Source organism: Devosia sp. RR2S18 (assembly GCF_030177755.1).
GTDB lineage: Bacteria > Pseudomonadota > Alphaproteobacteria > Rhizobiales > Devosiaceae > Devosia > Devosia rhizosphaerae.
Map to the genome: position 1 here is coordinate 1 of NZ_CP126539.1, position 114,639 is coordinate 114,639.

The window sequence follows — 114,639 nt, forward strand, 5'->3', positions numbered from 1 at the left end:
AGAAACGAGCGCCCAGACAGGCTGGCAGGGTTAAGTATCGGGGCGTTTTTCTGTCCAATTCTGGCACACCGCCAAGTTGGATAAACCGTGTAAGAGTGGTGTTGGCACTTGGGTTCATCGCTGATCCGAACGGATCGGCATGTCCAGTGAGGTAGCTGGTCGGCTCTGACCGGGATCACGTGACAGTACGAGTTCGACGCTGGTGGCATTGAGTCACCGGACAGGAAAGGTGTGTCCGCTGTTTGGCGGGTGCAGGGGCATGGCCGTGGCGACAGGACAGAATGTCCGGGCTGCGGATGGATCAATCGAGGGCTGACGGGGTTTTGCGGACCAGTCGGCGACAACAGAACGGGGCAGACTAGATGATGCGACAGGCAACCGCCGGAAGACAGGATTGGGACAAAGCCAGTTCCTCCTCCACTCCTCCGACAACCATAGGCGAGCTGTCCGTCATGACCACTTCCGAAGGCGAAGCCCAGCGTGAACTCTGGACCCGCGTGCGGGCCCGGCTCAAAGCGTCCGTTGGCGAGGATGTGTTTGCATCCTGGTTTGCCCGGCTTGAGCTGGAAGAGCTAGTTGGCGATGTCGTGCATCTATCCGCCCCCACACGCTTTCTCTGTTCCTGGGTGCAATCCAATTACGCCGAACGTATCCTTGAGGCGTTCCGGCAAGACGACGAGACGGTCGCCCGTATCCACATCACCCTGCGCGTCAATGGCGGACAGGTGCGGTCGCTCCGCCCCGCAACGCCAGCCGAAGCTGCACCTGTCGAGACCAAGGACGGCGCCGATCCCAGCATCGAAATTCCCGCAGCCCCGCGGCTGGTCAGAGAAAATGCGGCGCCACGCGGCGACGCGCTTTCAGGTAGCGCGATCGACCCGCGCATGACTTTTGACAGCTTCGTGGCAGGCGAGGCCAACGAGATGGCGCTGGGCGTGGCCAGGCAGATCGCCAAGGCTGCCGCCAACAACACCGTCACGTTCAACCCGGTTTATATTCATTCGACGGTTGGCCTGGGTAAATCCCACCTGCTCAATGCCATCGCCCATGCAACGGCCGAGGCGGATCCGACCAAGAATATCGTCTATCTGACGGCCGACCATTTCATGTACCACTTCATTGCAGCCGTGCAGCGCCAGTCGGCGCTCGGCTTCAAGGACTGGCTGCGCAAGGTCGACCTGCTGCTGATCGACGACATGCAGTTCCTCCAAGGCAAGTCGGCCACCGAGTTCGGCCACACGCTGGGCACGCTGCTAACCGGCGCCAAGCAGGTGGTGGTGGCGGCCGATGCGCCACCCCGCGATCTCGAAATGCTCGATGAGCGCATTCGCTCGCGCCTCTCTGGTGGCTTGGTGGTCCCGATCAGCGGTTTCGATCTCGAACTGCGACGCTCGATCGTCCAGCGCCGGGCCGACCAGGTGGCAGCCCGCTATGGCATGCACTTCCCCGCCGCGGTCATCGACTACATCGCCCGCGCGGTGGTCAGCCATGGCCGCGATCTCGATGGCGCCGTCAACCGGCTCGTTGCCGCCAACCAGCTCACGGGCGAACTGATCACCGTGCCCCTGGCGGAAAAGACCCTTGCCGATCTCATTCGCAGCCGCGACGCCAAGCGCGTCCGGATCGAAGACATTCTCAAGATGGTGTCGCGTCACTACAAGGTGCCTCGCAACGAATTGCTGTCGGCGCGCCGCTCGCGCGACGTCGTCCGCCCGCGCCAGATCGCGATGTTTCTCGCCAAGGCGCTGACCAGCCGGTCCCTACCCGAGATCGGGCGCCGCTTTGGCGGCCGCGACCACACCACGGTCCTCCATTCGGTTCGCAAGGTCGAGCAGATGATGAAGGACGATCACGACCTTTGCCAGGAAATCGAACTCCTTAAGCGCATGCTTGAGGAATAGGGCGCGTAGGCGCAGCAGCATGCCTGGTGCTGCGCCACAGCGGCGTACCGCGGCTGTGTAATAGCTGCGGCAAAAGGCCTGCCACTCTTGCTAATCCGTTATGAAACTGTAAACGTCCAGACCCCGGCCTGCCGGGGTTTTTTGTCGCCTAGTGCAGCCGTGTAGTGCCGAGGAATTTGCCAGCCATGAAAGTCACGCTCGAACGCAATCATCTGCTCAAATCGCTGAGCCATGTGCATCGGGTGGTGGAGCGGCGCAATACCTATCCCATTCTGGCCAACGTGCTGTTCAAGGCCGCTGACGACAAGGTGGAGTTGCGGGCGACCGACCTTGATATCGAGGTGACCGAAGGCGTACCCGCCATGGTATCGACCCCCGGCACCACCACCGTTCCGGCGCACACGCTTTACGAAATCGTGCGCAAGCTCAGCGATGGGGCCGAGGTGCGGCTCGAAACCGATGGCGGCGAGAACATGGTGCTGACCTCGGGCCGGTCGCGGTTCAACCTGCAGTGCCTCTCGCCCGACAGCTTTCCTGATCTTAAATCAGGCAATTTCGGCCACCAGTTCACTATGCCGACCACGGCGCTGCGCGAGTTGATCGAGCGGACGCAATTCGCCATCAGCAATGAAGAAACGCGCTACTATCTCAACGGCATCTACTTCCACACCGTGGAGGTTTCCAATGCCGGCACCGTGCTGCGCGCCATCGCCACCGATGGTCATCGTTTGGCCCGTGCCGAGATGGAGGCGCCCCAGGGCGCCAAGGGCATGCCGGGCATCATCGTTCCCAAGAAGACCGTGGGCGAAGTCCAGAGGCTGCTCGATGGCGCCGAGGAAGAGGTCGCAGTCGAAGTCTCCGATACCAAGATCCGCTTCACCGTGGGTTCGGTGGTGCTCCTCTCCAAGCTCATCGAGGGGACCTTTCCCGATTACGAGCGGGTGACCCCCAAGAACAACGACAAGCAGATGAATGTCGACCGGGCGAGCTTTGCCATTGCCGTGGATCGCGTCTCGACCATCGCCTCGGACCGCGGCGGCAAGGCCGTGAAGCTTTCGGCGAAAGATGGCCTGCTTGAGCTTTCCGTCACCAACCCGGATCATGGCACAGCCAGCGAAGAACTTCCCGTCGACTTTGAAACCGACGGCTTCGAGATTGGCTTCAATGCGCGTTACCTGCTCGACATCGTCGGCCAGATCCGATCGGAATCGGCGATCTTCATGTTCAACGATGCCGGCTCGCCCACGCTGGTCAAGGAAGAGGGCGAGACCAGCTCGCTCTACGTGCTGATGCCGATGCGAGTCTAGGGGCAGGTCACGATCCGCCACCTTTCCCGCCTGCGCCTCACCGCGTTCCGCAACTATCAGTCGGCAGCGCTCGACCTCGATGGCCGGCACCTTGTGCTGACCGGGCCGAACGGCGCGGGCAAGACCAACCTGCTCGAGGCAGTCTCGCTGCTCTCGCCGGGGCGCGGACTCCGGCGCGCCAGCTTCGACACCGTGCAGGCAAGCGGCAGCGACAGCGGCTGGGCGGTCGCGGCGACCGTGGAAGCAGATGAAGGTCCTACCGACATCGGCACCGGCGCAACGCCCGAAGGCGGGCGGCGCGTCCGCATCAACGGCGCCAATGCCCGCTCCATCGAGTCCATGAGCGAATATCTGCGCGTGCTGTGGCTGACGCCGAGCATGGACGGGCTGTTCTCGGGGCCTGCCAGCGAGCGTCGGCGGTTCCTCGACCGGCTGGTGACCACGCTCATCCCGTCTCATTCTGCTGCCGTTTCGGACTATGAACGGACCATGCGGCAGCGCAACAAGCTTTTGGACGAGAACGGGAACTCGGCCTGGCTCAGCGCCATCGAGGCGCAAATGGCCGAACTGGGCGCAGCTGTCCACCTCGCCCGCACCGATAGCCTCCTCCATCTCGAAACCCTGATCGGGCAAAGCCTGGTCGATGAGAGCTTTCCGTCCGCCCATCTGGCGCTGACGCCGCTCTTTGAAGAGGGGCATGAGGGCACCTCCGCCGCCGAACTGGAAACCGCGCTCCGCACCGCCTGGCAGGGCAGCCGCGGGGTTGATCGCGCGGCGGGACGCACCATATTAGGGCCACACCGAGTGGATCTCGAAGTCACCTATCGGCAAAAGGGCGTGCCGGCGGCGCTGGGCTCGACCGGCGAGCAGAAGGCCCTCCTGATCGGCCTCATCCTGGCGCATGCGCTCCTCGTCAAGCTCAGAACGCAGATCACGCCCTTCCTGTTGCTCGACGAGATCGCAGCCCATCTCGATCCGGACCGGCGACGGGCGCTGTTCGAAGCGCTGGATGGGCTGGCCACGCAGTGCTTTTTGACCGGCACGGACCGCCTCCTCTTTGAGGCGCTGGGCAGCCGGGCACAGATGGTGACCGTGCGCGACGGACGCCTCTACCAAGACTAGCCGAAAACCCCGGCAAAACGAGCTCGAAAAGCCCAATCCGCTTGGGCTTACACCCCCGTTCCGCTAGAACGGAACCACGCGAAAACCACTGATTCGGACCCCATGACCGATAGCGAAAACATCCTTCCCAACGAATACGGCGCAGACAGCATCAAAGTGCTCAAGGGCCTCGACGCGGTGCGCAAGCGCCCAGGCATGTATATCGGGGATACGGATGACGGCTCCGGCCTGCATCACATGGTCTATGAGGTGGTCGACAACGCCATCGACGAGGCGCTAGCCGGTCATGCCGACCTGGTGACGGTGACCCTCAACGCTGACGGTTCGGTCACCGTGATCGACAATGGTCGGGGTATCCCCACCGACATCCACAAGGAAGAGGGCGTCTCGGCGGCTGAGGTCATCATGACCCAGTTGCATGCCGGCGGTAAGTTCGACCAGAACTCCTACAAGGTCTCGGGCGGCCTCCATGGCGTGGGCGTTTCGGTGGTCAATGCCCTTTCGATCTGGCTCCGGCTCAAGATCCGCCGCGACGGCAAGATCCACGAGATGAGCTTTACCCATGGCGATGCCGATGCGCCGCTGGCGCAGATCGGCACCTATGAGCCCAACAAGCAGCCGGGCACCTATGAAGGCCGCTCGGGCACCGAGATCACTTTCCAGCCCAGCCAGCAAACCTTCACCATGGTGGAGTTCGACTTCAAGACGCTGGAGCACCGCCTGCGCGAGCTGGCCTTCCTCAATTCTGGCGTGCGCATTCTCCTGGCTGATCGCCGGCACCCCGAGCCGGTCGAGGTTGAGCTGTTCTATGAGGGTGGGCTCGAAGCCTTCGTGCGCTATCTCGACAAGGCCAAGCAGCCCGTCATCGATGCGCCGATCACCATGATCAGCGAGAAGGACGGCATTACCGTCGAAGTGGCGCTGCAATGGAACGACAGCTACCACGAAAACGTGCTGTGCTTCACCAACAACATTCCCCAGCGCGACGGCGGTACGCACTTAGCCGGTTTGCGTGGCGCGCTGACGCGGCAGGTGACCGGCTATGCCGAGTCTTCTGGTATCGCCAAGAAGGAAAAGGTCTCGGTTACCGGCGACGATACGCGCGAAGGACTGACCTGCGTCCTATCGGTCAAGGTTCCTGATCCCAAGTTTTCCAGCCAAACCAAGGACAAGCTCGTCTCGTCCGAAGTGCGGCCGGTGGTCGAGAACATCGTCAACGAGAAGCTGGGGCAGTGGTTCGAAGAACACCCCAACGAAGCCAAGATCATCGTGGGCAAGGTCGCCGAAGCCGCAGCCGCGCGTGAAGCCGCACGCAAGGCGCGCGAACTGACGCGGCGCAAGGGAGCGCTCGAAATCTCCTCGCTGCCCGGCAAGCTCGCCGACTGCCAGGAACGCGATCCCGCCAAGAGCGAAATTTTCATCGTGGAAGGTGACTCGGCAGGTGGCTCGGCCAAGCAGGGCCGCGACCGCTCCAACCAGGCCGTGCTGCCGCTGCGCGGCAAGATCCTCAATGTGGAGCGGGCGCGCTTTGACCGCATGATCTCCTCCGATCAGGTCGGCACGCTGATCACGGCGCTGGGCACCGGCATCGGCCGGGAAGAGTTCAACGCCGACAAGCTGCGCTACCACAAAATCATCATCATGACGGACGCTGACGTGGACGGCGCCCATATTCGCACGCTGCTGCTCACCTTCTTCTACCGTCAGACGCCGGCCCTGATCGAGCGCGGCCACATCTATATCGCGCAGCCGCCGCTTTATAAGGCGACGCGCGGCCGCTCCGAGCAGTACCTCAAGGACGAACGCGCACTCGAGGACTATCTGCTCGATGCTGGCCTCGAAGAGGCTGTATTCAAGACACGCGACGGCGTCGAGCATGCCGGACCGGACCTCATGTCCATTCTTCAGCAGGCGCGCGATATCACGCACGCCATCAACAACCTCAACACGCGCTACAATCGCAGCCTCGTCGAGCAGGCAGCCATTGTGGGTGGCCTCGATCCCGAGGGCCTGTCCGACCCATCGCGCAACGAGGAAACCATTGGCCGCGTCGCCAATCGGCTCGACCGCATCAGCGACGAGCTGGAACGTGGCTGGACCGGCGAATTGACCGACAGCGAAGATCTGGCCTTCTCGCGCACCATCCGCGGCGTGACCGAGCGCCACCTGATCGACAAGGCCTTGCTGCAGAGCGCCGATGCGCGGCGCCTGCGCCAGTTGGCGAGCCGTCTCGACGAGCTCTTTGGCGGCGTACCGACACTGACTCGCAAGGGCGAGAGCACCCCGATCTTCGGTCCCTCCTCGCTCTTCAAGGGCGTGACGGATGCCGGCCGGAAGGGCGTATCGCTGCAGCGTTACAAAGGGCTGGGCGAGATGAACGCCCTCCAGCTGTGGGAAACCACGCTCGATCCCAATGCGCGCACCTTGCTCAAGGTGCAGATCGACGAGTCGAGCGAAGCGGACTCGATCTTCACGGCGCTTATGGGCGATTTGGTCGAGCCCCGGCGCGACTTCATCCAGGACAACGCACTGAGCGTCAGCAATCTCGACGTCTAAGCGAAGGTTGTGCAGGGACGCATAAGCTGCACTTTTACCCCGTAAGCTGCTGCGGAATCCCCCGATAAAGTGAAGTAGGGCCAGCATTTATGCTGGCCCTGGTGACGTTAGGTCAAAGCCGCAGCTACAACCGGTCAGTCGAAAGAGCCGCGGACTGTACCCCTGAAGAGGCTGTTCAGTGAGCGTAGCAACGACGAGTTTAAACGAGCTCGCTCTTTGGGAGCACCAGAACAAAGCTGTCACTGCAGCGGAGGCCTATTTTAAGTCTGGTAGCAAGAAAGGCTGCCTAATCCATATGCCGACCGGGACAGGCAAGACGGGGGTAATGGCAGTGTTGGCCACAAGGCGAGCATGCATTGCACCAGTTTTGGTCGTGTGCCCCTCAGCAGCCCTCGTTGAGCAACTCCATAAACAGTTCGACGGTGGCTTCTGGAACAAAATCGGTGCCGATCACGCATGGAAGCCAGAACTTGTCACACCCATTTTGCCCAGCACAGTGGCGAAGGTGGTGAAAGCAATTGGCGAGAACGCTGGCAAACGCACCATAGTCGTTGGCACCATCCAAGCTCTTCAACAGATACATGCAGAAGGGCTAGGCGAGCAAATCCACGACTTAATTGGGACAATCATCTTCGACGAAGGGCACCGGGAACCAGCGCCCTCGTGGGCGGAGGCGATTCGAGCTTTCAATGTGCCAACCGTGCTGTTCAGCGCCACTCCGTTCCGGGGAGACCTGAAGCTATTTGATGTCGACGATGACCACATCCACTTCGTCTCCTTCGCCGAGGCGGTGGAGCAGAACCTGATTAGAGGAATTGAAGTAGCTGAGCACTCTCTTTCCATCAATTCGGACACGTTCGCTGGACAAATCCTTGGGATCGTGGACGGCCTGGTCGCCAGTGGTCGATTCACAAAGAACAATAAGGTCATCATCCGAGCCGGGAGCGAGAGCTCCGTTCTTGAGCTACATCAGGCCTTCAACAATGCCTTGGCAGGACGTGACGATGGCGTAATTGCGGTCCACCACAACTTCAAGTCCAGAAGTGAGCCCGGATTGCACTCCGAAGTGCCAAGCGAAATCTCACAGCGCGGCGAACGATTCCTCATCCACCAGTACATGCTTATCGAGGGGATTGACGATCCTTCCTGTGCAGTTGTTGCGCTATTCGAACCATTCAACAACACGCGCATGTTGGTTCAACAGGCTGGACGCGTCATTCGTCATCCATCCAAGGTAGGAGAACCAGCAGAGAAAGCTTATCTGATCGGTCGGCAAGGTGACGGGGTGGTGGAGGATTGGAAGAGCTTCCTCCATTATGATGCCGAATGCGTCAAGAATGGTGGCAAGCCGTTCATCCGTAACGATGCCAAAGTGCTGAACGATCTCATCGCAGCTTTGCCGATGATGGACTACGTCGCAGGGAAGTTCCGCCAGCGATTGGATCTAGGAAGCGATGAGATACATGAAGATCTGCGGTTCCCCCTTTCAGCGCTTGTCTATAGCGTCGAGGCTGACATGGATTTGGCTGAGCTGCAGGAGCGCATATCAGCGGCGCTGAGCGAAGATGATCGCCATGAAGCGCTCACCGGTTCTGCACTTGGCGGGAGCTGCCGGTATCATGTCACCCTCCGGCTAAACCCCTCTCCATTTCTCGCCGGCTACCTCTTTCATGGAGCGTCGCTCGAGATCACAATCTATGCGAAGTGCGGAGGACGGCTGTTTTTCTACGACAGTGCCGGATTGTGGATCAACGAGATCGATGGCATCGGTCCGCGGATCGACCCCAAGACACTACAGTCTCTCCTGCCGGACAGCTCTGAGAACACGATTTCCTACATAAGCGTGAAGAATACGGATCTGGGTCCGCTCGCTCTTCGGTCTCGAAGTTTAGCGGCGCGTTCTCTCCAGCGCTCCGGAGTTTTTCTGGGAGAGCACCTAAATGTGGTGACACGAGCTACCGGGTACGTTTCGAGGAAGCGCCGTGCAGTAGGTTTCGACACAGCCAGGGTTCGAGAAGGAGACGGAGCCAGGAGCACAGCGGAAGACTTCGGTAAGTGGTGTATCTCGGTAAATGACGAGTTGGACGCCGCGGCAAAAACTGCCTCTCTGTTCTCGAGGTTCGCACTGCCCACCGCGGTTCCGGCGGATACCACGCCTGTGAACATTCTCGTCGACATGCTTGAGGTACTGGGACAATTTCAAACCGCCAACGAAGGTGCCTCCGAGATCGAGACAGAAAATCTCTGTGTCGATGTGTTCCCGGATGCAAATCCAGGCGCACATGGACCTTTCCGCTTCAGCCTTGTGGTTGATGGCAAGGCACATGACGTATGGATCGAGTGGAACAAGAAGAAGCGGAAGTACTGGCTCACGTCACCCGGATTGAGTAGGTACAAATCCAGGGACAATGAAAAAATCTCACTGACGCGGCGGCTGAATCAGCAACAGCCCTTCAGGATCATTACTTCGGACATGTCGCACGCCTATGTTTCGGGCGCTTTCTACGCTCTTGATCTGAACTTGGCAGATCCAAAGGGAGCTGGTGGCATGGTGTTGGATCTGATCAAGCCCATAACTGGGTTGAGCGCTATCACATCAGAAAAGGGGCCAGTGAGGGGGGGCAACTTTTATGATTGGGAGGATAACTCCCTCTTCAGCTTCATCGATAAAGCTTTAAATCCTTCACGCGGCCCAGCAGTACTGGGAGCTCCCTTCCCTGCGCTGGTCTGCGATGATCTCAACGAGGAAGTCGGCGACTTCTTGGCCGTCGATGACGACCCTGCGAACCCGCGGGTAGTCTTTGTAGTAGCTAAGTGGAAGGACGGAAACCCAGGAGTTTCGGCATCCGCATTTTATGACGTCTGTGCGCAGGGTGTGAAGAACCTGGCCTACTTAAAGAGTGACGGAACTCCTGGTCGTGTCCCGGGACGTGGTGTAACTGAGCTGGTCAAGCCGCTCGCGAGCGCGCCATTACGAGCGCCGTAGCGAGCGAGCGGCTGGGTGGTCATCGACGGATTTCCGGTAAGGTCTGGTTGCTTACCCCAACCCTGCACCTGAAGGACCACCGATGACCGACTCGATGATGAACCTGCGCACGCTGGTAGAGAAGACCCCCGACGCCGATATTCTGCGCGAGATGATTGGCTTTGCTGCTGAACGGTTGATGGAGCTGGAGGTTAGCGCTGCCACCGGCGCCGCTTATGGCGAGAAGAGCACTGAGCGGCGGGTCCAGCGCAATGGCTACCGCGAACGGGACTGGGAGACACGAGCCGGCACAGTCGAGCTGCGCATCCCCAAGCTGCGCAAGGGCAGCTACTTCCCTGGCTTTCTTGAGCCGCGCCGGATGGCGGAGAAGGCGCTGACGGCAGTGATCCAAGAAGCCTACATCCAAGGCATTTCCACCCGCTCGGTAGATGACCTGGTCAAGGCCATGGGCATGAGCGGCATCTCCAAAAGCCAGGTGAGCCGGCTATGCGAGGAGATCGACGGTAAGGTTAAAGCGTTCCTGGACCGACCGATCGAGGGCGATTGGCCCTATCTGTGGATCGACGCCACCTACCTCAAGGTGCGCCGGGGTGGCCGCATTGTCTCGGTGGCTGCCATCATGGCTATCGGCGTCAACGCCGATGGTAGACGCGAGGTGCTGGGCATGGAGATCGGCACCTCGGAAGCCGAGGCGATCTGGACCGAGTTCCTGCGCAAGCTGACCCGCCGCGGCCTACGAGGCGTGAAGCTGGTCATCTCCGATGCTCATGAAGGCATCAAGGCGGCTGTCACCAAGGTCCTTTGTGCAACCTGGCAACGCTGCCGGGTTCACTTCATGCGCAACGTCCTTGCTCATGCTGGCAAGAGCGGTCGCCGGGTGGCCAGCGCCTTTATCGCTACAGCCTTCGCCCAGGAGACCCCTGAGGCCGCAAGTATCCAATGGCGCGCCGTTGCCGACCAGATCCGCACTCGCGTGCCCAAGCTCGCCACCATCATGGATGAGGCCGAGCACGACGTCCTCGCCTATATGAGCTTCCCCAAGGAGCATCGGGCCAAGCTTCACTCGAACAACCCGATAGAACGGGTCAATGGCGAGGTGAAGCGCCGGACCGAGGTGGTGGGCATCTTCCCCAACGAGGATGCCATCGTCCGGCTCGTGGGCGCCATCCTGCTCGAGCAAAACGATGAGTGGGCTGTGCAGCGCGCCAGATACATGTCGCTGGAATCCGTTGCCCATTTGAGCGATGATCCCCTCGTCAGCCTGCCGGCAGTCCCCGCACGCTGACCAACCCGGCCAAGCCGGATATGCGTGGAGGCCCTGCCTCAGTTACACCACGCCGAAGGACACGATCGAACTCCTCTACCTGGTTCGCCCACTCGCTTCGATCGGCCGTGGACCATGAGCCGGGGAAAGGGAGCAACCAAGGTCACAGACACCATCGCCCGAAGACGCGCCGGCCCTACATCAATCGCTTTTCGGCGGCTTCTGGAGCGTGTTCGCACCATTCCCTCAGCTGAACGATCTATCTGGCTCGTGTGTTCAGGGGGAATGCTGTCAAGAAAAAGCTTAGAAGCAGAGTTCAAGGCCAAGCCACCAAAGGCGCATGTGCTTCAGTTTTATCACTTGGTGCTATCCGCCTATTCAGCTTGCCAATCGGTTGGTGTGCAGCTGAAAATTTTCTGCGCCGAGTGATCGAACTTGCCGAGCACCTGGAGACCTCAAGTTCGACATCTGCTCTGATTCTGTGGCTGTTGACTCGACTTTCCAGGTTCGCTATTTGTTCACCATGACCACGCTGATGACTATACGCAAACGCGAACTCCTACAGGCGGCGCCCACCTGCAGCCGCTCGGATCGCGTTGTCCTTCAGCGTTCCGGAACCCAGCTCTAGCTGCGGTTTTGCATCGAAGGACACCATCACGGTTCCTTCCATGCTCCTCCCCGACCAAGACATTGCCGGCGAAGCTGACCCCGACAAGCAAAAGCGTCGGTCGCGGGTTCGACTCTTCACGCCTGCTCGCCTCCTCTTCGGCCGAATAGACCATCGACTATGGGTCAAACGGTAAGCGGTGTTCCCGCCCCACCTTCCGTTCTTTTGTCAGCCATGAGATTCCGCACGGATTGAAGTTGGTGCGGGAGGTTCTCCATGGACGCTCCATTGGAGTTTCTCACAAGTGGCGGTAGGCGCCGCCGCAACCGGCAATGGCCCGATGATGAGAAGGCTCGGATTGTCGCCGAGACACTTCGACCTGGGACCACGGTGGGCGAGGTCGCGCTGCGGCATGGTCTGAAGGCCAACCATGTCTCCTCGTGGCGGACGATGGCTAGAAACGGGAAGCTGGTGCTACCGGCGCCAAAGGACCAGATGGAGTTCGCGACGTTGATGGTCGCTCCAGTCGTTGAGGATGTAACGGCGGCGGAACCAGTGGCGGCGGTCGGGCCGGAGATCGTGCTGGGATCGGTGGTCATCCGGCTGGAGCCAGGTGCCTCCGCGCGCCGGATTGCTTCGGTCGTTCGTGCACTGACGGCGATCACATGATCTTCCCCTCGAACCGGGTGCGGATCATGGTAGCCACCAAGCCGATCGACTTCCGCAAAGGTCACGACAGCCTGGCTGCGCTGGTCAAGAACGTGTTGCACGAGGACCCGTTCACCGGCACGGTCTTCGTGTTCCGTGCTCGCAAAAGCGATCGGCTGAAGTTGCTCTACTGGGATGGCACGGGTCTCGTCATGGCCTACAAGCGCCTCGAAGAGCACAACTTCAGCTGGCCTGCGGTGAAGGACGGCCTGATGACGTTGAGCCACGCGCAGTTCGAGGCGCTGTTCTCTGGGCTCGACTGGCGGCGGGTTCGGGCGGTAGAAGCGCGGGCACCAGAAGCGGTCGAATAACTGCGGCAGGATGACTCAGGGCTGGTCTTTTTGCGGGATCGGCGGCGCCTGATCTGGTAGATTCTGGCCATGCTCGATGCCGCCGAACTTCCCGATGACATTGCTGCCCTCAAGGCGATGCTGATCGCAGCGGAGGTGCGTGATCAGCGCAAGGACGAGCGGATCGCTCAACTGGAAAAGCTGGTTGCCGCGTTCAAGCAGGCGGCCTTCGGGCGTCGATCGGAAAAGAGCGACCCGGACCAGTTCGAGCTGGCGCTGGAGGATCTGGAAATGGCAATCGCGGTTGTCCAGGCCGCGGAGGACGCCGAGGACCGGCTGGCCCGACGTCCGGCCAAGCCGCGCAGTACCAATCGTGGTTCACTCCCCAAACACCTGCCGCGGATCGAAGAGATCATCGAACCCGAAAGCCTGGTCTGTGGCTGTGGCGGCGGGCTGCACTGCATCGGCGAGGACGTCTCCGAGCGGCTCGACGTGATCCCGGCCCAGTTCCGCGTGATCGTGACCCGTCGCCCCAAATATGCCTGCCGGTCCTGCACCGACGGCGTGGTGCAGGCGCCGGCGCCCGCTCGGCTGATCCCTGGCGGGCTGCCGACCGAGGCCACGGTCGCCCATGTCCTGGTCAGCAAGTATGCGGACCACCTCCCGCTCTATCGCCAGGCGCAGATCTTCAGTCGTCAGGGTGTTGATCTGGACCGCTCAACGCTGGCCGACTGGGTTGGTCGGGCCGCCTTCGAGTTGCGTCCGGTCTATGCTGCCCTAATGGCGGATCTGAAGCGCTCATCCAAGCTGTTCATGGATGAAACTCGCGCGCCAGTGCTCGATCCCGGTGCCCCAAAACCAAGACCGGATACTTCTGGGCCCTGGCCCGCGATGATCGTCCCTGGAATGGCACCGCACCACCCGGTGTTGCCTTCACCTATGCCCCGGGCCGAGGTGGTCTTCATGCCGAACAGATATTGCAGGGCTTTGGCGGCATCCTGCAGGTGGATGGCTATGCCGGCTACAACCGACTGATCGCGCCCGCCGCGTCGGCGCGGGTATCCAACTCGCCTATTGCTGGGCCCATGCCCGTCGCAAGCTGATCGAGATCACGCGCGCCGGCACCGCCCCGATTGCGGAAGGGGTGTGCGGCTCATCGGCGAGCTCTATACCATCGAAGCCGAGATCCGAGGCCTGGGCCCCGAACAGCGTCTCGCTGCTCGCCAGGAACGATCCGGACCAGCCGTCGCCCGGACAAAGGCTTGGCTCGACCTTCATCGCGCCCGCGTCTCCGCGAAAGCGCCGCTTGGGGAGGCCTTGAGCTACATCGCCAAATACTGGTCGGGGTTAGTGCTGTTCCTCACCGATGGCCGCATCGAGCTCGACAACAATACCGTTGAGCGGACCATCCGCCCGATCGCGCTGAACCGGAAGAACGCGCTCTTCGCCGGCCATGATGCCGGTGCTGAAAACTGGGCTGTCATCGCCTCGTTGATCGAAACCTGCAAGCTCAACGCTGTCGATCCCTATGCCTGGCTGGCCGCAACACTCCACGCCATCATCGCCGACTACAAGCAGAGCCGCATCAACGATCTGCTGCCGTGGAACTATGCTGCAAAGCTGGGCGATTGACGCTCTTGGCTCTGGCGGCATAATCGGAAACCACCAGCAACGAGGCGCCCTCCCAATCAGTTCGAGACCGACAGCGAGGCGCGCGATGCTGCCTTAGCCGCTCTAAACAGCGAAGGAGCCATCGCCTTCATGCGCGGCAACAACGTCGTTCAGTTCCCTCGACCCTGAGCCCAAGTGGCCGCAGAACACCGCTTACGTCAAACGGCCCGTCCTTTAAGGACCTCATGAACTCCCCATCATTCCGGCGACCCAAGCGGCGCCATTTCACCCAGCCGGGTTCGGCGGGCGCGTAGTCGCTCGTCTGCGCCTCGGCCGGAGAACGAGGCAGCAATGGCTGACAACGACAACGACGAATACAACGACCACGTCCTCGAGCAACTCGAGGCAATGGAGACATCCCTGATCCGGTCCAGGCCAAACCGCATGGCGACACGCATCCTGCCGGAGCTGATGCTCAACCGGGCGATGACGCTGAAGCAGCAGCTGCAGGCAAGCCGTGACACCACCATCAGCGTGGTGATCGAGGCCCCCAGCCGTGCATGGGTGGAGCCGCTCGCCACCGCCGCCAAGCGCCTGGGCAACTGGAAGTTCGTGCTGACCTGCACCGAACCCGAGAAGGCCCGCTATCGTAACGAGCTGCCATCCGACCAGGCCATCCAGACCCTCGCCGCCGGTGGGCGCACGCTCGGAATCTCACAGGCGCCGCATGCCTATCTGCCGCCGGCATTGGTCGCATCCGCGGATCTCTATTTGGTTATCAAGAACCCCGACGACGAGCTTATCCGTGCGGCCATCAAGCTGGTAACCGGACGCCAACCCCGGAGCATGCCCGAAGGAATCGCCGATGGTCTGGACTATGCCGACATCTGTGCCGCTTTGCGTCTGGGCAGTTCGGCGAAGGCTTGCGTCGAACGTCTGGTGGCCGCTGCCCAAGCCAAGACCGCTGCAGACCCGAATCTTGCGGAAATTCCGGAACTGGAAAAGTTGTTCGGGTATGGGCCTGCTATGGCCTGGGCGCAGGGTGTTGTAGCCGACCTTGCCGCCTGGCGTCGGGGAGAGCTGGACTTCTCCGCCATTGAGCGCACCGTGGTTCTGGCGTCGCCTCCGGGCATGGGCAAGAGCACGCTGATCCGCAGCCTGGCCAAGACCGCCCGCATCCCGCTGATCGCCACTTCCATGAGCGAATGGTTCGCCAACGGCCCCGGCTATCTGGACAGCGTCATCAAGCAGATCGACCAGACCTTCGCGCAGGCCGCAGCTGTGGCACCGAGCATCGTGTTCATCGATGAATGCGAGGGAATCCCGAACCGCGGCAACCTCGATGGGGATCGAAGCGCTGCCTGGTGGATGCCAGTAGTCGGACACCTGCTGCTCAAGCTCGACAGTGCTGCCTCGGGATTGAGCTCGAAGGTGATCGTCGTAGGCGCCACCAACCACCCCGAGAAGCTCGACCCGGCATTGGTGCGGCCGGGGCGCCTGTCCAAGATCATCCACATCGAACCGCCTGACGCGGACGCCTTGAACGGCATTCTCCACCAGCACCTCGGTCCCGATCTGGCCGGGGAAGATCTTCGCCACGTCGCCATGCTGGGTGTCGGCTCCACCGGTGCGGATGTCACCGGATGGGTGAAGGGTGCCCGCAGCGCGGCGCGCCAGGAGAACCGCCCTCTCACCATCGACGATTTGATCGCCCAGGTTGCGCCGCCCGACAACCGCTCCCCGGCTTTGCTTCGCCGTATTGCCATCCATGAGGCGGCCCATGCGGTGGTCGGCCATGTCCTTCAGGAGGGCTCCGTCACCAGCGTGTCCATCATCCCCCGTCAGGGGCAGAATGGCGGCCACACCATGGTCGAGCTCACCGAAGACGCAGTGCTGTCCCGGGAGGACATCGAGAAGCTGGCCACCATCAATCTTGCGGGCCGCTGTGGCGAGCAGGTTGTTCTGGGTTCGATCAGCACCGGTGCCGGGGGTGGCGAAGAGAGTGACCTGGCCAAGGCGACCTACTTTCTGGCGCTGATCCATACCTCGTTCGGCATGGGCGGACACCTGCTCCACCGGGCTGCGCCGCAGAACGTCACCCAGCTTCTGTCTTTCGATCCGGTGCTCACAAAGACGGTGGAGGCGGACCTGCAGCGGGTCTATGCCAGCAGCCTGCAGATCGTCGAAGCCAACCGTATGGTTGTGGAGGCAGTGGCAGAAGCCCTGCTGCAGTTCCGTCACCTCAGCGGACCGCAGTTTGCCGCGATTTTCCGCGGTGTCTCCAAGACTAACCGCCAGGTCAAGGGAGACCGCCGCCATGGATGAGTTGCTGATCCGCGTCCTCACCCGGCTGCTTCGCGTCCATGACGAATTCGGAGAAGCCGGCTTCGAGGATGCCGCCCACCGTGCGCTGGTCGCCATCGCGCTGACAGCCAAGTGCGAGGCCGAGCGGAAGGCGGGTACTACCGAGCCTTACGATCCGGGTCAGCGGGTGGTGCGCTTTCCGTTGAACAAGCGGCGGCGCAGCCCCTGGCAGCAAAGCGATGACGATGTATCGTGAACAAGCCGGTACTCGGCTCGCAGCAATTGTTAAGCTCCCGGTAAGGGAGCTTAACCCATGGCGAGCGATCGTTTCATGGCAAGGATTGCATCCCCCAGCGCAGTGTGCTGTTTGCGCCGACCATGTTCAGCAACCTTGCCCACCTATGTCTATGCCCCTCGGTGGGGCGCCGCTCCGAGCTTTAGAGCCGGGCCGGTCGTTGCTGACCGTCGACCAAAACCCAGGTCGACACCCCAACCCACCTTTCCCCGTGTGTCCAACGCTCCCCTTCTTCGTCGGGAGTGTGTTCGTTTCCCCGTCTTTGCCTACTTGGAAGCTCGTCCAGACCTGGAGTCTCAAGCCGTGATCCATCTCTGCCCTCTCCTGCTAGCCACCGAGAAAATAGCCAAACGCGGTCCGCTAGGACACTGGCTATCGCGCTCGCCCGTCCGGCCGATACCGGCCCGCTTCGAGCTGCCCCCCTTCTTCGAGGATTACGGTTCCTGCAGCACGTCTGCCACGGGACCACCGGCTTCAAGGATACTTCAAGATGCCTCCCGTGACTCGTGCCCCCGCGGTCGTCCGCGCCAACCGTCGAAACGGCACACCTGACCAGCTTCGCGCCCACCATGGCTACTTCTACTCATGGAAGCTTGACGCCCTGATCCCTTACCGAGGTCTGCTGGCCTTCGACTACCTGACCCTGACCGAAGCAGATCCCCGCGTTATTCAAATCGATACTTCCCTGGAGTCCGTCCAATGGACTGACGGCACCCAGTGGAAGGATTACCGCGCAAGATATGGTGTTGTCCGCCGGACACGCCGCGGAGCTGTCCCCCACACCGTGGAAGTCGAGGTACTCAACAGCAAGACCTTGACGGAACAGTATCGGACTTATTCCCGCATCAAGCGGGCGTTCAAGGAAGAAGGGCGGCAACTGCTGATCTTCACCGAGAAGCAGATCCGCATCGAGCCCCGCCTCACCAACTCAAAGCTGATCCTGACCCATGCGGGTAACGGCATCTGCAAGGAAGAGGATCTCGCCCTGGTGCGCCAGGTCGCCGCCGGAACTGCCCCTTTCTCACTTAACCAGCTGGTGGAGAATTGCGTGCTTACCTACCCCCGTGCCTACGGGGCGGTCTTGAACCTGGTTGCTTCTGGCGAGCTCGTTTTCCCGATGGGGAAGGTCTTTGACGGGGATAGCCCGGTCATGAGGAGGATCTAGCGATGGACGGGTTCAACTCGGATCGTGACCTCGACGACAGGGACGATGATGTTTACCTCCGCCCCGGGGACGGTATTGAACTGGCAGGCAAGCAGTACGTGATGGAGAGCCGGGTCGCCAAGCCCCGAGGCTTTGTCTTCTCCGATCCAGCCGCGCCTGGCGTCCAGCACGTTATGAGCAATCGCGACATCAAGAGCTGGCACCGCTCCGGCCGGCTCAGCTTCATCGCGGCGTCAGAGGTGGGATTGCCGATCGGCGTACAGGAATCCCTCCGCCGCACAATGCGCGCCTTCAAGCCCGAAGAGCGGGACGAGATTTTCCGCCGGCTGCGCTACTGCCTCGCCATTTCGGAACTGCCAGCTGACTTCGGAAGGTCGAAGGCGACCCTGCAGCCGGTCTGTGACGCAGTGGCAGCCAAGCGGAACGATACCTGTCCGCATCATTGGTCCACGGTGCTGCGCTGGTGGCGCACCTGGGTGCGGGCGGGGAAGGATCCCCGGGCCCTTTGTCCATCCACGCGGAGAAAGGGCAACCGCAACCGGAGGCTTGATGATTACAAGCTCCAGGCCATGAAGAGGGCAATTCGGGAGCACTGGAACGTTCGGCACAGACCCTCGATGACGACGGCCTACAAGGCTGCGGTCCAGCTGTGTGTTGACTACCTCGGGGGCCGGGAGGCTGCAGAGGCCCATGAGAATCCGTTCCCTTCGTTGAAGGCCTTCCGCCGCGAGTGCGCAAGACAAGACCGTACGACCACGCTCGCCACCCGCTTCGGTCCGGAAGCCGCTCGGCAGGCCATGCATCCGGTGGGAATGGGACCGGACGTGCGCCTGCCGTACGAGCGGGTTGAGGCCGACTTCAAGTATCTGCGTATCATGGTGGTGGACGAGAAGACCCGGCTGCCACTGGGGACGCCTTACCTCATGGCCGGCTTCGACTGCTATTCAGGTTGCATCGCTGGATTTGATATCGGTTTCGACCCGCCCTCCTATGTGTCTGCTGCGCGGTGTCTCAAGCACATCGTAGAAGCCAAGGACGTGGATCAATTTGGCAAGGACGAGGACGGTGATTCATTGATCCGTCGGTCTTATCCGCTCAACGGTGTGCCGCAGCAGTTCTTTCTCGACCAGGACGCCGTTTTCCACTCCCGCTCTTTCGAGATGTCCGCCAAGGCCATTCGTTGCCACGTGAACTATGTGCCCGCTGGCGAGGCCTGGAAGAAGGGGCGCATCGAACGGTTCTGGCGCACCGTGCAGCAGTGCTTCCTCGATATGTTCCCGGGTAATGTTCTTCGGGTGGGGGACGGACCGGGCCGGGATTACAATCCTGTAGATGATGCCGTGCTGACACTCAGCCAGCTGCGTCTGCTGATCACCAAGGCAATCGTGGACGTCTACCACGAGAGCATCGATGAATGGACTGGCAAGCGTCACATCGACCTGTGGCGGGAAGCCGTCGAAAAGCATCCGCCTCGCCCCGTGCGTGACCACCAGAGCCTCATCGAACTTGTTGGCGCCTATGAGGAGCGGGTGGCCGAGCGCCGGGGCATCCGCCTGTTCGGCTTGAGGTACAATTCGCCGTTGCTTGCGGAGTATAGATCCAACTTCTCGAAGGATCCCACTGTGGTCGTCCGTTACGATCCACAGGACATCTCCAGGGTCTGGCTGATCGACGAGGACCGCGGCCTGTCACTGGAGGTGCCATGCACCCGTGCCGACTATGCGGAGGGGCTGTCGCTCCACCAGCACAGGGTGATCCGCCGCCGGGCCGCCGACAGGAGCCCCGAGGGCCGGCTGCGCATGAAGCAGCTTTGGATCGCCAAGGCAGAGCTCTTTCGGCTGGGTGAAAAGATGCTGCAGCGGGACGCCTCCAGGCGGACCAGAAAGCGTATCGCTCAGTTCCTGGGTGTCGGTCGAGAGCTGATCGACGAAATGTCCAGGCGGGTCACCGATGAGAAGGCCAGTGCCGAGCCCCTCGATTACGAGGACGGTTACGAAGACCCTGGTATGGCCGAACAGAGCGCTGTTGAGGACAGCTATGGCGACCTCGACGATGTGGCGGTTGAGGACCCCGAAGATGAGGCCGCAGCGCTTCAGGACGAGGCGTACGTGGATTCTCTCCGGGAGGCGAGCAAGGACAAGGGCAACGAGGCTGCCCCCTCCCGCCGCAAGGCAACAGTAATTGCCTCTGATCCAGTTGCTGCCGAACCTCACTCCGATGAAGTGGGTAGCGCTGAGCAGCGAGATGATCCTGCATCGGAAGAGGAGCCGTCATCTGCCGTCCCTGACGAGACTGGTGATGGGGATGACGACGGCGATGATGACGACATGGTGACCTATGACGACTGACTTCGATTTCCTGCGCGACGAGGACGGTTACTTCCCAGAGGACATTGCCGATCTCATCATCAACCCGGATCCGGTGAGGCGGGCTCACCTGGTGAAGGTCGGCCGTATGGTGATTAAGCACAAGCAGTACAAGCGGTCGTGGAAGTGGTTGGAGAAGACCTTGCAGGAGAGCGGGACTGGCCGCGAGGCTGTGGCCGGACTCTTCTGCGGAGTGTCCGGCGTCGGGAAGAGCACCATTTTGCGTCAGTTCACCACCAAGTACGGCGGGCCATTTCCTACGCGTACCACGAACGTTCGTCCGGTAATCCGCATTTCCACCCCTGCCAATCCCAAGCTCGAGAACATTTGGATGACCATGCTCGTCGCGCTGTCGTCTCCGGATTTGATCTGCTCGGATGCCGAAGCCATGCGGCTCAGCATCCAGACTCAGCTCCAGAAGCAGTCTGTGAAAATGATCATCTTTGATGAATTCACGCACGTCGTGGAAGACCGCAGCGAGAAGTTTACCAAGCGCGCGGTACGGGGCCTCAAGGATTTGCTCAGTGAAAATCACTGTCAGCTGATCTTCGCAGGAACGCTTGAGTTGGCGGGGCTGGACGGGCTCTATGACCAAGTGCGCCGGCGTAATTCCGGAACCGTCGAGCTCAGGCCGATCGACTGGGTGGAAGATAACGAAGACTGGATGACCACGTTGGAGTGGATCCAAACTGAGTTGCCGCTGAAGTGTGAACCCGGGCTCCCCAGCGTAGAAATTGCCCGGAAGATGCATCGTGCCTCCAATGGAATTTTGGATCACGTGATGAAGCTGCTCTTCCGTGCCACTGCCTACGCATATGACGGCGACAAAGAGGTAATTACTGAGACGACCCTCGCAGACGCATTCGAGCACCTGCGGAGGGGGAGCAAGCAAGCTAATCCTTTCGGTAGGCCTTCCCTCCCACCCTTGAAGCCACCCAAGCCAAAGGCGAAGAACGAGGATAGCGAAGTTACCGGCCTGTCCAGGAGGGCTAGGCAGGACACGGATACCTTTTCCAAGTGACCGAGACGACGATCGGGCGGCCCAGGCGCGACCCGCTGGCTCAGTTTCAGGTCCGGCTGCCGCACATCTTCGATGAGCCGGCTCATGGATTGCTTCTTAGGACAGCAGGAGAGAACGGGTGTATCCTCTATCCGGCAATGTTCAAGCGGTTCGGAGTAACGCAGGCCCGGCTCGCCGGTAACCTTGATGTCTCCGAAGTGGCATACGCATGCCGCGCCGATGTCGAGGCGGTAACGTTTGCTTCGGCAATTGCAGACTCAAAGACCGTAGGGCTTATGGGGCAAGTGCTCCATCAGGATCACTACAGCGTTCAGTTCAGACGGTGGTGCCCTGATTGCCTGAAGGAGCATGCCTATCACCGGGCGTGGTGGGACGTTGTGTCGGTATCCTCATGCCCCGAGCACGGGACGCTTCTCGTCTGGGACTGCGGATGCCGGCGAAAGCTGTTTTGGCAAGCTCAATCTCTCACGCGATGCAAGCGTGGGCACGACCTCTGTTCTGTCGAGGCTCCCGCCAGGAAGCACCGGGGAAATGCCGACCGCTACATTGTGGAGCGCTTGCTTCATGGCCAGTCCGGCGCCGCGCCTTTGCTGGATGGTCTCCCCCTCGGTGATGCCATTGTTGCGATGCAAAGAGTCGGGCGAGCATCACTGAACGAGAATGCAAGGATTAGTCGCGATCGCGACAAGGTAGGTAGCCCCGAATTCCTTGATGAAGGTCACCGCATCCTGTCCACCTTTCCGGACGGCTTCGTAGAGCTCCTGGATTCGTTGCTCGCACGACAGGATCGACGCAAGGGCAAGTGGGGGATGGGCCGCGCTTACGGAACGTTCCCGGATTGGATCTCCAAACTCCCGCAGGAACCTTTCGGAAATGCACTGAGATCAGTGCTGCGCGAGCACGCCTCGGGCAAGCTGCTGGTCAAGTCCGGCTCTCGCATCGGTGGCGAGCCGATCGTGGTGAACGGATACTCGTTCGAAGAGGCAGAGGAACTTTGCGGCGTCTCTTATGCCAGGTTGCGCAGGATTCTGGCTGACCGGGATCTGCTGCCGCCCGCTATCAAAAAGGGCAAGCCGGTCCGCCTCGACAAGCAGGTGATCGACGCCCTTGCCGATGAGCTCCGGGACGGCATGACCCTGGAAGCAGCAGCTGCAGAGCTGGGGGTCGAGCGTGATGCCATTCTCGGGCTGATGAAAGCGGGATTGCTTCGGCCCCTAGTGTCAGCCGACCGCACCAAGCGGCTGAACACCTACACCTTTGCCCGGAACACAGGGGCGGAGTTCCTTCATCCCCTGCTGGAGATCGGCGTGGAACCCGGTAACCCAGGGGACCCGATGACGCCCTTGCCGGTAGCTGCACAGAGGGCCCGCACGACGGTCGGCAACGCGGTGGCCATGGTGCTGGATCGCAGGCTTGCCATCCGTTCGATCGATAGCGGTGCGGTTGGACTGCAACAATTATTGGTCTCGCCGCGGGAACTGGCCAAAGTCTTGGTGGCTGCGCGCACCCCCGGTTTGACCCAGATGGAAGCCGCGGCTCGGCTGGGCTTGCCCTATAATTGCTTGTCTGACCTGGAGCGAAGGGGCGTGCTCAACGTAGACCGCAGTGGCTCTGTGCCGTTCAGAGGCGCTAAGGGCCATGTAGTTCTCCGAGGGCAAGCGATCCAAGCGCCTCCCATTTTGTAGCGTTGACTCTCTCGTTGGCTCCGGCGACAGATCAAGAAGTGCAATTTTCGGCGATTCCATCCACCTCGCCAACTTATGGGGTAATTCTGGGTCGCAGATTCATCTTATGAGGGTGCAACGTGAAATTTATGGGGTCAACGAAACTCGCGGAACGCCGCTAAACTGCAGTGGGGCGACTCAGGTTATGGGTCGCTGCACAAGGTCGTGTGCAGCGCTCCGGCGCTGCGCCAGGCCCTGCGGTCACAGCCAGAAGACCACGCCATGATCCTCCTCATTTTGGGCTTGATTGTGCTACTTGCGGTGCAAGCGGACTTCGTTATCACGGTTCTGAGTGGCGGGCGGCAGGGGCCGCTGACCGAGCATCTGACGAGTGCCTTCTGGCGCCTCGAGCAGAAGCTGCACCGCTGGCGCGGCGGCGGTTTCTTTCATGCTCATAGTGGCATTCTGGTTATGGTGGCAGTCGCTTTGGCGTGGCTCCTGCTCACCTCGCTGGGCTGGCTGCTCATCTATCGCAGTGATCCCACATCTCTCGTCGTCAGCGAGACCGGCAAGCCCGCTGACTGGGTGCAAAGCTTTGCCTATGTCGGTAGCGCGCTTTCTACCATGGGCGCCGCCAATACCAGTGCCAGCAATGGTTGGTGGGATCTGATCGCTACCGTCGCCGCCGCAAATGGCTTCGTGCTGCTGACCCTGGCCATGACTTATGTTCTCAATGTCACCCAGACGGTAGCCTCCGGCCGCAGCTTTGCGCTTTTGGTCAGCTCGCTCGATCCAACCGATCCGCGTCACACCGACACCTTCGCCACGGGCCTTAGCCGCCTCGTTGCCCAATTGAGCTCGACGCCCCTGGCGCTCTATTTCTCGTCGCGAGACCCAAATCTCCGCCTCGCGCGGGCTATCGGCAGGTTCTCCCAGCGCGTGTCCGCGTCACCTGAGTTGTGGCCCTGTTTCGCCGCTAGCCTCAGAGCCCTTCCAGGCATCAAGCTCGACGGAATGGCGCAAAGCGATGAAGCGGAAGTGGAACGCTGGGTGGAGCATTTTTCGCTGAACCGCAATGAGCTCGACTAAGGCAGGCTGAACTGCGAGCTCGCACAACCGTTGGTGGCCCAATAGGCTTCCACGGGTGTGTAGGCGCCTGCGGAAAACTGCTCGACATGGGCGGCGAAAGCCATTGCCCGGCACTCGTCCGGTCCCGCCACCACGTGCACGAGTTCGTGCAGGATTGTGAGCTCCCGGAGCCGGTCCGCCCCTTCGGTAAAGAATTGCGGGCAGAGCACGAGAAAGATGGTGCCGTTCTCCGGAGGCGTTCGCACATAGGCAGCGAAACGGCCGCAGGAGCCGCTGGCCTGCTGCTCGATCAACATGGCCAGGGTCACTTCACCCCATTGCGGCGAGGTGAAACGCCGACCCAGCAAGACCTGCCGGTAGGTAGCAAGGTCCACGCCAAAGGGCGTTGCCCCAAGCTGAGGCGCAGCCTTGTCGAGGCTCTGGGCGGCCCGGGCGACCGCATTGTTGAGCAGGGAGGGATCCTGTGCCCTGGCCGGCAGGCAGCCGATAAGGACAGTCAGAAGCAGGCAGAAAAGGCGAGAGAGCATGCTTGGAGCCCGGAAACAAACGCTTGGGGTGATAGATGGCTTTGCTGTCACCCGAGCGCAACAGCACCGAGCCTAAGCAGAATTGTCCCATAAACCAGCCACAATTGAACTGGAGAAGCGGAGTGTGGCCAAGTGGCAGCTCCCCCTCTGCGGTGGAGCGCCGCGGATCGGCCGAATAGTCTCAACGCGCCGCGAACCTTTTGTTTCTCTGCTGAAGCGAACAGGGGTAGAAGCGGGGCGAAGGCCCAGATCTTCATGAAGGTTTACTCATGGATTTTCGCATTTCCGCCGATGACCGGGTGGGCGCGCAGACGCGCAAGACAGCGCGCTCGCGTAGCACTGCCAAGTCCGGCAAAGGACGGGAACGCGTAGAGCCGTCGCTGGGCTCCTCGGTCGGCTTTTCTGTTGCCGACGAGCGCACCGGCGGCACACCGGGCAAGCCGCCGCGCGGCAAAGGTCCCAAAACGCCCCGGCGCGGCAAGGCGCAACCGCCCAAGAAGCGCCGTTCGCGCTCTGGTGGCCTGCTTATGGGGCTGCTTTGGTGGGGCTTCGTTGCCTGCCTCTGGGGCGGCATCGCCGTTATCGGCGTCGTCGTGTATTACGGGGCGCAGCTCCCGTCCTCGGAAAGCTGGGCGATACCCGATCGGCCGCCCAATATTCGTATTCTGGCAGCCGACGGTTCGCTGATCTCCAATCGCGGCCAAACCGGCGGCGAGGCGGTGACCTATCGCGAACTCCCCTACTACGTACCCGCCGCCATCATCGCCAGCGAAGACCGGCGCTTCATGAGCCATTTCGGCGTCGACCCGATCGGTCTTGCCGCCGTGGCGGTGGAATCATTGCAGGCGCGCGACATCACGCGTGGTGCATCGACCATCACCCAACAGGTGGCCAAGAACCTCTTCCTCACCCCCGACCAGACCCTGGGCCGCAAGGTGCAGGAAGCCATTCTCGCGGTTTGGCTGGAGCAGAACTACAGCAAGGAACAGATCCTCGAGCTCTACTTCAACCGCGTTTATTTTGGCTCCGGCGCCACCGGCATCGAAGCGGCCGCACAAACCTATTTCGGTGTGTCGGCGCGCAATCTGTCGCTCGGTCAGGCCGCCATGCTCGCCGGGATCCTGCCAGCGCCGTCCGCCTACAATCCCAAAGCCAATCCCGAACGCGCCAAGGACCGGCAGCGGCTGACGCTCAATGCCATGGCCGAAGAGGGGTACATCACTCGCGAAGAAGCCGACGCGGCCCGCATCGACCCTGATCAGACCATCCGCACGCGCGTTGCCGGTTCGGAATCCTATGTGGCCGACTGGGTGGAATCGCTGATGACCGCCTATATCGGCGAGCTGACCGATGACGTGGTGGTGCAGACCACCATTGATTGGAAGATGCAGAAGGATGCCGAGTTCATCGTGCGTGAGCTCGTGGCCTCGGAAGGTCCGAACCGCGGCTTCAGCCAGGGTGCGCTGGTTGCCATGGACGTGGACGGCACCGTGCGCGCAATGGTGGGTGGCGTCGACTATCAAGCCAGCCAGTATAATCGTGCCGTGACGGCCAAGCGCCAGCCCGGCTCGACCTTCAAGCCGTTCGTCTATCTTGCCGCTCTCGAAAAGGGCTACACGCCCGACACTCTGGCCGAGGATGCCCAGTTCGACTATAATGGCTGGAGCCCCCGCAATGCCTCTGGCAAATATTCGGGCACGGTGACGCTGCGGCAGGGGTTGGCCTATTCGCTCAACACCATTGCAGCGCGGCTCGCCATCGACGTGACGCCCGAAAAGGTGATCGAGGTCGCCACCCGCATGGGCATTTCCTCCTCGCTCACCCCTGTACCCTCCATCGCGCTGGGCACGCAGGAAGTGAACTTGCTGGAACTGACCAGCGCCTACGCACCCTTTGCCAATGGCGGTATGGGCGTGATCCCCGATGTGATCACCAAGATCTCCTCCAAGGATGGCGATGTGCTCTACGAGGCCAGCGATGCCGGTCCTGGCCGCGTGCTCGATCCGAGCGTCCTAGCACAGATGAACGACATGCTGGAAACCGCCGTCGAGGTGGGTACCGGCAAGGGCGCCAATCTCGGTGGCTGGGAATTTGCCGGCAAGACCGGCACCAGCCAGGAAGGCAAGGATGCCCTCTTTGTCGGCTATACATCGGCTATGGTGACGGGCGTGTGGCTCGGCAATGACGATGCGACCGGCACCAAGCTGTCGGGCGGCAATGTGCCGGCGACGATCTGGTCGCAGTTCATGACCAAGGCGCATGAAGGCCGCGAAGTGGCCCCCATCCCCGGGGGCTCATATGACGGCCAGCTCGTGGCGCAGCCGGTCGTCGACCCGGCCACGGGCCAGCAGGTGATCGATCCGACAACCGGCCAGCTGCAGGTGCAATATGTCGATGCGGGCACCGGCCAGGCGGTCCAAACCATGACCGATCCGGCTACCGGGCAGATGCTGCGCATGGATCCGGCAACGGGCCAGTTCGTTCCCGCCCAGACCATTTCGGCCACCCAATCCATGCCGGCTGAGCAGATGATCGACCCAGCCACCGGACTCCCGGTGGGCAACCCGACCGATGCGTGGGGTCAACCCATGCAGGCCGGTGGGATGATGGTGGGTGCCGATGGCACCCAGATCGACCCGGCAACGGGCCTGCCGATGGGCCAGGTGGTGCAGGACCAGGCCATTGATCCGGTGACAGGCTATCCGCTACAGGCGCAGAGCAATGGCGTCGGCCAGGCGCCGATCGATCCGGCCACGGGGCAGCCAATGGTGCTGGTGGTCGACCCGGCAACGGGGCAGCAGGTCTGGGTACCCAGCGCACCCGCGCAGCAGCAGTTCGCGCCGCCCCAGCCGGTCGAGCAGCAGCCGCAGGTGATCTACCAAGATCCTAATTCGCAGCGAACGCTGATGGATCTCATCTTTGGTGAATAAGCTCTCATCCCCGCTCCGGCGGGGATGTTCGTTTTCGGGGTTCAGGTGCCGTAGGCCATGACCTGCCGGCCATGGGCCTTGAGCCAGGCGCGGCCTCTATCCATATCCGGCAGCGTCCGCTTCACCGTCGCCCAGAATGCCGCAGAGTGGTTCATTTCAACGAGATGGGCGACCTCGTGGGCCGCGACATAGTCGAGCACGAAGGGTGGGGCGAGGATCAGCCGCCAGTTGTAGTTGATATTGCCGGTCGAGGAGCATGAGCCCCACCGGCTTTTCTGCTCGCGCAGCTTGACGACCTTGACGGTAACCCCCAGCCGCTCGGCATGAACGGTGGTGCGCGCCACCAGATCCTCCTGCGCTTGGCTCTTGAGCCAATCGGTGAGCCGCCGCGCTTGATGCGCTGACTCACCGGGCACCAGCAACACCGGCGCGCCATCCATTTCAGCCACTTCCACCCGCCCCCGCAGCTTGCCGGTGGCAATGATGCGGTGGTCCACCCCGCGCACGGGCACGGTCCCGCCGTCGCCGAAATGACCGGTCACGGGCGCGCGCTTAAGCCGGGCCGCCAGCCAGTTGCGCTGCCGCACGAGGAAGGCCTCGGCTTCGGTCCAGCGGCCGTGCGGCGGCAGGGTCAGCACCGGCCCGCCGGCATGGGGGATAGACAGGCGATAGCTGCGCGCACGGGCATGAACGCGCACGGCCACCGTCACCAGCTGACCGTCGATCTCGATCTCGGTGCTGGCGGGCAGCTTCGGCTTGGCGCGAAAAAAGAGGTTCATGAGACCCTTGGGAGAATCACTAGCGCGAGGATAGCGGGAACGCCCCCGTCTGGCTGCCGGCAAAAAGAAAGGCGCCCTTGCGGGCGCCAGGCTTTCGTCGGGAAAGGTCGGCTGGTGCTAGCCGTTATTGCTCCAACCATTGTTCTGGTCGTTGTTGTTCTGGTCGCCATAGCCTTGGCGATTGCCGCGACGCTCATTCATGAAGCGGTCGAACTCTTCACGATCCTTGGCCTTGTTGAGGTTGGCCATGTATTCGTGGAAAGCGTCGATCTCGGCGTCGAGACGAGCGCGTTCCTCTTCGAGGCGACGCAGCTGTTCGCTACGGTACTCGTCGAAGGCGGCATTGCCGCTCGAGGTGAAGCCATAGCTCTGGCCAAAGCCGTTGCGACGGTGCTTGCCGGAGGTGCACCAGGACATGCCCTTGTTCCAGTAGCCCTGGGCCTTTTCGGCGGAACCGCCGAACTTTTCACCCCAAAGGATGTAGCCAAGAACTGCCAGCCCGACGGGCCAGAAGACGATAAAGCCCACGACCATGAGGGCGATGGTCAAAGGCGACCATTGTGGTTTGACGATTGCTGTGGTCATTTCTGTTCAATCTCCCAGTCACGAACGAGTGTAACGTGGTCCGTCTCAGGGCAGGATCAAGCATGTGCCCGTCAATTTCTGCATCTTGAAATTAAAAAATCCTGTCCCCATAGAGCGGACGCCCGTTGCACTTGGAGGGCCGAAATGACGACTAGCCAGGCCACTGGCCTTTCCCTGCCCTCCACTTGGCGGCCATTGCGGCTCGAAACCTTGGTGCTGATCCGCTGGCTCGCTGTCGCGGGGCAGGCCATCGGCGTGCTCTTTGTCGCCTTCGGCCTTGGCTTTCCGCTGCCCCTGGTGGAGTGCTATGTGCTCATCGGGGCCTCCGCGGCATTCAATCTCTGGCTGGTGTGGCGCTATGGCGCCGCCCATCGGCCATCGTCGGCCTTTGCCGCCAGCCAGGTCACGTTCGACCTGATCCAACTGGCAGGGCTCCTGGCCCTGACGGGGGGCCTGCAAAACCCCTTTGCCATCCTCCTATTGGCCCCCGTCTCCGTATCGGCCAGCACGCTGCCGCAGCGCTCGGCCTTCCTGATTGCCTTCCTTGCGGCCGTCTTAGCCTCCGCCCTGGCCGTGTGGCACCTGCCCTTGCCCTGGCTGCCCGGCGAGGTGCTGGTCTTTAACCGCATCTATGTAATCGGCATCTGGGTCTCGATTATTTGCGGCGTAGTGTTCATCGCCGCCTATACCAGCCGGGTGGCCCATGATGCCCGCCAGATCGCCGACGCCCTGGCAGCCACTGAACTGGCCCTGTCGCGCAAAGAACAATTGTCAGCTCTTGATGGCCTCGCAGCCGCGGCAGCCCATGAACTGGGCACGCCTCTCTCCACCATTGCACTAGCCGCCAAGGAAATGCGCGCCGACGCCCCGGCGGGGAGCGATCTGGCCGATGATGTGGAACTCATCATCGCGCAGGCGGCGCGGTGCCGGGCTATCCTCTCCAAATTGCGCAATTTGGGCAGCGATGGCAGCGACCCCTTCGCCGAAGTGCCGCTGACCGATCTACTAGCCGAGGTGGCGCGGCCGCATGAAAGCAGGGGCAAGGCCATTCTGTTCTACAACGAACAGGCGACCGGCGCCGCACCGGTGTTCCACCGCAGTGTCGGTCTGCTCTACGGGCTAGGAAATCTCATCGAGAATGCCACCGATTTCGCGCGCGAGACCGTGCAGATCGAGGCAAGCTGGGATCGCGAGCGGATCTCCGTCGCCATCACCGATGACGGGCCGGGCTTTGCTCCCGAGCTGATGGCGCGGCTGGGCGAACCCTATCTCACCAGTCGACCACGCGACGCACAAGGATCGGACGCCCACAATTCGGGCGGTCTGGGCCTGGGAATCTTCATCGCCAAGACCCTTCTCGAACGCACTGGGGCGCGCCTCTCCTTCCAGAATATCGACGCTGCAGGGCACGCACAGGTCCAGATCGTCTGGCCCCGCGTAGCTATCGAGATGACGTGATAAACACGAGTTCGGCAGTAATTTTGACCTTTCCCCCGGGACACCCTATCTAAGCATCATGAGCACGATCGAAGATCTTCTGGCCACCGACCCGAGCCTGCTACTCGTCGACGACGACGCAGCCTTTTTGCAGCGCCTCGAGCGCGCCATGGCGCGGCGCGGCTTCGATGTGCGGATTGCCGGTTCCGTGGCGGATGGCCTGGCCGCGGTGGGCGAAAAGCCGCCGGCTTACGCCGTGGTCGACCTGCGGCTCGAGGATGGCAATGGCCTTGAGGTGGTCTCGGCCCTGCACCAGAAGCGGCCAGATGCCCGCGCCGTGGTGTTGACCGGCTATGGCAATATCGCGACGGCGGTGACTGCGGTGAAGCTGGGCGCCATCGACTATCTCTCCAAGCCCGCCGACGCCGACGACGTCATCAACGCCCTGCTCGCCACCGGGGAGGACAAGCCGGAGCCGCCCGAGAACCCGATGTCGGCCGACCGGGTACGGTGGGAGCATATCCAGCGCGTCTATGAGCTTTGCGACCGCAATGTCTCGGAAACGGCGCGGCGCCTCAACATGCACCGGCGCACTCTGCAGCGTATTCTCGCCAAGCGCGCGCCGCGCTAGCCTTCTTCGCGGCTGCGCAAGCGCCCGCTCATTGCCCAGGTCAGCACCAGCAGCGGCAGCAATGTCGCAAGGCCTATGCGCACGCCATAGCCCTCGGCCACCGCCCCGATCAGCGCTGGCGCGGCCAGCCCCGCCAGTTGCACGATCAGCGTCGTGGCCGCGACGTTCTCCGAAGCCGGTCGGTCGCCCAGCCGGGCTGCGGCCGACAGCATGAGCGGGTAAAGCACGCAGATCCCCAGCCCAACCAAGGCAAATCCCGCAAGCGCCAGCAGATAGTGGGGCGCCAGCACCACCAGCAGCATGCCGCCCACCGCCAGGGCGGAGAGAACGCGCGCGACGCGTACCGGGCCGAACCGGTCGATCCAGCGGTCGGCAACCAGCCGGCCCGCCGCCATGGTGACCAACAGCGCCGGCAAAGCCATGGACTCCATCCAGGTGGGCGCGTCGAAGCTGTCGCGCAAGAAAATGATCGACCAGGCACGGGTGGCGCCCTCGGTCAGTCCTGCGCCCAAGCCAAAGGCCACCAGCCCCAACGTTGCCCAGGTGGGCCAGGCAAGCTTGCGCTTGTTCTCCCCGCTATGGGCGCGCTCAGCAGAAGGGGGCATGGGCGCGACCACGGCAACCACCAGGACAATGATCAATGGCGCCAGCGCCCAAAGATGCACGGCAGGCGGCACATGCGCGCCGCGCAAGGCTGCACCCAGGAGCGAGGTCAGTAGAAAGCCCACGCTCCAGGCCCCATGACAGGTGTTCATCACCCGGGTGCCGGTACTCGCCTCGATCCGATCGGCTTCCACGTTCATGGCAATATTGGTGACCGAAAACCCGATGCCATTGACCGCGAGCAGCACAAACATGGCCACCGGGTGCAGCAGCACGGTCACCAGCGCCGCGCTGATTGCCATCATGGGCAGGAGCCCCAGGATGATGGCGCGCGGGCCGAAGCGCTCGATAATGAAGCTTGAAAAGAAGAACATGGTCAGCGCGCCGAGGGATTGCCCCATCAGAACCAGGCCGAGCTCGGCTTCGCTCAACCCCACCTGCAGCTGGATATCGGGAATACGCGTGTGGATGGCGCCGGCGGCCAGCGCGTGCACGAAAAACAGCGCGATGATGCGCCAGCGGATCGGGGCGACAGGAGCGGTCACTGCGGCCCGGGGTCCATCAACGCATGGATACGGTCCGCGCCGAGCCGGGCGAGCTTGAGCATTAAGGCTTTGCGGCGCGCACCCGTCAACGGCGTATCGGGGCTATCGCGGAGCACCGCTCCATCATGCCCATCGGCGACGATCAGCCCCTCGCTCTGGGGGAAGATCGCGCCGTCCAGTTCGGGTGGCTTGGCGAAAAAGAAGCGGTCGGAATAGTCGCGGTAAAGGTGCCACTTCTTGTCGGTCTGGAAATCGATGAGGCTCGACTTGATCTCGACGATCCAGATCTCGCCCTTGGGCCCGACCCCCAGCACATCGGCGCGGCGGCCATGGGGCAGCGGCACTTCGGCAAAGCAGGCGAAATCATAGGTTTCCCGCAGGAGGCGCATAACTCCCCGCTGCACCCGAAGCGCAGTGGCCGATTGCCGGCCGTCGCTGATGGGGGGCAGATCGGCCATTATTCGGCAGGTACAACGTTGACTGGTGCCGCCGGCGGAGCCTTGCGGCTGCCCAGGGCAAAGGCGCTGGCAACCAGACCGGCCAAGAGAATGGGCAGACAGATCAGGTAGGAGTTGCGGATGCCCAGATACTCGGCAACGAAGCCCAGAAGGGGTGGCGCCAGGAAAAAGACGGCAAAGCTCACCTGGCCCATCGCCGCAACATTCACCGAGGCCGGTCGATCGGTGCGCTGCGCGGCCGCCGATACTGCGATGGGGTAAACCGCCGAGCATCCCGCGCCCATCAGCGCAAAGCCTAGAAGGGCCAGCCAGGGCAGAGGCGCAAGGCCAACAAGAAGAGCACCGAAACTGGCGATCGACAGCAGCACCACTGCGACCGCGCGCGGCCCATAGCGGGTGACGATGGGATCAGCCGACAGGCGCATCACGGCCATAAAGAAGGCAAAGAGCGTCAGCCCCAATCCGCCGACAAAAGGTTCTACCGCGAAAACGTCGCGCATATAGATGGCTGACCAGTCGATCCCCGCGCCTTCGACGAGAAAGGCAGCAAAGCCGATCACGCAAAGCGGCAGGAGGCCTAGCGTGGGAAAGGCGATGCGGTGTTGCGCAACATCGGGGCTGCGAGCAGGTGCCGGGGCATCCTTTATGCCAGAGATCAACCAGCCGCCGACCACGAACACCACAAGGGCAACCAGCGCCATGTGCATGGTTGCCGTCAGACCGGATTGGCGGACCATGGCGCCTGCCAGCGCCGTTACGAAAAAGCCCACGCTCCAGAAGCCATGGGCGCGGTTCATGAAACGCTTACCCTGCTGCATCTCGAGCCGGTCGATCTGGACGTTGAGGTTGATCTCGAGCGCGCCCGACATGAGGCCCGCCACAAAGAGCAGCCCGAACATGGCCGGCGCGGTGCCAAAGACCGGCACCAGGGCAAGCATGAGGGCGGGGCCTAGAACACCGAGGAAGGCAGTAGTGCGCGCACCGAACCGCTCGATCAGGGGCGAGGCGAAGGTGAGTGAAATCAGCGAGCCGATGGACATACCCAGCATGGTGAGGCCCAACTGGCCTTCGCTGACACCCAGGACTTCCTGGGTGTCGGGCAGGCGCGACATGAAGGCGCCGGTGATCAGCGCAAAGAAAAAGAAGCACGCATAGAGACGATGTTGCGGCGCGACTTTCATGCCGGCACCGCATCCTTGATCGGGCGCGAGCCCAGGGCGCCGGCAGTCACCAGGCTCAGCGCCACCAGCGGAATACCCACGCCGAAGGCCCAGCGGATGCCGAAATGCTCGGCGATGAAGCCCAGGAGCGGCGGCCCGACGAGGAAGGCGACAAAGGAGATCTGCGCCAGCGCCGCCACGTTGACGGCTGCGGGGCGGTCGGTGCGTTGGGCAGCGGCCGACATGGCCAGCGGGAAGATGGCACTGGTGCCCACGCCCATTAGCGCAAAGCCGAGCAGCGACAGCCATGGCATCTGCGAGAAGAAGACGACCAGGGCGCCCAGCCCCAGCACCGAAAGGAGGGTCCGGGCGACGAGGACCGGGCTGAAGCGTTCGACGAAGCTATCGGCGAAGAAACGGGTGACGGCCTGCGCACCGGCGCCCAGCGCCACGGCCAGACCGGCGAGGAACGGCTCCACCGCGAACACGTCGCGCATATAGATTGCCGACCAGTCGCCGCCGGCCCCTTCAAGGATCATGGCCGAGAGCGTCACGGCGACCAGCACCATGATCGGACCGCTGGGCCGGGCAAAGCGCGGACCGGGATCGACACTGCCGCCCGTGCGATGCTCGGCTGGCTGGAACTTGCCCAGAATCACGAAACTACCGATTGTGACCAGCGGCACCACCGAAAAAAGATGCAGTTGGGGCGAGACGCCCAGTTGCGCCACCACGGCGCCGAACAGGCCCGCCGAGAAAAAGCCGAAGCTCCAGAACGCATGCGCACGGTTCATGATGCGCCGCCCCAGCGCGTGCTCGGTGCGATCCGCCTCGAGATTGATGATGATCTCAAGCGCCCCGATAATCAGCCCGACCGGCACAAGCAGCAGGAAGAAGGCCACCGGCCCCTGTGCCGTGACGGCTATGGCATAGGTCACCGACAGGAGCGGGATGGCCGTGAGCAGGGTGCGGCGATGCCCGATCCGATCCACCAGCGGACCGGCAAAGGTCAATGAGATCAGCGTTCCCACTGCCGAGCCGATCAGCGCCAGGCCTAGCGCCCCTTCGGCAACACCCATGGCCTCCTGAATCGCGGGCAGACGCGGGAACAGATTGCCCATGCAGAAGGAATAGAGAAAGAACGCCGCATAGACCCTGAACTGGGGCGGCAGATCCAAGCCGAATCTCATGGCTGAAACACTCGTCGGGAAGAACGGCCGGCACGCTATGCCAATTCGTGGAACGGGGAAATAGCGCACCGCTCACGATTTGCAACGTTCTCACTGGACGCCGGCGGCATCCTGCAAATAGTTGCCGTCCTGCAGCACGGTGACGCCACTGAGCAGATTACGAACGATTTCGAGCCGGCGGAACTGACCGCCGAGCCGCGCCTCACCGGGACGGCGGGGCGCCGTGATGCGGTGGCGCCGGTCAGGACCGAAGTAGCCGGCGGTCTCATAGAAAGTGGTGGGCTCGCCCACTTGGCGATAGAGGCGCTGCAACAGGCGTGGGCGCGTGCTGGGGAGGCTCACCACGTCATCAAAGCCCATATTGATGCAGCAGGTGATTGCCTCGATGGAAGGAGCTTCGGCCAGATAGATCATGGGCGAGAAGCGGACCCGCCGGCTGGGGCAGAAGCGGATCGCTTCGGCAGTGCCCTGCAGGGCGGTCACCTGAGGCAGGCGGCAAAGAGAAAAAAGCAGATCGGTGTTTCGAGCGCCTGCCGCTCCGCCGCGGCCACACCGGCATAGGGCAGCACGACCTCGAAGCCCAGGCTGTGTGCCAATGTCATCAGCGCGGCGCCCGACCCGTCCCTGGGTCCCACCACATAGGCAGCCGCTTTCATGTTAGCGCCCTCCTGCATTCCCGGTCTAAAGAGTAGGCAGGGAGTGCTAAGGGAGAGCTAACACCCACCCAGGTCAGAATTTTTTCTGGCAGGCAGGGCAGAAGAAGGTCGAGCGGCCCGACTGCACAATACGTTCAATCGCGCCGGTGCAGAGGGGGGTGGGGCATGGCTCCCCTTCCCGATCATAAACGGCGAAGCGGTGCTGGAAGTAGCCCGAACCGCCCTCGGCATTGCGGAAATCCCGAAGGGTCGAGCCGCCCACCTCGATCGCCTCGATCAGCACCTGCCGCACGGCCTGCGCGAGATCCTCGAGCACCGGCTTGGGCTTGCCCTTGGGCGTCACCAAGCGCCCGGCCAGAACGGTGGGCAGAATATGGGCCCGATGCAGCGCCTCGGCGACATAGATATTGCCCAGCCCCGCAACGACACGCTGGTCCAGGAGGGCCGCCTTAATGGGGGCCTTCTTGCCGGCAAAGGAGGCTGCCATGGCCGCAGCGTTGAAGTCATTGCCCAAGGGTTCGGGCCCCAGCCCCTTGAGATAGGGGCTCTCGGAAACATCGTAATAAAGGTCGATAAAGCCGAAGCGGCGCGGATCGGCATAGATCAGGTGCGAGCGCCCATGCTGGGGGTGGGAAATCGTCCAGAACAGATGGTCGTGCTTGGGCACGGGTTCGACTTCGTAGTAGCGCGGCGGCTTGTCTATGCCATGCTCGGCGAACCGCCAGGAGCCGGTCATGCCCAGATGGCTGAGCACCGTCTTGCCGTTGGAGAGCGCAATCAGCAGATATTTGGCGCGCCGGCCCACCGAGAGGATGGTCTGCCCTTCCAATGCCTCCTTAAGCCCGGCGGGAAAGGGGAAGCGCAGATCGGGCCGGTTGACCGTCACTGCCTCGATGCGGGCCCCTTCGAGCCAAGGCGCGAGCCCGCGACGGACAGTTTCGACCTCGGGCAATTCTGGCATCGGGTAACCTCTTCGCGCTGCGCTGCTTTGCGTTGTGGCAATGGCGGGATGGCTTGGCTATGGTGCGCCCGACATGAACAACAGCCGAGCATTGCCATGACCGACACGCACGAGACCACACATTTCGGCGAGCAGACCGTGGCTCTGGACGACAAGCAGGGCATGGTCAACGCCGTGTTCCACAACGTCGCCGACCGCTACGACCTGATGAACGACCTGATGAGCGGTGGCGTTCACCGCCTCTGGAAGGACGCCATGGTCACCGAACTGTCGCCGCCCAAAACCGGCTCGCGACCCTATCGCGTGCTCGACATGGCGGGCGGCACCGGCGACATCGCCGAGCGCATTATCAACGCTTCGGTGGGCTATGCCGAGGTGATCGTCTCCGACATCAATTCGGACATGCTGCGGGTGGGCGCCGAGCGCGCCAAGAAGTGGCGTTTCCCAGCGCAGGCGAGCTTTGTCGAAGCCAATGCAGAGGAACTGCCCTTCGAAGACAAGAGCTTTGATGCCTATACGATTGCCTTTGGCATTCGCAACGTGCCGCGTATCCAGAAGGCCCTGGACGAAGCCCATCGCGTCCTGAAGCGCGGCGGGCGCATCCTCGTGCTCGAGTTCAGCCAAGTGGATGTGCCGGGCCTCGATACGGCCTACAAGGCATTTTCGGACCGGCTGATCCCGCCCATGGGTCGCGTCGTCACCGGGGACAGCCAGCCTTACCAATATCTGGTGGAATCGATCCGCAAGTTTCCCAGCCCACCGCTCTTCTCTTCGATGCTGAGCCAGGCCGGGTTCAAGCGGGTGAAGCACACTCCCTATTCGGGCAACATCGCGGCGCTGTTCTCCGGCTGGAAGCTCTAATACATGCTGATATCGGCCTATTACCGGCTTGCCCGCGCGGGCTGGGTGCTGGCGCGCGAAGGAGCGCTGTCGATCGTCTCCGCGCGGGACCTGCCGATGCCGCTACGCTGGGCGGTCCGGCTGGGCCGGCTGATCGAACATCCCAGCGTCCGGCGCACCGGGCACGTCGAGCGGCTCAACAAGGCGCTCAACCGCCTGGGGCCAACCTATGTGAAGTTCGGCCAGACCCTCGCCACCCGTCCGGACGTGGTCGGGCCGGATGTCGCGGCCGACCTCCAGGGGCTGCAGGACCGGATGGATCCGTTCGATCCCGCCCTTGTGCCCACCATGCTGGTCGATGCGCTCGGCCCCAAGGCGGCCGAATTGACCGAGATGTCGCCGCCCATCGCCGCCGCTTCCGTCGCCCAAGTGCATCGGGCGCGATTGGTGTCGGCCAATGGCTTGCCGCGCCAGGTGGCGGTCAAGATCCTCCGGCCGGGCGTCACCCACCGGTTCATGGCCGATATCGAGAGCTTCTATGCGGGTGCGCGCCTCGCTGACCGCTTTGTGCACTCAACCAAGCGTCTACGCCCGATCGAAGTGGTCGAAACTCTGGACCGGTCCGCCCGGCTCGAACTCGACCTGCGGCTTGAAGCCGCCGCCATCTCGGAAATGGCGGAGAACATCAAGCACGACCAGGGCTTCGTCATCCCCACCGTGTCCTGGGATCATGTGGCGCAGAATGTGCTCACTACCACCTGGGTCGCCGGCATCCCCATCCGCGACCGCGCGGCGCTCGATGCGGCGGGGGTCGACCGGCGCAAGCTCGCCGCCATTGTGCTGCAGAGCTTTCTCAAGCACGCCATCCGCGACGGCTTCTTTCACGCCGACATGCATCCGGGCAATCTCTTTGCCGACCCTAATACGGGCGATGTGATCGCCGTCGACTTCGGCATCATGGGGCGCATCAATCGCCGGGAACGCCGCTTCCTCGCCGATATCCTTTACGGCTTCATCACCCGAAACTACCTCTTGGTCGCGCAGCGCCATTTCGACATCGGCTATGTTCCCAAGAACCAGTCGGTCGAGGATTTCGCGCTCGCCATCCGCTCGATCGGCGAACCCCTCCATGGCCGCACCGCTGCCGATATCTCCATGGCGCGCGTGCTTGGGCAGCTTTTTGCCATCACCGAGATCTTCTCCATGCAGACCCGACCCGAACTGGTCCTGCTGCAGAAATCTATGGTGCTGGTGGAGGGCGTCGCCCGCTCGCTTGATCCGGACCTCGACATCTGGACCGTGGCCGAGCCCGTAGTCGGCGATTGGCTGCGCAAGGAGGCTGGCCCACTGGGACGGATCGAGGATATCAAGGAGAGCCTGAGCCTCTTCACCGAAAGTGCCCAGCGCGTCCCCGTCATTCTCGACAAGGCCGAACGCGCGATCGACGAATGGCGCGAAGACCGCCATCTGCGCGACGACCTCATGCAATGGGGGCTCCTGGCGCTGGTGGGTGTATCAATCCTCACAGTCATCACCATTTTCTGGCGGGTGCTCACTTGGTAGTAGTGATCGACGTACTCTACTCCCTGGTGCGAGCCCCATGAGCGCATCAGTTTCGATCGCTCTGCAATGGCTGCCGCATGGAAGGGGTCTCGAGCCGCCCCGCCAGCAGAGCGCCGGAGCCGCGGGGCTCGACCTCGTGGCTGCCCTTCCCGCTGGGGGCGAAACTGTCATGCAGCCGGGCTCGCGGCAGCTCATCCCCTGTGGCTTTGCCATGGCGCTGCCGGAAGGCTACGAGGCGCAGGTACGCCCCCGCTCGGGTCTTGCAGCCCGGCACGGGGTCACGGTGCTCAATTCCCCCGGCACCATCGACGCCGATTACCGCGGCGAGGTCAAAGTCCTGTTGATCAATCTGGGTCAGGAGGCGTTTACTGTCCGTCGCGGCGACCGGATCGCCCAGATGGTGGTGGCGCCGGTCACTTCTGCAGTTTTCAGGGTGGAGGCCAGGCTCGATGAAACAGAACGTGGGACGGGCGGGTTCGGGTCGACGGGCGGCCGCAGCCTGGCTTAGCGCCATTGCGCTCTTGCTCGCGGCGCCCGCGCTTGCCGGTGACCGGGCGCTGATCGACTTTATCGGCTTTTCCCCCGATAGCCGCTACTTCGCTTTCGAGGAGTTCGGCGTTCAGGACGGCTCGGGTTTTCCCTATTCCAACGTCTACATCATCGACCTCCAACAAGACGCCTGGGCGCTTGGAACGCCCTATAGTGCCCGCACGGACAATGAGACCGCGGGCGTCGCCACGGCCCGATCCGAGGCGCAAGAAGCGGCAGAGCAGGACCTCGCCGAGCTTGGCATCGATGTTCCGGTGGAACTGGTCGCCATCATCGGAGACGGCGAGATCGTCGAGGACGCCCAGAGCCTTCGCTTCGGTGCTCCGGGCTATTTCCCCGGAGAGACTCGCGGAGACTATGAGCTGCAGCTCGAGAATTTTCCGGCACAAGGCGTTTCGGCGTGCACCGACTATATGGATGAAGCGCCCCTTGCCTATCAGCTCACTATCTCCCGGGACGGTGGCGAGGCGGAGCTGCTCCATCGCGACGACACCATTCCGGCGTCCCGCGGCTGTCCCACGGAATACCGCATCTTCGGAGCGGTCATGCCGTTCATGGATCAGGAGCAGGGCGTAGCCCTGATCTCGGTCTATCCGCTCGGCTTTGAAGGACCGGACCGGCGCTTCCTGGCGGTGCCGTTTGAGTTCTGAGGCGCTTTCTCCCGACGAGACCCGCCGCTATGCCCGCCACCTCGTGCTCAAGGGCATGGGCGGCGCCGGGCAACAGGCCCTCAAGCGCGCGCGCGTGCTGGTGGTGGGGGCCGGGGGCCTTGGCAGTCCCGTCATCGCCTATCTCGCTGGCGCCGGCGTGGGGACGCTCGGCGTTGTCGACCACGACAGTGTTTCCCTCTCCAACCTGCAGCGGCAGGTGATTCACCGCACCGAGGATGATGGCGAAACCAAAGCAGCCAGCGCCGCCCGCTTCGTCGGGGAGCTCAATCCGCATGTGCGGGTAAACCAGCATGCCGAGCGGCTAGCCCCCGCCAATGCTCAAGCCATTCTTTCGGCCTATGATCTGGTGCTGGACGGCACCGACAATCTTGAGACGCGCCGCGTGGTCGCCACGTCCGCCGAAGTCCTCGGCCTGCCGCTGGTCTCGGGCGCCGTTTCGATGTTTGATGGACAGGTGACGGTTTTCGCAACCGGCGGACCGCGCTTTGCCGATCTCTACCCCGCCGCCGCTAGCGATGCCGAGCTTCCCAGTTGCGAGGCGACAGGGATACTGGGCCCACTCACCGGGGTCATTGGCACACTCATGGCCATGGAAGCGATCAAGCTCATCACCGGCATCGGCGAGCCGCTGATCGGGCGCGTCCTTGTCTATGATGGCAAGGACGCCCGCTTCAGTGAGTTCACGCTCTAGGCTTTAGGCGTCGGGATGCTTGAAGACCAGGGCCGCATTGGTGCCGCCAAAGCCGAAGCTGTTGGAGAGCACAACCCCCAGGTCCACATTGTCGCGCCGCTCGCGCAGAATCGGCATGTCCTCGAAAGCAGGGTCGATCGTGTCGATATTGGCGCTTTCGGCGATGAAGCGGTGCTTCATCATCAGGATCGAGTAGATCGATTCATGCACGCCCGTCGCGCCCTGCGAATGGCCCGTCAGTGATTTGGTCGCCGAGATGGGTGGGCATTTGTCCTCATTGCCGAAGACGGCGCGCAGCGCCTCGATTTCCTTTAGGTCGCCCACTGGGGTCGAGGTGGCATGCGGGTTGATGTAATCCACCGGCGCCTTGACGTTCTGCAACGCCATGCGCATGCAGCGCTCCGCACCCTCCCCGGAGGGAGCGACCATGTCGACGCCGTCTGAGGTCGCGCCATAGCCCACCAGTTCGGCCCAGATCTTCGCGCCGCGGGCCTTGGCGTGCTCCAGCTCCTCCAGCACCAGCACGCCGGCACCGCCGGAAATGATGAACCCGTCCCGCGCCGCGTCGTAGCAGCGTGAGGCCTTTTCGGGCGTGTCGTTGAAGTTCGAGCTCATGGCGCCCATGGCATCGAACAGGTTCGACAGCGTCCAATCGAGATCTTCGTGTCCGCCGGCAAACACGATGTCCTGCTTGCCCAGCATGATCTGCTCCATGGCATTACCGATGCAATGCTTGGAAGTCGCGCAGGCGGCGGTGATCGTATAGTTGATGCCCTTGATGCCGTAGGAGGTGGCGAGCGTTGCCGATGCGGTCGACCCCATGGCCTTGGGCACGGCCAGCGGCCCGATGCGCTTGGGGCTGGTATTCTTGCGCGTCACGTCGGCGGCCTCGACGATGGTGCGGGTGGAAGCGCCGCCCGAACCCATGACGATGCCCGTCATCGGGTTGGAAATGTCGCTCTCCTCGAGCCCCGCATCGGCGATAGCCTGCTGCATGGCGAGGTAGTTCCAGGCGGCACCCTTGCCCATGAAACGGGTAATACGGCGATCAAGCACTTCAAACGGATCGAGGCGCGGATCGCCTTTGACCTGGCTGCGGAAGCCAAGATCGGCGTAATCCTCCGCAAAGACGATGCCGGGCTTGGCCGTCCTGAGGCTCCCGGTTACCTCGTCCAGCGTATTGCCGATCGAGGAAATGATCCCCATGCCCGTAACGACGACTCGCCTCATCTAACCTCGCTCCGTCTGGTGAGCGCCCCTTTCGCGGGCGCTTTCTGGTTGTAACTACGGGGGAGATAACCCGTTAGACGTTTTTCTGATCCCGCAGCTGGCTATCGGTGAAGAGGCCAACGCGCAGGTCGGATGCCTCATAGATCACCTTGCCGTCGGCTTTCACCCAGCCGTCAGCGATACCGAGTGCGAGGCGCGAGCGCATCACGCGCTTGATATCAATGCCATATTCGACCATCACAACATCGTTAGTGACCTGGCCGGTAAACTTGATTTCCCCGCCCAGCGCGCGCCCTTTGCCGGGCGAGCCGCCCCAGCCGAGAAAGAAACCGGTCATCTGCCAGAGCGCATCGAGGCCCAGGCAGCCCGGCATCACCGGGTCATCGACAAAGTGGCACTGGAAGAACCAGAGGTCGGGATTGACGTCGAGCTCGGCACGCACCTGGCCCTTGCCGAAGCTGCCGCCATTGTCATCGATATGGGTGATGCGATCGAACATCAGCATGGGCGGTGCCGGCAGGCGGGCATCCATCTGCCCGGGCAGTTCGCCGCGGCTATGGGCCAGAAGCTCTTTGTAATTAAACGCCTGTTGCCGTTCGGCCATACCCACACCCTCTATTAACCCTGAAATCCGTCTCGTATAGGGGCGCATCGGGGGGGTCAAGCAGAGCGCAGGTGGCGCCAAGCCCTGCGACGGCACTGCGCTTGTGCCCAAAACCGGCAATAGTTATAAGGATGCCAGCATCTTCCGGCCCTTCGTCTGCTCAAGGACCCAATGACCGACCAGATCAATATCGCCCGGCACCCCTCCCATACGCCTTGCCTTACCGCAGTGTTGCGCATGGCCGGCCTCCGGCCAACACGGCAGCGCGTTGCCCTCGCCGAACTGTTGTTCGGTGGTCCGCACCGCCATGTCAGCGCCGAGCAATTGCACGCCGAAGCCAGCGCCGCGCAGGTCGATGTCTCGCTCGCGACAATCTACAACACGCTGCATCAGTTCCACGAGGCGGGGCTTTTGCGCGAGGTTGCGGTCGATGCCTCACGCTCCTATTTCGACACCGACACCTCGGACCACCACCATTTCTATGTCGAGGACGAGCAGCGGATGATCGACATCCCCGCCTCCTCGGTGGAATTCGCAAGCCTGCCCGAGGCGCCCTCCGGCATGAAGGTCAGCCATGTCGATGTGGTGATCCGCGTACGCAAGACGGCCGGATAAGCCGCGGCGACCCGCGCATCCTCATGGCAAACAGCGGCCTGCGAGAAAAGCCGTGCGGCGAAGGTGACAACAGCTTTCACAATCGCCCATATTGGGCGTCTGCGCGCAACAGCCTGAAGGGTGGCCGATGAGCCAAAAGGTCAATCTCAAAGCCTATTTCGAGCGAATCGGATTCTCCGGATCCATTGCTCCGACTGCCGCCACCTTGGAGGCGCTGCACGCCCTTCACCCCGCGGCCATCCCCTTTGAGAACCTTGATTCGCTGCTGGGTCGTCCCATCAGTCTCGACTATCTGGCCATTGAAAGAAAACTGCTCAGCGAGCGCCGCGGGGGCTATTGCTACGAGCACAATTTGCTCTTGATGGCGATGCTCCGGGAACTCGACTACACCGTCAAAGGCCTGGCGGCCAAGGTGCTCTGGTCCAATCCCGAGGCCACCGACGTGGCGCCGCATCACATGCTGCTGGCCGTCGAGATTGGTGGCACCACCTATATCGCCGATGTCGGCTTTGGCGGCTTGTCGCTGACGGCGCCGCTCAAGCTGCGCGCCGAGGTCGAGCAGGAGACCCCGCACGAGACCTTCCGCCTCCTGGGGGGTGACCCGATCTGGCGCCTCGAAGCCAAGGTGGCCGAGGATTGGCGGGTTCTTTACACCTTCGACATGGCCGAAAAGACGCTCGAACACTACGGGCCGTCCAATACCTGGCTCTCCAGCGATCCAACATCGCCGTTCACGAGCGAATTGCGGGTGGCGCTGTCACCGCCCGGCAAGCGACTGGCGCTGAAAGACAACCGCTTCACCATCTACACCGTTGGCGAGCCTCCCGAAACGCGCGAACTCACAACGCTCAAAGAGATGCGCGAGGTGTTGAGTACGACCTTCGGCATCACCCTGCCCGGGGCTGAGCTGCTCGACCCGGCGCTGGAGCGCGTGTTGACCAAGCTGCAGCCTGCCGCAGGCTGACATGGCGCCGGTCACGGTCAACCCCGAACACCTTTGCGAATTTGCCACTTCCGCCGCCTTCGAAACCTGGCTTCGCGACAATCATGACCGGGCCAGCGAGGTCTGGATCCGCATCTTCAAGAAAGCCAGCGGCCAGCCGACCATCACGCCGGTTGAGGCCATTGATGTTGCTCTGTGCTGGGGCTGGATCGACGCCATCCGCAAGAGCTGGGACGAGGTCTCGTTTGTCCAGCGCTACACACCGCGCCAGCCCAAGAGCATCTGGAGCCAGGTCAACCGCGACAATGTCGAGCGCCTGATTGCCGCCGGCCGCATGACCGAGCATGGCCTGCGGCAGGTCGAGGCGGCCAAAGCCGACGGGCGTTGGGCGGCGGCCTATGCTGCCGGCAGCAAGATGGAGGTGCCCCAGGATCTGCTTGCGGCCATTGCGGCCAATCCGGCGGCTCAGGCTACGTTCGACACCCTCAACAAGACCAACAAGTTCGCCCTGGCGTTTCGGCTGGGCAACCTCAAGACCGCTGCGGGTCGCAGCAAAAAGATCGCGACCTTTGTCGACATGCTCGCCCGCGGCGAAACCATCTACCCACAAAAGGCCAGATCATGATCACCGTCTTCGGCTCCACCAATCTCGATCAGGTCGGCACCGTCTCGCGCTTGCCCAAGCCCGGCGAAACCGTCGCGGGCGGCACCTTCTCCATGGCTGCCGGTGGCAAGGGCGCTAATCAGGCGCTCGCCGCTCGCCGGGCCGGCGCCGAGGTGCGGCACGTGTCCGCCGTCGGAGCCGACGCCTTTGCCGATGCGGCGCTCGCGCTGCTCACAAAGGAAGGTGTCGATCTTTCCGCCCTCAAAGTCGCTGAAGGCGCCACCGGCATCGCCATGATCTTCGTCGACACCCATGGCGAGAATGTCATCGCCGTGCTGCCTGGCGCCAACGGCACCATAACCCCCGAAGACGCCGAAAGAGCCCTCGGCGAGCTGGGCCAGGGCTCGGTGCTCCTCCTCCAGCAGGAGATCCCCCAGGCGGCGACGGAGCGGGCGTTGGACATTGCCAACGCCAGAGGCGCCACTGCCATCCTCAACACCGCACCCTTCCTGGATACGACACCGGCCATAGCGCCCAAGGCCGCCATTCTCATCGCCAATGAAACCGAGTTCGCGCTCCTGAGCGGCCGACCCGAGGCCGAGCTCGACGCGGCCATGAGCGATTGGGCCAAGACGCACAATCAGACCGTGATCGTGACCCTGGGTCCGGACGGCGCGCGGGCCGCCACGCCGGAACGCAGCTTCGCCGTGCCAGCCCTCCATGTTACCCCCGTCGATACGGTGGGGGCCGGTGACACCTTTTGCGGCTATCTCGCCGCCGGTCTCGATGCCGGCCTCGATCTTGAAGCCGCCATGCGCCGCGCCGCCATTGCCGGAAGCCTCGCCTGCCTCAATCCCGGCGCCCAACCCGCCATCCCCCACGCCGCAGAGGTGGATACAGCGCTGAGCTAGGCCTCCTCGGGCGTCATCCCCGCGAAAGCGGGGGCCTCTCTTTCAAGGCGCTTGAAGGATCACGCATGTTTGGTCAGACGACAGCAAACAGGCGGTCCCGCCTCCGTGGGAATGACCGGAGGTTGTTTCGAGTTCGATTCCAGTGCACCTCCACCCCCAACCACCCAAAAAAAAGCGGGCACATGGCCCGCTTCTTCAGACTCAAAGTCACCGGCCCTTATTTGGGTGCCAGCACCATCACCATCTGGCGGCCTTCCGAGCGCGGCTGGCTTTCGACCTTGGCCACGGTTTCGGTCTGCTCGCGTACCTTGAGCAGCAATTGCATGCCCAGTTCCTGGTGGGCCATTTCGCGGCCGCGGAAGCGCAGGGTCACCTTGACCCGGTCGCCGTCTTCGAGGAAGCGGTGCACCGCCTTCATCTTGGTCTCGTAGTCATGCGTATCGATATTGGGACGCATCTGGACTTCCTTGACCTCGATGACCTTCTGCTTCTTGCGAGCCTCGGCAGCTTTCTTCTGCGCGGCATACTTGAAGCGTCCCAGATCGAGCATCTTGGCGACAGGCGGACTGGCGTTGGGCGAGATCAGGACAAGGTCAAGCCCCTGCTCCTGCGCCTCGGTCAGCGCCTCGCGTGTGCGCACTATGCCGCGGTTCTCGCCTTCGGCATCGATCAGCTGAACGTCGGGGCTTTGAATATCCTCGTTTGAGAGCGGCCCATCTTTCTGGGGCGCAACGGGTCTCATGGGACGGCGAATGGCAAGCGTTCCTTATGCTATTGAAGCCAGTGGGGTGAAATCGTCGCTAAAATCGTGTTAGCCGGGTCATAAGTCAACTGGCAAACCCCGAGAATCTGGGGCCGTTGCGCTCTGGCAAGGCCCCGTTCACCGCGATCTGCTCGCATGCTCAACGAATTCCTTCCGCTGCCGTTCCCGAAAGCTTCCATCCATGTCCGCCATCCGCCAGTTTCGCCTCCCCGTCGGTACCGCCCAGGCCGTCCGCGAGATCGCCGTCGAGCAGCGGGACGGCGGCGCTCCCGGCATTTTCTGGCTGGGCGGCTTTCGATCCGACATAATGGGCAGCAAGGCCATGGCTCTTGATGCCCTGGGCGCCGAGCACGCTCTTGCGGTGACGCGCTTTGATTATTCCGGCCACGGTGTTTCCGGTGGGGATTTCACCGACGGCACCATCAGCCGCTGGCTGGAGGAAGCCGAGGCGGTCTTTGCCACCACCACGGGACCACAGATCATCGTGGGCTCTTCGATGGGCGGCTGGATTGCCCTCCTCCTGGTGCGGGCTATGCTACGCCGTGGCGACACAAGGGTGCAGGGCATGGTGCTTATCGCCCCGGCCGTCGACATGACCCACGAGCTCATCGAGCAAAAACTCAGCGCCGAGGAGACGAACGCGCTCGAGACCCAGGGCTATGTCGACCGGCCCAGCCAGTATTCGGATGACCCCTATCGCTACACCCAGGCTTTGCTCGAAGACGGCAAGCAGCACCTGCTGTTGGGCACTGTCATCGAAACGGGCTGTCCCGTGGTCGTCCTCCAGGGCGGGCAGGACCCCGACGTGCCACAAGCTCATGCGATCAAGCTCGTCACCCACCTTCTCCATGATCCGGTGACGCTGACCCTCATCCCCGACGGCGACCACCGCCTCAGCCGCCCCGAAGACCTCGAACGGCTCCGCGATGCGGTACTGGGGCTGGTGGAGAACCCGCGGTAGGGGCTCCGGGTCATCCCCGCGCAGGCGGGGGTTCTCCGTATCACCGGGTCCGCAGCTTGGTCTTTTGCACCCCATCAGCATCGAAGTTGGCGGGATCCAGCCAGCGCTCGAATTCGGCGCGGATTGCGGGCCATTCGCTGTCGATGACGGAATACCATGCGGTGTCGCGGCTCTCGCCCTTGACGATGCGGTCCTGCCGGAACACGCCTTCGAACTGAAAGCCGAAGCGCAGGGCAGCTGCCTTGGACGGTTCGTTTCGGTTGTTGCACTTCCACTCAAAGCGCCGATAGCCCAGATCATCGAAGGCATGCCGGGCGAAGAGAAACAGCGCTTCGGTGGCGAGCGGCGTCCGCGCAAGTTGTGGCCCCCAGTAAACGCCGCCTATCTCGATCGAGCCATGCTCGGGGAAGATGCGCATCCAGCCTTGCCGCCCCAAGGCGCGGCTGCTCTGCTGGTCGACAACCGCCACGAAACGATCCGCGCCAGCATTCATGCGCTCGATGAAGCTCTCTGCTTCCGCCAGCGTGGTCGGCGCCGGTTCAAAGAGCCAGCGATAGCGCTCCGGCACACCCTCGCCTACCGATGCAGCGAGGAGATCGGCGGCATGGCGCTGTTGCAGCGGCTCGAGGCGGACATAGCGGCCTTGGAGGACGATAGGTTCGGGCGCCGACTTGGCAGGTTGGACGCTCATTTGGCTTCTGCCTCGTGGATGGCCCCGAGCCCCAGGCGGTAATTCGGGTAGAGCAGTTCGATCCCGAGGGCCTGCTTGATGGCAGCGTTGGAAACGCGCTTGTTGTCGGCGTAGAAGCTCTTTTGCATGGGCGAGAACGCTGCTTCCTCGTAGGGGATCTCCGGCGGCGCCGCGACCCCCATGAGCCCAGCTGCATAGGTCACCAGATCCTGCGGCGGCGCTGGTTCGTCATCGGCGAGGTTGAACGTGCCAGCCAGCCGCTGCGCTGCCGCCAGCCCTGTGATACGGCCGATATCCTCGGCATGGATGCGGTTGAACACCTGGCCAGGCTTGACCACCCGCCGCGCCGTGCCGTCGCGCAGTTTGTCGAAGGTGGACCGCCCCGGCCCGTAGATACCCGCCAGCCGCAGGATCGTCAGCGGCACGCCACGTTTCCCCGCATAATCCCGCCACGCCTGCTCCGCCGCCACGCGACGATCGGACCGCTGGTTGCGCGGCACGAGCGGCGCGGTTTCATCGATCCAGGCGCCGCCGAAATCCCCATAGACGCCGACTGTGCTATAATAACAGAGCCACTCCAGCCGCTCGGCGGCGTCGAGATCGGCGCGGTGATAGAGGAGCGCCGGGTCACCCTCCGCTCCGGGTGGGATCGACAAGACCACATGAGTTGCTCGCCGAAGCGGCCCGCCCAGCGTCTCCCCAGGGCCCGTCCCGTCAAACACATGCCCTTCAACACCGCTTGCGGTTAACGTTTGTGCCTTTGCTGCGGTACGAACGCTGCCCGAAATGCTAACAGTCCGTGATTCCTTAGCGAGGAAGTGTGCTGCCCAGGCCGACGAAAAACCATAGCCAAAGATGAAGACGTTCATGCCAGTTCCTCGGTCCACTCCGCCTGCACCGCCTCATCGCTTTCCACCGCCGAAAACGCAAGTCGCAGCTGGGCAGCACGCTCGGGCGCCAGCCGCCGCAGGGCCCAGACGGCAGCACCCCGAACCAACGCACTCTCATCACGGAGCCGCTGTTCGACCAGCGGCACAAGCGCGTGATTTTGGGAATTCCCTATAGCAATCAATACGTTCCGCAAAAAACGCCCGAGCCCGATGCGCTTGACCGGTGAGCCCGCAAAAAGCTCGCGGAATCCTACGTCATCCAGCTGCACCAGCTCGGCCAAAGTCAGCCGTTCAAGTTCGGGACGCCCCCGCAGCTTAAGCTCACGGCTGGCCGAAGCGAACTTGTTCCAGGGGCAGACCGCCAGACAATCATCGCAACCATAGATGCGATTACCCATCGGCCCCCGGAACTCCTTGGGGATCGGCCCCTTGTGCTCGACCGTCAGGTAAGCCAGGCACCGCCGGCTATCCAGTTGATAAGGCGCGGGAAAAGCCGCCGTCGGGCAGATGTCGAGGCATTTGGTGCATGACCCGCAACTGACCTTGTGCGGCTTGTCCACGGGCAGCTCGGCCGATGTGAGAATGGCCCCCAGGAACAGCCAGGAGCCGAACTCGCGTGATACCAGCACCGTATGCTTGCCTTGCCATCCCAGCCCCGCCGCTTCGGCCAAGGGCTTTTCCATCAGGGGCGCGGTATCGACGAACACCTTGACCTCGGCACTGGAACGGCGCGCCAGCAAGCCCGCCAGTTCCTTGAGCTTGCCCTTGATGATCTCATGGTAGTCACGGTTGCGGGCATAAACCGAAATCGCCCCATGGGACTTTTCGCCTAAGAGCGCCAGCGGGTCCGTTTCGGGTCCGTAGTTGACGCCAAGCAGGATTACCGAGCGGGCATCGGGCCACATCGCCCGGGGGCTGCCCCGCCGCTGGGCTGTTTCGGCCATCCAGTCCATATCGCCGTGCCAGCCGGCATCCAGCGCTTGGCGCAACTTGTCGGGCAGGTCCGGCCGGGCATCGGCAGCGGCAATGCCGAAGCTGTCAAAGCCCAGCGCCGCCGCGCGCCCGCGCAGCTCGGCAGTTAACTTTTCAGTGCTGGTCAAAAATCCAGGTCCGCATAGCCGCGATGCGGAGGCATGGCGACGACGCGGTCATTGAGCAGGGTGCGGAAAGCCGGCCGGGACTTGAGGCGGGCATACCAATCCCGGGTTTCGTTGGCCTTGCCCCAATCCATGTCGCCCATATAGTCGAGCACCGACAGGTGGGCGGCGAGCGTAAAGTCGGCCAGGGTCATCATGTCGCCCGCCAACCATGTGCGGTGCGCCAAGAGCCAGTTGAAATAGAGCATGTGCTCGTTGAGGTTGGCCTTGGCGGCCCGCATCACCGACGGGTCCGGCGTGGCACCCTTCTGGTCGCGCTTGATGATCTTTTCTTCGAGGAGATAGCGGGTCACCTCGTCATTGAGCTTGGTGATCACCCATTCGATCAATCGCCACATCTCGGCCCGACCACCGGGCTCGGGCGGAAAGAGACCCGCGACCACGGCCGGCGTGTAAAGGTCTTCCACCGTGTGGATGGCGGCCAGCAGCCCGACAACAGGGGTATCGCTGTCGTCCAGCATGATTGGCAGCGTGCCGGCAGGATTGATCTCCAAAAGCTCGGGCGTGCGCAGCCACGGCTTGATCTCCTCCACATCGAGCGGCACGCCATATTCGGCGCACATCAACCTGATGATGCGCGAGGACGGATCGAGAGGATGGTGGAGAAGGCTCGGCATCAGGACGCTCGTCTCTTTTTTGGAGCACCAGTCACATAGGACGGCTTTGCGCGTTCAGCAAACAACGCTAGAGCTTGCCGGCGACCCGCACCCATCAACTGAATTAGGGGATCAGATGAACGCCGATCAAGGTCTTTTTGTGCCGCTGATCCTGGGAATTCTCGAAGGGCTTACCGAATTCCTGCCGGTCAGCTCAACGGGGCACCTGCTCCTGGCTGGTCATTTCTTCGGCCTCAGGCAGCCCGACACCTTCATCGTCCTTATCCAGCTCGGCGCGATCCTGGCCGTGGTCACCGTTTATTTCGCCAAGCTCGGCATGCTCATCCGGGATGCCTTGGCGGGCAAGCCCTATGCGTGGCGCTTTGCCGTTTCGGTTATCCTGGCCGGCCTGCCGGCGGTGATAACCGGTGTTCTCCTGCGCGATTTCATCCAGGGTGCGCTTTGGGAATCGCCGATGACCATCTGTGTCACCCTTCTCCTCGGTGGCATCATCCTGCTCTTTATCGACCGCATGCCCAAGCGTGTGGTCCATGATGACGCCTTTGCGTTTCCCTGGCATCTAGCGCTGATCATCGGGCTTTTCCAGATGCTCAGTCTGGTGCCAGGCGTATCCCGGTCGGGCTCGACTGTCGTGGGCGCGATGCTCTTCGGCGCCAGCAAGCGCGCCGCCGCCGAGTTCACCTTCTTTATCGCCCTGCCCATCATGGTGGGGGCCTTCGGCTATGATCTCTACAAGAGCCGCGACCTTATCGACACCAGCATCGCCCTGCAGGTCGCGGTCGGCTTTGCCGCTGCGTTCGTAGTCGGCGCGCTGGTGGTGCGGTACCTTCTCGACTTCGTGTCGCGCCACGGCTTTGCGCCCTTTGCCTGGTGGCGCATCCTCGTGGGTGGCGGAGGGCTGATTGCCCTCCTCGTATTCGGCGTCTGAGGTCTATTGCTGGACGGCAGTATATGTCGCCGGGATGGAGAAAAATGCTGGCGGGATCTGCACGTTCTTCTCGACGTCGTAGAGTGAGAAGGTGAGCTCGGCGCCGCTGGGCTCAACCAGGCTCCACTGCACAAGGTCAAGCGTAGCAGTGTCAAAGATCAGCGATACCTGCACCGTACCGGCGACCGTTTCATCGATGACGGTCACGGTCAGATAGCCGTCCGAGGTGGTGACATCGACCACATTGGCGGACATGAGGTTGATCTGATCGCCGAGGAACTGCCGGAGCGGGATGCTGTCCTGTGGATAGGCGTAATAGGTTTCTTCGCGGCGGTTCAGCACATAGAAGCCACGGCCCACCGAAACGATCTCCTCGCGGCTGGGCGGCGCATATTTGAACGCGATCTTATTGGGCCGCTCAACAAAGAAGGTCCCTTCGGTCCGGCCACCATTGGTGTCGATCTGGAGGAACCGTCCCACCATGGTCCGGATGGAAGAATTGTGCGCCTCGACATTGGCGATCAGCTGCTGCTCTTCGGGCGTCAGCGCTCGGTCGAGGGCCAGGGCGGGAATGCTGGCCACGAGGGCAGCGGAAAGGCCGAGCAGCAGGACATCGCGGCGAATCATGAAGGTGGTTTCCCTCGATAGGTGTTCTTGAACGCTAACCTATTCAGCAATTGCGGCAACAGCGGGAAAGTTCCGTTCAGGATCCGTTCAGCTGGGCGACAAACGCAAAGGCCCCTCCAGGCTGGAGGGGCCTTTCACCGAGTCGAGATAGCCAATCAGTACTGGTCGGCACCCACCAAAATCTCACGCTTGCCCGCGTGATTTGCCGGAGAAATCACGCCCTCCCGCTCCATTCTTTCGATCAGCGTCGCGGCCTTGTTGTAGCCAATCGCCAGCCGGCGCTGCACATAGGAGGTCGAGGCTTTCTTGTCGCTCAGCACGATGTGAACAGCCTTGTCGTAGAGCTCGTCGCCCGAGCCGGCGTAGTCGTCGCCGCCGCCGGCAGCTTCGCCGCCAAACTCGCCGTCTTCGCTCTCCTCGGTGATGGAGTCGAGATAATCCGGCGTGCCCTGGCTCTTGAGATGCGCCACAACCGATTCCACCTCGGCATCCGACACAAAGGCGCCGTGGAGACGCTTGGCCCGTCCGCCTGAGGCCATGTAAAGCATGTCGCCATTGCCCAACAGCTGCTCGGCGCCCTGCTCGCCCAGGATGGTGCGGGAATCGATCTTGCTCGTCACCATGAATGAGATACGGGTGGGGAAGTTGGCCTTGATGGTACCGGTGATGACGTCTACCGACGGGCGCTGCGTGGCGGTGACCATGTGGATGCCGGCGGCTCGGGCCATCTGCGCGAGGCGCTGGATGGCGCCTTCAATGTCCTTGCCGGCGACCATCATCAGATCGGCCATTTCGTCAACGATAACGACAATATAGGGCAACGGCTCGAGGTTGAACTCCTCGCTCTCGAAGATCGCCTCACCGGTTTCACGGTCAAAGCCGGTCTGCACGGTGCGAGTGATGGTCTTGCCCTGGTCCTTGGCCTCGGTGACCCGCTGATTAAAGCCATCGATGTTACGCACACCGATCTTGCTCATCTTGCGGTAGCGATCTTCCATCTCGCGCACGGCCCATTTGAGCGCCACCACGGCCTTGTGGGGGTCGGTGACGACCGGGGTCAGCAGGTGCGGGATGCCGTCATAGATCGACAACTCCAGCATCTTGGGATCGATCATGATCATTCGGCACTGCTCAGGCGTCATCTGGTAGAGCAGCGAGAGGATGAACGTATTGATGCCCACCGATTTGCCCGAGCCGGTGGTGCCGGCGATCAACAGGTGGGGCATGCGGGCGAGGTCAGCAATGATCGGCTCACCGCCAATGGTCTTGCCCAGGCAGATGGGGAGCTTGCCCTTCATCTTCTCGAAGTCGGAGCTTGCCAGCATCTCCCGGAAGAACACGGTCTCGCGGGTCTGGTTGGGCAGCTCGATACCAATGGCATTGCGCCCCGGCACCACGGCCACGCGGGCAGAGATGGCGCTCATGGAGCGCGCGATATCATCGGCCAGCGATATCACGCGGCTGGATTTGATACCCGGAGCTGGTTCGAGCTCGAAAAGCGTGACGACTGGGCCGGGGCGTACATTGATGATGTCGCCCTTGACGCCGAAGTCCTCGAGTACGCCTTCCAGCTGGCGCGCCATTTCCTCGAGCTTTTCGGGGCTGTGCTCGGCAGAGGGGCCCTTGTGCCGCGGCTCTGCCAGAAGGCTGAGGGACGGCAGCTCGAACCCGCCGGGCTCATCAAGAAACGAGGGCTGGGCTTCGCGTGCTATGCGCTGACCGGGGGCCGGACGTGGGGCAGGTGCCGCTACGCGCGGCTTGGTGGGGTCGGCGGGATGGAAGCGCGAATCCCCCTGCTGGCGGTGAGATACAGGCGCGGGGGCCGCTTCCGGGACAAACGGAACGTCCTCCTCCACCTCCTCGGGATAGTCGAGTTCGGTCTCATCATAGCTTGGCCGGGCGTTCACGCGCGGGCTGATGATTTCGGGCTCCAGCACCGGTTCGACCGGTGCGTGGATGCGACGAGGACTGGCCTCTAGCGCCGCTTCGCGCCGCTCGACCACTGGGGCGCGTGGATCTAGGCTGGGCTCCATCTCTTCATCCCGCCAAGGAGCCGTTTCCGCGGCACGCTTTTCGGCATGGCTGGCACGAGCACGGCGGAAGGCGGTACGCAGCGAATACCCCATATGCACCATGGCGCCCAATGCGACATCGAGGATGGGGTTGGTCTCGGGCTCGTCGTCCTCTTCTTCGGGGACGCTCTTGCGGCTGTTTGCTGCGCCCCCTTTCTGTGGCTGCGTGGAAACTGCGGTCCCCAGACCCATGCCCATCCAGAAAAGGGCAAAGGCGGGCGCCGCCAGGATGATCGCAAAGAGAATGGTGGTGATGGCCTGCGGCTCGCTTCCGGCGATCATCGCTGCAAGGCTCGAAAAGCCAACGCCCACGAGACCACCGAGGCCCGTGGGTAGCGGCCAGGTCTCCGGCATGGCGATAAAGGCGAGGGCACCGGCGGAGAGCACTGTGCCACCCAGCCAGCCAAGCACACGCAGCCCCATCCGGCTGGGCATGCAGCGCCGGACAAAGGCCCAGGCCCAGAGCGCCGGTGGCACCAGCAGCACCAGCGCTGCGAGGCCAAAGACCTGGAATAGCGTGTCGGCGATGACGGCGCCGGGGAAGCCCAGCCAGTTGGCTGGTGTCTTGCTGGTCGCATAGGTGAAGCTGGGGTCATCCACCGACCAGGAGGCCAGCGCTGCAAGGCAAACACCAACCACGCCCAGCAACACAAAACCTGCGAGCCGCACCGGAATGCGAATCGACAGCGCGGGAGGGGGCGCAGGCATGGCCTTGCTCGTGCTGCGGCCGGTGCGCGAGCCGCGTTGCGGCACGGAGCGGATTTCGTCGAGGACGGGCGCGGGTGAACTGGGCATGGGTACTCTCGCTTCGACCCGGCAAAAACGCTCCGGGCCCACTTTGCCGCCACTCTAGTGCGCGGGGGTTAATCGCAGGCTAACCATGGCCGTTAGCCATGCCGAAGCCGCGCTAGCGTATTGCCCTGGCAAAGAAAAGGGCCCGCACGAGCGGACCCAGGTGCATCGCGGACGCCCGGGAGGAGCGGCGCCGCGGAACTCAACCGACAGCGGCGAACCGCTGCCGGGCTTCACTTCAGTTATAAGCGCGTTCACCGTGGCTGGAGAGATCGAGACCATCAATCTCGCCGGATTGGGACACACGCGCGCCGCCGAAAATGGCCTTGACCACCAGCATGGCAACCAACGCCACAACACCCGACCAGACCACCGCAATGGCTACGCCGATCAGTTGCACAACAAACTGGCCGCCGACCGAATAGGCCGCAGCATCGCCCAGCGGGTAACCGCCAAGTGCCGGGCTGGCCACTATTGCCGTACCCAGAGCGCCGACAATGCCGCCCACGCCGTGAATACCGAACACATCGAGGCTGTCGTCATATCTGAGCATCGGCTTGAAATTGACCACAGCCACCAAACATACAATGCCGGCGACCGCTCCCAGCACAATCGCACCGCCAATGCCCGAGAAACCAGCAGCTGGGGTGATAGCAACCAGACCCGCCACGGCACCGGATACGGCGCCAAGGGCGGACCCATGTCCGCGGGTAATCTTCTCGCCCAATGCCCAGGCGAGCGCACCGGCGGCCGGCGCCAGTATGGTGTTGATGAGGGCCACGGCGGTCAAGGCGTTGGCTTCCAGGTTGGAGCCGGCATTGAAACCGAACCATCCAAACCACAACAGACCCGTGCCGATATAGGTGAGGACGAGGTTATGGGGCGGGATTGGCTCCTTCATGTAGCCGAGACGCGGACCAAGCACGATAGCAGCGACCAAGGCGGCGACGCCTGAGTTGATGTGCACCACAGTGCCGCCGGCAAAGTCATAGGCGCCCAGGCCATAAAGCAGGCCAGGACCCGCCCAGACCATATGGGCGATCGGAATGTAGGAGAAGGTGAACCAGATGGCGAGGAACGCCAGCAGCGCACCGAGCTTCATGCGCTCGGCGATACCGCCGACGATGAGCGTAGAGGTGATGCAGGCGAAGGTCAGCTGGAAGGCGACGAACACCATTTCGGGCAGTTCGAAGCCGGCTGAAAAGGTCGCAGCAGTGGATTCGAGCGTTACACCGGCAAGGAAGAACTTGGAGAAGTCACCTACGAAGGCGGACAATCCCCCTTCGATAGGACCGGCAAAGGTGAGCGAGTAGCCATAAGCCACCCAGAGGATCGAGATCAGCGAGAAGCCAAGGAAAACCTGGGTCAGCACCGAAAGAATGTTCTTGGCGCGAACGAGCCCACCATAGAACAGCGCCAGACCCGGAATGGTCATTACGATGACGAGAATGGTGCATACAAGCATCCAAGCCACGTCGCCCTTGTCCACCACGGCGGCGGCTGTCTCGGCGACCTCGGCCACCGACTCACCCGCCGCGGCGAGCGGCGCGGTCGCATCCTGGGCCAAGGCCGGCAGGACCAGCAAAAGGGAAGCCGCTGCAGCGCCTCCCAACAGCTTCAACGTCTTCATTCTTGTTGTTCTCCGTTGGCGCCGTGAGAGCGCCGCTGCGCCGGCTTTGCCGGTGCCCCTTGCGCCGTGGCGCCCTGTGTTGACGCATAAGGAGACTCAAGAGCCGTGCCAACTGCGGCGCCTGCCGAAATGCTGGGCAAATCAAGGCCTTGGCACGTCAACTCTGGCACTCATGCCACGAGCGGCACCTTCGCGCCTAAACAACGGGCAAATGGGCTTGGATCTGCATCATTAAAAGGCAAGCTTGCGGGGGGTGTGCAGCCCACGCGGTTTGCGAGTGGGAAGCCTCTGTGGCGGGCCAAGAGGAACGCGAGCTGCACGCCGCCGGCAAGCGGAAGCGACCGGGACGTGTCCCGGCCGCCGTATTGGATTACTTGAACTCGGGATAGGCTTCGACGCCAACTTCGGCGACGTCGAGACCCATATCCTCATCCTCGGCCGTGGGACGCAGCCCCATGACTGCCTTGAGGATGAACCAGACGATGAAGCTCACCACGAAGACAAAGGCGCCCACGATGACGATGGAAATCAGCTGACCCATGAGGTTCGCTTCCGGATTGGTGAAGACCACCGCGATGGTGCCCCAGATGCCCGCGAGCAGGTGAACCGGAATGGCGCCAACAACGTCGTCGATCTTCATGCGGTCCAGCATCGGCACGGCAAAGACCACGATCACGCCACCTACAGCACCAATCAAGGCTGAGGTACCAAGTCCCGGGGTCAGTGGTTCAGCGGTGATTGAGACGAGACCGGCGAGAGCGCCGTTGATCACGAAGGTGAGGTCGACCTTCTTGTAGAGGATCTGGCTGAGGATCATCGCGGCCAGGGCACCGCCCAAGGCGCCCGAATTCGTATTGGCCATGATGCGGCCGACATCGGACACATCGCCAACCGAGCCCATGGCAAGCTGCGAGGCACCGTTGAATCCAAACCAGCCGAGCCACAGAATGAACATGCCGAGTGTTGCGAGCGGCATGGACGAGCCGGGCATAGCGTTGACCGAACCATCGGCATTGTACTTGCCGCGGCGGGCGCCCAGCAGAATGGCACCGGCCAGAGCCGCCCAACCGCCGACCGAGTGAACCACGGTCGAGCCAGCGAAGTCGAGGAAGCCAAACTGGGTATCGAGGAAGCCACCGCCCCACTTCCAGGAGGCCTGGATGGGGTAGATGAGACCGGTTAAAACGACGGTGAAGATCAGGAAGGGCCAGAGCTTGATGCGCTCGGCCAGCGTGCCCGAGACAATTGAAGCGGCCGTCGCACAGAACATGACCTGGAAGAAGAAGTCCGCACTGGTGGCAGCGTAGGAGATGTCACTAGCCTCACCGGCGCTGATGCCGACGCCTTCCAGAATGGCGATGCCGATGGCGCCGATATAGCCACCGCCATCGTCGGTGCCAATGACCCAGTTGCCCAGCGGGTACATGAGATTGTAGCCGATCAGGTAGTACATGAGACAGGCAACGCTGAAGAGCGAAATGTTCTTCAAAAGTTGCATCGATACGTTCTTGGTGCGGACGAGACCCGCCTCCACCATGGCAAAGCCTGCGGCCATCCAGAACACCAGGAAGCCGCCGATCAGCATCAGCAGTGAGTTCAGGATGAAGACCATCTGGGCATCAAAGGCGGGTTCGGCGGCAGCAGTGGCCGCAGCTTCCGCTTCCGGCACGACGACGACGGCGTCTTGACCCAGGGCCGGCAGGGTCAGCAGCAGTGCGGCAAGCCCCGCTCCAGCCAGCATCTTGATAGGAGTAATCTGACGCATGTTTGTTGTTCTCCCGGTAAGCGTCAAAGGGCGGCCGCGCCGGTTTCGCCGGTGCGGATACGGGTGACTGCCAAAAGATCGATGATGAAGATCTTGCCATCGCCGATGCGCCCGGTCTGGGCGCTGTCGCGAATGGCTGTAGAGACCGCATCGGCGAGCGCGTCATCGACGGCAATCTCGACCTTGAGCTTAGGCAGGAAGTGCACCGCGTATTCGGTGCCGCGATAGATTTCCGAATGACCTTTCTGCCGACCGTAGCCTTTGACCTCGGTGACGGTCATGCCGTGCACGTCGAGTGAGTTCAGCGCCTGCCGAACCTCCTCAAGCCGCGACGGCTTGATAATTGCAATTACCAGTTTCATGGGCGCCCCTTTCCCTTTGTCTCGTTGCGATGCCTTTTGTGGACTCAAGAGCCGTGCCACTCTGACCGCTGCCAAGCTAAGCCATTGATTTTGATGCAGCTGACATCCAGGACGAGGCAGAATGGCTACTGTGGCAGCAGCTTATTCAGGCGCAGATGGCGCAATTTTGTGCAGCCTGCACATCTTGATGCAGCCACAGCCAAAGTCGACTGAGGCAAGACGTGCACTTGTGCAGCCGAGGTGAAAATCGGAAAGTGCGCACAGGAGAAAACGATGCGGCAAGACCAAAGCGACCGATACGATGTGCTGATCGTAGGTGGAGGACCCGTTGGCCTCGCCCTCGCCGCAGCACTTGTTCAATCCGCACGCGGGATCAGGATCGGCCTAGTGGACCGGCGGCCGCTCAGCGTGCCAACTGACAACCGCGCCTCGGCAATTGCTGCTGGCGTTCGGCGGGTCTTTGAAGCGTTGGGCGTCTGGTCCGAAATGGTCGACGAGGCGCAGCCCATCCTGGCGATGCGCCTGACCGATTCTGGTGCGCAGGACATTGCGCGTCCGGAGTTCCTTCGGTTCGAAGGTGATCTCGCACCAGGTGAGCCGTTCGCTCACATGGTGCCCAACCGCGTGAGCACCCGGGCATTGCTGGATGCCGTTGCAGAGCAGGTGTCGGTCATCGCACCGGCAACTATAATCGGCTTTTCGGCGACCGAGGAAATTGCCCGGCTCGTGCTGGAAGATGGGCGCGTTCTGAAGGCCGCATTGGTGGTGGGTGCCGATGGCGCTCATTCGACGCTTCGCCACATGGCCGGCATCGAAACCATCGGCCACGACTACGGGCAAACCGGTCTTGTCGCGACGATCGCGCACGAACTGCCCCACGGTGGCGCCGCTTATCAGCACTTTCGGCCGGCCGGAACCTTTGCGAGCCTACCGCTGACGGGGAACCGCTCCTCACTGGTTTGGGTCGAGCGCCGCGAAGATGCCCCCCGCTTTCTCGCCATGGATGCAGCCGAGCAAGCGGATGCCATCGAAACGGCTATGGGCTCCACTTTGGGAGCAGTGACGCTGGAAGACAAACTCGCCGGCTATCCCCTGCGTCTCCAGATCGCGCGAGACTTCGTGGCGCAGCGCCTGGCTCTGGTCGGCGATGCCGCCCATGTGGTGCATCCCATCGCCGGTCAAGGACTTAATCTAGGCCTTAAGGATGTCGCAGCGCTAGCTGAAGTGGTGGTCGAGGCAATCCGCCTGGGTCTCGACCATGGGTCGCCGGACGTGTTGCGCCGCTATCAGGCTTGGCGACGCATCGACACGACGAGCATGGCTATCGCCACCGACGGCATAAACCGCCTCTTTTCCAATGATCTGGCACCGCTACGGGCTTTGCGCGATTTCGGCCTCGGGCTGGTCGATCGGTCAGGTCCGGTTAAGTCTGCACTGATCCGGACGGCAGCCGGCGTATCATCGGGTGGACCGCGCCTCCTCAGTGGCTTGCCGATCTAGAGGTCGCTCAGCGGGACGTGGCGGTGCGCCTGCAACTCCTCGGGATCGAGCGGGCGTGCTTCATCGAGGCTGAGCAAGGGCACGCCTTCGGTGACGGGAAAAGCCAGGCGGGCTGCTACCGATATCAGTTCGGATCGATCCACCGACAGGCTCAGCAACGTCTTGGTCAGCGGACACACCAACATTTCGAGCGTCCTGACATCAAGCATGTGACGCGGATTGGCAGGCTCATCGACCATCAGTTGATTGGGGTGCCACCGCCACTGGCGGCTCGGGCAATCTCGTATTCGGTGAGAGCAATCAGCGTTTCGGCGCGCGCTTCCAGAGATGGCGCCTCCAGCAATTGCTGCTTTTCGGCAGCGCCATAGGGGCTCACCATGCAGCAGAAATTCACCAGATCGGCCGTACCGGTGCGCTCGATTTCCTCCCAGTTGAGCTCGATATCGGCGAACTCAGCATAATCGCGCATCATCTTGACGAAGCGCTCGCGGTCGACCGCCTGCTCGCCGTGACTTCGCCGGAAATCGTCCGCGTAATCGGCTGCATCGACGACGCCCTGCCGGTACGGGGTCATCACGGTGAGCTCATGGGCCAAACGAAACCGACTCACCCCTTCGAGGATGATGAAGTACCGGGAGTCCCCACTCTCCTCGAAATGGGTGATCCGTCCGATGCAGCCGATGGACTGCAGCGGCGTCCGGTCGAGCGGACTTTCAACCGAAGTGTCCTCAGGCTGGATCAACCCGATCAGCCGCTCACCCCGAAGCGCTGCATCGACCATTTCGAGGTAGCGCGGTTCGAAGATATTAAGGGGCCGATGCGAGAACGGCAGCAGCAAGGCGCCAGTCAGGGGAAAGAGCGGCACCGATTTGGACAGATCGCTCGGTGATGTCGGTCGCTTCAGCATCTAGCCTCCTTCAGGAGAAGAGCGCTGCCGAGAGCAGGCGGCGCCCTTTAATGGTCGCAGGGTCCTTGGAACCCCAGGCTTCGAAGAACTCCAGCAGCTTCTTGCGCGCGGCGTCATCGTTCCAAGTACGATCGCGCTTGAAGCTAGCCACCAATGCCTCGGCAGCCTCGATACGCTTGCCCTCGGCATTGAGGGCCAGCGCAAGATCATAACGTGCTTGATGATCGTCTGGATTACTCTCCACCGCTGCGGCCAAGGCTGCGGTGCCGCCAAGATTAGCCGCCTCGCTCAACAGGCGAATGGAGTTAGCGACGCTCGTATAGGCATCTCCCTTGCGCTCGCCTTCCGGAACCATGCTGAGCGTGGCCTCGGCCTGCGCGCCTTCGCCCGCAGCAAGATAGACCCGGGAAAGTCCGATCAGTGATGCGGCATGCTCAGGCTGATGCTGCAGCACCATGCCGAAGATCTGCGCCGCGCGGCTGAGATCGCCCGCTCCCAAGGCCTCTTCGGCTGCAGCAACCGCTTCGGCAATCTGCGCATCCATCGAGTCGCTTGGGGCAGCCGAAGCGGGAGCGGCGGCGATCACGCGGTCCGCGAAGCGGCGCACTTCACTCTCGGGCATGGCCCCCATGAAGCCGTCCACCGGACGGCCGCCGGCAAACGCAAAAACGGCGGGGATGGACTGCACGCCCAACTGCCCGGCAATCTGGGGATGCTCATCGATGTTAATCTTTACGAGCCGGATCTTGCCCGCTTTTTCATTAACGACCTTCTCCAACGCGGGGGTAAGTTGACGGCAGGGGCCGCACCAGGGTGCCCAGAAGTCAACCAGGACCGGTGCCTCTACCGAAGCATCGATCACATCCGCCTTAAAGGCGCGGTCACTCGATTCCTTGATAAGAGCGCTAGCAGGCGGCGCGGCAGGGCTTGCGCCGGTGGCAGTGCCATTAAACGGGGTAGACATGAAGCGAGGCCCTTCAGACGTGGCGTTTCGTATGATTTCGCGGCTCTACTTGCGCCCGCGAACGGTCGGGTGACAACCCCTTTGTCCACAGCCCCACGGATAGATGACACTAGCGTCAAATTGTGGGTTGCATTCGGGGTCTCGATTGGGCATATAGGCCGGCGTCGCGGCACTGCCAAGGTGGTGGCGAGACAAACGGAGCGCGGGTGTAGCTCAGGGGTAGAGCATAACCTTGCCAAGGTTAGGGTCGTGGGTTCGAATCCCATCGCCCGCTCCAAATTCCCAAGGCCGGCAAGCCTTGAGAAACAAAGGGTCCTTCGGGACCCTTTTTGTTTTTCGGCATATCGGCTGCTTCCCACAATCACCCATCAGCGCGTCGCAAGAACGGCCCGCTCCAGCGCCTCATGGTTGCGCTGGATCCAGGCCGCACCGCGAGCCCGCCAGGTGATCGCCCAAAGTGCGGTCGCGTCGGCGGTTTCCGGCGTGATCTTGGCCTGGATTGCCTCATTGGCGGCGTTGAGCGTGACGAAGTCGCGGAGCAGGCTTATGAAGCCTTCGCGTTCAGCGCGCGGGAGCTCATAACCGTCGAGCAGGAGTTTTACCTGCCGTCCCCGTGCCTCTACCGAACCCAGATTGTACATTTCGGCAAGGTCGTCGTCGTGAAGTTGCGCATTGAGCCAGCAGGCCTGCGCCAGTTCCACCAAGGGATCGACGGGCCCGGCCTCCTCCCAATCGATCAGCGCGACGGGTCGGTTGCCGCGATGGATGATGTTCCATGGGCCAGCGTCACAGTGCCCAATCACGCTCGGCGTGCCGAGGCTTCGACCGAACCAGGGGCTCCACCTGGCGCCGTGAGGCGCCACAAAGGACGCTGTTGCGATGTGCAGCTTCCTCAGCATCTCGCCGATTATGGGCAAGGCGCTGTCGGGCCAAGGATAGGGATGGATGCAATCGCCTTCCACAAAGGTCAGCGCCTCGCGCCCCTGCTCGTCGAAGCCGTTGCCAAAGGCACGTGGCGCATGTTCGAAGCCTTCGCGCTCCAGATGCTTAAGCAAGGCGAGGATCGTGGCCGACCAGGGCAGCGCCTCCCGAAAGACCGTGTTGCCCTGCCGAGTAACAACGGAGCGACCGCCGACTAGGGTAACTTCCTGGATTGACGCCGAGTCTTGCGTCATCATTCATGCCCTCCCCCAAACAAGTGCGCGGCAGCATAGGCCCGCTGGCTAGGAACCGATAGAATGAACTATCGTTCATCATCCGGCGGCCAGGGCGCCGGCGGAAATCCTCGCAATTTGAATAAACTGTTTACCATGCGCACCGATCATGGCAGCGCGGCGGCAACGGAGTGCGCGCCAGGGCTTTGTCTTCTCCAGTGGTACTGATTCGGAGTGCGGTTATGACACATACCCCTCGCTATCTGGTGGTCGAAGACGACGCCCTTCTCCTGCTCGATCTGGTTGATAATCTCGCCGATCTGGGCATCGCGTCGGTGCCGATGACCCGCGCGCCCGAAGCCATGCACCGATTGTTGGTGCAGTCCTTTGACGCCCTCATCACCGATATCGAACTGGCAGGCGGCACCAATGGGCTCGAGTTGGCCCGCAGCTGCGGTCGACTGCGGCCCGATCTGCCCATCGTGGTGGTCTCGGGCGGCGTACGCCCGCGTCCGGGCGATTTGCCTCCCAACGCGGTGTTCTTACCCAAGCCTTACCAGATCTCGGATGTCATGAACGCCATCCGCCGGCAGCCGGTCGCGCATCGACACGCTGCCTAGGCGCTCGCGCGCGTACTTTCACCCAAGGTCTCGAGCAGTTCCCGCACGGCAACGGCACCAGCGCGATTGGCTCCTATGGTGGACGCGGAGGGGCCATAGCCCACCAGATGAATGCGAGGGTCGCGCGCCACCTGCGTCGCAAGCTTGCCTGTCATGGTGATGCCACCCGATGCCTCGACGAGGCCTAGAGGGGTGAGATGATCGAGCGCGCTCCGGAACCCGGTGCACCAAAGGATCACATCGACCGCCAATTCGGAGCCATCGGCCCAGCGAACGCCCGAGGGCGTGATGCGCTCGAACATCGGCTGGCGTTGCAGTGCGCCGCGGGCCCGCATCGCTTCGATAGCAGGGGTAACCGGCAGGCTGGTGATCGAAACAACAGCCTGGGGCGCTAAGCCCTTGCGGACGCGGTTTTCGACCAGTGCCACCGCTGCCCGTCCCGCAGCCTCGTCAAAGGGTGTGTCGCGGAAACGCGGCGGAGTCCGGGTCACCCACGTGGTGCGGGTTACCTCAGAAATTTCTCCAAGCAGTTGCACAGCTGAAATGCCGCCACCCACCACCAGCACGTGCTGCCCCACAAAGTCTTCAGCACGCACATAATCGACAGTGTGCAACTGCCGTCCGGCAAAGCTGCTAGCGCCGGGATAATCGGGGATGTAGGGCCGGGTCCAGGTGCCAGTGGCGTTGATCAGTCCCCGGACCGAGAAGAGGCCGGCGTCACTCTCCACCCGTAGCCGCTCGCCTCGATCGGTGACCGAGCGAACCTGGGCGGGCCGCTGGACATCGAGCCCGAATCGCGCTTCATAGGCCGCATAGTAGCGCGGCACCGCATCCGCAGCCGGGACGCTGTTATCGCCGTCCACGGCTTCGGCAAAGCTCATGCCGGGAAGGTCATGCACACGATTGACCGTGGTCAGTGTCAGGGATGGCCAGCGAAATTGCCAGGCGCCGCCGGCCTTGGGCGCCGAATCCACAACAAGGAAATCACGTCCAGCAACTAGGCCCCGCTGCACCAGGTGATAGGCAGAGCTTAGCCCCGCCTGGCCTGCCCCGATCACCGCAATTTCGAGCTTGCGGGCGATGCGAATAGCAGGTTCTTTATCTGGCATCGGCGCCCCCTTGAACCTTCCTGATGTAGGAGCGAGGACCATTCTGGGCAAGCGCAACCAGTTGCGCGTCTCCGGGTTCTCCTCGCGCAAGGAGAAGCAAATGGCCCACGTCACTTATGAAATCGTCAAGCATGATGGCGGCTACGCCTACAAGGTCGCCGATGTGTTCTCGGAAACCTTTCGCTCCCATCAGGAAGCGCTCGATGCGGCGATTGCCGCCGCGGACCGCCAGCAGGCCAGCGGCTCGACCAGTGCCATTCAGTACCAAGATGCCGAGGGGAAATGGCACACCGAACTGGCGCGCGGCACAGATCGTCCGGAAACCGAGATTGAAGATGATTTGATAGAGCCGACCCGGAAGTAAGCCGGACGGCCGATGCAGGCGCCTACAGTTTGTCGTGGAGGGCGGCAGAACCGTCCTCCAAACGTTTACCCTACGCTGCAGGAACTAAGCCGCAGTCGCTGGCATCGCCGATCCCTCGGCGTCAAAGAGGTGCACCAGTTGGGGGTCGATATAGGTGGTCACTGTCGAACCCAGTTCCACATGACGCTGTCCTTCGAGCACGATGTTTACCGGTTGCCCATCCAGCGTTGTCGCGTAGACCACCGTCTGGCCACCAAGGTTCTCCACGAGATCCACCCGCACATCGGCAAGCCGGACACCTGAACCTTCACCTACAGTGATGTGCTCGGGACGAACGCCCAAAGTCGCCGCCCCTGCAACCGAGCGCGGCAGATCAACTAGGCTGCCGGCAGTCCGGAGCGAGGAGCCCTCGGCACTGGCGGTCAAGAAGTTCATCTTGGGCGAGCCGATAAAGCCGGCCACGAAGATATTGCGCGGATTGTTATAGAGCTCGAGTGGCGCGCCGGCCTGCTCGATGATGCCGGAGCGTAGGACCACAATTTTGTCGGCCATGGTCATGGCTTCGACCTGATCGTGCGTCACATAGATCATGGTATTCCCGAGATCATTGTGTAGCTTGGCGATCTCGACGCGCATGGCCACGCGTAGTTCCGCGTCGAGGTTGGAGAGCGGTTCATCGAACAGGAAGATGCGTGGCTCGCGCACGATGGCACGCCCAATGGCTACGCGCTGACGCTGCCCACCCGAGAGCTGCTTTGGCTTGCGCTTGAGCAGCGGCTCGATCTTGAGGATCTCGGCAGCCCGCTGCACCCGCTTTTCGATCTCGGGCTTGGGCATCTTTGCCGTTTCGAGCCCGAATGCCAGGTTCTGGTAAACATTCATGTGCGGGTAAAGCGCATAGCTCTGGAACACCATGGCGATGCCGCGCTTGGCTGCCGGCACCTCGTTCATGCGCTGGCCATCGATCACGAGGTCTCCCCCGGTGATCGGCTCAAGGCCGGCAATCATGCGCAGCAGCGTGGACTTGCCGCAGCCCGAAGGACCCACAAACACGGTGAACTCACCCGGGTTGATCTGGAGATCGACCTCATGGATGACCTCGACATCCCCATAGGCTTTGACGAGCTTGCGCAGTTCGATGCTGGTTGCCATGTTGACCTCCTATGCGGCCCGGAACTGGGCGGGAACCCAGCTCTCGTAAAGCGGATGCCCCGGCCCCAAAGGCAGGGCGACGTCCTCGTGGGTCGTCGATGAATGGTAGAATGCCGTCACCAGTTCAAGCGAGCGGCGGGAATCGGCGCTGGTGACCGGCAGGGGTGCCTTGCCGACGAGTGCATCATGAAACCGGGCCATCTGCGTCTCAAAGCGCGAGGGGACGTGCTGCCATTCCTTGAGTAGCTCCTCGATCTTTGCTGCGGTTTCCTCGTTGCGAGCCTGGATCTTCCAGAGCTTGTCGCCAGGATTGTAGGCCGCATGGTCACTTTCGATGGTGACATTCTCGAAGGCGAGGCGAATGCGGGTGGTGTCGTCGGCCGATCCGAGCGTGGCGGTGAAGCTCGCCAGGGCACCGCTCTTCATCACCAGCGAAGCAGTGATGGTGTCTTCCACTTCGATGGGGTTGACGCGGGTGGCGACGCGTCCGAACACCCGTTCGATGTCGCCCATGAGGTAGGTGAAGATGTCGTGCGGGTGGATGGCGTGGCCCATCAGCACGCCACCAAGTTCGGTTGCCCACTTGCCGCGCCAGGGTACCGCATAATAAGGCGCATCGCGCCGCCAAAAGGTTTCCACCGTGCCGGCGAACGGCTTGCCGGCGATGCCGGAGTCGATGATCTTCTTGGCCTGCTCGATGCCATTGCCGAAGCGGTACTGGAAGACCGGCATCAGCATGCCCTTGGAGACCTTCTCCTGGGCGATAACCTCATCAACCTCGGCCAGCGATCCGACCAGTGGCTTTTCACACACCACGTGCTTGCCCGCTTTCAGCGCCGCCATGACCATGGAAAAGTGTAGCCCGGGTGGCGTGCAGATATCGATAATGTCGATATCATCCATGGCGAGCACATCATCAAAGCTGGTCTCGCGGCGCTCAATATCAAACTCGTCGGCGATGGGGTCCATGCGTTCACGGTTGAGATCGCAGAGCGCCAGAACCTTGAACTTGTCCGCATTGGGCTTGTAGCCCTCCACGATATGCGAGCGGCCAATGCCGCAGCCGATAATGGCGACGTTGAATACCCGGCTCATTGTTCCCACTCCGTGCCCTTTTCGGCCAACTGCTGCGCCGTCAGCGCCAGCTTCATGGCATTGTAGCAACGCTCCTGCGGCATGGCCGTTTCGGTACGGTTGCGGACGTCGTCGAGGAACTGGCGGCCGAACGGCAGTTCGGTGCCCGAGCAGTCAATGTGGCGCGGACCTTCATTGTTGACGATAAAGAGGTGATCGGTGCCCGGGCGGCCGGCAATGTCGATATATTTCCTGAGCTCGATATAGCCTTCGGTGCCCAAAATGGTCAGGCGACCATCGCCCCAGGTAGGCAGCCCCTTGGGCGTGAACCAGTCGACGCGAATATAGCCTGAGGTAGAGGCACTCTTAAGGTGCACGTCGCCGACGTCCTGCAGGCCTGGCCGATGCGGATTGGCACGGTTGGCAACGCTGGCCGAGACCACCTCCGCATCCATGGCATCGGAAAAGAATAGGAACTGCTCGAACTGGTGGCTGGCGATGTCGGTGAGGATGCCGCCATAGCTTTCCCGGGTAAAGAACCAGTCCGGGCGCGGATTATTGTTGAGGGCGTGCGGTCCCAGTCCCACCGTGTTGATCACCTGGCCGATCGCGCCCTGCTTGATGAGATTGCCGGCTTCCACCGTCGCCCGCACCTCGAAATGCTCAGAATAGAGCACAGAATAAATCCGGCCGGTCTCTTTCTGCACCCGCTTGATTTCTTCAAGCTGGGCGAAGGTGGTCATGCCGGGCTTGTCGGACAGCACGTCCTTGCCATGCTGCATGGCGGCAATTGAGATAGCCGCACGATCAGCAGGGATGGCTGCGGTTGCCACCACCGAGATCGTCTTGTCCTCGAGGATTTCCCTGGGATCACTAACGCGCCTCGCTTCAGGGAACTTGGCGCTGAACTGAGCCGCCAGATCATCTTCGACGGCGTGAAAGGCCACGAACTCGGCGCCAGCGTCCTTGAGGCAGTTCACCTGCCCATAGATGTGGCTGTGATTGATGCCAATGGCGGCAAACTTGATGGTCATAGACTGTAGCCTTGAAGAAAACTTGGGGTCGGAACCGGCAGGGAGCGCTTGGACGCACCCTGCCGGATCGCGGAGGGAATCCTCACCGCTTCATTCCGGTTGTTGCGATGCCTTCAATAAGCAGTCGCTGGAAGAACAGGAAGAAGAGGAAGATCGGAACGAGGCTGAGCACGCTCATGGCGAAGAGGCCGCCGAAGTCGCTTTCACCCGTGGAGTCGGTAAAAGTGCGAAGCCCCAGCATCACCGTGTATTTGCGCATCTCGTTGAGATAGATGAGCGGCCCGAAGAAATCGTCCCACGTCCAGATGAAGGTGAAGATGGCGGCCGTCGCCAGCACCGGCATCGAGAGGGGCAGGATGATCTTCCAGTAGATGCGCCAAGGCGAACAGCCGTCCATTTGCGCCGCCTCATCCAGCTCGCGCGGCAGGCCACGGAAGAACTGCACCATAAGGAAGATGAAGAAGGCGTCGGCCGCCAGGAATTTCGGGATGATCAGCGGCAAGAAAGAGTCGATCCACCCCAGCTGCCGGAACAGCACGTATTGCGGGATCAACGTCACTTGGTAGGGCAGCATCAGGGTCATCAGCATCATGGCGAACCAAAAGCCGCGGCCACGGAACTCCAGCCGAGCAAAGGCGAAGGCTGCCATGGAGCAGGCCAGCACGTTGCCGCAGACCGATAGGCCCGCGATGATGAAGCTGTTGGTGAAGAACACCCCGAAGCTGGTGCGCAGTCCATTCCAGCCGCGGATATAGGAGTCGATGCTCCAGGCGGATGGGATGATGGAGGCGGAGGTGAATATCTCGTTTTCCGGCCGGAAGGATGCCGCCAGGAGCCACAGCAACGGATAGAGCATCGCCACGGAGGCAGCTAGCAACAGCGCATGGACGACAATCGACTTGATGCGCCGCTGGGTGGGTGAAATCTGCTGGCCGGTGACTACCGTCAGCCCTTGAGGAGCCTCAGTCGTCATAGTGCACCCAATACTTGCTGGTGAAGAAGGAGAAGGCGGTGAAGACGGCCACGAGAGCCAGCAGCACCCAGGCAAGGGCTGAGGCATAGCCCATGCGGAAGAAACCGAACGCCTCTTGGTAGAGATAGAGCGTGTAGAACAGCGTCGAGTTGATCGGATTGCCGGTGCCGCCCGATATGATGAAGGCCGGCGTGAAGCTCTTGAAGGCTTCGATGGTCTGGATGATGGCGTTGAAGAACACTACCGGGGTCAGGAGGGGCAGCGTGATCTTGAGGAACTGCCGCCACTTGCTGGCACCGTCGAGGCTAGCTGCCTCGTACATATCCTGCGGGATCTGCCGCAAGCCGGCGAGGAAGATGATCATGGGCGAGCCGAACTGCCAGATCGAGAGGATGATCAGCGTCCAGAGTGAATAGGACGGATGCGAAATCCAGCTCGGGCCTTGAATGCCGACCAGCGCCAGAAGCTTGTTTACGAGACCGTCACCGGCAAAGATCTGCCGCCACAGAATGGCGATAGCGACCGAAGCGCCGAGCAGACTTGGTAGATAAAACAACGCGCGATACAGCGGCAGGCCCTTGATGCCCCGGTTGAGCAGCATGGCGACGGCCAGCGCGAAAGCGAGCTTGAGGGGCACCGAGAAAATAACGAAGAACATGGTCACGCGCATCGACGCCCAGAATTTGGGATCGTTGGTGAACATGCGGATATAGTTGTCGGCGCCGACCCAGTCTGGCGACGTCAACAGGTCGAAATCGGTGAAGCTGAGATAAAAGGACGAAATAATCGGCCCAATGGTCAGCCCAAAAAAGCCGATGAACCAGGGCAGAAGGAACAGGTAGCCCGGCGCGTCGTTCTGCCAAATGCGCGACCAGATTGAAGGGCGGGGCGCGGCGGTTTGTTCCGCCCCAGTCATTGTGGTGGTTCCCATCGCCATGGACTATCCTCCCAGTCTGGGGGTCGAGACGACTGCGTCGGAAAGGGCTGTGCCGACATCGGCCAGCGAAAGCTGACGGCGCAAGAAGGTCATGACGTCACCAAGAAAATCGTCGGAAACGAACTGCGCGCCCCAGGGCCTGGAGCGCGCAGTCTGGTTTTAACTAGCCGCGCGGTTCAGGATGGCAGTGGCTTCGTCGACGAAGTACTGGCCAGCATCCTCTGGAGAGCGGGCGCCGAAGGCCACTTCCTGGCTCAGCGTACGCAGCAGCGAGATGTCGATCTCGCCGGCAGCGGCCGGCGGCGGCGGCGGCAGCGGCCCAAGCAGGTCGCCCAGGTTCGACACGAAGTTGAGCGCGATCTGGTTCTGCTCGTCCAGCGTTGGCGCAACGGCTTCACGGACGCTCTGGGAAACCGGCACACCGCGCTCGACACCCAGGATTTTGCCAGCTTCCACGTCGTTGACGACGAAGTTGACGAAGGCCGCAGCCGCTTCGGGATTGTTGTTGCCAACCGAGAAGAACATGGACGGCTTGCGGTAGTGACCCCCGCCGACGCCTTCGGCAAAGCGTGGGTAGCCGATCATATCCAAGCGGTCCTGCATGAGAGCCTGGTAGCCGACGAGCTGGTTGGAGTTGGACGGCATCAAAGCCGACTTGTTGAGCACCAGCATGGTGGTTTCCAGCGGGCCGGTATCGAGCGCCTGATCTTCAGGGCTAACGATCACACCGGCTTCGCGGAAGTCGTTCCACATGGTGAACCAGTTGGTCATGTCCTCAGCCGTGAAGCCGAGTTGCCCATCAGCGGTGTAGAGCGACTTGCCCTGCTGACGCAGCCAGTTGTCGAGCATCGGCTCGGTACCCGAGTTGTCGGGCATCATCTTCATCCCGTTACGGATATTGGCTTCCGCGAAAGCCTTGCCCTTTTCCATGATGTCATCATAGGTCCAGTCACTGGTCGGCGGCTCGATGCCGGCTTCCTCGAAGGCTGCCGTGTTCACCAGCGTGGCCACGGTGTTAGCGCCGAGGGAGATGCCATAGAGCTTGCCGTTGACCTTGCCGGCCTCGAGCTGGTCTTCGTCGAAGTCGGAGACGTCCAGCACGCCGCCTACATAATCGTCCAACGGCGCAATGGCGTTACGGTTGGCGTATTCAACGATGTAGCGATAGTCCATTTGGATGATGTCGGGCGCGTTGCCGCCCGCAGTCTGGGTCGCCAGCTTAGGCCAGTAGTCGTTCCAGGAGAGGAACTCTCCTTCGACATTAGCCTCGTCGTAGAGATCGGTCACCCGATAGGTGCGGTCGGCACGATCCTGGCCGCCCCAGAAGATCAGCCGAAGATCGGTACTCTGCGCCCAGGCTGGGACAACGCCAAAAGCGCCGACAGCGGCAAGCGCCGAACTGCCCATCAGAAACTGACGTCGATCGATACGAATTGTCATGTATTTTCCTCCCATGAACATGTGGTCTTCCCGGCGGGAACTTGTGCAACCAAGACAGCCTCCCCGCCGCTAAGTCACCAACCAGTTACAAGGCGTAGCATACAAGCTCGAAGCGAGCAACAATCTTGTATGGTAGCCCCGCCGTTCGAAATTCCTCATAAGCTGCGGGTACTTCGGATCTTCTGCCCGATTGTGCCGCAGCGCTTTATCAACGGAGCTTGATCGAAGCAGAGCAAAAAGAAAAATACGAAATTGCCCATGCAATATAGATGGTATCTATGGCCGGCGCTTTTGCAGGAGGGGACGCATGGACAAGTTGCTGACGCAGTTTCTCGCAGTGGCTGAGGCCGGCAGCATCAGTGGCGCAGCAACGGCGCTGTTCGTCACCCAGCCCACGCTTACCTTTAACATGCGCAAGCTCGAGGAGACCATGGGCGTGCCGCTATTGGTGCGTTCCTCGCGCGGGGTCGAGCTTACGGCGTATGGCGAAACGCTCTACCAGAACGCCCGCCTCATGCGCCGCCTCTACGACAACACGCTCAAGACGATCGAGCACCAGCGTGGTCGCACTGAGCAGGGCCTATCCATCGGGTCCGGCTATTCGTGGTGGACCCTCTTTATCCGCGACATGGTGGTGGACTATTCCGGTCAATACCCGAGCGCCCGCATCCATGTGAGCCTGGGCAACCAACTCCGCTGCATGGACCAATTGCTCTCGGGCGACATATCCCTTTTCGTCGCGCACGAGATCGAGGGGCTCAACCGCAGCACCGGCGCGCGCTTCCTTCCGTTGAGCCGGGTTGGTCTTGGCTATTTCGTGCGCGCGGGGCATCCACTCCTTACGCAATCTCGGTCCTTGAGCGAGATCGAGATCTATCCCGCTGTCACCAGTTCCATGCCCGAAATCCGGCACCAGCGCTTTTTCGAGACGTGGAGCCGGACAACGGCCGCCAGTGCAGCGTTTGATCAGGGCAAATATGCCTTTGCATCCAATTCACTCGCCGCCTGCCTCGATTATGTCGAGCGCACCAATGCGGTGCTCAGCCACACCGAGGTCATGGAGGCGGAGTTCCGCCAGCGCGGCCTGGCGCGTGTTGTGGTTACGGAGCCAACCCGGCAGAGCAATATCGGCATATATGTGCTGGCGGAGCGCGCCGAAGACCCTCGCGTGTCCGAACTGATCGCCTGGTTGCAGCGCGCTGCGGAAAAGGTCTTGCCGCCGCTGAGCTGACTAGCTTGGCTTGGTGCGGAGATAATCGAGCACCATCTGCACCGCCTGCGCTTCCCGCTCCTGCACCATCGCGACTCCAGCGAGATCGCGGTCGAAGATCACCGAGAGCGTTGCCATGTTGGAGACATAAAAAAAGCCGAGCGCCGCAATGGAGATATAAAGCTGCACCGGGTCGACATCGCGCCGGAACACACCGGCGTCAGCACCCCGCTCCACAATGGTGGTGATCTGCCCCACCAGCGGCGAATGCAGCGCCTTGATGTCGGGCATGGTCTTCAGGAACCGGGCGTTCTCGATGTTTTCTGTGCCCAAGAGGCGGGGAAACCACGGATTGGCGAGGAAGTGCCGGAAGGTGAACCGCACCAGCCGGTCCATGGCCTGCACGGGGTCATATTGGTCAAGGCTCAAGGCCCGCTCGCCTCGCCTGATCTCGCCATAGGCGTCCAGCAGCACGGCGCGATAGAGGTCCTCCTTGTTGCCGAAATAATGGTAGAGCAGACGCTTGTTGGCGCCCGCCCGCTCGGCAATGGCATCCACCCGCGCGCCCTCGAAGCCCCGCTCGGCGAACTCGGCCCGGCCAGCGACAAGGATAGCCGCTTTCGTCTTGGCCGAATTGCGCGATCGCTTGGGCGAACTGGGGTCAGCCTTTGGCTGCCGCGTCCGCGCCACCGCGACTGAAGATGGCTCTGACACGCCTGTTTACCGCCGGAATGGACATAAGGATGACTGTGAAAACGACCAGCGCAATAACAGCACTGATCGGACGGGTAAAGAATGGGCTCGGATCCCCATTGGTCAGCATCAGCCCACGTCGCAGGTTGAGGTCGAGCAAATCGCCCAGGATGATGCCGAGCACCAGGGGCGCCATGGGATACTTCATTTCGCGCAGGATGAACCCGATAACGCCGAAGGCCAGCATCACATAGACGTCGAACATGCGCTGGGTGATTGCGAAACTGCCAACCACACAGAGCACATAAATCACCGCCATCAGCCGCTCGCGCGGCACCCGCAGCACCTGGATGAAAAGTTTGGTCAGGGACAACCCAAAGATCAGATTGGCCAGGGTCGCCAGCAGCAGCATGGCCACGACCTGATAGAGGAAGGACGGGTTCTCCACCATCAGCATCGGTCCTGGCCGCACGCCGTGAATATACATGGCGGCGATCAAGACGGCTGCGGCGGCAGATCCTGGCAGCGCCAGGGTCAAAGTGGGGATCATCGCCGCTGAGACCACCGCGTTGTCACCCGTCTCGGCGGCGATCAATCCTTCCTGGCTGCCCTTGCCGAACTCCTCGGGCTTTTTGGACGCGCGCTTGGCCGCGGCGTAAGAGGTCCAGGACCCAACATCCTCACCAACGCCTGGGATGATCCCTACAAAGGTGCCGATGATGCCGGACCGAATGATGGTGCGCCAATACTGAAACACCTCGCGCAGTTTGGGCACCACGCGGTCATTGACCGCAGCTATAACGCCGCTGGAGTTGCGCTTCATCGAAGACAGGATCTCGGCAAATCCAAAGGCGCCCACCATGGCGGGGATGAGATCCACGCCGCCACCCAGTGCGGACACGCCGAAGGTGAAGCGCTGGTGAGCGTGCAAGGTCTCCATGCCGATCATCGCCACCGACAGGCCCAGGATGCCAGCGATGTAGCCCTTGAGGGGCGTGTCGCTGCCGCTCATCTGGCCCGAGATGATGACGCCGAAAATGGCGAGCCAGAAAAACTCCCAGGTTCCAAAGCGCAGCGCTGCCTCGGAGAGAAGCGGTGCGATCAATGCCAGAAAGAAAATACCGACCAATGTTCCCAACGACGAAGCCGTGGTTGCCAGGCCCATGGCGAGACCCGCCTTGCCCTGCTGCGCCAGCGGGTGCCCATCGAGGGCTGCGGCAGCATTGGCAGGAGTACCGGGAATGTTGAGCAGGATGGCGGTGCGGCTGCCACCATAGATGGCGCCCAGATAGACGCACATCAGCGTCAAAATCGCCTGGTCGGGTTGCATCTGATAGGTCAGGGTTACGAGCAGCGCCACGCCCATGGTCGCGGTCAGCCCCGGCAAGATGCCAATGGTTACGCCCAGCAGCGTCGCCCAGATGACGTTGAACAGGGACTGGGGATTGAGAAACTGGGAGATGCCCTGCCCGAGCAGGATCAGGCCTTCCATGGTCGGTCCTTAAGGCAGTCGCACGAGGAAAATACGTTCGAAGACATAGTGAATGGCGAGGCCCCCAACGAGAGCCACACCCAATGCCCAAGCTAGGCTGGAGACCAGCGATTTGCGTGGCGAGGCGAAGTACAGTTCGAACAGGGCAATGAAAGCAAAGATGAAGAGCGCCGACGCTGCCCAGAACGGCAACCAGCCGAGAAGGACCAGCGTATAGAAGAAGGTCAGCCCAAGAATTGCCCAGACGCGCCTTGCAGCGTCGGACGTCAGCGCCTCACCCAGACCGCCCCAGCCACCTGGTCCGGCGAGGCGCCAAGACCGCCAGGCCAGCAAACTGCCGCACAGCACCAGTGCTACACTCAGCGCCATCGGTACGAGCCCAGGGATGGTCAGGGGATTGATGCGGCGGGCCTCCAACCGATCCATGGTGATGGAAAGGTAGAACATGACCACCCCCAGGCCGATGAGCACGAGAGCTGTCAGGAAGTCGGCACGTGCGCGGATCGCCTGCTCGCGCTGGTCGGGGAGTAACATTTGTCTGCCGCTGTCAGAGAGGTAGCGGCGGCAAGAATGCCGCCGCCATGTCGATCAATCGGTGCCGACTTCGGTCCGCGTTTCGCAGTCGATACCGATGGTGGAGGGATCGTTGGCCGCCTCGCCACGCGCAACCGAGGAGCACGCTTCGAGGATCACGACCGGCATGGCGCGCTCACGCGCTTCCGCACCCATGGAAGGAGCGAAGACCGCGCCGAAGGTCTCGGCGTAGTTGCGCAACTCTTCGGAGTTCATCACCTCTTCTTCCCAGATGCGGTCCATGGTGGCGACCACCTCGTCAGGCACGCCCGTGGGAATGAAGATGCCGAAATAGTCGGGAGCTAGCTCCATGTCGGGCAGCCACTCGGTGATCGGGGGCACCGGTTCAACGCCCTCGAGCACCAGTGGCTCGTCCGAGAGGACAGCCAGTGGTTTCAGGCGACCGCCGCGGATGAGTTCAGTCTGCTCCACGGCCAGTTGGGTGGTCACCATGGCTTCACCCGAAGCGGTCGCAATCGCCGCCGGGCCGCCACCGTCATAGGTGATCATGTTGTAGTCAAAACCGGCTTCGTCGGCGAGAGCCGCGATCGCGGTACCGCCCGAGGAGGTTATGCCCGCTGTGGCAACGGTGATATCTAGTCCACGCTCTTCGAGTGCTGCCAGCAATTCACCGAAATCGTCGAACTCGCTATCGGCGGGCACGCTCACCACCGGCACATTGGCGACTGACAGATAAATGTGCCAGTCGTCGATGTCGGTGTCTTCGAGGAGCCCGCTCACCGCATAGGTGGCGTTGTTGGCGATGGCATTGGCTGTCCAGGTGTAGCCGTCACGCGGCGCGTTGAGCACTTCCTGGGTGCCGATGGCGCCTGACGCACCCGGCTGGTTGACCACCACGACTTCGACGCCGAGCGCCTCGGCCAGAATGGGTGCGGTGACGCGGGTCACCTGGTCGGTTGAACCACCGGCGCCCCACGGCACGATCAGATTGATCGGCCGGTCCGGCTGCCATTCATATTCCTGCGCGATGGTCAGTGACGTACCCAGGAGCAGCGCCGATGCACTTGCTCCAAGGACAAACCGCATCTTACGATTCATCTTGATCCTCCCTCTCTATGGACGGAGCCGGCTATTATTGTGCTCTGGCTCGCCAGGTGAGACTGCGGCCGGCCGGCGCATCTGTCAACCGGTAAGTAACCGACTGGTGACAGGCGGCGGAACCCTTCAACCGCAAGCAGAGGTGACAATGACTTGGCTGCGGTCTATCGGTGGCACCGCTCAGTGAGGGTGCGGAAATGGACTGGTCGGCAATCCTGGTGATGTTCGCGGCGCTGGCAGCGGGCGCCGTGGTCAAGGGCGCGACCGGCATGGGGCTGCCGCTTGTCGCGCTCCCAGTACTGACGTCAGTTTTTGGGCTCCAACACGCGGTCGGCCTGATGACCATCCCCCTGATCCTCACCAATGCCTGGCAGGTCTGGCGCTTCCGAGCAGAGGCGCAGAGCCCGCGACTGGGCTTCATGCCGGTGTTCCTCGTCGCCGGAGCCGTCGGCATTCTCCTCGGCACCTGGGCACTGACCGCCCTTCCCGAAAGGGTGCTGATCCTCACCTTGGGCATAATCCTCCTGTTCTATGTGGCCCTACGCTTGGCCGCGCCGCACTGGACGCTCACCCTCTCGCTGGCGAAGCGCCTCAGCCCCTTTACAGGCGTTGGCGGCGGCATCCTCCAAGGGGCGACCGGCATCTCGGCCCCGATCGGCGTCACCTATATCCATGCCATGACGCTCGACCGCGATGCGCATGTCTACGCAGTCTCGGCCATGTTCCTGGTGTTTTCTACCATCCACCTGCCGTCGCTCTGGGTCGCTGGCATCATGCGGCCGGACTGGGTGCTCCAAGGCTTCTTCGCACTGGTGCCGATCCTCCTGTTCATGCCCTTGGGGCAGGCCCTCGCCGGCCGGCTCAGCCGCAAGGCCTTTGATCGGATGATCCTGGTTTTCCTGGGACTGATCGGCCTCAAAATGGTGCTAGGCCTCTAGACGCTTGACGACACCAGCCTTCTGGATGTAGCTAAGTAACTAACCAGTTACACAGCAAGCCGTCGCCGGGAGGGGAATGGAATGGCAGAGCAACGACTTGGCCTCATCATGCATGGGGTCACGGGCCGCATGGGTTACAATCAGCACTTGGTGCGCTCGATCCTGGCGATCCGCGATCAGGGCGGCATCGCGCTCAGCAATGGCGATCGTCTGCAGGTCGACCCCATCATCGTGGGCCGCGATCCCGACAAGATCCAGCGCCTGGCTGAAAAGCACAACATCAAGCGCTGGAGCAGCGATCTCGACGCCGCCCTCGCCGATCCCGATGACACCGTGTTCTTTGACGCCGGCACCACGCTGATGCGCGCCAGCCTGATCGAAAAGGCGTTGGCGGCCGGCAAGCATGTCTATTGCGAGAAGCCGACCTCGGACAGCCTCGAGATCGCCGTCAACCTCGCCAAGACCGCCCGCGCCTCTGGTCTCAAGCACGGGGTGGTGCAGGACAAGCTGTTCCTGCCCGGCCTGATGAAGCTCAAGATGCTGCGCGACAGCGGCTTTTTCGGCGACATCCTCTCGGTGCGCGGCGAATTCGGGTATTGGGTGTTCGAGGGCGATTGGCAACCCGCCCAGCGTCCCTCATGGAACTACCGCAAGGGCGACGGTGGCGGCATTATTCTCGATATGCTCTGCCACTGGCGCTATGTGCTCGACAATCTTTTCGGCGAAGTGCAGGCGGTCTCGTGCCTGGGTGCCACGCACATTCCCGAGCGCGTCGACGAGAAGGGCAACCGCTTCAAGGCCGACACCGATGACGCGGCCTATGCCACGTTCGAACTTGAAGGCGGCATTGTCGCCCAGATCAATTCGAGTTGGACGACCCGCGTCCGCCGTGACGATCTGGTCACGTTCCATGTCGACGGGACGCATGGTTCGGCCGTAGCGGGCCTCCACAAGTGCTGGACGCAGCATCGCGTGAACACGCCCAAGCCGGTGTGGAATCCCGACCAGCCACAAACCATGAACTTCTTCAACGATTGGGAAGAAGTGCCGGACAACTGGCCCGCCCAGAACGGCTTCAAGGCGCAATGGGAAATGTTCCTGCGCCATGTCGCCGAGGATGCGCCTTGGCCTTATGGGCTCGAGGCCGGTGCCAAGGGCGTACAGCTCGCCGAGCTGGGCCTCAAGAGCTGGGCAGAACGTCGCTGGCTCGACGTGCCCAAGCTGGAGTTTTGACCTAGCGTCCCCCTCACCAGCCCTTTGGGCACCCTCTGCCACGACGGGGAGAGGGGGACGTCCGAGTTTCAACGAGCGCCAGCTTCCCTTCTCCCCCTGCGGGAGAAGAGGGCGCGCAGCGCCGGATGAGGGGAAAGCCCGCCCATGACCATCATCAACCTGCCCAATGCCGACCGCTCCATCAGCCCCTATCAGCTGACGGGCGAACCCATTCCGTTTGTCCGACACAAGGCCAGCGACTTCCCGCGCATCGCTTATGCGGCGGCCCACGTCGTTGCGGACCCGCTCGCCAGCAACGATCCATGGCTCACCCCGGCGATCGACTGGGATACCACGCTCCAGTTCCGCCACCGGCTTTGGGATCTCGGCCTCGGCGTGGCCGAAGCCATGGACACCGCCCAGCGCGGCATGGGCCTCACCTGGACCGATGCGCAGGAGTTGATCCGTCGCGCCCAGCTCGAAGCCCGCACCCGCGAGGATGCCCTGATCGCCTATGGCGCGGGCACCGACCATCTCGCCCCGGGCCCCGATGTCACCATCGACCAGATCATCAAGGCCTATGAAGAGCAGGTCGGGTTTGTCGAAGGTCAGGGCGGCCGCGTCATCCTGATGGCCAGCCGCGCCCTGGCGGCTGCCGCCAAGTCGCCCGACGACTACGCCCGCGTCTATGGCCACATTCTCTCGCAGGTGAAGCAGCCCGTGGTTATGCATTGGCTGGGCGAAATGTTTGATCCGGCCCTTGAGGGTTATTGGGGCAAGGCCGACCACACCGAAGCCATGGATGTCTGCCTCGACGTCATTGCCGCGCATGCCGATAAGGTCGACGGCATCAAGATCTCGCTTTTGTCGGCGGAAAAAGAAATCACCATGCGCCGTCGCCTGCCCGCATCGGTCAAGATGTATACTGGCGACGACTTCAACTATGCCGAACTCATCGCCGGCGACGACCAGGGCTATTCCCATGCCCTGTTGGGTATTTTCGACGCCATCGCACCGGCGGCCTCGGCTGGCCTGGCGGCCCTGGGGACGGGCAACACCACCGAGTTCTTCGACCTGCTCGAACCGACTGTGCCGCTCAGCCGCCATATCTTTGCGGCGCCCACCCGGTTCTATAAGACGGGCGTGGTGTTCCTGGCCTATCTCAATGGCCTGCAGGACCATTTCACGATGATCGGCGGCCAGCAATCGACCCGCTCCTTGCAGCACCTGGCCGAACTCTTCCGTCTCGCCGACCAGGCACGCGTGCTTGCAGATCCCGAACTGGCAGCGCTCCGCATGGGTGACGTGCTGGCGGTCCATGGGGTTTCGGCATGAGCGCGGACACGGTCATTTCGCTCAATCTTGCCACCACGCGTGCTCAGTGGGGCTTTGCCGAGGCGGTCGATGGGTGCTTGCGCGCTGGCATCACTGCTATCTCCCCCTGGCGGGATCAGATCGAGGCCATTGGGCTCGATGAAGCCGCTCGCATCGTTCGTGACAACAAGTTGCAGGTGACCGGCGTTTGCCGGGGCGGCATGTTTCCAGCCGAAACCGCCGAGGGCCGGCAGCTCCAGATCGACGACAATCTGCGCGCCATCGACCAGGCGGCCGCACTCAATGCCGATTGTCTGGTGCTGGTCGTGGGTGGCCTGCCTGGGTCGTCAAAGGATATCGTAGGCGCCCGGCAGATGGTCAGCGACGGGATTGCCGCCATGCTGCCGCACGCCAATGCGTCGGGCGTCAAGATCGCCATCGAACCGCTCCACCCCATGTATGCAGCCGACCGAGCCTGCGTGAACACCATCGATCAGGCGCTCGACATCTGCGAGGGGTTGGGGGAAACGGTCGGCGTCGCCATCGACGTCTATCATGTGTGGTGGGACCCTTATCTGGCGCGCGCCATCGAGCGGGCCGGCCGCATGAAGCGCATCTTTGCGCACCATATTTGTGATTGGCTCGTCCCCACCAAGGATATGCTCCTCGACCGCGGGATGATGGGCGATGGGGTCATTGACCTCAAAGCCATTCGCCGGATGATCGAAGAGGCCGGCTTTCATGGCCCCCAAGAGGTCGAGATCTTCAGCCAGGACAATTGGTGGAAGCGCCCTGGGGACGAAGTGCTCGCCGTTATCAAGGACCGCGTCGCCACTGTCTGCTGACGCCGCATAAAGAAAGGCCCCGAACCGAAGTTCGGGGCCTCTGCTGTTGAATTCAGTAGCGGTTACGAAACACGCTCATATTCGATGCTCGAGCAGAAGATGCCCCGGCAGCCAGTGATGCTGATCGTGTCGGGATCAACGAGCTCGACCGTCGCCTCTGCGTTGCCGCCGTTAAGGGCAATGTTGCCCTTCCACTCATTGGGAGCAACCTGATTGCCCTGCACGACCTGCTGGTCGACAAAGGCCAGGTTTTCCTCGGTGCGGGAATCGCCCTGGATGTCATTGAGGACACCACAAAGCTGGGTGCCGTCACCACACATCGAGAAAGTGAAAGTGGTGCCCCACTTGTCCTGCCAGGTGCCTTCGGGTGTTGCCGCGTCCTGCGCGAAAGTCGGGCTGGCGGCAGCCGCACAAAGTGCACCCACGGCGAGAATGTTCTTCACGAAGTTCATTGAAATCTCTCCATTGCGTTGGCGCCGCCCACGCCACCGCTTTCTGGTTTTAGTTGGAACGCAGAGGGGAATGCGTGCCTGCCAGAAGGGTTGCCCAAACGTGATCAACAGGCCGTCACCGTGAAAAGGTGGCTGCGATCTCGACATGAGCGGACTGGGCGAACTGATCCACTGCGATTAGCCGGTCCAGCTTGAACCCCGCCTGAACGAGTCGTGCAGCATCGCGGGCGAAGGTACGCGGATCGCAGGCGACCATCACCACGAGCCCAACCTTGGAACGGACGATCTCCCGGACTTGGGCTTCTGCACCCGCACGGGGCGGATCCAGCACCACCGCATCGAAAGGCAGCTCGAACTGGGTGAGTGGATCGCGAAAGAGGTCGCGGGCCTTGGCGGTGATCTCCCGCAGACCCTTGGCGTGCCGCCGGGCTTTGTCGAGCGCCAGTATGCCGGCCTTATCACTATCGGCGGCAAAGACCGGACGTTTTTCTGCCAATCGGAGAGTTAACGGCCCCATGCCGCAGAAGAGATCGGCAACGTTTTTAGCCTTGCCGACCGCCTCCACCACATAGTCGGCGAGCACGGCTTCGGCCGCCTCGGTGGCCTGGAGGAAACTCCCGATCGGCGGCTCGACCTGCGCTCTACCCATGGCGATCAGGGGTGGTTGCGACTGGAGGACCAATTCGCCATTGAGCGCCAGCCGGGCGAGGCCAAAGCGCGCTACCAGCGGCATCAATCGGTCAGCCCGGGCGTGCTTTTTCTCGGTGCGCACCGCCACGTCGAGCCCGCTCAGCGTCGCGGTAAAACTTACATCGGCCTCGCCAATGGCGTTCAGCACTGCGCGGGTGATCTCTGGAGCCCGCTTCACCAGTGCCGGCACGAGGATGGGGCAGGCATCAATCGGATGCACCTGATGGCTTTTGAGGCGCATATAGCCGGCGCCTTCCTTGCGGGCATGCAGCGTTGCGCGCCGGCGGCCGTCACCAGAAGCATCAATGAACCGCTCGACCTTGGCGTTGATGCCGGCAAAGCGCAGCGGCGTTTCTACAAGGCCAATTTTGAACGCCTCGTAGCTCGGCCGATCCATATGCTGCAACTGGCAGCCGCCACAGGCATGAAAATGCGGACAGAACGGTTCGATCCGGCTGGCAGCGGGCTCAATCACTTCGATCAGCGTGCCCCGCTCGCCATCGGCATCGAGCCGCACCAATTCTCCGGGCAGCGCCAGCGGCACGAAGACCTTGCGACCATCGAGTTCGGCGACGCCCTCCCCCTTGTGGCCAAGGCTGGTGATGGTGGTGGTGATTGTCATGGCTTGGGAGGTAACCAGAGGAGCGCGATTGCACAAGCCATCGCGCTCGCCGCCATCAGGCGGTTCGGCTTGCCCATTCCAATAGACTTGGCAGCGACACGAAGGGCACCCCGGCATGCTCGCTGAGCCCCGAGGCGCAGGTGGAGACCGTCGAGACGCCTAAAGTGCAGCCTTCCGGGATGTCGTTCCTGGCTAACCGCGTCGCATGGGCATTGAGTTCGGGGACGAACAACCCCTTGTCGCCGGCAAAACCGCAGCAGGTGACCGAACTCAACACCGCGATCCGCTCTGCACAGGCACTCGCCAAGGCTTCGGTCATCGGTTGCTCGGCCAGCCGCTGCGCCGAGCAATTGTGATGCACCGCCACCACTGGCAGTTTCTGGGTCACGGTGAGCCGCGGCAGGACATGCGTCACAAGGAACTGCGCGGAGTCGAGCACCGGCGCATCACCGGGAAATTCGCGCAGATGCTTGGCGCAGGTCGAGGCATCGGTCAGCACCGTCAGTCGTCCCGCCTCAGAAAGCGTCGACAACTGGCGCTTCAGTGCACCCCCGACTTCAGCTGCCTGCTCGGGGAACCCCTTGGACTGGAAAGGCTGGCCGCAGCACTGCCCGCTCAGGCTTTCCGGCACAATCACATCGAAGCCGGCCCGCTCCAGCAAAGCCAGCATGGCATCGGGCGTATTGAGCAGGCGGTGCTCGGTTCCGGGTGCCCCGAACAACCGGGTCGGGCAGGCGGGGAAATACACGACGGCCGGCCTTCCGCTCTGCGCGATCGGCACTGGAAATCCAGTCTGTCGCGGATCCTGCCGATTGGCGCGAGCCTTGGGTGCTCCGGGCCCGGTGCGCAGCGCCCGCGAAATGCGGGGCACGCGCTTGCCGGACAGGCGCCGCGCCGTTTCGGTGATCGCCTCCACCGCCGGAGCCGGCACGATGCGGCGGGCTAGGTCGGCAAACCCCACGCCACCCCGCATCATCGTCTCGATGCTGCCCAGATGGCCCGCCGCGCTGCCGGCGACGGCCCGTCCACCAGCTTTGCGCCGCTGTGCCCGCTGCCCCATGATCATGGTACCGGTCTCGATCCCAACCGGGCAGCGCAACGAGCAAAGATTGCACGCAGCGCAGGTGTCGAGCCCGGCATATTGAAAGTCGCGGTCCAGCACTTCGAGGCGTTTGGGGTCTTCCCCCGAACGGCGCAGGCGCTCGCGCTCGCGCGTCACTGCGATGCGTTGGCGCGGGGTCAGCGTCAGATGATGGCTGGGGCAGGCCGGCTCGCAAAAGCCGCACTCGATGCACATGTCCACCAACTCGTCGGCCAGCGGCATGATTTTCAAATTCTTGACGTGCACCTGAGGGTCGGCGTTGAGCAAGACGCCGGGATTAAGCAACCCCTCGGGATCGAAGATCGCCTTGATCCGGTGCATCAGCGCATAGGCCTTGGGGCCCCACTCCGCTTCTACAAAGGGCGCGATGGCACGCCCTGTACCATGCTCGGCCTTGAGCGAGCCGCCATATTGCACCGAAACCAGATCCGACAGCGCCTTGGAGAAGCGGTCGAACTTGCCGGCTGCATCGGCTTGCGAGAAGTCGTCGCTCATCTGGAAATGGAGATTGCCCGCCAGGGCATGCCCGAAGATGATAGCGTCCTCGTAGCCATGATCGTCGAGCAGCTGCCGCATTTCGATGACGAACTCTGCCAGTCGCTCGATCGGGGCCGCCACATCCTCGGTCAGCATCGAGGTGCCCTTGGGCCGCGCCGCGCCGCCCGAGGCGAAAAAGCCCTTGCGGATATCCCAAAGGGCGTGGCTGCGCGCCTCGTCGGTCGAAAAATCGATATGGGTTGCCCCATGCCGCGCCAGCAGCGCCACGGCTTTCTCCACCTCAGTGGCGAGCGTCGCGCCATCGGGTGCCGTGACGTCGATCAGTACGGCCGGTGAGGTCTCGGTCAGCCAGGGCAAGAGCGGGGCCATGGGCGGCAGATGCTCGACCGTTGCTAGTGCCCGACGCTCGATATATTCGGCCGCGGTAACGCCGGTGGTTACCTGCACACCGCCATTGGCCATTTCGATGATCGCCCGACCCGCCGATTGCGGATCGGGAAAGGGCACCAGCGCTGTCGCCTTGAACGGGTGTTCTGGAACCGTGTTGTAGGTGACCTCGGAGACAAAGCCGAGCGTGCCTTCCGAGCCCACCATCAGGTGAATGAGGATGTCCAGCGGGTCGTGATAGTCGACCAGCGCGTTCAGCGAATAGCCGACCGTATTCTTGATCGCGTATTTCTTGCGGATCAGCGCCACCAGTTCGGCATCCGCCATCACGTCGTGGTGCAGCTGGTGCACCTGCTCCAGCATCTGCGCATGGCTTACGCGGAAGGCATCGCAGCTCGCCGGATCGCCCGAATCCAGCATGGTACCGTCGGTGAGCACAATCCGCAGCCGCGCCATGGTGTGGTAGGTGTTCTGCGCCACCCCACAACACATTCCCGACGAATTGTTGTTGACCACCCCGCCGATCTTGCAGGTGGCCTGCGACGCCGGATCAGGCCCGATCTTCTTGTTGAAGGGCTTGAGCGCCTTGTTGGCGTTCGCCACAATGATCGCCGGGCCCAGCGTAATCTGCTCGGCGCCAGGGTGAATTTCGAGCTTGCGCCAGCCATCGCCCAGCACCGCCAGCACGCCTTCGGTCACCGCCTGCCCCGACAGCGACGTGCCTGCCGCCCGAAAGGTCAGCGGCAGACCTTCGGCGCGGCAGCCAGATATCACCGCCCGCACCTCGTCCTCGGAATTGATGAACACCACCGCCGCCGGAATCAGCCGGTAGGAACTGGCGTCGCCGCTCCAGGCATAGGTCATCAAGGGGTCGGTGTGGATCGCGCCTTTGACCTTGCCCTTGAGCCGGGCGGCAAAACGTTCGCCAGCGGCCTGGCGGTCCGGTGCAGGAACAAAGGCGGCTGGGGCGGGTAAAGTGGCTTGCTGCATGGCACAGCACTAACATGTTAGCTGCGCCATGCGAAGTGGATCATGGAGCCGGCACACGGGCGGCCGATCACATCCTAGAGGTCGACATCGTCCTCGGCCAGGGCGTTGATCTCGCGCGCCGCGCGCCGGAGAATTTCAGCGGCCAGGCGTTGCTGGTCGGGCGTGCCCTTGCGCACCGCCTTGATCGCGGCCTTGAGCTCCTTGCGCCCCTCGTCGAGTTCGGGGATGACCCCCTTGAGCTCACGATCGGCGTCGGGGGTGGCATGGTCCTGCCGCGCGGGACCGCTCTGACCGCTGGAAGCCGGAGCTGCATCGCCAGCAAACGGCCAGTCGGACCGGGCGAACTCCCGGAAACGGCCCATCTGCTCGCCGGCCTTGGCCAGGAAGGCTAGCGTGCCTTCGATAGCCTCGCGGTTGTCCGCCAGGTGCCGCCGCCCAGACTCTGTAATGGTATAGAGCTTCTTGTTGCCCTCGGCTTGCGCGGTCACATAGCCGATCTCTTCGAGATAGGTCAGCGCCGGATAGACCACGCCGGGGCTGGGGGAATAAAAGCCGCCCGAGCGCTCCTCGATGGCCTTGATCAGATCATAGCCATGCCGCGGCTGCTGCTCGATCAGATAGAGCGCGACCAGCCGCAGATCGCCGGCGGCCAACATGCGGCCGATGCGGAAATTGCCGCCCACGCGCCCCAAGCCCTCATTGCCCTCCGAGGACAGACGACCCAGATAGCTGCGAGCCAGGCCTTCAAGCTTGCGCCAGTCCGGCTCGCCATTGCGCCAATAGCTGCTCATGATTGTCTCTCCGATATATCTCGTCTCACTGCACGGAAAGATCGGCACGCAGGCTGCCCAGTTCAAGATATATCGCGCGATTGTATCTTGCTGTCTGAAACGCCTGCACGCGCATCCCCGCGGAACGGATGCCCAGCCCCGCCATTTTGGTGAGACAAGGACAGGGATGATCGCCATGGCAACTCCGACCACGGACCAGATCCGCAACCAGATCGACAGCGGCAATACCGGCGAAAAGGTAGAATCCTCCGATCCGGCCGCCGCGCCGCTGGGCACCGATGCCGAGGCGGGCGGTCAGGCGCCAACGGCGGCCGAACGGCGCATGGAGGTAAAGACCCAGCCGAAACTGCGCCACCGGCGCGATTCGGCCGGCATTCCAATGTATGGCGGCTTTGTCGCGGCAGCGAGCGTGCTCGTCTTGGGTGCAGCCTGGCTCGGAAGCCTCTAGTCGGCTAGACTGTGGTGCCTTCCGAGACGTGGCGGTCAAACTGGCCGCGCTTGCGGAACCGCCACATATAGGTGGGCAGGATCGCGCTCATCGGAACGGGCGCAATGTCGAAGGCGGTGAAATCGCGCTTCTCCTTGGTCGCGGCATCGCTCACCACATTGTCGACGCCCAGGAGGTTGATCTGATCCTTGGTAATCAGCGGCTGGCCCGGCATCACGCTCATTACGGAAGCCATCATCTTGGTCGCACCGATGGGCATAGGCACCAGGGCCTTCTTGCGCTGCGTCTCGTGCAGCACGCGCTCGAGCAGCTCACGATGGGTCACCACTTCTGGCCCACCCAATTCATAGGCCCGACCGGTCTTCACGTGGCCGTCCATGGCCATCACGAAGGCGCGCGCGACATCGCCGACATAAACCGGCTGAAAGCGTGTCTTGCCATGGATCAATGGCATGAAGGGCAGCATGCGCGAGAGCGTGCCCATGAGATTGAAGAAGCCGTCATCGGGCCCAAAGATGATCGAGGGCCGCAGGATCACTGCCTCGGGAAAGACCTGGAGAGTTGCCTGCTCACCACCCAGCTTGGAAGCTGCATAAGCGCTGACATCGGCGGCCCGGTCGACGCCTAGCGCCGACATATGCACCAATACGGGAACGCCGGCAGCCTTAGCGGCCTCGGCGATGGTCTTGGCCCCGTCGACATGCACCGCCCGGAAGCTCTGCGCCCCCGCTTGCGCGCCGATGCCCACCAGGTTGATCACCGCATCGGCATCGCGCACGGCGTGCTGCACCGAATGAGGATATCGCAGATTGGCCTGCACCGTCTGGATCTGCCCCACCACGCCAAAAGTTTTCACCGGCAGCGCGAGATCGGGCCGCCGGACGGCAACGCGGACACGATGACCGGCTCGGGCCAGTTCCTGAACGAGGCGCATGCCAACGAAGCCGGACCCTCCAAAGACGGTGACGGTTTTTTGGGCAAGACGGTCCATAAGGAAAGGCTCCGGTGCGGGCAGGCAGGATGGCTTGCTTCTAAACCAAGCCTCGCCGCGCTGTCGAGGCCTCACGCGGCGCGACACATCTTGACTCGTCGGCTCTTTTGTTCTCTTTTTGTTCTAGGCGCACTGAGGAGGCGTATCGTGCCAGAAACTCGCACCTATTCCGGCCAGTGCCATTGCGGCGCCGTCCGCTTCACCGCCACAACCGATCTCTCGAGCCCCGCCGAGTGCAATTGTTCGCGTTGCCGGCGCCTGGGCTGGACCATGCAGGCGGTGCCCGACAGCGCCTTTGCCTTGCAGCGGGGAGGCGGCGCTTGGCACCTATCATTTCAACACCAACACCATCGATCACCTTTTCTGCCGCACCTGCGGCATTGAGAGCTTCGCCCGCGGCAGCGATGGCAAGGGCAATCCTATGGTGATGATCAATATCAACTGCCTGGAGGATGCGCCGCCGATCGATCGGTCGACCATCAAGCACTGGGACGGGGCGAACATCTGACTCTCGAGCGAGAAAGCGCATTGACATCCCCATGCGCTGCCCCTAGTTACACCGGCGCTCGCCCAGATGGCGGAATTGGTAGACGCGCACGGTTCAGGTCCGTGTGCCGCAAGGCGTGGAAGTTCGAGTCTTCTTCTGGGCACCAAAACTCTCGAAAAGCCGTGCGACCCTTGGGTTGCGCGGCTTTCGTGTTTCTGGCCCGCTTTTCCAGTTCCGACTTCGGTCCCCGGGCTCAGAGGTAGAACAGCCCCTCTCCATCCCACTTGCAGAACCGATCTAGGCGTGATCGGCTGGAGCAAATGGGAGGGCAACATGCCAACGTCAGTCGGATGGTCGAAGTCGCAGGTGGTGCTGCACTGGACAACGGTGGCCCTGGTCATCTTTCAGTTGTTCATCGGGGATGCCATGAGCGCGGCCTGGCAGGCGCGCCAGGAGGGTGGACCCGTCGAGATGAACCTCGGCGCGATCCTGCACATCATTGCCGGGGTGAGCGTTCTGCTGATCATGCTTTACCGGCTCTACCTCCGGCGCACGCACGGCCACCCGCCGCGTCCCGAAAACCAACCGAAGTGGGCCGCGACGCTTGGGGCGATCACCCACGGCGCGCTCTACCTGCTGCTCCTGGCCATGCCGCTCAGCGGCGCTGTGGCCTGGTTCTTCGGTGTCGAAGGCGCCGCTAACGTGCATGAAGGCCCGCTCCGCATCGCGTTGATTGCGGTGGTCCTGCTGCACGCAGCCGGCGCGCTCGTCGAGCACTTCGTCTTCCAGAGTCCCTCGCTCAAACGCATGCTAAAACCCGAGTCCTAACACCGGCGTCGGCAACTCCAGGCTTGTATCACAACCCCCACCCGACCTCCCCCTCATGAGGGGGAGGAGAAGAGTGTTCCGTGCACGTAACCGAGTGGAGCCCTCCCTCCCCTCATCGAGGGAGGTTAGGTGGGGTCTCTACCCGCCAAATCTATTCACTTATCCCCATCCCCAAAACCTCAGCTACACTCCCCTTCACTCCCCCGCAGGAGCGGCGCTGCAGCGACCAGACAGGCGGGTGGAACCACGGGACTTCGGGGAGATCGCCCCCGGAGTGGGTCCGAGCGGTGTTGGTCGGATATACGCCTCTCCCTGCCTGCTTTGGGGAGACGCAACACCAGCTGGTCCGGCAAATCCCGGCTAACCCCGAGGCGAAGTCGTCTCACCTATTACTAATCCCAAGAGGCGGTTTCGCCTCGGGGTCCGCTCCACTTCGCGCAACCGACGGATCACGCCCGGCGGAGCTTGACCGTGCCCGCCTTTCCAACGCCCCTTTGCTGTGCCAAGAGGATAGAAACGACGCCAAGAGATGAGCACCTGATGACCGTTCGACTGCACCGTGGCGACCTGCCCGACCTGTCCCGCTATGGCCGCGAAGTAGCCATCGACACCGAGACCATGGGGCTCAACCCACATCGCGATCGGCTCTGCGTCGTCCAGCTCTCAGCCGGCGACGGCAGCGCCGACGTTGTGCAGATCCCCCAAGACGCGACCGAGGCGCCGAACCTCGTCAGGCTCCTTGCCGACCCCGACGTCACCAAGATTTTCCACTATGGCCGTTTTGATATTGCCGTGCTCCGGCATCGGTTTGGCGTGGTGACCGGGCCGATCTACTGCACCAAGATCGCCTCCAAGCTGGTGCGCACCTATACCGATCGTCACGGGCTTAAGGACCTGGTGCGCGAATTGCTCAATGTCGACATGAGCAAGCAGCAGCAGAGCTCGGACTGGGGCCAGGACAAGCTCTCCGACGCCCAGCTCGATTATGCCGCCTCCGATGTCCGCTATCTCCACGACCTCAAGCGCCATCTCGATCGCATGCTGCGCCGGGAAAACCGCATGGAGATCGCTCAGGCTTGTTTCGAGTTCCTCAAGACACGCTGCGAGCTTGATCTGCTCGGCTGGGATGAAAACGACATCTTTGCCCATAGCTGACGGGAAGGAAACAGCGGACGTGGCGACCGATCTTCACGCCGATGCGGCCCAGCGACAGGCGACCTATCAGCGCCTTGCCGCCCGCAACAAGGTGGTGTCGGCGCTGCGTTGGGCCGTGCCCACTCTGGGCGTGCTGACCCTGGTTGGCCTTATCGGGCAAATCTATCTGTCGAGCCTGGGCAATCGCTTCAGCATCGGCCAGGTCAGCGTCACGCGCGAAGCCATCTCCATTGCGGCGCCCGAATATGCAGGCGTGCTGCCCGATGGTTCGACCTACCGCGTCTGGGCGGATACGGCGGAGGCTGCAACGGGGGCCACCAATCTGATCGGGCTGACCGACGCTGCCCTGACGATGAACCGCTCGACCGGCATCACCATGCAGGTCAACGCGCCCCAGGCGATGCTGGACACCACTAGTGAGCGCGTCATCATCGAGGACATTGCCTATGTCGAGGACTCCACTGGTACAGCGGGTACAGTCCACGACTCGGTGTTCGACTACGCCACGCAAACCCTAACGGGTGAGGGTGACGTGGAAATCGACTATGCGGACGGCACGCAGCTCGTCGCCCGCGGCATGACTTATGACGCCGAGGGCCTGATCTGGACATTTTCCAATGCCAAGGTCACCCTACCCTCGACGCCCGGAGCCGATCCTTGATGCGCACTGCCTTCCTCCTCGCACTGTTTCTGGGCTTTGTGACCGTGCCTGCGAGTGCGCAACAGCCGGTGGAGATCACCGCTGACCTCTTCACCGTCGACGAGAACTCGAGCGAGGCGGTGTTCACCGGCAATGTGGTGGTGATCCACCCCACAGTAACGGTCTGGGCGCCCAAGGTCGTGGCGATCTATGGCGACGGCGGCACTTCGGACATCGAGAGCTTCGTCGCCTCGGGCGGTGATGTGAAGCTGCAAACCAGCGATCAAACCGCGACCGGCGAACAAGCCATCTTCACGCCAGGCGACCAGTTGCTGCGCCTTACCGGCAATGTGCTGGTGACCAATGCCAGTGGAACGGTGGCCGCCCCTGAACTGGTGGTCAATCTCGAGACCAATGTCTCGACATTTACGGGCAACCAGGGCGGCCGGGTGACGGGAGTGTTCACCTCGCAATGAACGACCCCCAGTCCAAGCCGCGCGTCGACCAGACCGGTTGGCTGGTCGCCCACAACTTAGCCAAAAGTTTCGGCAAACGCGTCGTGGTGCGCGATGTCTCCATCGCCGTCCGCCGGGGCGAGGCGGTTGGACTGCTTGGGCCCAATGGGGCGGGCAAGACGACCGTCTTCACCATGATCATGGGGCTGGTCAAACCCGACAAGGGCGATATCAGCCTCGATGGACAGGCGATTACCCGCCTGCCGCTGTTCCAGCGCGGGCGCCTCGGCATCGGCTATCTGCCGCAGGAGCCGTCCATTTTCCGCGGGCTGACCGTCAGCGGCAACATCATGGCCGTGCTGGAAAACCATGTGAAGGGCAAGCGCGAACGCGAAGCGCGCCTCGAATCGCTGCTGCAGGAATTCTCGATCACGCACCTTGCCAAATCCAGTGCCCTGGCCCTTTCGGGTGGCGAGCGGCGGCGTGTTGAAATCGCCCGCGCCCTGGCGGCCGATCCCGCCTTCATGCTGCTCGACGAACCCTTCGCCGGCGTCGATCCAATTGCCGTCAAGGAAGTCAAAGGGCTCGTGCGCCAGCTGACGCAACGGGGTATCGGCGTGCTGATTACCGACCACGCCGTGCGCGAGACCCTGGGCCTCGTGGATCGCGCCTATGTGATCCATGGTGGCAAGGTGATGATCCAGGGGCGGCCTGAAACCATCAGCGCCGACCCTGACGCACGGCGCGTTTACCTGGGTGAAAATTTCGCGATCTAGAGACGTCGGTGACCTGATGCCACACTTGGCATAGAACTTGCCCAGGCGCTTGCCCCTTCTGGCAAATTACGGCATGGTCCGGCAAGAAACAGCCGGACACGGCTGAGAAGTTTTGCGCCAGAGGTTTGACTAACAATGGCACTTTCGCCGCGTCTGGAATTTCGTCAGGCGCAAAGCCTGACACTGACGCCGCAATTGATGCAGTCCATCCGGCTGCTGCAGCTGAGCCATCTGGAGCTCAGCACCTTCGTCGACGAGGAATTGCTGCGCAATCCGCTCCTCGAGCGTGAAGATGGCGCCGAGCCGGGCGAAGCCAGCGACGTTCCTGAACCGCAGGGTGAAGTTGCCGCGTACGAAGACACGTTCGAGCGCAGCGAGCGCATTGGTGACGCTGAGTCCATTGCTGACGGCTACGACACTGCGGTCGAGAACATCTTTCCCGAACAGGGCCCCTCCGAAGGCGCGGCGCCCGTCAGTCGCCTGGATCGGAACGGGAGCAGCGAGGGCGGGGAAGCGCCCGACATCGATCAATATGTCGCCTCCCGGCCGCTCCTGTCGGATCACCTGATGGCGCAGGCCAATATGATCCTGCGCACCACCGCCGACAGGCTGATTGCGCGCTATCTGGTCGATAGCCTCAACGAGGCCGGTTATCTTGTGGCGGATCTCGATGCCATCGCCGAGCAGTTGGGCGCCGAACGCGCCGATATCGAAGCCGTGCTTGAAGCCCTGCAGGGTTGCGACCCCATCGGGGTATTCGCCCGGTCGGTGCCGGAGTGCCTGGCCATCCAGCTACGCGACCGCGACCGGCTCGACCCGATCATGCAGGCGCTGCTCGATAACCTCGACCTTCTCGCCGAGCACAACATGGTCGGTCTGATGCGCGCCATCGGCTGCGATCGGGAGGACCTCCTCGACATGCTGGCCGAGCTGCGCCAGCTCGATCCCAAGCCCGGTCTGGCCTTCGACTCAGGGCCGGTTGAGTCGGTGGTGCCGGACGTCTTCGTGCGCCGCGGACCGGACGGCGCCTGGCAGATCGAGCTCAACAGCGAAGTGCTGCCGCGGGTGCTGGTCAACCGCGTCTATTATGCGAGCGTCACCAAAAAGACCCGCGATACCGCCGAAAAGAGCTTTCTGTCGGATTGTCTCGCCACCGCCAACTGGCTGACCAAGAGCCTCGACCAGCGGGCCCAGACCATCCTCAAGGTGGCTGCCGAAATCGTGCGCCAGCAGGACGGCTTTTTGGTGCATGGAATAGCCCATCTGCGTCCCATGACCCTGCGCAATGTGGCTGAGACCATCGACATGCATGAGTCCACGGTCAGCCGCGTCACCTCGAACAAGTACATCGCCACCCCGCGCGGGCTGTTCGAGATGAAGTATTTCTTCACCACCGCGATCGCTTCGAGCGATGGTGGCAGCGACCATTCGGCCGAAGCGGTACGGCACCGCATTCGGCAGCTGATCGACGCAGAGGCTGCCGATGGCGTTCTGTCGGACGACACCATTGCAGCCATGCTCAAGAAGGAGCAGGGGATCGACGTCGCCCGCCGAACCGTCGCCAAATACCGGGAGGGCATGAACATTGCCTCCTCCGTAATCCGCCGGCGCCAAAAGAAAAACCTTGCTCAGGTCGACTGACCGCTCGGCCCAGCAAATCACTTTGGCATTAGCCAGTTTGGACCCATGCGGCCATCCTGTGGCAAAGAGCCGCCGGAAACGAACCGGGAGCGCCTATTGCGCATTGCGTCTCAAGCGAGCGCGGGTCTAGCATCGGCCTTGTCCACTTCCCACATCGGGAGTGCGACAAGCGTGATCCCGGAACCGGGGACGGCTTCGGGAGATCCTCGCGTCGACACGACAAGCAAGGAAAAGAGGAAGCCATGAGCTTACGGGTTTCGGGAAAGAACATGGATGTTGGCGATGCCCTGCGCGGCACTGCCGAGGAGCATTTCGAGGACGTCGTCGGTAAGTATTTCGATGGCGGCTATGATGGCCATCTAACCCTGCAACCTGATGGGTCGGGCTTCCGCGCCGATTGCGTCGTCCATCTCGATACCGGCGTGGTCTTGCAGGCCAGCGCTGCGGGTGGCGACCCTACCTCGGCCTACCAGATCATGTCGCAGCACATTGAAAAGCGCCTGCGCCGCTACAATCGGCGGCTCAAGCAGCACCGGCGCGGGAATGGCAACACGGCGGGCGGCGACGGCCTGTCCGCCCAGTATACCGTCTTTGGCGCCTTTGATGATGTCGATGAAGTCGCCGAGGACTACGCCCCGCCCGTCGTGGCCGAGAGCACGCAGAATCTGCGCCAGATGAGTGTCGAGGAAGCGGTGATGGAACTCGACTTCACTGGCAACCCGGTGGTGATGTTCCGCCATGCTGGACATGGTGGGCTGAATGTGGTCTACCGCCGCGCTGACGGCAATATAGGCTGGATCGATCCGGCCTTGAGCGCCAATTGAGTGGCTCTCAAGCCTTAATCCAGCGTAGTTGATCCGGGGCGCATCGATGGAATTGGCCGATATTTTGGCTGAGCGCGCCGTGCTGATTTGCACGGACGTGCCCAACAAGCACAAATTGTTGCATATACTGAGCGATCGCGCCGCCGAATTGACCGGACATACGGCCGAGGAAATCTTCTCGGCCGTCGCCAGCCGCGAGGAACTCGGCTCGACGGGACTGGGCAACGGCATTGCCGTTCCGCACGGCAAGATCTCCGGCCTCAAATCGGTTACGGCGGTTTTTGCCCGGCTCGAGCAGCCCATTGATTTTGACGCCGTGGACGAACAGCCAGTCGATCTGGTGGTTATGCTGCTGGCGCCCGTTGGCGCGGGGGCAGATCACCTCAAGGCGCTCTCCCGCGTAGCCCGCTTGCTGCGCACCGAAGAGGTGGTGGACGAACTGCGTCGTGGTTCGGACCCTGCTGCGCTGCACGGCGTGTTGACTCGGCCCGTTGAGACCAATTTCGCCGCTTGAGGCTGCGACGCTACCAAACAAAAAGGGCCCGCGCGATCACCTCGCGTGGGCCTTTTCATTTCAAGCAGCCTGCCGCCTAGTGAACAGTGGCGAGCCCCAGATTCTTGTCGCCAAGCCAGTCCACCACCGCATCTTCGGTGTCGGTCACCAGCAGCGGCGTGCCGTCTGCGGACATCACGAGCTGGTAAAAGGTGGCGTGGTCGAATTCAGCATTGGTGATCATGTCGGCCAGGATGGCGCCACTCACCGGCCGAACATAGGCTACTGCGTCACCGCCCAAGGCCGCGAACTGCGCGCGCGTCAGGGACTTCAGGGGATGGATCAACTGATCCGAAATGGCCTCATGGCTACGCTTTTCATACATCTTCTGGCCCTTTCCTCATACTGAGCGAATATCGATACGTCGGGCAGTCTTGGGCGTCTTGGGGCGCTCTATAGCAACAACGAGCATACCATGCCCTAAAGTTGCATCCTTCACGACCATGCCATCGGCCAACAGGAACGATCGCTGGAACTGCCGCGCGGCAATGCCGCGGTGCAGGTACTGCCGATTGGGATCGTCCTTCTGCTTGCCGCGAACCACGATCTGGTTGTCCTCGGCCATCACTTCGAGCTCACCCGCGGCAAAGCCGGCGACAGCAATGGAGACCAGGAAGTGCTCCGTGCCATCCGCATCCACCGTGCGCTCGATGTTATAAGGCGGGTAGCCATCGGCCGATTTGGCAAGGCGGTCCACGCGCTCCTCAAAGCTGTCAAAGCCCAGGAGAAAGGGAGCGGAAAACACCGAAATACGCGACATCAACGCCGTCCTTGTTACACAAGCAACGTATCGGCGCCGACCCGAAAGCTTGGCATCGAGCGCCCAAGCGAGATATGGGGCAGCGGGCCCCGTGCTTCAAGTGGTCCGGGAGACGGCGCATGGACCAGACAATTGCCATCATTACCCCGGCGTTTGGGGCCGAGAAGACCATCGCAAGCACGGTGCAAAGCGTGCTCAACCAGACCTACCCGCACTGGCAGCTCTGGCTCATTGCCGATGACGGCCAGGATTACGAGGCATTGCTGGGGAGCGCCGGACTTGTGGACCCGCGGCTTCGATTTCTCGCCAGCGGCGGCCTGGGTCGAGGCGCGTCGGCGGCAAGAAATGTGGCGCTTGCTGCGATCACCACCCCTTATGCAGCCATTCTCGATGCCGACGATCGGTTCAAACCGAATAAGCTGGAACGGGCAGTTCCAGCGCTCGCCGAGCACCCGATCGTCAGCACCGCCCTGGACGTGATGAGCGAGCAACTTGCCCACCTGCGCTATGTCGGCCGGGGACCGGATCGGGTTCTGGGGTCCAGTGCGCACAAATGGGTGAACCTCTCGATGGACTCCATGATCGTGTGGGATCGGCGCCGCGCTAACGGCCGCTACGATCCAACCATGAGCAACATGACGGACCTGGAATTCCTCCTCCAGCTCTTCCGGACCAGCCGCACCTCGTTCCACCTGGGCGAGCCGCTGCATGACTACGTGAAGCGGTCGGGCTCGATGAGCAACGGCAAGAATGTCGCCGCCGGCATGGTTGCCTCCAAAACAACGCTGCTCCGGCGCCTGGAAAGTGGCTATTACGAAGGCCTCCGGGATGAGGACGGTGAGGGCGTCGCTGCCTTTCTCCGCGTCTCGCTGGAAGCCGAGGCTCAATATGAAGCGGCATTGGCCGCCCACCCCGGCTTGCTCTTTGAAGACCATCTCGAACCGATGCTGCTGGAGGCGCGTGAGCCCTTGCCATAGGCGCCGTTTCACCCTATAGAGCCGGCTTCTCCGGATCGCCCGGCCAAAAGGCATGCCGTGGCGGTCTTTGAATGCGATGGGCCTTAAAATCCATCCGACTTACGACAAGGACCCGCAAAATGCCAAAGATGAAGACCAAGTCCGGCGCCAAGAAGCGGTTTAGCTTCACCGCCACGGGCAAGGTGAAGGCCGGCGTCGCCGGCAAGCGCCACCGCCTGATCAGCCACAACGCCAAGTACATTCGCACGAACCGCGGCACCAAGATTCTCTCCAAGGGTGATGAGAACCTGGTCAAGTGGTACATGCCGTACAACCGCTAACGCGAAGGGAAGCTGAGATATGGCACGCGTTAAGAGAGGCGTAACCGCCCACGCTCGTCACAAGAAGGTCTTGAAGGCCGCCGAAGGCTATTACGGCCGTCGCAAGTCCACGATCCGCATCGCCAAGCAGGCCGTCGAAAAGGCTGGCCAGTACGCGTATCGCGACCGTCGCGTCAAAAAGCGCAACTTCCGCGCTCTATGGATTCAGCGCATCAATGCCGCTGTCCGGGACCACGGCCTGACCTATGGCCGATTTATCGACGGCCTCAGCAAGGCTGATGTTGCCGTTGACCGCAAGGTGCTGAGCGATCTCGCGATCACCCAGCCTGAAGCGTTCGCCGCGCTGGTCGTCAAGGCCAAGGCTGCGTTGGCTTACCTCGAAGGCGTCGACAAGACGACCCACGAGCGCGTCACCGCCTAACACTCCCCAGCTTCGTTGAGGCAAATTCGACGCCTTGCGCTACCCGATCAGGGCTAGCGCGGGGCGTTTTGTTTTGGTCTAACGCCCCCAGCAAATCCGGAAGCCTTGTTGATGTCTCTCGATAGTCAGATCGATACCCTGCGCGCCGAGCTTTCGGCCGCGATAGCCAATGCCGCTGATGAAACAGCACTCGACGCCGTGCGCGTGTCTGCCCTGGGCAAGAAAGGCAGTGTCTCGGCACTGCTTGCAAGCCTTGGCAGCATGGCGCCCGAAGAGCGCAAGACCGCAGGCCCCGCCATCAACGGCCTCAAGGTCGAGATTTCGGAGCTGGTCGAAGCCAAGAGCCAGGCGCTCGAGGCCAAGGCGCTCGCGGCGAGGCTCGAAGCCGAGACGGTGGATATCACGCTGCCCCTGCAGCAGGCGCCGACCGCCCGGGGTCGCATCCACCCCATCAGCCAGACCATGGACGAGATCACCGCGATCTTCTCAGACATGGGCTTCTCGATCGCCGAAGGGCCCGATATCGAGACCGACTACTTCAACTTCACTGCGCTGAACTTCCCAGAGGGCCATCCAGCCCGGGAGATGCATGACACCTTCTTCATGAAACCTGGCGCCGACGGGGCCAAGAAGGTGCTGCGCACCCATACTTCCCCGGTGCAGGTGCGCGTCATGCAACGCAGCAATGAGAAGCCTGCGGCCAGCTACATCACACCGCCCATGGATCCCCCGATCCGGGTGGTCATTCCCGGCCGCACCTATCGCAATGACAGCGACCAGACGCACACTCCCATGTTCCACCAGGTAGAGGGGCTGGTGATCGACAAATCCAGCCATATCGGCCAGCTGCGCTGGGTGCTGGAAGAGTTCCTCAAAGCCTATTTCGAGGTGCCTGACGTCACCTTGCGTTTCCGGCCCAGCTTCTTTCCCTTCACCGAACCTTCCATGGAAGTGGACGTGCAGTGCGACCGCTCTGGTTCCGAGGTGAAGATCGGCGAGGGCCAGGATTGGCTCGAAATCCTGGGCTGCGGCATGGTGCACCCCAATGTCATTCGCAATGCCGGCCTCGACCCTGATGTCTATCAGGGCTTTGCCTGGGGCATGGGCATCGACCGCCTCGCCATGCTGAAATATGGCATGCCGGATTTGCGCGCCTTTTTTGACGCCGATAAGCGCTGGCTCGACCATTACGGTTTCCGCCCGCTCGACCTGCCGACGCTCTTCGGCGGACTTTCCAGCTGAGCCAGACCGGACATTAGGCACAACAGATGAAATTCACACTCGACTGGCTCAAGGAGCACCTCGACACCACTGCCTCGGCCGAGGAGATCGGCCAGGCGCTGACCATGATCGGGCTCGAGCTCGAAGGAATGGAAGATCAGGGCAAGGCCCTGTCCGCCTTCGTTACGGCTCACATCGTCTCGGCTGAGCAGCACCCCAATGCCGACAAGCTGCGGGTCTGCAAGGTGGACGCGGGCACTGGCGAACTGATCGACGTGGTCTGCGGCGCGCCCAACGCCCGTACCGGGCTCAAAAGCGTATTCGCCTTCCCCGGCACCTATATTCCGGGCAAGGACATGACCATCGGCAAGGGCAATATCCGTGGCCAGGTGTCCAACGGCATGCTCTGCTCGGCCGCCGAGCTCGAGATCTCCAATGACCATGACGGCATCATCGAGCTGCCCGAGGACGCGCCGGTCGGGGAGAAGTATGTAAGCTACGCCGGCATTATCGGTGTGGTCTTCGATATCTCCATCACCCCCAATCGCGGTGACGCAACGGGCGTCTATGGGATCGCGCGGGATCTTGCGGCCTTCGGCCTCGGCACGTTAAAGGCGACCGACATGTCGCCGGTCTCTTCCAAGGGACCCAGCCCCATTGCGCCGCTGCCGCAGCAGTTCGGCCCTGACGAGCCCAAGACCGCGCGCAAGTTCGGCGGCCGGCTGATTGGCAACATCCAGAATGGACCGTCTCCCGATTGGCTGCAGCAGCGTCTGCGGGCGGTAGGCCTGCGGCCCATCAACAAGGTCGTGGACATCACCAATTGGGTGTCGCTCGGCTGGGGCCGTCCCCTCCACGCCTATGATGCCGACAAGATTGAGGGCCAACCGGTGCTGCGCAATGCACGCCCGGGGGAAGCGCTCGATGGTCTCGACAACAAGCTCCACCCGCTCGACGAGACCATGACGGTCATTGCCGATGATCGTGGGCCGTTGTGCCTGGGCGGCATCATGGGTGGCGAGCGCTCCGGCTGCACCGACGCCACGGTCAACGTCTTCATGGAATGCGCCAGCTGGGACCCCGAGCTCGTGGCTAAGACCGGCCGCAAGACGGGCATCGTCTCGGACGCCCGCTATCGGCTCGAGCGCTCCGTCGACCCAGCATTGACCGAACCGGGTCTGGAACTGGCCACGCGGCTCGTCCTCGAACTTTGTGGCGGTGAGCCGATGGAGCCTGTCTTTTCAGGCGAGGATGTGTTCCCCGACACCCAGATCGAGTTTCCGATCACCGAGGTCAACCGTCTCACCGGGCTGCACGTGCCCTCCTCGGAAGTTATCGCCATTCTTTCACGTCTGGGCTTTGCGTGCAGCGGCATGGGCGATACGCTCACCGTCAAGGTGCCGAGCTGGCGCCCCGACGTGACGCAAAAGGCCGATCTCGTCGAGGAGGTCATGCGCATGGTGGGTGTCGACAAGGTTCCCGTGGAGCCCTTGCCGCGCCTCAGCCATGTAGCGCCTCGGATGTTGACCACGATCCAGAACCGCCGCCGCATCGCCCGCCGCACTCTGGCCGCGCGGGGGCTGGACGAAGCGGTCACCTGGTCCTTTATCTCGCATGCAGAAGCCGTTCAGTTTGGTGGCGGAAGTGAGGCATTGCAGCTCGCCAACGCCATTGCTTCGGACATGACGGACATGCGTCCCTCCTTGCTGCCCGGGCTTTTGGCTGCCGCCAAGCGCAATGCCAATCGCGGCAATGCCGACCTGGCGCTATTCGAAGTCGGCCAGGTTTTCCTCTCGGATTCTCCTGAAGGACAGCACACCTACGCCACTGGCATCCGCACCGGAACGGCTAAAACCTCCGGCGCCGGTCGGCACTGGTCGGGCAAGGCTGAGCCGGTCGGCGTCTTTGATGCCAAGGCCGACCTCGGGGCACTGCTGGATGCCATGGGCTACGATATCGACAAGGTGCAGATCCTTGCCGAACCGGCGCCCTGGAGCCACCCTGGCCGCGGTGGCCGCGTCGCGCAGGGGCCCAAAACTCTTGCCTGGTTTGGCGAATTGCATCCCGCCTGGGCGGCCGAACTGGACATCGAGGGGCCGGTTGCGGCGTTCGAGCTTGATCTCGACGCCCTGCCAGAACCACGGAGAAAACCAACGAAAACAAAGCCGGCGCTCGATTTTTCGGCGCTCATGCCGTTGAGCCGCGACTTCGCTTTCGTGGTGGATCGTTCGGTACAGGCCGCGACCATCCTCCGCGCGGCGCGGGGTGCCGACAAGAATTTGATCCGCGATGTCAGTGTCTTCGACGTGTTTGAAGGCAGCCATGTTGGGGAAGGCAAGAAGTCAGTGGCGATCGAGGTGACGTTGCAGCCCAAGGACAAAACGCTGACGGAGGAGGAGATCGAGAAGGTCTCGGGCGCCATTGTCGCGGCGGTCACCAAGACAACGGGCGGGGTGCTCCGCGCTTAAGACAGGCGCCGCGCGGCTGGCCTTTACACCGGCCGCGCGGACCGCTCATATCCGGACATGACGGACACCAGCCGATTCCCCGACGTGATGCTGCTTGCGGCAGGACTTGGTACGCGCCTGCGGCCGATTACCGAGACGATGCCCAAACCGCTAGTGCCCGTTGCGGGTGTGCCGCTGATCGAGCGGGTGATGGCAAATGCCCGCGCAGAGGGCGCCAAGCGCTTCGTTGCGAACGCCTTCTACCACGCCGATCAGATACTTGCTCACTTCGGCGGCTTGCTGAAAGTCAGCCGGGAAGAGGAACTGCTCGATACCGGCGGCGGGGTGAAGCGGGCGCTGCCAATGCTCCATTCCGACCCGTTCTTCGTCATGAATACCGACGCTTTCTGGCCCGCAGGAAGCGACGCGCCGCTACAGCGGACTGTTGAACAGTTTCACCGCAAAAGCGCAGCAATGGTGCTGCTTTGCGTGCATCCGCGCGACGCTTCCGGATTCGCCCGGAGCCATGATTTCTGCTTGGCACCCGATGGGCGAGTGACGCGGGACTATGGGGCGCCGGTGATTTATGGCGGCGTGGCGCTGATGGGCCGGGTGCTGTTCGAGGACACGCCCGACGGACCGTTCTCGCTCAACCTTCTGTTCGAGCGGTGCCTCGAGGCAGAGACCCTCTATGGCGTTGCGCTCGATGCGCCATGGTATCACGTCGGAGACCCAGGGGGATTGGCCGAGGCCGAACGGCGGCTTGCGCAATGACCGTCTTCTCCATTGCGCCCCATTCGACCTTTCTGCGCACATTGGCCGAAAAGGTGAGCGATGGGACGCTCCTCAATGGATGGGGACGCGACAATCCCTTTTGGCTGAGTGACGTAACGATCATTGTTCCGACGCGCCGCGCGCGGCTGGCGCTGGCCGATGCCTTCCTGCAGCTGGGTGGCGGACTGTTGCCGGACATTCGCACCTTCGGGGGCGAAGCTGAAGACGAAGAGCCTTTCCTGCCGCCCTATGACGCGCCGACAACGCTGCCGGTAGCCAGCGCGCTCGAGCGACGGTTGGCCCTGTCCGAATTGGTGGCGGCCTGGGCACGGACCCCGGCGGGTGCACAAGCCTTCGCCACACCACCAACGGCCGGAGAGATTTTTTTTATGGCCGAGTCGCTGGGCGGCCTTATCGACGATCTTGAAACAGAGGAGCGGACAGCGACAGACGTTCGGGCATTGGCGGGTGATCTGGAAGCCCATCTCGGCGCCTATTGGCAGCAGACGCTCAAATTCCTCGAAATCGCTCTCCAGTTCTGGCCGGAGCGGTTGGCGGCAATGGGCAAGGCGGACACCTCGACCCTGCGCCGGCAGCGGCTAGATCGGCAGGCACTGGCGGCACCGCTGGTCTATGGCGACCGTCCGGTGATCGCAGCCGGCTCCACCGGCTCTATTCCAGCAACGGCGCGGCTGCTCAAGGCCATCAATGCGCTGCCGCGTGGTGCCGTAGTGCTGCCCGGACTCAATATGAGCATGAGCCAGGATGATCATGCCGCCCTCCTGCGCGATGAGAACAATCCCCATGGCCACCCCCAATATGGCCTGGCCAAGCTCCTGCGCCGGCTGGGCGCTACCGTGGGCTCGGTGATCGAGCTGGCCGACGGGCCGACGCCCCGAACCCGGCTCGTCAACCATGCCCTGGCGCTCACCAAGGATACGGCATCGTGGTCGCGCAACCGGCTAAGCGCGGGTGAGCTGGCGGAAGCCTCGAGCGGCCTCGCCGTGATGCGGGCACGCACCGAGGACGAGGAGGCGCGCGCCATTGCGCTTGCAGCGCGGGCACGATTGGCGGAGGGCGAGACAGTCGGGATCGTCACGCCGGATCGCAATCTGGCGCGACGCATCGCGGCCGAACTCAAGCGTTTCGAGATCGTCGTGGACGATGCAGCCGGCGTGCCGCTGTTCCAGTCCCCCGCTGGGCGGCTGGTGCGCCAGATCCTGGCGCTGGGGGTAAATGGCTGCGCGGCCGTGGATTTGATGGCTCTCCTGCGCAATCGCGCGGTCCGGTTCGGCCTCGAACGCGTCGCCATCGCCAGGCTGGCGGATGATATCGAACTTGGCCTGCTGCGTGGGCAGCGGCCCAATGCGGGGATCGAGGGGCTGCGGCAGTTGCTCGGCGCCAATCTCGACCGGTCCAACAAATATCCAGCCCGCCGGCTGAGCCCCTCCGAAGGGGAAGCCATTGCCGCATTCCTGAGCCGGGTGGAGAGCGCAATTGCACCGCTGGTCCGGCTCTTCGGCGAGCCAATGGTGACAGCCGGGCAACTGGCCGATTGCCTCTGCTCTGCTTTCGACGCCATCGCCGAGGGCGCCAAAATCCCGGGCCGCAGCGAATTGGAACGCTGGACTGGCGAACTCAGCACCCATGGCATGGGTGGCCATCGCTTCGCGCCCCGCCAGCTCGAAGGCGTGCTCTCGGCCCTGATGCAGGGCTTTCAGGTGCCCACGCGCGAGGAACGGCGCGGCGATATCGCCATCTGGGGCCAGCTCGAAGCGCGGTTGCAGCATCCCGATTTCCTGATCCTGGCTGGCCTCAACGAGGATATCTGGCCCGAAGCGGCCGACCCAGGTCCGTGGCTCAGCCGGGGCATGCGGCTTGCGGCGGGGCTCGAGCCCCCCGAGCGCCGGCAGGGCCTTGCCGCCCACGACTTCGCGCAGGGGCTGGGCAATCGCAATGTCATCATCGCCTATGCCGAGCGGGTGGGGGCCAGTCCTGCCAGTCCCTCGCGGCTGGTGCAGCGGCTCGAAGCTTTTGCCGGTGCCGATGCTGCCCGAGCCTGGGAGCAGCGTGGACGCATTTGGATCGAGCAGGCACGGCGCGTGGATGCCGTGGCGACCGCCCGCGCGGCCGAGCGCCCCCTCCCCAATCCGCCGGCCGATCTGCGGCCCCGGACCTTGTCGGTGACAGAGATCGAGACGCTGATGCGCTCGCCCTACGACGTCTATGCCAAGCATGTCCTGAAGCTCAAGCCGCTCGACCCGCTCGGCGATACCCCCGATGCGCGCGAGCGCGGGACCATCATTCACGACATCTTCGCGGCGTTCGTCATCGAAGGGCATGACCTCTGGGCAGAGGATGCCTTCGAAGTCCTTTGTGCCATTGCCAAGGACAAGTTCAGCGGCCTCGACGCCATTGGTGAGCGCCGCGACATCTGGCTGCGGCGCTTCGAAACGGCGGCCCGGCAGTTCCTTACCTATGAGCGCAGCCGCGACGATCGCGTCCGCATGCGCCATGCCGAGATCGATGGCAATTGGGATCTGCCCATGGGCTTTACCCTCAAGGGGCGCGCTGACCGCGTGGATGAACTCGTCGATGGCACGCTTGAAATCATCGACTTCAAGACCGGAACGCCGCCCACGCCTGGCGCGATGAAAGCGTTCGAGGTGCCGCAATTGCTGCTCGAAGCACAGATGGCGCAGGCGGGCGGGCTCACCGGGGTGCCGGCGGTGGCCAGTTCGGCCCTTACCTATATCAAGATCGGCTTGGGGCCCGAGGCCTTCGCCGAAAAAGGGTTTACCCCTCCCGACACGCACGACATCATGAGTGCGGCTGACGAGATTACCCGCCGCATGCAGGCGCATGTGGACTGCTTTCTGTTCCGTGACACGCCCATGGCAGCGCGTCTGTTGCCGCTGCCGGGACAGCGCTTCGCCGGCGCCTATGACCATCTAGCGCGCGTCGCGGAATGGACCATAGTCGAGGGGGAGGACGGGGAGTGAGCGAGCGCGGCGAGCCCCGGATCACGCCCGAGACCCAGGCAAACCAGTCCAAGGCGGCAAACCCTGGTCTTTCCATCTGGGTGTCGGCGAATGCCGGCTCAGGCAAGACCTATGTGTTGACGCGGCGCGTCTTGCGCCTCCTTCTCACCGGGGTCGCCCCGCAGTCCATTCTTTGCCTCACCTATACCAAGGCGGCCGCCGCCGAGATGCGGCGCCGGGTTGCAGGCGAACTGGCGCGCTGGGCGGTGGCCGAGGAGGGGGCACTTGTCGCCGAGTTGCGCGCTCTTGAGGGCTCGGCATTCCATCCCGGGCTCGTGGAGCGGGCGCGGACGCTCTTTGCCAAGGCGCTGGAGACGCCCGGTGGGCTCAAGATCGTCACCATCCACGCGTTCTGCGAATCGGTGCTGCACCGCTTTCCGCTGGAAGCGGGGGTGCCGTTCGACTTCACCGTGATCGAGGAGGAAGAGCGCAACCAGATGATGCTGGCGGTGCGGGAGGCCGTGCTGGCGGAAGGCTTGCGCGGTGAGGGGCCCGCTGAAGCGATCGTGACGCTGTTTGACCTCTTGAGCGACCACCAGATCACCAGCGCCATCGATGCGGCCCTGGGTGAGGGCCGCAAGCTCGAGACGGTGCTGGCCGATCCCCGACGCGCCAAGGCCAATCTGCGCAAGCTGGTGGGTGCCGGCAATTTCCGCGGGAGCGCGGCCATCAACGAGGCCGTGCTGAACGAACGACTGGTGGGCGCGCGTGAAATCGAGCGCCTCCACGCGATCTGCCCGCCAACCGGCGCCAGCCGCCTGGAGGACAAGTTGGCGCAGTTCAACGAACGGGCGCCGCTTGCCGCAAGCTGGCAGCGCGCCTTCCTCACCGAAAAGGAAACGGTGCCGGCTCGTGGCTTTCCCGCCAAGAAAATCTGCGAGAGCGACCCGGACCTTGCCGATATGCTCCTTGCCGAGGCTGAACGCCTCCAGGCTCTGGCGGCCGAGCGGCGCAAAGCCCTCCTGATCGAGCGCAGCGAAGCGCTCCTCGATGTGGTCGCGACCATTTCGGCCCGCTACGAGGCGCAGAAGCGAGCGCGCTCGCTGCTCGACTTCGATGACCTCGTGGAGCGGCTGGGGGATTTGTTTGCCGACCGCTCGGTGGGTCCATGGGTGCAATACAAGCTCGATACGGCTATCGACCACATCCTGGTGGATGAATCGCAGGATACCAACCGCGAGCAGTGGCGCGTGGTGACGGCCATTGCCGAAGAGTTCTTCGCCGGGGCTGGGGGCGCCAGCCGGCCGCGCTCGCTTTTCGCCGTGGGTGACCAGAAGCAGTCGATCTACTCGTTTCAAGGCGCCGAGCCGGAGCTGTTTGCGGCAACCGGCGAGCACTTCAGCCGTCGCGCCAGCGAAACCGACATCCCATTCGAGCCGGTGCCGCTCCACACCAGCTTCCGTACCCTGCCCGAGATTCTCAAGGCGGTGGACCTGGTCAGCGACCTGCCGGGCATGGGCAATGCGCTCCTGTCCCAGGGAAAGGTCTTCCACGATACGGCGCGCCCCACCGGCGGGGGCAGCGTGACGCTGTGGCCGCCCATCCAGCAGCAAAGAGTGGTTGGCGACACCACCGAATGGCCCAAGGAGCCGGTCGAGGCGGAGCGCTCGGCATCGCGGCAGGTGGCGGAACGCATTGCGGGGGAAATTGTCGGCTGGGTCGGCAAGCGACCGCTGACGGGCCGCGGACGGATGGTGCGCGCCGAGGACGTGCTGATCCTCGTGCAGTCGCGTGGTGTCCTGTTCGGCGAAATCATCCGGGCGCTGCGCCGCGCAGGCCTGCCGACACCGGGAGCGGACCGGCTGGGGGTGACCAGCCATATCGGTGTCATGGATTTGTTGGCACTGTGCGACGTGCTGCTCAACCCGGCCGACGACCTGCAGCTGGCTGCGCTTCTGCGCTCGCCCCTGTTCGACGTGGATGAGGACGATCTCTTTGCCCTGGCACAGCCCCGCGCCCAGGGGCAGACGCTGTGGTCGGCGATGGAAGAGTGTCCGGCGCCCAATTGCCGCGAGGCTTTCGCGCGGCTCGCGCGCTGGCGGAGTGAGCTCGATTTCGAGCGGCCCTTCGAATTTGTTGCCCAGGTGCTTTATGCCGAAGGCGGGCTCAAGCGCTTCCATGCCCGGCTGGGCGAGGAGGTGGACGAGGTGTTTGCAGAATTGCTGGAGCTGGCGCTGACCCATGAGCAGCGCGCGCAGCCTTCGCTGCAGGGCTTCGTCGCCGAGATGCGCGGCCGCCATGTCACCATCAAGCGCGAACTGACCGAAGCCAATGCGGGCGTCCGCGTGATGACCGTGCATGGCGCCAAGGGCCTCGAAGCGCCCATCGTGATCCTCGCCGATGCCGCCAGCAAGCCCAGCGCCGGGCAGACCGGCAAGGCCGTCTATGTGCGTGACGGGGAGGATCCGGTGCTGATCCACGCCTCCTCGGCCAAGCTCCACACTGACGAGACGCTGCCCATCAAGCAGAAAGTCGACGAGAAGCTGCTGCAGGAATATTGGCGTAAACTCTATGTCGCCATGACGCGGGCGGAGGACGAACTTTATGTTACCGGCTGCCTCTCGCAGACCGGCAAGCTCGAGGGCAGTTGGTACGAGGCGGTGGACACGGCCCTGCGCGGGGACGCGGAAGTGGTGGCGGACGCCGATGGCAACGCGCTGGCGCTGATTTATCCGCGCGAGCGCATTGCGCCGGCTCCCGCGAAAACCGAGGGGGCTCTCGTCCCGCTGGCGGCCGAGCCCATGATTTTTACGCCGGTGCCCGAGCCTAATGTGCCACCCCTGGTGACACCCTCATCAGCCGGTGGGCACGTGACCCGGGTGGCGGCGCTCGACAGTCTGGGGGAACAGGTGCGCGACGCCGGTGCGGCGCGGCAGGAGGGCATTGCCCTTCATGCCCTCCTCCAGCATCTGGGGCGGGTTGAGCGTGCGCTCTGGCCCGCCGTGGTGCCCAAAGCATTGGACGCACTGCTACCGGACCTGCCGGACGCACACGAGCGGCTGGGCGCCAAGGCCGTCTCGATCCTCAGCCGACCGGAACTGGCGCCGCTGTTCGGCTCCGCCAGCCGCGCGGAGATACCCTTCATCGTGCATGCCTATCGGAATGGCGAGCCGATCCGGCTGGCCGGGCGCATGGACCGGGTGGTGGTTGACGAGCATGGGGTGTTGGTGATCGACTACAAATCCGACGCATCGGTGCCCGGGGGGCCGGGCGATGTGCCGGGGAACTATCGGACCCAGCTCGGATTATATGCGTTGGTTGCAGGTCAGCTCTTCCCCGGTCACCCGGTTCGTGCGGCGATACTGTGGACGCATTTGGAATCGTTGATGAATCTACCGGCCAGCATGCTAGCCGAGGACATCAGGGGCTTCACCATGCGGTGAGTCGGCTTGCGCCTAGGCTGGACTCTTCCCAGCTTGGAGAGCACAGAGACCGCCGCTTAAAACAAAAGGCAACACTCAATGACCACTCAAGTTTCCGACGCCACCTTCGGCGAGGAAGTCCTCAACTCCAAAGAACCCGTTCTGGTGGACTTCTGGGCGGAATGGTGCGGGCCCTGCCGTGCGATCGCCCCCGTTCTGGATGAACTGTCCAGCGAGCTCGCCGGCAAGGTGAAGATCGTCAAGCTCAATGTCGACGACAACCCAGGCATCGCTGCTCAATATGGCGTCCGCTCCATTCCCACCATGATCCTGTTCAAGGGCGGTGAGGCGGCCGACATGAAGGTTGGTGCCGGCACCCCCAAGGCAGGCCTCGCCAAATGGCTCGAGTCGCACGCAGCCTGATCGCGCGCTCGACAGAATTTTTTGAAAACACCGTCGGAGTGATCCGGCGGTGTTTCCGTTTGGAGAATAGGTTTCTCCGCTCCGCTTGCTACCAGATATTGTATGTCTTTGACCGTCAGCAGGCCTGATGTAGCGTCGCTGTTCTCATAGGCAGGAGACGTGGCATGGCGCAGCAGGTGACGGATGCAGATTTTGCGAGCGAGGTCCTGGCGGCTTCGACACCGGTTCTGGTGGATTTCTGGGCCGAGTGGTGCGCGCCTTGCCGGGCCATGGAGCCGACGATTGATGCGTTGAGCCAAGAGCTCGCGGGCACGGTCAAGATCGTCAAGCTCGACGTGGATGCCAATCCCGCCATCGCCAGCCAGTACAACGTGCGCTCCATGCCCACCTTCATGCTGTTCAAGGACGGGCAAGTGCTTGACCTCAAGGTGGGCGCTGGCCAATCGCGCGTGCAGATGCTGAAGTGGCTGGAGACGCACGCCGCCGCATAGCGCAGCGATTCCCCCGGGCGGCGCATTGCTCTACAGGTTTGGGGCAAGCCCGACTGCCGGAGGACCAGATGGCCCAGCTCGATCTCAGCGCCGCGCCCTTTCATCTCGACGAGGAGGCTATCGCCTGGGTGCACGCAACACGTGACAGCCTAGCGCCGCGCGACAAGCTGGCGCAGCTCTTCGTCCTTTTGGCGCGGGGCGAGCCCGGAGCGGTGCTGGAAAATGTCGAGCGGTTCCGGCCGGGCGGTATCACCCGCGTCTATTCGGACGATCTCGAAGCCGAGATCGATCTGGTGCGGGCGCTCGACGAGCAGAGCCCGATCCCGCTTTTGGTTAGCGCCGACCTAGAAGGCAGCCGCATGAGCCTGCCCTTTGGCACCGAGGTGCCCAATCCACTGGGCCTTGCCGCTGTAGACGACATCGAGGCGACCACCGCCATTTCCACCATCATGGCGCAGGAGGCCGGTGCGGTGGGGCTCAATTGGAGCTTCACGCCAGTCATCGATATCAATGCCGCTTGGCGCAGCGCCATTGTGGGCACGCGGTCCTTTGGCAGCGATGTGGAGCGGATCGAGCGTCACGCGCTGGCGCAGATTGACGCCTTCCAGGCTCATGGAGTCGCGGCAACGGTCAAGCACTGGCCCGGGGAGGGCTATGACGACCGCGACCAGCACCTGGTGACGACCGTCAATCCGTTGAGCATGACGGAGTGGGAAGCCGGCTTCGGGCGGCTTTACCGCAGCGCCATTGCGGCGGGCGTGCTCAGCATCATGTCCGCCCATATCGCGTTTCCCGCCTTTGTGCGGGAACTCGAGCCAGAAGCTGGGGCCGAGGCATTCCGGCCGGCGTCGATCAGCAAGGCTCTCAATATCACACTGCTGCGGGAGCGCCTGGGTTTCAATGGGTTGATCGTTTCGGACGCCACCGCCATGGCGGGGCTTGGCGACTGGGGACCGCGCGACGTCACCCTGCCCGAGATCATCATCTCAGGATGTGACGTGATCCTCTTTTCCGACGATCCCGATGCCGATTTGATGCGGCTGGTGCATGCTATTGCTGATGGCCGGCTTTGCCAGGAGCGGCTGGACGAGGCCGTAACCCGCGTGCTCGCGCTCAAGGCCGCCTTGGAGCTGCATCAGCTCAAACCAGCGCCCACTCTTACAAAGGCTGCAGCGGTTGTTGCGACGGAGGCCAATCATCTCACTGCGCAGGGGGTGATGGCACGCGTGCCGACGCTGGTTAAAGATACGGCAAACCTCCTGCCCATCTCGCCCGAGCAGCATCGGCGGGTACTGGTCTATTCGACCGGCGCCATCCTGCCCTTTGCCCCGCACCCCGTCCCCCTCACCATTCCGCAGCAGTTGCAGAACGAAGGGTTCGAGGTGACGATCTGCCAGCCGGGAGCAACGCCCGATCCGCGCCAGTTCGACCTCGTCCTTTATCTTCTCGCCGAAGAGACGCTGATGACGCGCGGGCGCATCTTTCTTGACTGGAGGACCCTCACCGGATCGGTGCTGGGCGCCATGAGCCGCTATTGGCATCAGGTGCCCACGCTGGTGATTTCGCTGGGCTTTCCCTACTATCTCTACGATGCGCCGCGAGCGCCCACCTATATCAATGCCTATGGGTCGGGCGAGGTGATGCAGGCGGCCGTGGTGGAGGCAATCCTGGGACGTCGCCCGTTCAGCGGCACCAGCCCGGTGGACCCCTTTTGCGGCAGCGAGCAGACGCGCTACTAGTCCGGCAGCGTGCCGTTGCGGGCGAGCACATCGCCAGCCAGATAAAGCGAGCCACAGATCAGCACACGAGCGCTGGGCACCGTAGCGGCAGATTTGAGCGCGGAAGTGACCGAGCGCATGGGCCGTGCGGGAAACCCGAGCTTGCGCGCCTCCTCGGCAAGATAGACGGCCTTATGCGCGTTGGCCTCGCCCGGAATGGTGACGGTCAGCACCTCATTGGCGAGGCCCTTGAAATGGGCAAGGAACTCGGCTGGGGCGCGCGTGTTCATCATGCCGACAACCAGCACCAGCGGCAGGTGCCGCCGCTTGTTCAGTTCGGCGAAGCTGCGCGCTAAGGCGGCGGCGCCATGGGGATTGTGACCGCCATCGAGCCAGAGTTCGGCCCCAGGCAGGAGCAGGTCACTTAGCTTGCCCGTGAGCGGGGTGATCCGGGCTGGCCAACGGACCGACCGCAGACCAGTTTCCAGCGCCGCGGCATCGACCGGCAGATCGAAATGGCGGACTGCGGCGATGGCCAGCGCAGCATTGTCGAACTGGTGCGCGCCCAGCAAAGCCGGCGGCGGCAGATCAATCAGGCCCTGCTCATCCTGGAAGACTAGCCGGCCATCCTGCTCGGCACCATTAAAGTCCTCGCCCTGATAAAGGGGCCGGACGCCAAGGCGCCGCGCGGCCCGGTCCACCACATCGCGCCCCTCGGGCTGCTGCAAGCCAATCACGGCGGGGCTGCCGCGCTTGAGGATACCGGCCTTGCTGACAGCAATTTCGGCGATGGTATTGCCGAGGAAACCCTGATGGTCGAGGTCGATCGGGGTGATGACCACGCCAATGGGCCGGGCCACCACGTTGGTCGTGTCGTAGGTGCCGCCCATGCCGGTTTCGAGCAGGAGATAGTCTGCCGGCGTTTCGGCAAACAGTGTCAGCGCCGCTGCGGTGGTGATTTCGAAAAAGGTGATCGGCTTGCCCGCATTCACCTGTTCCACCCGCTCCAGGGCCTGGTTCAGCCGGCGGGTGCTGACCAGCGTGCCCGCCAGCCGGATGCGCTCGTTGAAGCGGACCAGATGGGGGGAATTGTAGACGTGGACCCGCTTTCCGGCCGCTTCGAGGAAAGCGCGGAGATAAGCGATAGTCGACCCCTTGCCATTAGTGCCGGCCACATGGATGACGGGCGGCAGGCGCTCTTCGGGATGGCCGAGATCGACAAGCAGACGCTCGATGCGCTCCAGGCTGAGATCGATGAGCTTGGGATGGAGGGCAGAGAGGCGGGCAAGGATGGCGTCGGTGCGGGACATGGGCGGGGCGCTTGGCTGACGGGTGTTTCACGTAGCGCGGAAGCGGGTGAGCGGGCAAGGAGTGCTGGCGCGCGCGGGGTGCGTGGCTCTACCCCCACCCGGCCTCCCCCTGCAAGGGGGAGGTGGGCCGCCACTCGGTAGCGGCGTGAGGCGCAGAAAGGGGCTTAGAACTCGGCCCAGTCGGGATCGACGGCGGTGTTGCCACGGGTGAGGTAAGCGCCGGCGGCTGATTTTAGCTTTTGCTGCATGCCGCGGATGCCGGTTTCGGCAGGCGCTGACTTTGGGGTGACGGCAGCGGGCTTGTCGTCGATGGTGAAGATCTCGACGATGCGGTCGAGCTCGCTGGCCTGGGCCTCGGTCTGCTCGATGGCGGCATTGGTTTCTTCCACCAGAGCCGCGTTGTGCTGCGTGATTTCGTCCATCTGCCGGACGGCCGAATTGACCTCTTCGATAGCGGATGCCTGCTCCCGGTTGCCCTTGGCGATCGCCTCGAGCGCTGCGGTATTGCCGCGAATGGCTTCGAGCATGCTGGTGAGCTTGGCGGCGGCGTCCGACACCAGGCGCGTGCCACCGCTGACTTCACCCGCCGATTGCTCGATCAGCGCCTTGACGTCAGCCGAGGCGCCGGCGGCGGACTGCGCCAGGCGGCGAACTTCCACCGCGACGACCGCGAAACCCTTGCCGGCATCCCCGGCGCGCGCCGCTTCGACCGAAGCATTGAGGGCCAGGAGATTGGTTTGGAAGGCGATATCGTCGATGAGGCCGATGATGTTGGAAATCTTGGCCGAGGACGCGGTGATCCGGTCCATGGCCGCCGTCGCCTCGTTCATCACGCGACCACCCGCTTCGGCAGTCTCGGAGACCGACTGGGCCTGCTTGCTGGCGGCTTCGGCCTTTTTGGCGTTGTCGATGACGGTGCTGGCCAGTTGCTCCACAGTAGCGGAGGTTTCCTCGATGGTGGCGGCCTGCTTGGTGGTGCGCTCGGACAGGTCGTTGGCGCCCGAGAGGATTTCTCCGGTGGCGCGCTTGAGGGCACCGGAGGTCTGGCGCAACTGGCCCACGATCTCGCCCAGCTTTTCAGCCACGGCATTGGTGTCAGCCTTAAGTTGCGCGAAGGCTCCCTGATAGTCGCCGCGCACCCGGCGGGTGAGGTCGGTATCGGCGAGCGCCGAGAGCACCTCGCCCGTTTCGCCCAAGCCACGGTCGACCGTTTCCACGAGGCTGTTGACCGAGCGGGCCAGAGCATTGAGCTCGACATCGGGGAAGCTCGCATCTACGCGGCGGGA

Annotated in this window: 105 protein-coding genes, 2 tRNA genes and 2 pseudogenes (1 of these 109 only partly in view); 63 read left to right on the forward strand and 46 right to left on the reverse strand. The window is 62.7% G+C overall.

All coding sequences use genetic code 11. The features are described from left to right. Positions 1-452: 452 nt before the first annotated feature. The 17 genes and pseudogenes from dnaA (at position 453) to QOV41_RS00080 (ending at position 24,256) form a co-directional block, all read left to right on the forward strand. Positions 453-1,901, forward strand: a complete 1,449-nt coding sequence (gene dnaA / locus QOV41_RS00005) for a chromosomal replication initiator protein DnaA (protein WP_284578686.1) — start codon at positions 453-455, stop codon at positions 1,899-1,901. Positions 1,902-2,086: 185 nt separating this feature from the next. Further along, positions 2,087-3,208 carry a DNA polymerase III subunit beta gene (gene dnaN / locus QOV41_RS00010; RefSeq protein ID WP_284578688.1) on the forward strand — a complete coding sequence of 374 codons (1,122 nt, stop codon included), beginning with the start codon at positions 2,087-2,089 and terminating at the stop codon, positions 3,206-3,208. Positions 3,209-3,220: 12 nt separating this feature from the next. Beyond that, a complete protein-coding gene (gene recF, locus QOV41_RS00015; RefSeq protein ID WP_284581391.1) occupies positions 3,221-4,330 on the forward strand; it encodes a DNA replication/repair protein RecF in 1,110 nt (369 codons plus the stop codon). Between the two features lie 102 nt (positions 4,331-4,432). Next, complete coding sequence (gene gyrB, locus QOV41_RS00020; protein WP_284578690.1) at positions 4,433-6,886, forward strand: DNA topoisomerase (ATP-hydrolyzing) subunit B; 2,454 nt, start codon at positions 4,433-4,435, stop codon at positions 6,884-6,886. A 178-nt stretch (positions 6,887-7,064) separates the two neighbouring features. Further along, a complete protein-coding gene (locus QOV41_RS00025; protein ID WP_284578691.1) occupies positions 7,065-9,872 on the forward strand; it encodes a DEAD/DEAH box helicase in 2,808 nt (935 codons plus the stop codon). Positions 9,873-9,954: 82 nt separating this feature from the next. Next, a complete protein-coding gene (locus QOV41_RS00030) occupies positions 9,955-11,157 on the forward strand; it encodes an IS256 family transposase (protein WP_284577339.1) in 1,203 nt (400 codons plus the stop codon). 862 nt (positions 11,158-12,019) lie between these two features. Further along, positions 12,020-12,412 carry an IS66-like element accessory protein TnpA gene (gene tnpA / locus QOV41_RS00035; protein WP_284577183.1) on the forward strand — a complete coding sequence of 131 codons (393 nt, stop codon included), beginning with the start codon at positions 12,020-12,022 and terminating at the stop codon, positions 12,410-12,412. Next, on the forward strand, positions 12,409-12,762 hold the full coding sequence (gene tnpB / locus QOV41_RS00040; RefSeq protein ID WP_284577182.1) for an IS66 family insertion sequence element accessory protein TnpB: 354 nt from the start codon (positions 12,409-12,411) through the stop codon (positions 12,760-12,762). Before tnpA ends, tnpB begins: the two co-directional genes overlap by 4 nt. 69 nt (positions 12,763-12,831) lie before the next feature. Then, a pseudogene (gene tnpC, locus QOV41_RS00045) lies at positions 12,832-14,373 on the forward strand (IS66 family transposase). A 330-nt stretch (positions 14,374-14,703) separates the two neighbouring features. Further along, positions 14,704-16,677 carry an AAA family ATPase gene (locus QOV41_RS00050; protein WP_284578693.1) on the forward strand — a complete coding sequence of 658 codons (1,974 nt, stop codon included), beginning with the start codon at positions 14,704-14,706 and terminating at the stop codon, positions 16,675-16,677. Continuing rightward, on the forward strand, positions 16,670-16,912 hold the full coding sequence (locus QOV41_RS00055; protein WP_284578695.1) for a hypothetical protein: 243 nt from the start codon (positions 16,670-16,672) through the stop codon (positions 16,910-16,912). The genes QOV41_RS00050 and QOV41_RS00055 overlap by 8 nt, the downstream gene beginning before the upstream one ends. 538 nt (positions 16,913-17,450) lie before the next feature. Beyond that, complete coding sequence (locus QOV41_RS00060; RefSeq protein ID WP_284578696.1) at positions 17,451-18,116, forward strand: hypothetical protein; 666 nt, start codon at positions 17,451-17,453, stop codon at positions 18,114-18,116. 2 nt (positions 18,117-18,118) lie between these two features. After that, positions 18,119-20,464 carry a Mu transposase C-terminal domain-containing protein gene (locus tag QOV41_RS00065; protein ID WP_284578698.1) on the forward strand — a complete coding sequence of 782 codons (2,346 nt, stop codon included), beginning with the start codon at positions 18,119-18,121 and terminating at the stop codon, positions 20,462-20,464. Further along, positions 20,454-21,503, forward strand: a complete 1,050-nt coding sequence (locus QOV41_RS00070) for a TniB family NTP-binding protein (protein ID WP_284578699.1) — start codon at positions 20,454-20,456, stop codon at positions 21,501-21,503. The genes QOV41_RS00065 and QOV41_RS00070 overlap by 11 nt, the downstream gene beginning before the upstream one ends. Further along, positions 21,500-21,907: pseudogene (locus tag QOV41_RS19685) on the forward strand (TniQ family protein); the annotation flags it as partial. The gene QOV41_RS00070 and the pseudogene QOV41_RS19685, both read left to right, overlap by 4 nt. A 483-nt stretch (positions 21,908-22,390) precedes the next feature. Continuing rightward, complete coding sequence (locus tag QOV41_RS00075) at positions 22,391-23,188, forward strand: hypothetical protein (protein WP_284578700.1); 798 nt, start codon at positions 22,391-22,393, stop codon at positions 23,186-23,188. Positions 23,189-23,449: 261 nt separating this feature from the next. Continuing rightward, positions 23,450-24,256, forward strand: coding sequence for a hypothetical protein (locus QOV41_RS00080; RefSeq protein WP_284578701.1), 807 nt, complete (start codon positions 23,450-23,452; stop codon positions 24,254-24,256). Here QOV41_RS00080 and QOV41_RS00085 read toward each other — a convergent pair. Then, positions 24,253-24,783, reverse strand: coding sequence for a M35 family metalloendopeptidase (locus QOV41_RS00085; RefSeq protein ID WP_284578703.1), 531 nt, complete (start codon positions 24,781-24,783; stop codon positions 24,253-24,255). The genes QOV41_RS00080 and QOV41_RS00085 overlap by 4 nt on opposite strands. A gap of 269 nt (positions 24,784-25,052) precedes the next feature. Here QOV41_RS00085 and QOV41_RS00090 point away from each other — a divergent pair, with 269 nt between their 5' ends. Next, the gene (locus tag QOV41_RS00090; RefSeq protein ID WP_284578704.1) at positions 25,053-27,713 is read left to right on the forward strand and encodes a transglycosylase domain-containing protein; all 2,661 of its coding nucleotides are present in this window, start codon (positions 25,053-25,055) and stop codon (positions 27,711-27,713) included. 41 nt (positions 27,714-27,754) lie between these two features. Here the strand turns inward: QOV41_RS00090 and QOV41_RS00095 are convergent, their stop codons facing one another. Next, positions 27,755-28,492 (reverse strand): M48 family metallopeptidase, encoded by a 738-nt coding sequence (locus tag QOV41_RS00095; protein ID WP_284578705.1) that lies wholly within the window; start codon positions 28,490-28,492, stop codon positions 27,755-27,757. A gap of 117 nt (positions 28,493-28,609) precedes the next feature. Next, positions 28,610-29,077, reverse strand: a complete 468-nt coding sequence (locus tag QOV41_RS00100; RefSeq protein WP_284578706.1) for a DUF2852 domain-containing protein — start codon at positions 29,075-29,077, stop codon at positions 28,610-28,612. Between the two features lie 144 nt (positions 29,078-29,221). Here QOV41_RS00100 and QOV41_RS00105 point away from each other — a divergent pair, with 144 nt between their 5' ends. Then, a complete protein-coding gene (locus tag QOV41_RS00105; protein ID WP_284578707.1) occupies positions 29,222-30,535 on the forward strand; it encodes an ActS/PrrB/RegB family redox-sensitive histidine kinase in 1,314 nt (437 codons plus the stop codon). Positions 30,536-30,593: 58 nt separating this feature from the next. Beyond that, positions 30,594-31,145, forward strand: coding sequence for an ActR/PrrA/RegA family redox response regulator transcription factor (locus tag QOV41_RS00110; RefSeq protein WP_284578709.1), 552 nt, complete (start codon positions 30,594-30,596; stop codon positions 31,143-31,145). Here QOV41_RS00110 and QOV41_RS00115 read toward each other — a convergent pair. From QOV41_RS00115 to mutM, 7 genes are all read right to left on the reverse strand, one after another. After that, entirely contained in the window at positions 31,142-32,293 is a 1,152-nt protein-coding gene (locus QOV41_RS00115; protein WP_284578710.1) for an MFS transporter, read from the reverse strand. The two genes, QOV41_RS00110 and QOV41_RS00115, sit on opposite strands and share 4 nt — an antisense overlap. Beyond that, positions 32,290-32,751: an MmcB family DNA repair protein gene (locus QOV41_RS00120; protein ID WP_284578711.1), complete on the reverse strand. Its 462-nt coding sequence runs from the start codon at positions 32,749-32,751 to the stop codon at positions 32,290-32,292. Before QOV41_RS00120 ends, QOV41_RS00115 begins: the two co-directional genes overlap by 4 nt. Continuing rightward, on the reverse strand, positions 32,751-33,932 hold the full coding sequence (locus QOV41_RS00125) for an MFS transporter (protein ID WP_284578712.1): 1,182 nt from the start codon (positions 33,930-33,932) through the stop codon (positions 32,751-32,753). The genes QOV41_RS00120 and QOV41_RS00125 overlap by 1 nt, the downstream gene beginning before the upstream one ends. Further along, complete coding sequence (locus QOV41_RS00130) at positions 33,929-35,101, reverse strand: MFS transporter (RefSeq protein WP_284578713.1); 1,173 nt, start codon at positions 35,099-35,101, stop codon at positions 33,929-33,931. The genes QOV41_RS00125 and QOV41_RS00130 overlap by 4 nt, the downstream gene beginning before the upstream one ends. 90 nt (positions 35,102-35,191) lie before the next feature. Then, positions 35,192-35,584 carry a hypothetical protein gene (locus tag QOV41_RS00135; RefSeq protein ID WP_284578714.1) on the reverse strand — a complete coding sequence of 131 codons (393 nt, stop codon included), beginning with the start codon at positions 35,582-35,584 and terminating at the stop codon, positions 35,192-35,194. Further along, positions 35,581-35,757, reverse strand: coding sequence for a hypothetical protein (locus QOV41_RS00140; protein ID WP_284578716.1), 177 nt, complete (start codon positions 35,755-35,757; stop codon positions 35,581-35,583). Before QOV41_RS00140 ends, QOV41_RS00135 begins: the two co-directional genes overlap by 4 nt. Positions 35,758-35,830: 73 nt before the next feature. Further along, positions 35,831-36,718, reverse strand: coding sequence for a bifunctional DNA-formamidopyrimidine glycosylase/DNA-(apurinic or apyrimidinic site) lyase (gene mutM / locus QOV41_RS00145; RefSeq protein WP_284578717.1), 888 nt, complete (start codon positions 36,716-36,718; stop codon positions 35,831-35,833). 96 nt (positions 36,719-36,814) lie between these two features. Between mutM and ubiE the strand changes: the two genes are divergently transcribed. The 5 genes from ubiE to QOV41_RS00170 are packed head-to-tail and all read left to right on the forward strand — an operon-like array spanning position 36,815 to position 41,032. Then, positions 36,815-37,579 (forward strand): bifunctional demethylmenaquinone methyltransferase/2-methoxy-6-polyprenyl-1,4-benzoquinol methylase UbiE, encoded by a 765-nt coding sequence (ubiE, locus tag QOV41_RS00150; protein ID WP_284578718.1) that lies wholly within the window; start codon positions 36,815-36,817, stop codon positions 37,577-37,579. A gap of 3 nt (positions 37,580-37,582) precedes the next feature. Continuing rightward, positions 37,583-39,121 carry a 2-polyprenylphenol 6-hydroxylase gene (gene ubiB / locus QOV41_RS00155; RefSeq protein WP_284578719.1) on the forward strand — a complete coding sequence of 513 codons (1,539 nt, stop codon included), beginning with the start codon at positions 37,583-37,585 and terminating at the stop codon, positions 39,119-39,121. 37 nt (positions 39,122-39,158) lie between these two features. Next, a complete protein-coding gene (gene dut, locus QOV41_RS00160) occupies positions 39,159-39,629 on the forward strand; it encodes a dUTP diphosphatase (RefSeq protein ID WP_284578721.1) in 471 nt (156 codons plus the stop codon). Next, the gene (locus tag QOV41_RS00165) at positions 39,571-40,320 is read left to right on the forward strand and encodes a DUF2259 domain-containing protein (protein WP_284578723.1); all 750 of its coding nucleotides are present in this window, start codon (positions 39,571-39,573) and stop codon (positions 40,318-40,320) included. Before dut ends, QOV41_RS00165 begins: the two co-directional genes overlap by 59 nt. Beyond that, positions 40,310-41,032, forward strand: coding sequence for a HesA/MoeB/ThiF family protein (locus QOV41_RS00170; protein WP_284578725.1), 723 nt, complete (start codon positions 40,310-40,312; stop codon positions 41,030-41,032). The genes QOV41_RS00165 and QOV41_RS00170 overlap by 11 nt, the downstream gene beginning before the upstream one ends. A gap of 3 nt (positions 41,033-41,035) precedes the next feature. Here the strand turns inward: QOV41_RS00170 and fabB are convergent, their stop codons facing one another. Continuing rightward, positions 41,036-42,262, reverse strand: coding sequence for a beta-ketoacyl-ACP synthase I (gene fabB / locus QOV41_RS00175; RefSeq protein WP_284578726.1), 1,227 nt, complete (start codon positions 42,260-42,262; stop codon positions 41,036-41,038). A gap of 73 nt (positions 42,263-42,335) precedes the next feature. Further along, positions 42,336-42,866: a 3-hydroxyacyl-[acyl-carrier-protein] dehydratase FabA gene (gene fabA, locus QOV41_RS00180; protein ID WP_284578727.1), complete on the reverse strand. Its 531-nt coding sequence runs from the start codon at positions 42,864-42,866 to the stop codon at positions 42,336-42,338. 171 nt (positions 42,867-43,037) lie between these two features. Here fabA and irrA point away from each other — a divergent pair, with 171 nt between their 5' ends. From irrA to QOV41_RS00200, 4 genes are all read left to right on the forward strand, one after another. Then, positions 43,038-43,481 (forward strand): iron response transcriptional regulator IrrA, encoded by a 444-nt coding sequence (gene irrA / locus QOV41_RS00185; RefSeq protein WP_284578728.1) that lies wholly within the window; start codon positions 43,038-43,040, stop codon positions 43,479-43,481. A 127-nt stretch (positions 43,482-43,608) separates the two neighbouring features. Next, positions 43,609-44,445: an arylamine N-acetyltransferase family protein gene (locus QOV41_RS00190; RefSeq protein WP_284578729.1), complete on the forward strand. Its 837-nt coding sequence runs from the start codon at positions 43,609-43,611 to the stop codon at positions 44,443-44,445. Between the two features lies 1 nt (position 44,446). Further along, entirely contained in the window at positions 44,447-45,049 is a 603-nt protein-coding gene (locus QOV41_RS00195; protein WP_284578731.1) for a YdeI/OmpD-associated family protein, read from the forward strand. Next, complete coding sequence (locus tag QOV41_RS00200; protein WP_284578732.1) at positions 45,046-45,939, forward strand: ribokinase; 894 nt, start codon at positions 45,046-45,048, stop codon at positions 45,937-45,939. Before QOV41_RS00195 ends, QOV41_RS00200 begins: the two co-directional genes overlap by 4 nt. Before the next feature lie 217 nt (positions 45,940-46,156). On the opposite strand, the gene infC is transcribed toward QOV41_RS00200, so the two are convergent. Further along, complete coding sequence (infC, locus tag QOV41_RS00205) at positions 46,157-46,693, reverse strand: translation initiation factor IF-3 (protein WP_284581392.1); 537 nt, start codon at positions 46,691-46,693, stop codon at positions 46,157-46,159. Positions 46,694-46,883: 190 nt separating this feature from the next. On the opposite strand from infC, the gene QOV41_RS00210 reads away from it, so the two are divergent. Continuing rightward, a complete protein-coding gene (locus tag QOV41_RS00210; protein WP_284578734.1) occupies positions 46,884-47,663 on the forward strand; it encodes an alpha/beta hydrolase in 780 nt (259 codons plus the stop codon). 40 nt (positions 47,664-47,703) lie between these two features. Here the strand turns inward: QOV41_RS00210 and QOV41_RS00215 are convergent, their stop codons facing one another. From QOV41_RS00215 to QOV41_RS00230, 4 genes are read right to left on the reverse strand one after another with little or no spacing between them, the layout of a single operon-like run. Further along, positions 47,704-48,354, reverse strand: coding sequence for a GNAT family N-acetyltransferase (locus QOV41_RS00215; protein ID WP_284578736.1), 651 nt, complete (start codon positions 48,352-48,354; stop codon positions 47,704-47,706). Next, positions 48,351-49,223 carry an SDR family oxidoreductase gene (locus QOV41_RS00220; protein ID WP_284578738.1) on the reverse strand — a complete coding sequence of 291 codons (873 nt, stop codon included), beginning with the start codon at positions 49,221-49,223 and terminating at the stop codon, positions 48,351-48,353. The genes QOV41_RS00215 and QOV41_RS00220 overlap by 4 nt, the downstream gene beginning before the upstream one ends. Beyond that, positions 49,220-50,344, reverse strand: a complete 1,125-nt coding sequence (gene queG / locus QOV41_RS00225) for a tRNA epoxyqueuosine(34) reductase QueG (RefSeq protein ID WP_284578740.1) — start codon at positions 50,342-50,344, stop codon at positions 49,220-49,222. The genes QOV41_RS00220 and queG overlap by 4 nt, the downstream gene beginning before the upstream one ends. Further along, entirely contained in the window at positions 50,341-51,018 is a 678-nt protein-coding gene (locus tag QOV41_RS00230) for a glutathione S-transferase family protein (RefSeq protein WP_284578741.1), read from the reverse strand. The genes queG and QOV41_RS00230 overlap by 4 nt, the downstream gene beginning before the upstream one ends. Positions 51,019-51,133: 115 nt before the next feature. Between QOV41_RS00230 and QOV41_RS00235 the strand changes: the two genes are divergently transcribed. Beyond that, positions 51,134-51,946 (forward strand): undecaprenyl-diphosphate phosphatase, encoded by an 813-nt coding sequence (locus QOV41_RS00235; protein WP_284578742.1) that lies wholly within the window; start codon positions 51,134-51,136, stop codon positions 51,944-51,946. A gap of 3 nt (positions 51,947-51,949) precedes the next feature. On the opposite strand, the gene QOV41_RS00240 is transcribed toward QOV41_RS00235, so the two are convergent. The 5 genes from QOV41_RS00240 to QOV41_RS00260 all read right to left on the reverse strand — a co-directional run bounded on the left by QOV41_RS00240 (position 51,950) and on the right by QOV41_RS00260 (position 59,194). Beyond that, a complete protein-coding gene (locus QOV41_RS00240) occupies positions 51,950-52,573 on the reverse strand; it encodes a LolA family protein (RefSeq protein WP_284578743.1) in 624 nt (207 codons plus the stop codon). A gap of 155 nt (positions 52,574-52,728) precedes the next feature. Continuing rightward, entirely contained in the window at positions 52,729-55,353 is a 2,625-nt protein-coding gene (locus tag QOV41_RS00245; RefSeq protein WP_284581394.1) for an FtsK/SpoIIIE family DNA translocase, read from the reverse strand. A gap of 322 nt (positions 55,354-55,675) precedes the next feature. After that, complete coding sequence (locus QOV41_RS00250; protein ID WP_284578745.1) at positions 55,676-57,067, reverse strand: ammonium transporter; 1,392 nt, start codon at positions 57,065-57,067, stop codon at positions 55,676-55,678. A 370-nt stretch (positions 57,068-57,437) separates the two neighbouring features. After that, positions 57,438-58,832, reverse strand: coding sequence for an ammonium transporter (locus tag QOV41_RS00255; protein ID WP_284578747.1), 1,395 nt, complete (start codon positions 58,830-58,832; stop codon positions 57,438-57,440). 23 nt (positions 58,833-58,855) lie between these two features. Beyond that, a complete protein-coding gene (locus QOV41_RS00260) occupies positions 58,856-59,194 on the reverse strand; it encodes a P-II family nitrogen regulator (RefSeq protein ID WP_284578748.1) in 339 nt (112 codons plus the stop codon). Positions 59,195-59,467: 273 nt separating this feature from the next. Between QOV41_RS00260 and QOV41_RS00265 the strand changes: the two genes are divergently transcribed. Then, the gene (locus tag QOV41_RS00265; protein ID WP_284578749.1) at positions 59,468-60,694 is read left to right on the forward strand and encodes an FAD-dependent monooxygenase; all 1,227 of its coding nucleotides are present in this window, start codon (positions 59,468-59,470) and stop codon (positions 60,692-60,694) included. Here QOV41_RS00265 and QOV41_RS00270 read toward each other — a convergent pair. The 3 genes from QOV41_RS00270 to QOV41_RS00280 are packed head-to-tail and all read right to left on the reverse strand — an operon-like array spanning position 60,691 to position 62,565. Continuing rightward, positions 60,691-60,933 (reverse strand): Trm112 family protein, encoded by a 243-nt coding sequence (locus QOV41_RS00270; RefSeq protein WP_284578751.1) that lies wholly within the window; start codon positions 60,931-60,933, stop codon positions 60,691-60,693. The genes QOV41_RS00265 and QOV41_RS00270 overlap by 4 nt on opposite strands. After that, entirely contained in the window at positions 60,933-61,601 is a 669-nt protein-coding gene (locus tag QOV41_RS00275) for an LON peptidase substrate-binding domain-containing protein (RefSeq protein ID WP_284578753.1), read from the reverse strand. The genes QOV41_RS00270 and QOV41_RS00275 overlap by 1 nt, the downstream gene beginning before the upstream one ends. A gap of 10 nt (positions 61,602-61,611) precedes the next feature. After that, positions 61,612-62,565, reverse strand: coding sequence for a thioredoxin family protein (locus QOV41_RS00280; RefSeq protein WP_284578755.1), 954 nt, complete (start codon positions 62,563-62,565; stop codon positions 61,612-61,614). 202 nt (positions 62,566-62,767) lie between these two features. On the opposite strand from QOV41_RS00280, the gene QOV41_RS00285 reads away from it, so the two are divergent. Next, a tRNA-Gly gene (locus QOV41_RS00285) sits at positions 62,768-62,842 on the forward strand. A 91-nt stretch (positions 62,843-62,933) separates the two neighbouring features. Here QOV41_RS00285 and QOV41_RS00290 read toward each other — a convergent pair. After that, entirely contained in the window at positions 62,934-63,743 is an 810-nt protein-coding gene (locus QOV41_RS00290) for a phosphotransferase (RefSeq protein ID WP_284578757.1), read from the reverse strand. A gap of 218 nt (positions 63,744-63,961) precedes the next feature. Here QOV41_RS00290 and QOV41_RS00295 point away from each other — a divergent pair, with 218 nt between their 5' ends. Then, entirely contained in the window at positions 63,962-64,339 is a 378-nt protein-coding gene (locus QOV41_RS00295; protein ID WP_284578758.1) for a response regulator, read from the forward strand. On the opposite strand, the gene QOV41_RS00300 is transcribed toward QOV41_RS00295, so the two are convergent. After that, positions 64,336-65,448 carry an NAD(P)-binding domain-containing protein gene (locus QOV41_RS00300; protein WP_284578760.1) on the reverse strand — a complete coding sequence of 371 codons (1,113 nt, stop codon included), beginning with the start codon at positions 65,446-65,448 and terminating at the stop codon, positions 64,336-64,338. The genes QOV41_RS00295 and QOV41_RS00300 overlap by 4 nt on opposite strands. A gap of 100 nt (positions 65,449-65,548) precedes the next feature. Here QOV41_RS00300 and QOV41_RS00305 point away from each other — a divergent pair, with 100 nt between their 5' ends. Further along, positions 65,549-65,812: a DUF2188 domain-containing protein gene (locus QOV41_RS00305; protein WP_284578762.1), complete on the forward strand. Its 264-nt coding sequence runs from the start codon at positions 65,549-65,551 to the stop codon at positions 65,810-65,812. Positions 65,813-65,896: 84 nt separating this feature from the next. Here QOV41_RS00305 and QOV41_RS00310 read toward each other — a convergent pair whose 3' ends face one another. The 6 genes from QOV41_RS00310 to QOV41_RS00335 form a co-directional block, all read right to left on the reverse strand. Continuing rightward, the gene (locus QOV41_RS00310) at positions 65,897-66,964 is read right to left on the reverse strand and encodes an ABC transporter ATP-binding protein (RefSeq protein WP_284578763.1); all 1,068 of its coding nucleotides are present in this window, start codon (positions 66,962-66,964) and stop codon (positions 65,897-65,899) included. Positions 66,965-66,973: 9 nt separating this feature from the next. Continuing rightward, positions 66,974-68,059: a Gfo/Idh/MocA family protein gene (locus QOV41_RS00315; protein WP_284578765.1), complete on the reverse strand. Its 1,086-nt coding sequence runs from the start codon at positions 68,057-68,059 to the stop codon at positions 66,974-66,976. Next, complete coding sequence (locus QOV41_RS00320; RefSeq protein ID WP_284578766.1) at positions 68,056-69,072, reverse strand: Gfo/Idh/MocA family protein; 1,017 nt, start codon at positions 69,070-69,072, stop codon at positions 68,056-68,058. The genes QOV41_RS00315 and QOV41_RS00320 overlap by 4 nt, the downstream gene beginning before the upstream one ends. Positions 69,073-69,154: 82 nt before the next feature. Then, on the reverse strand, positions 69,155-69,928 hold the full coding sequence (locus tag QOV41_RS00325) for a carbohydrate ABC transporter permease (RefSeq protein WP_284581395.1): 774 nt from the start codon (positions 69,926-69,928) through the stop codon (positions 69,155-69,157). Positions 69,929-70,034: 106 nt separating this feature from the next. Continuing rightward, entirely contained in the window at positions 70,035-70,961 is a 927-nt protein-coding gene (locus QOV41_RS00330) for a carbohydrate ABC transporter permease (protein WP_415926780.1), read from the reverse strand. A 180-nt stretch (positions 70,962-71,141) separates the two neighbouring features. Next, a complete protein-coding gene (locus QOV41_RS00335; protein ID WP_284578767.1) occupies positions 71,142-72,422 on the reverse strand; it encodes an ABC transporter substrate-binding protein in 1,281 nt (426 codons plus the stop codon). 307 nt (positions 72,423-72,729) lie between these two features. Here QOV41_RS00335 and QOV41_RS00340 point away from each other — a divergent pair, with 307 nt between their 5' ends. Continuing rightward, positions 72,730-73,653, forward strand: coding sequence for a LysR family transcriptional regulator (locus QOV41_RS00340; RefSeq protein WP_284578768.1), 924 nt, complete (start codon positions 72,730-72,732; stop codon positions 73,651-73,653). Here QOV41_RS00340 and QOV41_RS00345 read toward each other — a convergent pair whose 3' ends face one another. The 4 genes from QOV41_RS00345 to QOV41_RS00360 are packed head-to-tail and all read right to left on the reverse strand — an operon-like array spanning position 73,654 to position 77,449. After that, positions 73,654-74,346 (reverse strand): TetR/AcrR family transcriptional regulator, encoded by a 693-nt coding sequence (locus tag QOV41_RS00345; protein WP_284578769.1) that lies wholly within the window; start codon positions 74,344-74,346, stop codon positions 73,654-73,656. After that, the gene (locus QOV41_RS00350; protein ID WP_284578770.1) at positions 74,294-75,817 is read right to left on the reverse strand and encodes a tripartite tricarboxylate transporter permease; all 1,524 of its coding nucleotides are present in this window, start codon (positions 75,815-75,817) and stop codon (positions 74,294-74,296) included. Before QOV41_RS00350 ends, QOV41_RS00345 begins: the two co-directional genes overlap by 53 nt. 9 nt (positions 75,818-75,826) lie before the next feature. Continuing rightward, positions 75,827-76,351, reverse strand: coding sequence for a tripartite tricarboxylate transporter TctB family protein (locus QOV41_RS00355; RefSeq protein WP_284578771.1), 525 nt, complete (start codon positions 76,349-76,351; stop codon positions 75,827-75,829). A gap of 54 nt (positions 76,352-76,405) precedes the next feature. Next, entirely contained in the window at positions 76,406-77,449 is a 1,044-nt protein-coding gene (locus QOV41_RS00360; protein ID WP_284578772.1) for a Bug family tripartite tricarboxylate transporter substrate binding protein, read from the reverse strand. Positions 77,450-77,646: 197 nt separating this feature from the next. On the opposite strand from QOV41_RS00360, the gene QOV41_RS00365 reads away from it, so the two are divergent. From QOV41_RS00365 to QOV41_RS00380, 4 genes are all read left to right on the forward strand, one after another. Next, the gene (locus QOV41_RS00365) at positions 77,647-78,387 is read left to right on the forward strand and encodes a sulfite exporter TauE/SafE family protein (protein ID WP_284578773.1); all 741 of its coding nucleotides are present in this window, start codon (positions 77,647-77,649) and stop codon (positions 78,385-78,387) included. Positions 78,388-78,468: 81 nt separating this feature from the next. After that, on the forward strand, positions 78,469-79,620 hold the full coding sequence (locus QOV41_RS00370) for a Gfo/Idh/MocA family protein (RefSeq protein WP_284578774.1): 1,152 nt from the start codon (positions 78,469-78,471) through the stop codon (positions 79,618-79,620). A gap of 144 nt (positions 79,621-79,764) precedes the next feature. Further along, the gene (locus tag QOV41_RS00375) at positions 79,765-80,934 is read left to right on the forward strand and encodes a dihydrodipicolinate synthase family protein (RefSeq protein WP_284578775.1); all 1,170 of its coding nucleotides are present in this window, start codon (positions 79,765-79,767) and stop codon (positions 80,932-80,934) included. Next, positions 80,931-81,758, forward strand: a complete 828-nt coding sequence (locus tag QOV41_RS00380; RefSeq protein WP_284578776.1) for a sugar phosphate isomerase/epimerase family protein — start codon at positions 80,931-80,933, stop codon at positions 81,756-81,758. The genes QOV41_RS00375 and QOV41_RS00380 overlap by 4 nt, the downstream gene beginning before the upstream one ends. A 62-nt stretch (positions 81,759-81,820) precedes the next feature. Here QOV41_RS00380 and QOV41_RS00385 read toward each other — a convergent pair whose 3' ends face one another. The 4 genes from QOV41_RS00385 to QOV41_RS00400 form a co-directional block, all read right to left on the reverse strand. Continuing rightward, positions 81,821-82,210, reverse strand: a complete 390-nt coding sequence (locus QOV41_RS00385) for a DUF2147 domain-containing protein (RefSeq protein ID WP_284578777.1) — start codon at positions 82,208-82,210, stop codon at positions 81,821-81,823. A 115-nt stretch (positions 82,211-82,325) separates the two neighbouring features. Then, the gene (locus QOV41_RS00390; protein ID WP_284578778.1) at positions 82,326-83,522 is read right to left on the reverse strand and encodes a class I SAM-dependent RNA methyltransferase; all 1,197 of its coding nucleotides are present in this window, start codon (positions 83,520-83,522) and stop codon (positions 82,326-82,328) included. Between the two features lie 55 nt (positions 83,523-83,577). Then, on the reverse strand, positions 83,578-86,499 hold the full coding sequence (locus QOV41_RS00395) for an FAD-binding and (Fe-S)-binding domain-containing protein (RefSeq protein ID WP_284578779.1): 2,922 nt from the start codon (positions 86,497-86,499) through the stop codon (positions 83,578-83,580). 74 nt (positions 86,500-86,573) lie between these two features. After that, positions 86,574-87,290: a PadR family transcriptional regulator gene (locus QOV41_RS00400; RefSeq protein WP_415926733.1), complete on the reverse strand. Its 717-nt coding sequence runs from the start codon at positions 87,288-87,290 to the stop codon at positions 86,574-86,576. A gap of 175 nt (positions 87,291-87,465) precedes the next feature. Here QOV41_RS00400 and QOV41_RS00405 point away from each other — a divergent pair, with 175 nt between their 5' ends. Next, positions 87,466-87,738 (forward strand): hypothetical protein, encoded by a 273-nt coding sequence (locus QOV41_RS00405; RefSeq protein ID WP_284578780.1) that lies wholly within the window; start codon positions 87,466-87,468, stop codon positions 87,736-87,738. A gap of 4 nt (positions 87,739-87,742) precedes the next feature. Here the strand turns inward: QOV41_RS00405 and QOV41_RS00410 are convergent, their stop codons facing one another. Then, positions 87,743-88,729 (reverse strand): complex I NDUFA9 subunit family protein, encoded by a 987-nt coding sequence (locus QOV41_RS00410; protein ID WP_284578781.1) that lies wholly within the window; start codon positions 88,727-88,729, stop codon positions 87,743-87,745. Between QOV41_RS00410 and QOV41_RS19880 the strand changes: the two genes are divergently transcribed. From QOV41_RS19880 to QOV41_RS00460, 11 genes are all read left to right on the forward strand, one after another. Continuing rightward, positions 88,637-89,113 carry a GFA family protein gene (locus QOV41_RS19880; protein ID WP_463054427.1) on the forward strand — a complete coding sequence of 159 codons (477 nt, stop codon included), beginning with the start codon at positions 88,637-88,639 and terminating at the stop codon, positions 89,111-89,113. The genes QOV41_RS00410 and QOV41_RS19880 overlap by 93 nt on opposite strands. Beyond that, positions 89,025-89,237: a GFA family protein gene (locus QOV41_RS00415; protein WP_284578782.1), complete on the forward strand. Its 213-nt coding sequence runs from the start codon at positions 89,025-89,027 to the stop codon at positions 89,235-89,237. Before QOV41_RS19880 ends, QOV41_RS00415 begins: the two co-directional genes overlap by 89 nt. Before the next feature lie 60 nt (positions 89,238-89,297). Beyond that, positions 89,298-89,382 (forward strand) — tRNA-Leu (locus QOV41_RS00420). Positions 89,383-89,519: 137 nt separating this feature from the next. Continuing rightward, positions 89,520-90,044, forward strand: coding sequence for a cytochrome b (locus QOV41_RS00425; protein WP_284578783.1), 525 nt, complete (start codon positions 89,520-89,522; stop codon positions 90,042-90,044). Between the two features lie 540 nt (positions 90,045-90,584). Continuing rightward, positions 90,585-91,199 (forward strand): ribonuclease D, encoded by a 615-nt coding sequence (locus tag QOV41_RS00430; protein WP_284578784.1) that lies wholly within the window; start codon positions 90,585-90,587, stop codon positions 91,197-91,199. Positions 91,200-91,218: 19 nt separating this feature from the next. Continuing rightward, positions 91,219-91,860 (forward strand): hypothetical protein, encoded by a 642-nt coding sequence (locus tag QOV41_RS00435; protein WP_284578785.1) that lies wholly within the window; start codon positions 91,219-91,221, stop codon positions 91,858-91,860. Beyond that, positions 91,860-92,315 carry an LptA/OstA family protein gene (locus tag QOV41_RS00440; protein WP_284581400.1) on the forward strand — a complete coding sequence of 152 codons (456 nt, stop codon included), beginning with the start codon at positions 91,860-91,862 and terminating at the stop codon, positions 92,313-92,315. The genes QOV41_RS00435 and QOV41_RS00440 overlap by 1 nt, the downstream gene beginning before the upstream one ends. After that, positions 92,264-93,070 (forward strand): LPS export ABC transporter ATP-binding protein, encoded by an 807-nt coding sequence (lptB, locus tag QOV41_RS00445; protein WP_350151199.1) that lies wholly within the window; start codon positions 92,264-92,266, stop codon positions 93,068-93,070. Before QOV41_RS00440 ends, lptB begins: the two co-directional genes overlap by 52 nt. A gap of 135 nt (positions 93,071-93,205) precedes the next feature. Then, the gene (gene rpoN, locus QOV41_RS00450) at positions 93,206-94,711 is read left to right on the forward strand and encodes an RNA polymerase factor sigma-54 (RefSeq protein WP_284578787.1); all 1,506 of its coding nucleotides are present in this window, start codon (positions 93,206-93,208) and stop codon (positions 94,709-94,711) included. Between the two features lie 242 nt (positions 94,712-94,953). Next, positions 94,954-95,535 carry a ribosome hibernation promotion factor gene (locus tag QOV41_RS00455; protein ID WP_284578788.1) on the forward strand — a complete coding sequence of 194 codons (582 nt, stop codon included), beginning with the start codon at positions 94,954-94,956 and terminating at the stop codon, positions 95,533-95,535. A 46-nt stretch (positions 95,536-95,581) separates the two neighbouring features. Next, positions 95,582-96,049 carry a PTS sugar transporter subunit IIA gene (locus QOV41_RS00460; protein ID WP_284578789.1) on the forward strand — a complete coding sequence of 156 codons (468 nt, stop codon included), beginning with the start codon at positions 95,582-95,584 and terminating at the stop codon, positions 96,047-96,049. 76 nt (positions 96,050-96,125) lie between these two features. On the opposite strand, the gene QOV41_RS00465 is transcribed toward QOV41_RS00460, so the two are convergent. Next, the gene (locus QOV41_RS00465; protein ID WP_284578790.1) at positions 96,126-96,413 is read right to left on the reverse strand and encodes a DUF1150 family protein; all 288 of its coding nucleotides are present in this window, start codon (positions 96,411-96,413) and stop codon (positions 96,126-96,128) included. Positions 96,414-96,428: 15 nt separating this feature from the next. Next, on the reverse strand, positions 96,429-96,848 hold the full coding sequence (locus tag QOV41_RS00470; RefSeq protein WP_284578791.1) for an Hsp20 family protein: 420 nt from the start codon (positions 96,846-96,848) through the stop codon (positions 96,429-96,431). A 119-nt stretch (positions 96,849-96,967) separates the two neighbouring features. Between QOV41_RS00470 and QOV41_RS00475 the strand changes: the two genes are divergently transcribed. The 11 genes from QOV41_RS00475 to QOV41_RS00525 all read left to right on the forward strand — a co-directional run bounded on the left by QOV41_RS00475 (position 96,968) and on the right by QOV41_RS00525 (position 112,064). Further along, positions 96,968-97,825: a glycosyltransferase family 2 protein gene (locus tag QOV41_RS00475; protein ID WP_284578792.1), complete on the forward strand. Its 858-nt coding sequence runs from the start codon at positions 96,968-96,970 to the stop codon at positions 97,823-97,825. Positions 97,826-97,944: 119 nt separating this feature from the next. Beyond that, positions 97,945-98,145 carry a 50S ribosomal protein L35 gene (rpmI, locus tag QOV41_RS00480; protein ID WP_284578793.1) on the forward strand — a complete coding sequence of 67 codons (201 nt, stop codon included), beginning with the start codon at positions 97,945-97,947 and terminating at the stop codon, positions 98,143-98,145. Positions 98,146-98,164: 19 nt separating this feature from the next. Then, entirely contained in the window at positions 98,165-98,566 is a 402-nt protein-coding gene (gene rplT, locus QOV41_RS00485; RefSeq protein ID WP_284578794.1) for a 50S ribosomal protein L20, read from the forward strand. Positions 98,567-98,677: 111 nt separating this feature from the next. Next, a complete protein-coding gene (gene pheS, locus QOV41_RS00490) occupies positions 98,678-99,808 on the forward strand; it encodes a phenylalanine--tRNA ligase subunit alpha (protein WP_284578795.1) in 1,131 nt (376 codons plus the stop codon). 26 nt (positions 99,809-99,834) lie between these two features. Beyond that, positions 99,835-102,255, forward strand: a complete 2,421-nt coding sequence (gene pheT / locus QOV41_RS00495) for a phenylalanine--tRNA ligase subunit beta (protein WP_284578796.1) — start codon at positions 99,835-99,837, stop codon at positions 102,253-102,255. Positions 102,256-102,312: 57 nt separating this feature from the next. After that, entirely contained in the window at positions 102,313-103,008 is a 696-nt protein-coding gene (locus tag QOV41_RS00500; RefSeq protein WP_284578797.1) for a nucleotidyltransferase family protein, read from the forward strand. Continuing rightward, positions 103,005-106,010, forward strand: a complete 3,006-nt coding sequence (gene addB / locus QOV41_RS00505) for a double-strand break repair protein AddB (protein WP_284578798.1) — start codon at positions 103,005-103,007, stop codon at positions 106,008-106,010. The genes QOV41_RS00500 and addB overlap by 4 nt, the downstream gene beginning before the upstream one ends. Continuing rightward, entirely contained in the window at positions 106,007-109,432 is a 3,426-nt protein-coding gene (addA, locus tag QOV41_RS00510) for a double-strand break repair helicase AddA (protein ID WP_284578799.1), read from the forward strand. Before addB ends, addA begins: the two co-directional genes overlap by 4 nt. Positions 109,433-109,510: 78 nt before the next feature. Then, positions 109,511-109,834 (forward strand): thioredoxin, encoded by a 324-nt coding sequence (trxA, locus tag QOV41_RS00515; protein WP_284578801.1) that lies wholly within the window; start codon positions 109,511-109,513, stop codon positions 109,832-109,834. A gap of 164 nt (positions 109,835-109,998) precedes the next feature. Further along, positions 109,999-110,325, forward strand: coding sequence for a thioredoxin (gene trxA / locus QOV41_RS00520; RefSeq protein ID WP_284578803.1), 327 nt, complete (start codon positions 109,999-110,001; stop codon positions 110,323-110,325). A 68-nt stretch (positions 110,326-110,393) separates the two neighbouring features. Then, a complete protein-coding gene (locus tag QOV41_RS00525) occupies positions 110,394-112,064 on the forward strand; it encodes a glycoside hydrolase family 3 protein (RefSeq protein ID WP_284578804.1) in 1,671 nt (556 codons plus the stop codon). On the opposite strand, the gene QOV41_RS00530 is transcribed toward QOV41_RS00525, so the two are convergent. Further along, positions 112,061-113,353 carry a bifunctional folylpolyglutamate synthase/dihydrofolate synthase gene (locus QOV41_RS00530; RefSeq protein ID WP_284578806.1) on the reverse strand — a complete coding sequence of 431 codons (1,293 nt, stop codon included), beginning with the start codon at positions 113,351-113,353 and terminating at the stop codon, positions 112,061-112,063. The genes QOV41_RS00525 and QOV41_RS00530 overlap by 4 nt on opposite strands. A gap of 164 nt (positions 113,354-113,517) precedes the next feature. After that, a protein-coding gene (locus QOV41_RS00535) for a methyl-accepting chemotaxis protein (protein ID WP_284578808.1) crosses the window boundary here: on the reverse strand, positions 113,518-114,639 show its 3' end. It continues 1,374 nt past the right edge of the window; only the last 1,122 of its 2,496 coding nucleotides appear in the window; the start codon falls outside the window, past its right edge; its stop codon occupies positions 113,518-113,520.

Bases quoted from the DNA above. Each gene is read 5' to 3' on its own strand.
- dnaA (WP_284578686.1), top strand. From the start codon at position 453: ATGACCACTTCCGAAGGCGAAGCCCAGCGTGAACTCTGGACCCGCGTG.
- dnaN (WP_284578688.1), top strand. From the start codon at position 2,087: ATGAAAGTCACGCTCGAACGCAATCATCTGCTCAAATCGCTGAGCCAT.
- gyrB (WP_284578690.1), top strand. From the start codon at position 4,433: ATGACCGATAGCGAAAACATCCTTCCCAACGAATACGGCGCAGACAGC.
- QOV41_RS00030 (WP_284577339.1), top strand. From the start codon at position 9,955: ATGACCGACTCGATGATGAACCTGCGCACGCTGGTAGAGAAGACCCCC.
- tnpA (WP_284577183.1), top strand. From the start codon at position 12,020: ATGGACGCTCCATTGGAGTTTCTCACAAGTGGCGGTAGGCGCCGCCGC.
- tnpB (WP_284577182.1), top strand. From the start codon at position 12,409: ATGATCTTCCCCTCGAACCGGGTGCGGATCATGGTAGCCACCAAGCCG.
- QOV41_RS00050 (WP_284578693.1), top strand. From the start codon at position 14,704: ATGGCTGACAACGACAACGACGAATACAACGACCACGTCCTCGAGCAA.
- QOV41_RS00055 (WP_284578695.1), top strand. From the start codon at position 16,670: ATGGATGAGTTGCTGATCCGCGTCCTCACCCGGCTGCTTCGCGTCCAT.
- QOV41_RS00065 (WP_284578698.1), top strand. From the start codon at position 18,119: ATGGACGGGTTCAACTCGGATCGTGACCTCGACGACAGGGACGATGAT.
- QOV41_RS00070 (WP_284578699.1), top strand. From the start codon at position 20,454: ATGACGACTGACTTCGATTTCCTGCGCGACGAGGACGGTTACTTCCCA.
- QOV41_RS00080 (WP_284578701.1), top strand. From the start codon at position 23,450: ATGATCCTCCTCATTTTGGGCTTGATTGTGCTACTTGCGGTGCAAGCG.
- QOV41_RS00085 (WP_284578703.1), bottom strand. From the start codon at position 24,783: ATGCTCTCTCGCCTTTTCTGCCTGCTTCTGACTGTCCTTATCGGCTGC.
- QOV41_RS00090 (WP_284578704.1), top strand. From the start codon at position 25,053: ATGGATTTTCGCATTTCCGCCGATGACCGGGTGGGCGCGCAGACGCGC.
- QOV41_RS00095 (WP_284578705.1), bottom strand. From the start codon at position 28,492: ATGAACCTCTTTTTTCGCGCCAAGCCGAAGCTGCCCGCCAGCACCGAG.
- QOV41_RS00100 (WP_284578706.1), bottom strand. From the start codon at position 29,077: ATGACCACAGCAATCGTCAAACCACAATGGTCGCCTTTGACCATCGCC.
- QOV41_RS00105 (WP_284578707.1), top strand. From the start codon at position 29,222: ATGACGACTAGCCAGGCCACTGGCCTTTCCCTGCCCTCCACTTGGCGG.
- QOV41_RS00110 (WP_284578709.1), top strand. From the start codon at position 30,594: ATGAGCACGATCGAAGATCTTCTGGCCACCGACCCGAGCCTGCTACTC.
- QOV41_RS00120 (WP_284578711.1), bottom strand. From the start codon at position 32,751: ATGGCCGATCTGCCCCCCATCAGCGACGGCCGGCAATCGGCCACTGCG.
- QOV41_RS00125 (WP_284578712.1), bottom strand. From the start codon at position 33,932: ATGAAAGTCGCGCCGCAACATCGTCTCTATGCGTGCTTCTTTTTCTTT.
- QOV41_RS00130 (WP_284578713.1), bottom strand. From the start codon at position 35,101: ATGAGATTCGGCTTGGATCTGCCGCCCCAGTTCAGGGTCTATGCGGCG.
- QOV41_RS00140 (WP_284578716.1), bottom strand. From the start codon at position 35,757: ATGAAAGCGGCTGCCTATGTGGTGGGACCCAGGGACGGGTCGGGCGCC.
- mutM (WP_284578717.1), bottom strand. From the start codon at position 36,718: ATGCCAGAATTGCCCGAGGTCGAAACTGTCCGTCGCGGGCTCGCGCCT.
- ubiE (WP_284578718.1), top strand. From the start codon at position 36,815: ATGACCGACACGCACGAGACCACACATTTCGGCGAGCAGACCGTGGCT.
- ubiB (WP_284578719.1), top strand. From the start codon at position 37,583: ATGCTGATATCGGCCTATTACCGGCTTGCCCGCGCGGGCTGGGTGCTG.
- dut (WP_284578721.1), top strand. From the start codon at position 39,159: ATGAGCGCATCAGTTTCGATCGCTCTGCAATGGCTGCCGCATGGAAGG.
- QOV41_RS00165 (WP_284578723.1), top strand. From the start codon at position 39,571: ATGAAACAGAACGTGGGACGGGCGGGTTCGGGTCGACGGGCGGCCGCA.
- fabB (WP_284578726.1), bottom strand. From the start codon at position 42,262: ATGAGGCGAGTCGTCGTTACGGGCATGGGGATCATTTCCTCGATCGGC.
- fabA (WP_284578727.1), bottom strand. From the start codon at position 42,866: ATGGCCGAACGGCAACAGGCGTTTAATTACAAAGAGCTTCTGGCCCAT.
- irrA (WP_284578728.1), top strand. From the start codon at position 43,038: ATGACCGACCAGATCAATATCGCCCGGCACCCCTCCCATACGCCTTGC.
- QOV41_RS00190 (WP_284578729.1), top strand. From the start codon at position 43,609: ATGAGCCAAAAGGTCAATCTCAAAGCCTATTTCGAGCGAATCGGATTC.
- QOV41_RS00195 (WP_284578731.1), top strand. From the start codon at position 44,447: ATGGCGCCGGTCACGGTCAACCCCGAACACCTTTGCGAATTTGCCACT.
- QOV41_RS00200 (WP_284578732.1), top strand. From the start codon at position 45,046: ATGATCACCGTCTTCGGCTCCACCAATCTCGATCAGGTCGGCACCGTC.
- QOV41_RS00210 (WP_284578734.1), top strand. From the start codon at position 46,884: ATGTCCGCCATCCGCCAGTTTCGCCTCCCCGTCGGTACCGCCCAGGCC.
- QOV41_RS00215 (WP_284578736.1), bottom strand. From the start codon at position 48,354: ATGAGCGTCCAACCTGCCAAGTCGGCGCCCGAACCTATCGTCCTCCAA.
- QOV41_RS00220 (WP_284578738.1), bottom strand. From the start codon at position 49,223: ATGAACGTCTTCATCTTTGGCTATGGTTTTTCGTCGGCCTGGGCAGCA.
- QOV41_RS00230 (WP_284578741.1), bottom strand. From the start codon at position 51,018: ATGCCGAGCCTTCTCCACCATCCTCTCGATCCGTCCTCGCGCATCATC.
- QOV41_RS00235 (WP_284578742.1), top strand. From the start codon at position 51,134: ATGAACGCCGATCAAGGTCTTTTTGTGCCGCTGATCCTGGGAATTCTC.
- QOV41_RS00240 (WP_284578743.1), bottom strand. From the start codon at position 52,573: ATGATTCGCCGCGATGTCCTGCTGCTCGGCCTTTCCGCTGCCCTCGTG.
- QOV41_RS00245 (WP_284581394.1), bottom strand. From the start codon at position 55,353: ATGCCTGCGCCCCCTCCCGCGCTGTCGATTCGCATTCCGGTGCGGCTC.
- QOV41_RS00250 (WP_284578745.1), bottom strand. From the start codon at position 57,067: ATGAAGACGTTGAAGCTGTTGGGAGGCGCTGCAGCGGCTTCCCTTTTG.
- QOV41_RS00255 (WP_284578747.1), bottom strand. From the start codon at position 58,832: ATGCGTCAGATTACTCCTATCAAGATGCTGGCTGGAGCGGGGCTTGCC.
- QOV41_RS00260 (WP_284578748.1), bottom strand. From the start codon at position 59,194: ATGAAACTGGTAATTGCAATTATCAAGCCGTCGCGGCTTGAGGAGGTT.
- QOV41_RS00265 (WP_284578749.1), top strand. From the start codon at position 59,468: ATGCGGCAAGACCAAAGCGACCGATACGATGTGCTGATCGTAGGTGGA.
- QOV41_RS00270 (WP_284578751.1), bottom strand. From the start codon at position 60,933: ATGGTCGATGAGCCTGCCAATCCGCGTCACATGCTTGATGTCAGGACG.
- QOV41_RS00275 (WP_284578753.1), bottom strand. From the start codon at position 61,601: ATGCTGAAGCGACCGACATCACCGAGCGATCTGTCCAAATCGGTGCCG.
- QOV41_RS00280 (WP_284578755.1), bottom strand. From the start codon at position 62,565: ATGTCTACCCCGTTTAATGGCACTGCCACCGGCGCAAGCCCTGCCGCG.
- QOV41_RS00290 (WP_284578757.1), bottom strand. From the start codon at position 63,743: ATGATGACGCAAGACTCGGCGTCAATCCAGGAAGTTACCCTAGTCGGC.
- QOV41_RS00295 (WP_284578758.1), top strand. From the start codon at position 63,962: ATGACACATACCCCTCGCTATCTGGTGGTCGAAGACGACGCCCTTCTC.
- QOV41_RS00300 (WP_284578760.1), bottom strand. From the start codon at position 65,448: ATGCCAGATAAAGAACCTGCTATTCGCATCGCCCGCAAGCTCGAAATT.
- QOV41_RS00305 (WP_284578762.1), top strand. From the start codon at position 65,549: ATGGCCCACGTCACTTATGAAATCGTCAAGCATGATGGCGGCTACGCC.
- QOV41_RS00310 (WP_284578763.1), bottom strand. From the start codon at position 66,964: ATGGCAACCAGCATCGAACTGCGCAAGCTCGTCAAAGCCTATGGGGAT.
- QOV41_RS00315 (WP_284578765.1), bottom strand. From the start codon at position 68,059: ATGAGCCGGGTATTCAACGTCGCCATTATCGGCTGCGGCATTGGCCGC.
- QOV41_RS00320 (WP_284578766.1), bottom strand. From the start codon at position 69,072: ATGACCATCAAGTTTGCCGCCATTGGCATCAATCACAGCCACATCTAT.
- QOV41_RS00325 (WP_284581395.1), bottom strand. From the start codon at position 69,928: ATGCTCTATCCGTTGCTGTGGCTCCTGGCGGCATCCTTCCGGCCGGAA.
- QOV41_RS00330 (WP_415926780.1), bottom strand. From the start codon at position 70,961: ATGACTGGGGCGGAACAAACCGCCGCGCCCCGCCCTTCAATCTGGTCG.
- QOV41_RS00335 (WP_284578767.1), bottom strand. From the start codon at position 72,422: ATGACAATTCGTATCGATCGACGTCAGTTTCTGATGGGCAGTTCGGCG.
- QOV41_RS00340 (WP_284578768.1), top strand. From the start codon at position 72,730: ATGGACAAGTTGCTGACGCAGTTTCTCGCAGTGGCTGAGGCCGGCAGC.
- QOV41_RS00350 (WP_284578770.1), bottom strand. From the start codon at position 75,817: ATGGAAGGCCTGATCCTGCTCGGGCAGGGCATCTCCCAGTTTCTCAAT.
- QOV41_RS00355 (WP_284578771.1), bottom strand. From the start codon at position 76,351: ATGTTACTCCCCGACCAGCGCGAGCAGGCGATCCGCGCACGTGCCGAC.
- QOV41_RS00360 (WP_284578772.1), bottom strand. From the start codon at position 77,449: ATGAATCGTAAGATGCGGTTTGTCCTTGGAGCAAGTGCATCGGCGCTG.
- QOV41_RS00365 (WP_284578773.1), top strand. From the start codon at position 77,647: ATGGACTGGTCGGCAATCCTGGTGATGTTCGCGGCGCTGGCAGCGGGC.
- QOV41_RS00370 (WP_284578774.1), top strand. From the start codon at position 78,469: ATGGCAGAGCAACGACTTGGCCTCATCATGCATGGGGTCACGGGCCGC.
- QOV41_RS00375 (WP_284578775.1), top strand. From the start codon at position 79,765: ATGACCATCATCAACCTGCCCAATGCCGACCGCTCCATCAGCCCCTAT.
- QOV41_RS00380 (WP_284578776.1), top strand. From the start codon at position 80,931: ATGAGCGCGGACACGGTCATTTCGCTCAATCTTGCCACCACGCGTGCT.
- QOV41_RS00385 (WP_284578777.1), bottom strand. From the start codon at position 82,210: ATGAACTTCGTGAAGAACATTCTCGCCGTGGGTGCACTTTGTGCGGCT.
- QOV41_RS00390 (WP_284578778.1), bottom strand. From the start codon at position 83,522: ATGACAATCACCACCACCATCACCAGCCTTGGCCACAAGGGGGAGGGC.
- QOV41_RS00395 (WP_284578779.1), bottom strand. From the start codon at position 86,499: ATGCAGCAAGCCACTTTACCCGCCCCAGCCGCCTTTGTTCCTGCACCG.
- QOV41_RS00400 (WP_415926733.1), bottom strand. From the start codon at position 87,290: ATGAGCAGCTATTGGCGCAATGGCGAGCCGGACTGGCGCAAGCTTGAA.
- QOV41_RS00405 (WP_284578780.1), top strand. From the start codon at position 87,466: ATGGCAACTCCGACCACGGACCAGATCCGCAACCAGATCGACAGCGGC.
- QOV41_RS19880 (WP_463054427.1), top strand. From the start codon at position 88,637: ATGACCGGCTCGGGCCAGTTCCTGAACGAGGCGCATGCCAACGAAGCC.
- QOV41_RS00410 (WP_284578781.1), bottom strand. From the start codon at position 88,729: ATGGACCGTCTTGCCCAAAAAACCGTCACCGTCTTTGGAGGGTCCGGC.
- QOV41_RS00430 (WP_284578784.1), top strand. From the start codon at position 90,585: ATGACCGTTCGACTGCACCGTGGCGACCTGCCCGACCTGTCCCGCTAT.
- QOV41_RS00440 (WP_284581400.1), top strand. From the start codon at position 91,860: ATGCGCACTGCCTTCCTCCTCGCACTGTTTCTGGGCTTTGTGACCGTG.
- rpoN (WP_284578787.1), top strand. From the start codon at position 93,206: ATGGCACTTTCGCCGCGTCTGGAATTTCGTCAGGCGCAAAGCCTGACA.
- QOV41_RS00455 (WP_284578788.1), top strand. From the start codon at position 94,954: ATGAGCTTACGGGTTTCGGGAAAGAACATGGATGTTGGCGATGCCCTG.
- QOV41_RS00460 (WP_284578789.1), top strand. From the start codon at position 95,582: ATGGAATTGGCCGATATTTTGGCTGAGCGCGCCGTGCTGATTTGCACG.
- QOV41_RS00465 (WP_284578790.1), bottom strand. From the start codon at position 96,413: ATGTATGAAAAGCGTAGCCATGAGGCCATTTCGGATCAGTTGATCCAT.
- QOV41_RS00470 (WP_284578791.1), bottom strand. From the start codon at position 96,848: ATGTCGCGTATTTCGGTGTTTTCCGCTCCCTTTCTCCTGGGCTTTGAC.
- QOV41_RS00475 (WP_284578792.1), top strand. From the start codon at position 96,968: ATGGACCAGACAATTGCCATCATTACCCCGGCGTTTGGGGCCGAGAAG.
- rpmI (WP_284578793.1), top strand. From the start codon at position 97,945: ATGCCAAAGATGAAGACCAAGTCCGGCGCCAAGAAGCGGTTTAGCTTC.
- rplT (WP_284578794.1), top strand. From the start codon at position 98,165: ATGGCACGCGTTAAGAGAGGCGTAACCGCCCACGCTCGTCACAAGAAG.
- pheS (WP_284578795.1), top strand. From the start codon at position 98,678: ATGTCTCTCGATAGTCAGATCGATACCCTGCGCGCCGAGCTTTCGGCC.
- pheT (WP_284578796.1), top strand. From the start codon at position 99,835: ATGAAATTCACACTCGACTGGCTCAAGGAGCACCTCGACACCACTGCC.
- QOV41_RS00500 (WP_284578797.1), top strand. From the start codon at position 102,313: ATGACGGACACCAGCCGATTCCCCGACGTGATGCTGCTTGCGGCAGGA.
- addB (WP_284578798.1), top strand. From the start codon at position 103,005: ATGACCGTCTTCTCCATTGCGCCCCATTCGACCTTTCTGCGCACATTG.
- trxA (WP_284578801.1), top strand. From the start codon at position 109,511: ATGACCACTCAAGTTTCCGACGCCACCTTCGGCGAGGAAGTCCTCAAC.
- trxA (WP_284578803.1), top strand. From the start codon at position 109,999: ATGGCGCAGCAGGTGACGGATGCAGATTTTGCGAGCGAGGTCCTGGCG.
- QOV41_RS00525 (WP_284578804.1), top strand. From the start codon at position 110,394: ATGGCCCAGCTCGATCTCAGCGCCGCGCCCTTTCATCTCGACGAGGAG.
- QOV41_RS00530 (WP_284578806.1), bottom strand. From the start codon at position 113,353: ATGTCCCGCACCGACGCCATCCTTGCCCGCCTCTCTGCCCTCCATCCC.